The organism is Neptunomonas phycophila, assembly GCF_001922575.1.
Classification (GTDB): Bacteria; Pseudomonadota; Gammaproteobacteria; order Pseudomonadales; family Balneatricaceae; genus Neptunomonas; species Neptunomonas phycophila.
The window spans coordinates 1,268,775-1,384,117 of sequence record NZ_MRCI01000001.1 but is presented as its reverse complement, the minus strand read 5'-3'; the positions used below and the strand labels follow the sequence as shown (position 1 = coordinate 1,384,117).

The 115,343-nt window shown below is 44.9% G+C and carries 111 protein-coding genes and 1 pseudogene (2 of these 112 cut by a window edge); 37 read left to right on the top strand and 75 right to left on the bottom strand.

All coding sequences use genetic code 11. The features are described from left to right. The 3 genes from BS617_RS06300 to BS617_RS06290 form a co-directional block, all read left to right on the top strand. Window positions 1–1,001, top strand: partial view of an alkaline phosphatase gene (locus BS617_RS06300; RefSeq protein WP_075172008.1) — the 3' portion only. It extends 664 nt beyond the left edge of the window; the window shows 1,001 of its 1,665 coding nt (coding positions 665–1,665); its start codon lies beyond the left edge, outside the window; its stop codon occupies window positions 999–1,001. Between the two features lie 53 nt (window positions 1,002–1,054). Continuing rightward, a complete protein-coding gene (locus BS617_RS06295; RefSeq protein ID WP_139303134.1) occupies window positions 1,055–1,825 on the top strand; it encodes a hypothetical protein in 771 nt (256 codons plus the stop codon). Between the two features lie 155 nt (window positions 1,826–1,980). Next, window positions 1,981–2,643: a DUF3047 domain-containing protein gene (locus BS617_RS06290; protein ID WP_075172006.1), complete on the top strand. Its 663-nt coding sequence runs from the start codon at window positions 1,981–1,983 to the stop codon at window positions 2,641–2,643. A gap of 163 nt (window positions 2,644–2,806) precedes the next feature. Here BS617_RS06290 and BS617_RS06285 read toward each other — a convergent pair whose 3' ends face one another. Both BS617_RS06285 and BS617_RS06280 read right to left on the bottom strand, forming a co-directional pair. Beyond that, entirely contained in the window at window positions 2,807–4,105 is a 1,299-nt protein-coding gene (locus tag BS617_RS06285) for a PAS domain-containing methyl-accepting chemotaxis protein (RefSeq protein ID WP_075172005.1), read from the bottom strand. 317 nt (window positions 4,106–4,422) lie between these two features. Next, window positions 4,423–5,316: an AraC family transcriptional regulator gene (locus BS617_RS06280; protein ID WP_075172004.1), complete on the bottom strand. Its 894-nt coding sequence runs from the start codon at window positions 5,314–5,316 to the stop codon at window positions 4,423–4,425. 199 nt (window positions 5,317–5,515) lie between these two features. On the opposite strand from BS617_RS06280, the gene BS617_RS06275 reads away from it, so the two are divergent. Beyond that, the gene (locus BS617_RS06275; protein WP_075172003.1) at window positions 5,516–6,466 is read left to right on the top strand and encodes an SDR family oxidoreductase; all 951 of its coding nucleotides are present in this window, start codon (window positions 5,516–5,518) and stop codon (window positions 6,464–6,466) included. Window positions 6,467–6,540: 74 nt separating this feature from the next. On the opposite strand, the gene BS617_RS06270 is transcribed toward BS617_RS06275, so the two are convergent. Beyond that, on the bottom strand, window positions 6,541–7,734 hold the full coding sequence (locus tag BS617_RS06270) for a multidrug effflux MFS transporter (RefSeq protein WP_075172002.1): 1,194 nt from the start codon (window positions 7,732–7,734) through the stop codon (window positions 6,541–6,543). A gap of 88 nt (window positions 7,735–7,822) precedes the next feature. Here BS617_RS06270 and BS617_RS06265 point away from each other — a divergent pair, with 88 nt between their 5' ends. Both BS617_RS06265 and BS617_RS06260 read left to right on the top strand, forming a co-directional pair. Beyond that, window positions 7,823–8,317: a MarR family winged helix-turn-helix transcriptional regulator gene (locus BS617_RS06265; RefSeq protein WP_075172001.1), complete on the top strand. Its 495-nt coding sequence runs from the start codon at window positions 7,823–7,825 to the stop codon at window positions 8,315–8,317. 79 nt (window positions 8,318–8,396) lie between these two features. Continuing rightward, window positions 8,397–11,090, top strand: coding sequence for a DUF2339 domain-containing protein (locus BS617_RS06260; RefSeq protein WP_075172000.1), 2,694 nt, complete (start codon window positions 8,397–8,399; stop codon window positions 11,088–11,090). A gap of 67 nt (window positions 11,091–11,157) precedes the next feature. Here the strand turns inward: BS617_RS06260 and BS617_RS06255 are convergent, their stop codons facing one another. After that, entirely contained in the window at window positions 11,158–14,112 is a 2,955-nt protein-coding gene (locus BS617_RS06255; RefSeq protein ID WP_075171999.1) for a choice-of-anchor I family protein, read from the bottom strand. Window positions 14,113–14,266: 154 nt separating this feature from the next. Here BS617_RS06255 and BS617_RS06250 point away from each other — a divergent pair, with 154 nt between their 5' ends. Further along, window positions 14,267–14,821, top strand: coding sequence for a retropepsin-like aspartic protease family protein (locus tag BS617_RS06250; RefSeq protein WP_083609950.1), 555 nt, complete (start codon window positions 14,267–14,269; stop codon window positions 14,819–14,821). Between the two features lie 97 nt (window positions 14,822–14,918). Here the strand turns inward: BS617_RS06250 and sucD are convergent, their stop codons facing one another. The 9 genes from sucD to sdhC form a co-directional block, all read right to left on the bottom strand. Continuing rightward, complete coding sequence (gene sucD, locus BS617_RS06245) at window positions 14,919–15,794, bottom strand: succinate--CoA ligase subunit alpha (RefSeq protein WP_075171998.1); 876 nt, start codon at window positions 15,792–15,794, stop codon at window positions 14,919–14,921. A gap of 2 nt (window positions 15,795–15,796) precedes the next feature. After that, entirely contained in the window at window positions 15,797–16,963 is a 1,167-nt protein-coding gene (gene sucC / locus BS617_RS06240; protein ID WP_075171997.1) for an ADP-forming succinate--CoA ligase subunit beta, read from the bottom strand. A gap of 128 nt (window positions 16,964–17,091) precedes the next feature. Next, window positions 17,092–18,531, bottom strand: a complete 1,440-nt coding sequence (gene lpdA / locus BS617_RS06235) for a dihydrolipoyl dehydrogenase (RefSeq protein ID WP_075171996.1) — start codon at window positions 18,529–18,531, stop codon at window positions 17,092–17,094. Window positions 18,532–18,568: 37 nt separating this feature from the next. Next, window positions 18,569–19,789, bottom strand: a complete 1,221-nt coding sequence (gene odhB / locus BS617_RS06230; RefSeq protein WP_075171995.1) for a 2-oxoglutarate dehydrogenase complex dihydrolipoyllysine-residue succinyltransferase — start codon at window positions 19,787–19,789, stop codon at window positions 18,569–18,571. Between the two features lie 52 nt (window positions 19,790–19,841). Beyond that, entirely contained in the window at window positions 19,842–22,673 is a 2,832-nt protein-coding gene (locus BS617_RS06225) for a 2-oxoglutarate dehydrogenase E1 component (protein WP_083609949.1), read from the bottom strand. A gap of 270 nt (window positions 22,674–22,943) precedes the next feature. Next, a complete protein-coding gene (locus BS617_RS06220; protein ID WP_075171994.1) occupies window positions 22,944–23,648 on the bottom strand; it encodes a succinate dehydrogenase iron-sulfur subunit in 705 nt (234 codons plus the stop codon). A 12-nt stretch (window positions 23,649–23,660) separates the two neighbouring features. Continuing rightward, entirely contained in the window at window positions 23,661–25,433 is a 1,773-nt protein-coding gene (sdhA, locus tag BS617_RS06215) for a succinate dehydrogenase flavoprotein subunit (protein ID WP_075171993.1), read from the bottom strand. Between the two features lie 3 nt (window positions 25,434–25,436). Further along, entirely contained in the window at window positions 25,437–25,784 is a 348-nt protein-coding gene (gene sdhD, locus BS617_RS06210; protein ID WP_075171992.1) for a succinate dehydrogenase, hydrophobic membrane anchor protein, read from the bottom strand. After that, window positions 25,778–26,155 (bottom strand): succinate dehydrogenase, cytochrome b556 subunit, encoded by a 378-nt coding sequence (gene sdhC, locus BS617_RS06205; RefSeq protein WP_075171991.1) that lies wholly within the window; start codon window positions 26,153–26,155, stop codon window positions 25,778–25,780. Before sdhC ends, sdhD begins: the two co-directional genes overlap by 7 nt. Window positions 26,156–26,571: 416 nt before the next feature. On the opposite strand from sdhC, the gene gltA reads away from it, so the two are divergent. Then, window positions 26,572–27,849, top strand: a complete 1,278-nt coding sequence (gltA, locus tag BS617_RS06200) for a citrate synthase (protein ID WP_075171990.1) — start codon at window positions 26,572–26,574, stop codon at window positions 27,847–27,849. Between the two features lie 159 nt (window positions 27,850–28,008). Here the strand turns inward: gltA and BS617_RS06195 are convergent, their stop codons facing one another. Beyond that, complete coding sequence (locus BS617_RS06195; protein WP_075171989.1) at window positions 28,009–28,788, bottom strand: hypothetical protein; 780 nt, start codon at window positions 28,786–28,788, stop codon at window positions 28,009–28,011. A gap of 22 nt (window positions 28,789–28,810) precedes the next feature. Beyond that, window positions 28,811–30,931, bottom strand: a complete 2,121-nt coding sequence (gene recQ / locus BS617_RS06190; RefSeq protein WP_075171988.1) for a DNA helicase RecQ — start codon at window positions 30,929–30,931, stop codon at window positions 28,811–28,813. A gap of 107 nt (window positions 30,932–31,038) precedes the next feature. On the opposite strand from recQ, the gene BS617_RS06185 reads away from it, so the two are divergent. From BS617_RS06185 to BS617_RS06165, 5 genes are all read left to right on the top strand, one after another. Next, window positions 31,039–31,620 carry a YecA/YgfB family protein gene (locus BS617_RS06185; RefSeq protein WP_075171987.1) on the top strand — a complete coding sequence of 194 codons (582 nt, stop codon included), beginning with the start codon at window positions 31,039–31,041 and terminating at the stop codon, window positions 31,618–31,620. A gap of 336 nt (window positions 31,621–31,956) precedes the next feature. Then, window positions 31,957–33,264, top strand: a complete 1,308-nt coding sequence (locus BS617_RS06180) for a Na+/H+ antiporter NhaC family protein (protein WP_075171986.1) — start codon at window positions 31,957–31,959, stop codon at window positions 33,262–33,264. Between the two features lie 227 nt (window positions 33,265–33,491). Further along, entirely contained in the window at window positions 33,492–34,487 is a 996-nt protein-coding gene (locus tag BS617_RS06175) for an HlyD family secretion protein (protein ID WP_075171985.1), read from the top strand. A 54-nt stretch (window positions 34,488–34,541) separates the two neighbouring features. Next, window positions 34,542–37,319 (top strand): ribosome-associated ATPase/putative transporter RbbA, encoded by a 2,778-nt coding sequence (gene rbbA / locus BS617_RS06170; protein WP_249263581.1) that lies wholly within the window; start codon window positions 34,542–34,544, stop codon window positions 37,317–37,319. 3 nt (window positions 37,320–37,322) lie between these two features. Next, entirely contained in the window at window positions 37,323–38,447 is a 1,125-nt protein-coding gene (locus BS617_RS06165; RefSeq protein WP_075171984.1) for an ABC transporter permease, read from the top strand. A gap of 35 nt (window positions 38,448–38,482) precedes the next feature. Here BS617_RS06165 and BS617_RS06160 read toward each other — a convergent pair whose 3' ends face one another. The 4 genes from BS617_RS06160 to BS617_RS06145 all read right to left on the bottom strand — a co-directional run bounded on the left by BS617_RS06160 (window position 38,483) and on the right by BS617_RS06145 (window position 41,360). After that, complete coding sequence (locus BS617_RS06160) at window positions 38,483–38,953, bottom strand: YehS family protein (RefSeq protein ID WP_075171983.1); 471 nt, start codon at window positions 38,951–38,953, stop codon at window positions 38,483–38,485. 151 nt (window positions 38,954–39,104) lie between these two features. After that, window positions 39,105–39,743, bottom strand: a complete 639-nt coding sequence (locus BS617_RS06155; protein ID WP_212667410.1) for a methyltransferase family protein — start codon at window positions 39,741–39,743, stop codon at window positions 39,105–39,107. Window positions 39,744–39,879: 136 nt separating this feature from the next. After that, window positions 39,880–40,500, bottom strand: coding sequence for a DsbA family protein (locus BS617_RS06150; RefSeq protein ID WP_075171982.1), 621 nt, complete (start codon window positions 40,498–40,500; stop codon window positions 39,880–39,882). Next, window positions 40,494–41,360: an MBL fold metallo-hydrolase gene (locus tag BS617_RS06145; RefSeq protein WP_075171981.1), complete on the bottom strand. Its 867-nt coding sequence runs from the start codon at window positions 41,358–41,360 to the stop codon at window positions 40,494–40,496. The genes BS617_RS06150 and BS617_RS06145 overlap by 7 nt, the downstream gene beginning before the upstream one ends. 103 nt (window positions 41,361–41,463) lie before the next feature. Between BS617_RS06145 and BS617_RS06140 the strand changes: the two genes are divergently transcribed. Then, entirely contained in the window at window positions 41,464–42,351 is an 888-nt protein-coding gene (locus tag BS617_RS06140) for a LysR family transcriptional regulator (RefSeq protein WP_075173460.1), read from the top strand. 106 nt (window positions 42,352–42,457) lie between these two features. Then, on the top strand, window positions 42,458–43,456 hold the full coding sequence (locus BS617_RS06135; RefSeq protein ID WP_075171980.1) for an NADP-dependent oxidoreductase: 999 nt from the start codon (window positions 42,458–42,460) through the stop codon (window positions 43,454–43,456). Window positions 43,457–43,485: 29 nt separating this feature from the next. Here BS617_RS06135 and BS617_RS06130 read toward each other — a convergent pair whose 3' ends face one another. From BS617_RS06130 to BS617_RS06120, 3 genes are all read right to left on the bottom strand, one after another. Then, window positions 43,486–44,016: a prepilin-type N-terminal cleavage/methylation domain-containing protein gene (locus BS617_RS06130; protein ID WP_075171979.1), complete on the bottom strand. Its 531-nt coding sequence runs from the start codon at window positions 44,014–44,016 to the stop codon at window positions 43,486–43,488. Between the two features lie 188 nt (window positions 44,017–44,204). Beyond that, window positions 44,205–44,585, bottom strand: a complete 381-nt coding sequence (locus BS617_RS06125; RefSeq protein WP_075171978.1) for a VOC family protein — start codon at window positions 44,583–44,585, stop codon at window positions 44,205–44,207. 68 nt (window positions 44,586–44,653) lie between these two features. After that, window positions 44,654–45,394, bottom strand: coding sequence for an AraC family transcriptional regulator (locus BS617_RS06120; protein ID WP_075171977.1), 741 nt, complete (start codon window positions 45,392–45,394; stop codon window positions 44,654–44,656). A gap of 159 nt (window positions 45,395–45,553) precedes the next feature. Here BS617_RS06120 and BS617_RS06115 point away from each other — a divergent pair, with 159 nt between their 5' ends. Next, window positions 45,554–47,212: a GGDEF domain-containing protein gene (locus tag BS617_RS06115; protein WP_075171976.1), complete on the top strand. Its 1,659-nt coding sequence runs from the start codon at window positions 45,554–45,556 to the stop codon at window positions 47,210–47,212. A gap of 73 nt (window positions 47,213–47,285) precedes the next feature. Here BS617_RS06115 and BS617_RS06110 read toward each other — a convergent pair whose 3' ends face one another. The 15 genes from BS617_RS06110 to BS617_RS06040 form a co-directional block, all read right to left on the bottom strand. Next, window positions 47,286–47,738 (bottom strand): DUF302 domain-containing protein, encoded by a 453-nt coding sequence (locus BS617_RS06110; protein WP_075171975.1) that lies wholly within the window; start codon window positions 47,736–47,738, stop codon window positions 47,286–47,288. Window positions 47,739–47,865: 127 nt separating this feature from the next. Continuing rightward, window positions 47,866–48,342 carry a DUF1499 domain-containing protein gene (locus BS617_RS06105; RefSeq protein WP_075171974.1) on the bottom strand — a complete coding sequence of 159 codons (477 nt, stop codon included), beginning with the start codon at window positions 48,340–48,342 and terminating at the stop codon, window positions 47,866–47,868. Between the two features lie 129 nt (window positions 48,343–48,471). Continuing rightward, window positions 48,472–48,852, bottom strand: a complete 381-nt coding sequence (locus tag BS617_RS06100; RefSeq protein ID WP_075171973.1) for a DUF3592 domain-containing protein — start codon at window positions 48,850–48,852, stop codon at window positions 48,472–48,474. A 57-nt stretch (window positions 48,853–48,909) separates the two neighbouring features. Continuing rightward, complete coding sequence (locus tag BS617_RS06095; RefSeq protein WP_075171972.1) at window positions 48,910–49,497, bottom strand: DUF7822 domain-containing protein; 588 nt, start codon at window positions 49,495–49,497, stop codon at window positions 48,910–48,912. Between the two features lie 55 nt (window positions 49,498–49,552). After that, a complete protein-coding gene (map, locus tag BS617_RS06090) occupies window positions 49,553–50,326 on the bottom strand; it encodes a type I methionyl aminopeptidase (RefSeq protein WP_075171971.1) in 774 nt (257 codons plus the stop codon). Continuing rightward, a complete protein-coding gene (locus BS617_RS06085; protein WP_075171970.1) occupies window positions 50,319–50,525 on the bottom strand; it encodes a ParD-like family protein in 207 nt (68 codons plus the stop codon). The genes map and BS617_RS06085 overlap by 8 nt, the downstream gene beginning before the upstream one ends. 170 nt (window positions 50,526–50,695) lie before the next feature. Further along, window positions 50,696–51,052 carry a hypothetical protein gene (locus tag BS617_RS06080; RefSeq protein ID WP_075171969.1) on the bottom strand — a complete coding sequence of 119 codons (357 nt, stop codon included), beginning with the start codon at window positions 51,050–51,052 and terminating at the stop codon, window positions 50,696–50,698. 163 nt (window positions 51,053–51,215) lie between these two features. After that, window positions 51,216–51,683, bottom strand: a complete 468-nt coding sequence (locus tag BS617_RS06075; protein WP_075171968.1) for a hypothetical protein — start codon at window positions 51,681–51,683, stop codon at window positions 51,216–51,218. Window positions 51,684–52,321: 638 nt separating this feature from the next. Further along, entirely contained in the window at window positions 52,322–52,747 is a 426-nt protein-coding gene (locus BS617_RS06070) for a hypothetical protein (RefSeq protein WP_075171967.1), read from the bottom strand. A 120-nt stretch (window positions 52,748–52,867) separates the two neighbouring features. After that, entirely contained in the window at window positions 52,868–53,125 is a 258-nt protein-coding gene (locus tag BS617_RS18560) for a GNAT family N-acetyltransferase (protein ID WP_212667409.1), read from the bottom strand. A gap of 165 nt (window positions 53,126–53,290) precedes the next feature. Beyond that, complete coding sequence (locus BS617_RS06060; RefSeq protein WP_075171965.1) at window positions 53,291–53,872, bottom strand: hypothetical protein; 582 nt, start codon at window positions 53,870–53,872, stop codon at window positions 53,291–53,293. A 129-nt stretch (window positions 53,873–54,001) separates the two neighbouring features. Then, a complete protein-coding gene (locus BS617_RS06055; RefSeq protein WP_075171964.1) occupies window positions 54,002–54,370 on the bottom strand; it encodes a hypothetical protein in 369 nt (122 codons plus the stop codon). Window positions 54,371–54,477: 107 nt separating this feature from the next. Continuing rightward, window positions 54,478–55,065 carry a hypothetical protein gene (locus tag BS617_RS06050; protein WP_075171963.1) on the bottom strand — a complete coding sequence of 196 codons (588 nt, stop codon included), beginning with the start codon at window positions 55,063–55,065 and terminating at the stop codon, window positions 54,478–54,480. Between the two features lie 90 nt (window positions 55,066–55,155). Next, on the bottom strand, window positions 55,156–55,545 hold the full coding sequence (locus BS617_RS06045; protein ID WP_139303187.1) for a DUF2251 domain-containing protein: 390 nt from the start codon (window positions 55,543–55,545) through the stop codon (window positions 55,156–55,158). A 142-nt stretch (window positions 55,546–55,687) separates the two neighbouring features. Further along, a complete protein-coding gene (locus tag BS617_RS06040; RefSeq protein WP_075171962.1) occupies window positions 55,688–56,281 on the bottom strand; it encodes a hypothetical protein in 594 nt (197 codons plus the stop codon). A 349-nt stretch (window positions 56,282–56,630) separates the two neighbouring features. Here BS617_RS06040 and BS617_RS18555 point away from each other — a divergent pair, with 349 nt between their 5' ends. Further along, window positions 56,631–56,882 carry a site-specific integrase gene (locus BS617_RS18555; protein WP_075171961.1) on the top strand — a complete coding sequence of 84 codons (252 nt, stop codon included), beginning with the start codon at window positions 56,631–56,633 and terminating at the stop codon, window positions 56,880–56,882. After that, window positions 56,801–56,974, top strand: a pseudogene (locus BS617_RS18395) (tyrosine-type recombinase/integrase); the annotation flags it as partial. The gene BS617_RS18555 and the pseudogene BS617_RS18395, both read left to right, overlap by 82 nt. A 60-nt stretch (window positions 56,975–57,034) precedes the next feature. Here BS617_RS18395 and aroC read toward each other — a convergent pair. Both aroC and prmB read right to left on the bottom strand, forming a co-directional pair. After that, on the bottom strand, window positions 57,035–58,129 hold the full coding sequence (gene aroC / locus BS617_RS06025) for a chorismate synthase (RefSeq protein ID WP_075171960.1): 1,095 nt from the start codon (window positions 58,127–58,129) through the stop codon (window positions 57,035–57,037). A gap of 59 nt (window positions 58,130–58,188) precedes the next feature. Continuing rightward, complete coding sequence (gene prmB, locus BS617_RS06020) at window positions 58,189–59,163, bottom strand: 50S ribosomal protein L3 N(5)-glutamine methyltransferase (protein ID WP_346424302.1); 975 nt, start codon at window positions 59,161–59,163, stop codon at window positions 58,189–58,191. A gap of 12 nt (window positions 59,164–59,175) precedes the next feature. Here prmB and BS617_RS06015 point away from each other — a divergent pair, with 12 nt between their 5' ends. Together BS617_RS06015 and folE are read left to right on the top strand one after the other, a co-directional pair. Next, window positions 59,176–59,796, top strand: coding sequence for a Smr/MutS family protein (locus tag BS617_RS06015; RefSeq protein ID WP_083609947.1), 621 nt, complete (start codon window positions 59,176–59,178; stop codon window positions 59,794–59,796). 69 nt (window positions 59,797–59,865) lie between these two features. After that, window positions 59,866–60,405 carry a GTP cyclohydrolase I FolE gene (gene folE / locus BS617_RS06010; RefSeq protein WP_075171959.1) on the top strand — a complete coding sequence of 180 codons (540 nt, stop codon included), beginning with the start codon at window positions 59,866–59,868 and terminating at the stop codon, window positions 60,403–60,405. A gap of 49 nt (window positions 60,406–60,454) precedes the next feature. On the opposite strand, the gene BS617_RS06005 is transcribed toward folE, so the two are convergent. From BS617_RS06005 to dinG, 10 genes are all read right to left on the bottom strand, one after another. Further along, on the bottom strand, window positions 60,455–62,347 hold the full coding sequence (locus tag BS617_RS06005) for a sensor histidine kinase (protein WP_075171958.1): 1,893 nt from the start codon (window positions 62,345–62,347) through the stop codon (window positions 60,455–60,457). A gap of 8 nt (window positions 62,348–62,355) precedes the next feature. Continuing rightward, on the bottom strand, window positions 62,356–64,596 hold the full coding sequence (locus BS617_RS06000; protein ID WP_075171957.1) for an EAL domain-containing protein: 2,241 nt from the start codon (window positions 64,594–64,596) through the stop codon (window positions 62,356–62,358). A 209-nt stretch (window positions 64,597–64,805) separates the two neighbouring features. Beyond that, the gene (locus BS617_RS05995; RefSeq protein WP_075171956.1) at window positions 64,806–65,693 is read right to left on the bottom strand and encodes a patatin-like phospholipase family protein; all 888 of its coding nucleotides are present in this window, start codon (window positions 65,691–65,693) and stop codon (window positions 64,806–64,808) included. A 5-nt stretch (window positions 65,694–65,698) separates the two neighbouring features. Continuing rightward, window positions 65,699–66,571 carry a DUF4892 domain-containing protein gene (locus BS617_RS05990; RefSeq protein ID WP_075171955.1) on the bottom strand — a complete coding sequence of 291 codons (873 nt, stop codon included), beginning with the start codon at window positions 66,569–66,571 and terminating at the stop codon, window positions 65,699–65,701. A gap of 37 nt (window positions 66,572–66,608) precedes the next feature. Continuing rightward, complete coding sequence (locus BS617_RS05985) at window positions 66,609–67,448, bottom strand: alpha/beta fold hydrolase (protein ID WP_075171954.1); 840 nt, start codon at window positions 67,446–67,448, stop codon at window positions 66,609–66,611. A gap of 63 nt (window positions 67,449–67,511) precedes the next feature. After that, window positions 67,512–67,994 (bottom strand): SixA phosphatase family protein, encoded by a 483-nt coding sequence (locus BS617_RS05980; RefSeq protein ID WP_075171953.1) that lies wholly within the window; start codon window positions 67,992–67,994, stop codon window positions 67,512–67,514. After that, a complete protein-coding gene (locus BS617_RS05975; protein WP_075171952.1) occupies window positions 67,994–69,025 on the bottom strand; it encodes an NAD(P)H-dependent glycerol-3-phosphate dehydrogenase in 1,032 nt (343 codons plus the stop codon). The genes BS617_RS05980 and BS617_RS05975 overlap by 1 nt, the downstream gene beginning before the upstream one ends. 23 nt (window positions 69,026–69,048) lie before the next feature. Beyond that, a complete protein-coding gene (locus tag BS617_RS05970) occupies window positions 69,049–69,288 on the bottom strand; it encodes a hypothetical protein (protein WP_075171951.1) in 240 nt (79 codons plus the stop codon). Beyond that, window positions 69,272–70,777 carry an ATP-dependent RNA helicase RhlB gene (gene rhlB / locus BS617_RS05965; RefSeq protein ID WP_075171950.1) on the bottom strand — a complete coding sequence of 502 codons (1,506 nt, stop codon included), beginning with the start codon at window positions 70,775–70,777 and terminating at the stop codon, window positions 69,272–69,274. Before rhlB ends, BS617_RS05970 begins: the two co-directional genes overlap by 17 nt. A 13-nt stretch (window positions 70,778–70,790) precedes the next feature. Continuing rightward, the gene (gene dinG, locus BS617_RS05960) at window positions 70,791–72,911 is read right to left on the bottom strand and encodes an ATP-dependent DNA helicase DinG (protein ID WP_075171949.1); all 2,121 of its coding nucleotides are present in this window, start codon (window positions 72,909–72,911) and stop codon (window positions 70,791–70,793) included. Window positions 72,912–73,086: 175 nt separating this feature from the next. On the opposite strand from dinG, the gene lexA reads away from it, so the two are divergent. Together lexA and BS617_RS05950 are read left to right on the top strand one after the other, a co-directional pair. Next, window positions 73,087–73,701 (top strand): transcriptional repressor LexA, encoded by a 615-nt coding sequence (lexA, locus tag BS617_RS05955; protein WP_075173455.1) that lies wholly within the window; start codon window positions 73,087–73,089, stop codon window positions 73,699–73,701. Continuing rightward, complete coding sequence (locus BS617_RS05950) at window positions 73,701–74,177, top strand: cell division inhibitor SulA (RefSeq protein ID WP_246283331.1); 477 nt, start codon at window positions 73,701–73,703, stop codon at window positions 74,175–74,177. The genes lexA and BS617_RS05950 overlap by 1 nt, the downstream gene beginning before the upstream one ends. A gap of 55 nt (window positions 74,178–74,232) precedes the next feature. Here BS617_RS05950 and BS617_RS05945 read toward each other — a convergent pair whose 3' ends face one another. The 3 genes from BS617_RS05945 to topA form a co-directional block, all read right to left on the bottom strand. Further along, window positions 74,233–74,496 (bottom strand): hypothetical protein, encoded by a 264-nt coding sequence (locus tag BS617_RS05945; protein WP_075171948.1) that lies wholly within the window; start codon window positions 74,494–74,496, stop codon window positions 74,233–74,235. 49 nt (window positions 74,497–74,545) lie between these two features. Further along, window positions 74,546–75,091, bottom strand: coding sequence for a DUF6586 family protein (locus tag BS617_RS05940; RefSeq protein ID WP_075171947.1), 546 nt, complete (start codon window positions 75,089–75,091; stop codon window positions 74,546–74,548). Window positions 75,092–75,172: 81 nt separating this feature from the next. Further along, complete coding sequence (topA, locus tag BS617_RS05935; protein WP_075173453.1) at window positions 75,173–77,821, bottom strand: type I DNA topoisomerase; 2,649 nt, start codon at window positions 77,819–77,821, stop codon at window positions 75,173–75,175. A 198-nt stretch (window positions 77,822–78,019) separates the two neighbouring features. Here topA and BS617_RS05930 point away from each other — a divergent pair, with 198 nt between their 5' ends. Continuing rightward, entirely contained in the window at window positions 78,020–78,724 is a 705-nt protein-coding gene (locus tag BS617_RS05930) for a DNA topoisomerase I (protein WP_075171946.1), read from the top strand. A 6-nt stretch (window positions 78,725–78,730) separates the two neighbouring features. Here the strand turns inward: BS617_RS05930 and BS617_RS05925 are convergent, their stop codons facing one another. The 5 genes from BS617_RS05925 to BS617_RS05905 all read right to left on the bottom strand — a co-directional run bounded on the left by BS617_RS05925 (window position 78,731) and on the right by BS617_RS05905 (window position 85,278). Next, window positions 78,731–80,695, bottom strand: coding sequence for a DNA topoisomerase III (locus tag BS617_RS05925; RefSeq protein ID WP_075171945.1), 1,965 nt, complete (start codon window positions 80,693–80,695; stop codon window positions 78,731–78,733). Between the two features lie 15 nt (window positions 80,696–80,710). Further along, entirely contained in the window at window positions 80,711–82,090 is a 1,380-nt protein-coding gene (locus tag BS617_RS05920) for a sensor domain-containing diguanylate cyclase (RefSeq protein ID WP_075171944.1), read from the bottom strand. A gap of 255 nt (window positions 82,091–82,345) precedes the next feature. Beyond that, entirely contained in the window at window positions 82,346–83,428 is a 1,083-nt protein-coding gene (gene alr / locus BS617_RS05915; protein ID WP_075171943.1) for an alanine racemase, read from the bottom strand. Window positions 83,429–83,525: 97 nt separating this feature from the next. Then, the gene (locus BS617_RS05910) at window positions 83,526–83,912 is read right to left on the bottom strand and encodes a RidA family protein (RefSeq protein ID WP_075171942.1); all 387 of its coding nucleotides are present in this window, start codon (window positions 83,910–83,912) and stop codon (window positions 83,526–83,528) included. A gap of 109 nt (window positions 83,913–84,021) precedes the next feature. Further along, window positions 84,022–85,278 (bottom strand): D-amino acid dehydrogenase, encoded by a 1,257-nt coding sequence (locus BS617_RS05905; protein ID WP_075171941.1) that lies wholly within the window; start codon window positions 85,276–85,278, stop codon window positions 84,022–84,024. Window positions 85,279–85,405: 127 nt separating this feature from the next. Here BS617_RS05905 and BS617_RS05900 point away from each other — a divergent pair, with 127 nt between their 5' ends. Genes BS617_RS05900 through BS617_RS05890 form a run of 3 tightly spaced genes read left to right on the top strand, consistent with a single transcriptional unit; the run spans window position 85,406 to window position 87,498 of the window. Beyond that, window positions 85,406–85,876 (top strand): Lrp/AsnC ligand binding domain-containing protein, encoded by a 471-nt coding sequence (locus BS617_RS05900; protein ID WP_075171940.1) that lies wholly within the window; start codon window positions 85,406–85,408, stop codon window positions 85,874–85,876. Between the two features lie 28 nt (window positions 85,877–85,904). After that, window positions 85,905–86,669 (top strand): TlyA family RNA methyltransferase, encoded by a 765-nt coding sequence (locus BS617_RS05895; RefSeq protein ID WP_075171939.1) that lies wholly within the window; start codon window positions 85,905–85,907, stop codon window positions 86,667–86,669. Further along, entirely contained in the window at window positions 86,662–87,498 is an 837-nt protein-coding gene (locus BS617_RS05890; RefSeq protein ID WP_075171938.1) for an RluA family pseudouridine synthase, read from the top strand. The genes BS617_RS05895 and BS617_RS05890 overlap by 8 nt, the downstream gene beginning before the upstream one ends. A 96-nt stretch (window positions 87,499–87,594) precedes the next feature. Here the strand turns inward: BS617_RS05890 and BS617_RS05885 are convergent, their stop codons facing one another. Further along, window positions 87,595–89,574, bottom strand: coding sequence for a methyl-accepting chemotaxis protein (locus BS617_RS05885; RefSeq protein WP_075171937.1), 1,980 nt, complete (start codon window positions 89,572–89,574; stop codon window positions 87,595–87,597). A gap of 231 nt (window positions 89,575–89,805) precedes the next feature. On the opposite strand from BS617_RS05885, the gene BS617_RS05880 reads away from it, so the two are divergent. The 5 genes from BS617_RS05880 to BS617_RS05860 all read left to right on the top strand — a co-directional run bounded on the left by BS617_RS05880 (window position 89,806) and on the right by BS617_RS05860 (window position 93,939). Continuing rightward, window positions 89,806–90,783, top strand: coding sequence for a YbgA family protein (locus BS617_RS05880; protein ID WP_075171936.1), 978 nt, complete (start codon window positions 89,806–89,808; stop codon window positions 90,781–90,783). After that, the gene (locus BS617_RS05875; RefSeq protein ID WP_075171935.1) at window positions 90,780–92,222 is read left to right on the top strand and encodes a cryptochrome/photolyase family protein; all 1,443 of its coding nucleotides are present in this window, start codon (window positions 90,780–90,782) and stop codon (window positions 92,220–92,222) included. The genes BS617_RS05880 and BS617_RS05875 overlap by 4 nt, the downstream gene beginning before the upstream one ends. A 3-nt stretch (window positions 92,223–92,225) precedes the next feature. Further along, complete coding sequence (folX, locus tag BS617_RS05870) at window positions 92,226–92,621, top strand: dihydroneopterin triphosphate 2'-epimerase (protein WP_170870324.1); 396 nt, start codon at window positions 92,226–92,228, stop codon at window positions 92,619–92,621. Then, window positions 92,608–93,333 (top strand): dihydromonapterin reductase, encoded by a 726-nt coding sequence (folM, locus tag BS617_RS05865; RefSeq protein WP_075171934.1) that lies wholly within the window; start codon window positions 92,608–92,610, stop codon window positions 93,331–93,333. Before folX ends, folM begins: the two co-directional genes overlap by 14 nt. A 303-nt stretch (window positions 93,334–93,636) precedes the next feature. Further along, complete coding sequence (locus tag BS617_RS05860) at window positions 93,637–93,939, top strand: SemiSWEET transporter (protein WP_075171933.1); 303 nt, start codon at window positions 93,637–93,639, stop codon at window positions 93,937–93,939. A gap of 75 nt (window positions 93,940–94,014) precedes the next feature. Here BS617_RS05860 and iolB read toward each other — a convergent pair whose 3' ends face one another. The 3 genes from iolB to BS617_RS05845 are packed head-to-tail and all read right to left on the bottom strand — an operon-like array spanning window position 94,015 to window position 96,715. Continuing rightward, complete coding sequence (iolB, locus tag BS617_RS05855) at window positions 94,015–94,839, bottom strand: 5-deoxy-glucuronate isomerase (RefSeq protein WP_075171932.1); 825 nt, start codon at window positions 94,837–94,839, stop codon at window positions 94,015–94,017. Between the two features lie 11 nt (window positions 94,840–94,850). Next, a complete protein-coding gene (gene iolG, locus BS617_RS05850) occupies window positions 94,851–95,837 on the bottom strand; it encodes an inositol 2-dehydrogenase (RefSeq protein WP_075171931.1) in 987 nt (328 codons plus the stop codon). A gap of 38 nt (window positions 95,838–95,875) precedes the next feature. Further along, on the bottom strand, window positions 95,876–96,715 hold the full coding sequence (locus BS617_RS05845; RefSeq protein ID WP_075171930.1) for a MurR/RpiR family transcriptional regulator: 840 nt from the start codon (window positions 96,713–96,715) through the stop codon (window positions 95,876–95,878). Between the two features lie 749 nt (window positions 96,716–97,464). On the opposite strand from BS617_RS05845, the gene BS617_RS05840 reads away from it, so the two are divergent. From BS617_RS05840 to BS617_RS05830, 3 genes are read left to right on the top strand one after another with little or no spacing between them, the layout of a single operon-like run. Beyond that, window positions 97,465–98,397 carry a sugar ABC transporter substrate-binding protein gene (locus tag BS617_RS05840; protein ID WP_075171929.1) on the top strand — a complete coding sequence of 311 codons (933 nt, stop codon included), beginning with the start codon at window positions 97,465–97,467 and terminating at the stop codon, window positions 98,395–98,397. A 58-nt stretch (window positions 98,398–98,455) separates the two neighbouring features. Continuing rightward, a complete protein-coding gene (locus tag BS617_RS05835) occupies window positions 98,456–98,725 on the top strand; it encodes a hypothetical protein (RefSeq protein ID WP_249263579.1) in 270 nt (89 codons plus the stop codon). Between the two features lie 2 nt (window positions 98,726–98,727). Continuing rightward, window positions 98,728–99,759 (top strand): LacI family DNA-binding transcriptional regulator, encoded by a 1,032-nt coding sequence (locus BS617_RS05830; RefSeq protein WP_075171928.1) that lies wholly within the window; start codon window positions 98,728–98,730, stop codon window positions 99,757–99,759. Window positions 99,760–99,799: 40 nt separating this feature from the next. Here BS617_RS05830 and mtgA read toward each other — a convergent pair whose 3' ends face one another. The 6 genes from mtgA to BS617_RS05800 all read right to left on the bottom strand — a co-directional run bounded on the left by mtgA (window position 99,800) and on the right by BS617_RS05800 (window position 105,178). Continuing rightward, the gene (mtgA, locus tag BS617_RS05825) at window positions 99,800–100,525 is read right to left on the bottom strand and encodes a monofunctional biosynthetic peptidoglycan transglycosylase (RefSeq protein ID WP_249263578.1); all 726 of its coding nucleotides are present in this window, start codon (window positions 100,523–100,525) and stop codon (window positions 99,800–99,802) included. 27 nt (window positions 100,526–100,552) lie between these two features. After that, a complete protein-coding gene (locus tag BS617_RS05820; RefSeq protein WP_249263577.1) occupies window positions 100,553–101,215 on the bottom strand; it encodes a trimeric intracellular cation channel family protein in 663 nt (220 codons plus the stop codon). Window positions 101,216–101,281: 66 nt separating this feature from the next. Continuing rightward, a complete protein-coding gene (gene ruvC, locus BS617_RS05815; RefSeq protein WP_075171927.1) occupies window positions 101,282–101,797 on the bottom strand; it encodes a crossover junction endodeoxyribonuclease RuvC in 516 nt (171 codons plus the stop codon). A 126-nt stretch (window positions 101,798–101,923) separates the two neighbouring features. After that, on the bottom strand, window positions 101,924–102,670 hold the full coding sequence (locus BS617_RS05810) for a YebC/PmpR family DNA-binding transcriptional regulator (RefSeq protein WP_075171926.1): 747 nt from the start codon (window positions 102,668–102,670) through the stop codon (window positions 101,924–101,926). Window positions 102,671–102,806: 136 nt separating this feature from the next. Further along, entirely contained in the window at window positions 102,807–104,576 is a 1,770-nt protein-coding gene (gene aspS, locus BS617_RS05805; protein ID WP_075171925.1) for an aspartate--tRNA ligase, read from the bottom strand. Between the two features lie 158 nt (window positions 104,577–104,734). Beyond that, window positions 104,735–105,178, bottom strand: coding sequence for an HIT domain-containing protein (locus BS617_RS05800; protein ID WP_075171924.1), 444 nt, complete (start codon window positions 105,176–105,178; stop codon window positions 104,735–104,737). A gap of 186 nt (window positions 105,179–105,364) precedes the next feature. Between BS617_RS05800 and BS617_RS05795 the strand changes: the two genes are divergently transcribed. Continuing rightward, window positions 105,365–106,522 (top strand): GNAT family N-acetyltransferase, encoded by a 1,158-nt coding sequence (locus BS617_RS05795; RefSeq protein ID WP_075171923.1) that lies wholly within the window; start codon window positions 105,365–105,367, stop codon window positions 106,520–106,522. 26 nt (window positions 106,523–106,548) lie between these two features. On the opposite strand, the gene BS617_RS05790 is transcribed toward BS617_RS05795, so the two are convergent. Further along, window positions 106,549–107,163 carry a flavin reductase family protein gene (locus BS617_RS05790; RefSeq protein ID WP_075171922.1) on the bottom strand — a complete coding sequence of 205 codons (615 nt, stop codon included), beginning with the start codon at window positions 107,161–107,163 and terminating at the stop codon, window positions 106,549–106,551. A gap of 153 nt (window positions 107,164–107,316) precedes the next feature. On the opposite strand from BS617_RS05790, the gene BS617_RS05785 reads away from it, so the two are divergent. Together BS617_RS05785 and BS617_RS05780 are read left to right on the top strand one after the other, a co-directional pair. Further along, window positions 107,317–107,622: an MGMT family protein gene (locus BS617_RS05785; RefSeq protein WP_170870323.1), complete on the top strand. Its 306-nt coding sequence runs from the start codon at window positions 107,317–107,319 to the stop codon at window positions 107,620–107,622. Window positions 107,623–107,779: 157 nt separating this feature from the next. Next, a complete protein-coding gene (locus BS617_RS05780; RefSeq protein ID WP_075171920.1) occupies window positions 107,780–108,931 on the top strand; it encodes a GGDEF domain-containing protein in 1,152 nt (383 codons plus the stop codon). Between the two features lie 11 nt (window positions 108,932–108,942). On the opposite strand, the gene BS617_RS05775 is transcribed toward BS617_RS05780, so the two are convergent. From BS617_RS05775 to BS617_RS05745, 7 genes are all read right to left on the bottom strand, one after another. Further along, window positions 108,943–109,554: an HAD family hydrolase gene (locus BS617_RS05775; protein WP_212667408.1), complete on the bottom strand. Its 612-nt coding sequence runs from the start codon at window positions 109,552–109,554 to the stop codon at window positions 108,943–108,945. Then, window positions 109,547–110,371 (bottom strand): AlbA family DNA-binding domain-containing protein, encoded by an 825-nt coding sequence (locus BS617_RS05770; RefSeq protein ID WP_075171919.1) that lies wholly within the window; start codon window positions 110,369–110,371, stop codon window positions 109,547–109,549. The genes BS617_RS05775 and BS617_RS05770 overlap by 8 nt, the downstream gene beginning before the upstream one ends. A gap of 35 nt (window positions 110,372–110,406) precedes the next feature. Continuing rightward, window positions 110,407–110,793, bottom strand: coding sequence for a hypothetical protein (locus BS617_RS05765; protein ID WP_075171918.1), 387 nt, complete (start codon window positions 110,791–110,793; stop codon window positions 110,407–110,409). Between the two features lie 62 nt (window positions 110,794–110,855). Then, window positions 110,856–113,486: an aminopeptidase N gene (pepN, locus tag BS617_RS05760; RefSeq protein ID WP_075171917.1), complete on the bottom strand. Its 2,631-nt coding sequence runs from the start codon at window positions 113,484–113,486 to the stop codon at window positions 110,856–110,858. 12 nt (window positions 113,487–113,498) lie between these two features. Continuing rightward, entirely contained in the window at window positions 113,499–114,329 is an 831-nt protein-coding gene (locus BS617_RS05755) for a DUF2797 domain-containing protein (protein WP_075171916.1), read from the bottom strand. Window positions 114,330–114,339: 10 nt separating this feature from the next. After that, on the bottom strand, window positions 114,340–114,603 hold the full coding sequence (locus BS617_RS05750) for a YeaC family protein (RefSeq protein ID WP_075171915.1): 264 nt from the start codon (window positions 114,601–114,603) through the stop codon (window positions 114,340–114,342). A 100-nt stretch (window positions 114,604–114,703) separates the two neighbouring features. After that, window positions 114,704–115,343, bottom strand: the 3' portion of a protein-coding gene (locus BS617_RS05745) for a rhomboid family intramembrane serine protease (RefSeq protein WP_075171914.1). The gene runs 203 nt beyond the window's last position; 640 of the gene's 843 nt are visible here — the last part of the coding sequence; the start codon falls outside the window, past its right edge — the gene reads right to left on this strand; the stop codon is at window positions 114,704–114,706.

The window sequence follows — 115,343 nt, the reverse complement described above, 5'->3', positions numbered from 1 at the left end:
ACCAACTTATCCAATTTGAAGATTTGCTGGAAGCACGCGTAAATGGTGGTGCCGACAGTACATACATCGATGGTATCGACGTTGTGATGGGAGGGGGTCGTCGTAGCTTCTTACCTAACGATGCTTCGGCTAACTCATTAGATGCTGTCAGCACTATTGAAGGCGACCGCACGGATGGCCGCAACCTAATCACCGAATGGCAGACCAAATACCCTACCGGCTCCTATATTATGGATCAAGCGGGTTTCGACACTATTGATCCAACCGCTACCACTAAAGTTCTTGGCTTATTTAACGAATCGCATATGCATTACGAAGCAGACCGCGCTAACGATGGCCAAGGAGAACCGTCACTCTCTGAGATGACTAGCAAAGCAATTGACGTACTCGACAATAACGAAAATGGCTTCTTCCTGATGGTTGAGTCAGGACGTATTGACCATGGCCATCACGCAGGCAGCGCTTACAACGCCCTAACTGATACTGTTGAGTTCGCCAACGCCGTTAAGGCCGCCGTTGAAGGCACTGATCCCGAAGATACTTTGATTATCGTAACCGCCGACCATAGCCACGTATTCACAATTGCTGGCTACCCTACGCGCGGCAATCCGATTCTCGGTAAAGTCGTGACCAATGACAGCAATGGTGAGCCTCTTTCTGAACCAGCCCTAGCCGCAGATGATATGCCATACACGACGTTGGCATATACAAACGGCATGGGGTTCCATGACTTAGGCAACGAGACAGATGCTGATGCTGTTTACAGTGAGGTGATTGTTTCTGGGCGTGCTGATATTTCAGCCGTTAACACAGAATCAACTGGCTTCCACCAAGAAGCATTGGTACCTATGTCATCAGAAACACACGCCGGTGAGGACGTAGGGATCTACGCTGTAGGCCCTGGAGCACAGTTAATTACTGGAACGAACGAACAAAATATTATTTTCCATGTAATGAATCATGCAGGCAATTTATTAGAACAAGCTGAAAACAGATTATAAATGCCCACAAAGAATAGGCAGCTCCGGCTGCCTTTTTGTATTTTCGGATTAAGATGATGAAACTAATCTACGCGACTATTTCGACGGCACTTTTTACTACTGTAACATTCACCAGTGCTGCTTATGCAGACGAAAGCTGCTCAGCAAGCGCTAACAGTTTGCATGCAAGCTATCAAGCAACCCAAACACTCAACACAGAAAACACGACTCGCAACATACAAGTAGATCTTTGGAGGCAAGGCAATGTCGTTATGCACAGCTATCCAAATGGAACCGGCGATATCTGGCATAAGCTCCCCAAAAACCAAATGCGCATGGATAAATATTTTGACCAAGCTAAACGACTCATTGAGTACGAAGCGGCCGACTTAACAACGCTTGGCAAGTCGAAAACATGGGATTCAGTCAATTACCTGATTAATAAAAACTTTTTAACTCAACTTACTAAAGAAAGCGAAACAGGTTCTGGTTGCCAGATAACCACAAAATACTCCGGTGAAGTCAATGGAACCACCTACCATATAGAGTGGAATCCATCACTTGATCTGCTCGTTTCCATGAAAGCCAGTAATAAGCGGCTTATTGAAAGTTGGAATCTAGCTCAACTAGACACCCAAAAAAGCGAAGTTGAAGCCGCTATAAATCAACGCTTCAAATACATGACAACCGATTTTGCCGATATTGGTGACAATGAAGCTGACCCATTCCTAATTAAAATGATCAACCTGGGTTATATCGATCATGCACCTCAAGCGGTGTATGACGCTAATGGGAATAACATTGCCCAACCAGCTCACAGCCACGAGCACGGCCATTCGCATTAACCCCTTCTTGCATGGCTCATTGTGAGTTAGCCCCGCCATCCTATGTCGGGGCTTTTTTATGCCAAGCACTACCTAACTGTTCACTTATCGAGTGGAACCCAACTCGCCATTAATACTCTTACGCTTAATAGCCATCAGTTTTTACTGGAATACCCATGCAACGAATAGCGTTTATTATCTGTGGCAGTCTGCTCCTCTCCAACTCAGCATTTGGGGAAGAAAACCTAACCCGCTTCGCACACGCCTCCTCAAGCGACTGGCAAACCAAAGCATTTGTCGGCGAAACGCTCTACAACATAGTAGATAAAGATAACCAAACTGTTTTAAAAGCCACAAGCCACAGCTCCGCCTCTGGGCTGATATATGAGCAGAAAATAGACCTTCAAAAAACCCCCTACCTAAACTGGCAATGGCTAATCGAAAACCGTCTAGGCCCTATAGACGAACGCAGTAAATCAGGTGATGACTATGTAGCCCGTGTTTACGTGGTAATCGATGGAGGCCTAGCGCTATGGAAAACAAAAGCTTTAACCTATGTGTGGTCGAGTAATCAGTCTAAGGGGCAAGTGTGGGATAACGCTTTTGCTGGTGATGCAGTTAAGATGATCGCCGTTCGCGGGAAAGACGCCCAAACAAACACTTGGTACACAGAAAAGCGAAATGTATACCGCGACTTGATTGCACAATTCGGTGATCAAGGAAGTGAAGAAGCTAACCTTAAAAAGTATCGTTATATAGACGCAACCGTCATTATGACCGATACGGATAACGCAGGAGGCTCCGCAACCGCGTACTACAGCGATATGATATTTAATTGATCAATTTATGGTTTTCCCTTTAATCCCCTTAGGCTTTAAAGGGAAAACCGTTAGCTTAAACCGCCTAAATTACTTATCGCGGTAATAGATTATGTAGAGCCTAGGTAGAATAAGCACGATTACTGCGCTATCAATAGTTTAGGCTAAGTGGTGAAACTTCTTATTACAGATTAGTTCTAAAATTACCCACTGCTTTTACTACTTCTTTAGCCCCTAATTGAATATCGTTAATCACTGACCCAGATTTATTGGATAGCTCAAGCGCTTCTTTGGCTTCACTCAAGCTACCATCTATTTGCGACACCGCTTTTTGCGTAAGCACTTTATTCTCGCTTACCACATTTATTATCTGCTCTGTCGCGGAGCTAGTTCTTGAGGCAAGCTGTCGGACTTCATCGGCTACCACCGAAAAGCCTCTGCCTTGCTCACCTGCTCTAGCGGCCTCAATAGCCGCATTTAAAGCAAGTAAGTTAGTTTGATCTGCTATGCCTTTAATACTTTCAACTAACTCAGATATTTTAGCCGATTGCACATCAAGGTTATAAATCCCTTTACTAACGTCCTCTAATTTAGCGGACAAATTATTCATTGTGTCGATGGTACTTCGGACCACAGCCAAACCATTTTCAGCATCGGCGTCAGTTTTTTGGGAGATTTCGAAGGCAATCTGTGCAGTCTCTGACATGGCTAACTCACGATTCATTTGATCGGTAATTAACGTTGCAAACTTGACTACTTTGTACAGTTCTCCATCGCTATTATGGATTGGATTATATGAAGCCTCTAACCAAATAACATCACCATTTTTATTGAAACGCTTGAAACGATCTGTTTTATAAACGCCTTTTTTCAACTGAGCCCAAAACGTCTTGTATGCGGGGGCTTCAACCTCTTCGGGATCACAAAAAATACTGTGGTGTTTCCCTAAAATTTCGTTTTTCGAATAGCCAGTTGCATTCAGGAAGTTATCGTTCGCGTCTTGAATAATACCTTCAAGGTTAAATTCTATAACTGCAGAAGAACGGCTGATAGCTAAAAGCATATCTTCTTTTTCTTGGGACTGAGAGATAGTACGGGTCAGCTCTGTAGAATAGACTGCCAATTGTCCATTAATAGGCTGAACAATACTCCTCAACCATGTTTCTGCACCGTTTTTAGCTCTAAACTGAATAGCACCATGCCAGTGATTCTTTTTATTAATGGCTTGCAACATGTTCTGAATATGCTGTTTGTTCATCGACTTTTCTGACAAAAAGTCTTTAATTTTCTTACCAACAATGTAACTAGTATCATAACCAATCACACCGCTAAAGGCTTCATTGACCTCTGTAATAGTTCCGTTTTCATCCACTAAAAAGTAAAGCATTTCCTCTTTTAATTCTTTTTCAATTGCGTCATACGCGGTAGCTTTAACTTGCAGACGGGAAATTTCATTTAATAATTTTTTCTTAGAAAACCACATTAAATATGTCTTCCCTATAATTAGTGGATTTTTAATAATCTAATATTTTCGCACACATAACGTTAGTTACATGACAACCTATAACTATAAGATTTATGTATCATATTGAACCTTGCCTGCACTAAATCAATGCACAGAACCAACTGTAACATCTTATTTTTGTTGGAAATTACAACAAAAAAAGATGTCTCAATAGCAATAAAAACCTTATATTTACTGATCATAGACCATAAACTGCAGAAATCAATTTTACTAAAAATTTAGTTACTTTTGTGACTGCAGATGTGATTTTAGTCATATTGAGAAACGCGGTCACACTACATCAACCCTGTGCCTGATTGCTCAAAGCGCCCCCATTGCTTAGGTGGCAAACCGTAAAGGCGCCTAAACTCCCTACTAAATTGAGTAGAGCTTACATACCCGACCTCCATGGCCGCTTGGTTCACAGTCATACCTGCGGCTATTTTGATAGCCGCACTATTAAGACGCATGCATTTTACAAACTGCACTGGCGACATCGTGGTCGCTTGTTTAAATTTTCGATGGAAAACCGCTCGACTCATTCCCACTTGAGAGGCCACCTCTTCGATAGATACTTTTTGATCCAGCCGAGAAGACAAATAAGCAATAGAGCGCGCTATTTCATTACCGACGCCAAAAGCACGGCTTACCGACTCACCAGAGGCTCCTTTTAAAACAGTATAATACAACTCCCTAAGCCGCCCATCACCTAGAAGGGCCGCTTCAGAAGGGCTATTTGAAATTTGAATTAGGCGTAACAGAGCCTCATTGAATGGGGCATCCCAGTCAGCCAAAGTAACCCCTTGCGGGATACGTCCACCTTTCGGTTTACGAATATCTAATCCCGAACTTTCAATTTCAATCACTAATTCCGTCATCACCCGGGTATCAAGAGCGATATATACACCCAACAAGGGATTATCCAGTGACGCTGCGGGGGACCCCGCTTCTACAGGCATCGATATAGCACAACACATATATTGACTGCTGTCATAAACATGCTGTTTGCCATCTAATATGGCTTCTTTCGCGCCACTTACGATAGCCACAATCGAAGGCTCATAGACCGCAGGGGCACAACGTATAGGCTCCGTAACTCTGAAGAGCTTCACCCCTTTTATACCAGTTTCGACAATGCCATCTTCGCTAATATTTTGTTGAATGAGTTGTTTAATTAACCTTTTATCCATTTTCACAAAATATCACCACACATTGCTTTACTCAACATAGCGATACAATTAGGCATAAAATAGCGACAATATCGCCTATTTTAGGTTTTCACTGATAGCTATAGTTAATTTTCATTTCGTAATTTAATAACACGACAAAGTACTAGGCTATACCACTTAACCAACTGTCAATGTAGCCTGCTATTGAGGATTTTAAGCAATGAAAAGCACGCAACAATGTGGTGAAGCAGGCTGGACACCAGACTCTCTTGGCTCACTCTCAGGAAAAACCTATGTCATCACCGGAGCCACCGCCGGAACAGGTTATGAGGCTGCACGCATACTCCTTTCAAAAGGAGCAAAAGTAGTCATGTTAAACAGGAATGTTGATAAATCAGAGGCGACAGTAAAGGCATTAAAACAGGCGATTAGCAACGAAATAGACGTTAGCTTCGTACAAATGGACCTAGCGGTAATGAGTTCCGTTCGCAAGGCTGCAGCAAAAATCATTAAAGAAGTCCCTCGTATCGATGCGCTTATCTGTAATGCAGCCATCGCTCAAGTGGCAAAACAAGAGATCACCTTTGATGGCTTTGAAAGCCAACTAGGTATTAATCACTACGGACATTTCTTGCTATGCGGTTTACTTTTCGAACAAATAGAATCATCTCAAGGGCGTATAGTGGTGGTTACAAGCGAAGGTTACAAAATGGGTTTAAAAACTATTCAGTTTGATGACATGAACTGGGATAAAAATTATCACCCCAACCATACTTACTGCCACAGCAAGTTAGCACAGATGATGTTTGCTTATGAATTACAAAACCGAATAAGACAGGCTGAAAAAAAAGTCAAAGTTTATGTGTGCCACCCTGGTGCATCTAAGACTTCGCTCATCAACCAAAAAGCTAATTTAATCTCTAGGCTCACTTGGTCTTTAATGTCTTCGACGCCCTTAGTACAGTCAGCGAGAAAAGGAGCCTACCCAGAGGTCATGTGCGCTACAGAAGACGACCTGAAACAACAGGCCTATTACGGCCCAACGGGGATCATGAATTTCGGCGGCCCTGTTGGCGAATGTAAACTTGAACCTTTCGTTTTAAATAGCGAGGTTATCACGCGTCTATGGAATATTTCTGAGAAGGAAACGTCTTTAACATGGCCTTTGTAATGATCTGCACAGGTAAATAACAGTATGAGCTAATACGCCACCAGCACCCATCCACGGATGGGTGCTGGTATGTATCATGATAATTGAGTTTCACTACTCACTTCGGTCTGCGCGTCTGAGTAAAATAAAACGCCTAACAGTGCAACTAATGTCGAGATCATCATTATGATGATAATTGGCCACAGAGAGTCATGACTCAGCAAGGCCGCAATAGCACTTATTGCAGCTGCTACAATATATTGCGTGGCTCCTAATACTGCCGCAGCAATCCCTGCATTTTTACCAAAGTACTGCATAAAACATGCACTTGAGTTAGGTACAACCCCGCCCATAGATGCCGTTGTGATAACAAAGCCAAACACCGCCAGCCAAAGGTTATTTGGAAAAAGACTGGTAGCCCCAATTAAAGTAGCAACCCCTATCAACTGTATATAAAGAAACACTTTTAATAGTTGTGCCGGCTCAGACTTGTGCAACAAATAACTATTAACCCTGTTGGTAACAGCAACACCACCAACATTTAATATAAGCAATGCTGAGAAGAAAGTTTCGCTAACATGAAAGTGCTCGATATAGGCAAAAGGCGCATTGGTTAAAAACGTCATCAAAACAGAAAAACCAAACCCTTGCGCTAATAAATAACCCAATGCTCGACGCTCTCGAAACACACTCATATAACCGCCACTGACTTCCGGCTGGGCTGTTTTAGTTTCTTTAGGCATAACCCATAAAGCGCAAATGGTAACAATGACTCCAACCACGCCTAGCGACGAAAAAATCCACCCCCAGTCTAAAGCTTTTAAAATTATTGTCCCAACCGATGGGGCTATTGATGGTGCCAACATACTTATCAACATGATCAATGAAAACAACCGGGCGGAATCCTTGCCTTGCGTATTATCACGAATGATTGCTGGGACACCGACAACAGATATCCCTCCGCCAATCGCCTGGAGCATTCGTAAGCTCCACAACATGACCAAAGAATCTGAATAAGGGATTAAGAAACTGCCTGCACTAAATACAATTAACCCAAGAACAATAATCGATTTACGGCCAAACTTATCAGATAAAGGACCACCAATCAGTTGCCCAATGGCTAAACCAAAAATATACAGACTGACTGTTACTGCAACCATCGAAATATCGGTACTCAAATCTGATGCCATCACTGGAATTGCAGATAAGTATCCGTCAGTTGCGAAAGGCGTTAGTGCCGAAATCCCAGCTAACAGAAATAAAATTGGAGCGGATATAAATTGATTCATAAGACCTCACTTTGCTTTCTAGAAAGATAGTATATGGATTTTACCTTTCTAGCAAGCTATATTGCTTATATAGCTCAGGAGTAGATTTATGATTAAGCAGACACCTGTAACTCAGGTATTACATAAAACCGAAAAAAACTGGCCCGAATCGCACCAAGAAATCTCACCCGAGATTCTGCGCATCTATCGAATTAATGATTACTTGCGTCAAAACGTTCAGATTGTTTTGGATAATTTTGGACTTCAAGCTGCTGATTTTGCAGTCTTAGAAACACTAAGAAAAGAGCCGGCCCCACACTGTTTGACGCCCACTGAATTATCAACAGCCATGCTTTTTAGCTCGGGCGGATTAACCAAAGTGTTACATCGCATGACAAATGCTGGATACATCACTCGAATCCACAACCCTCACGACAAGCGCGGAAAATTAGTTCAGCTAACAGAAAGCGGAGGGACATTAATCAATGAAGTGATTGTGAAGCTGCATTCACAAGAACAGAGCATAATGACTGCCCTTTCAACCCATGAGAAAACAGCTTTAAACCAGTTATTAGAAAAGCTTCTAAACGTCTGGGAGGAGTAAAGTTTAAATAATGTCTAACTAAAGGCTGTATGTGATTATAATACAAGAATAAATTCAGCTTTCGAAAGGATACACGCCCATGGATGAACTGGTAACCTTGTTTTTACTCGTCGTTTTCTTAGTTTTTCTGGGCGTCATCGGTGGTTGGGTTGCTTTCTTTCGAACTAAAGACCTACGCCAACGTGTTAGCTACCTGGAAGCTGAACTGCAAAAACTGACTCAAATAACAAAGCAGCCAGTCATCAAGCCCGCCCAACAAAGGCCTTTGCTTGATACGGCTCAAAATACTGACCAAACCTTAGCCAACAAGGAGGTTGAACCCGCCTCCGATGATGCTCCTCGCGAGGATACGCGCCCCGCTTATGATCACTGGCAACCCTCGTCACCACAACAGGCCAAAGGTTCAACCAATACTGGCGCAGCTAGCGACCGCGCACAACACATTACCTCCCAACAAGCATCAGCTTTTTTTAAGCATTTAAAACAAAACTGGCTAACCTGGGTCGGCGGTTTGTGTGTAGGTTTGTCTGGGATTTTCTTAGTTAAATACTCAATCGATCAAGGCTTACTGGGGCCTGAGGCTCGAATTGCGCTAGCTATTTTCATGGGACTTAGCTTCCACGGGGTAGCTTTTTGGCTCAAAGGCCGGCTTAACTTTAATAGCGACGCGGTTGCGGCATTAGCGGGCGGCGCAAGTATTACGTTATATGCGGCATTGTTGGCTGCACTGCACCTTTACAACCTTTTCTCTCCGACTCTCGTGTTTATTCTTCTCGCCTGTATTTCAATAGGCACTATGCTACTCGCCTTAGTTTATGGACCGGTGCTTGCGGCAATTGGTATTTTAGGCGCTTATATCGTTCCTATCCTCGTTAATACCGGCAGCAATAATGTGGCAGGAGCGCTCATCTACAGTGCCATTATTACGCTGTCTGCCTTCGCCCTCTTTCGCTATGTTTTTCGTCGGTGGTTATGGGTTGGCGTTATCCTAGCATCTACCGCTTGGTGGCTCATTGCTTACAATGAATCAGTTTCGCTCTCTATATTGCTGAGTTATTTAATAGTCATGGGTTATTCAGTACTGGCTATACGTACCGGCGATTGGGCGCTGAACCAACACGATACTCTACCTAACAGTCGCACGATTTGGCACGCACTGTATCGACAATATAAACGCCTTGCGCCCGATGAAATTTATACGAATGGAGTGCTTGCCCTACTCACGTTGGCTTGGCTGACCGTCGGTATGCAGCACACACTTAGTACGCCCGACAAAATTATTGCGATGGCCTTTTTTGGACTCCTTTTCTTCATCTGCAAACAACGCCCTAGCGTGGCATTTTTACCGCTATTGGCCATTACTGGATTTACGATAGTAGCCGCTTTAGGCTATTGGTCTCCTGACTATGTTCGACTTTTACCGCAAGCGACTATTGCTCAATTGTTAATTGGCATAAGTATCATTTCAGCCTTAGGCGCTTACTGGAATTTAATTCAAACTCGTTTCCAAGGCTATTGGAGCGCCCTAGCGACATTGACTCCAGTAGTTATGATGAGCTTGGCTTACCTACGCTTAGAAGGCTTTGCGAATGATTGGCAATGGGCTACTGCGGCGTTGATATTAGCGCTTTTTTACTCCGCGCTAGCCAAACAATTGGTCAAGGTACGCTGGTCAGATTTAATGGTCGTCTCTGTCTTGTTGGCCGCCCACTTCGCATATTCGTTAGCCGCTGTTATTCTGTTATCCGATGCGCACTTAACGCTCGCACTGTCAATCCAGCTTATTAGCCTATGCTATTTAAATAACCGTTATCCTATTCCTGTGCTTGTCCCTTGCGTCAAGCTTCTCGTCATCGGCATCGTCTTACGACTCACGCTCAATCCATACTTACCCAATTATGCATTAACGCCGCATTGGCCAATTTGGGTGTTTGGTGGGCCCTTTATTTGCAGCGTTCTGGCTTGGCGGCTTCTGCCGAGCTCTAGCCAATTACAAGGTTGGCTGCAAGGCGCCTCGCTTCACCTTTTAGCGTTAACCGTCATCGCTGAAACTCGCTATATGATTTATGGCGGTGATGTCTTCCATCTTGATTTTACCCAACGCGAAGCGGCTATAAACACATTGATATGGGGATCACTGGGTTTAGTTTATTGGTATCGCAGCACGCTGTCCGGCTCCTTAATTCGTCTTTACCAGATAGCCGCCAGTGCATTGCTAATAGGAGCACTAGCCAATTACTTATTTGGCTCGGTATTAGCGTTTAACCCACTATTCCACAAAAGCACATGGTTAACTGACACCCCTATTTTTAATACGTTACTACTCATGTATTTGTTACCAACTATCTTACTGGTACTTGCTTACTTCACGTTACCAAAACGGCTTTCAAAAGTTTTATTAGGATTAGTAGCCGCTAGTAGTTTCCTGTTAATCAACTTAGAAATACGGCACCTTTGGCACGGCGCAGCGATGCTAATCAGTGATGGCACAGAGCAAGGTGAGCTCTATACTTACTCCATGGTGTGGTTAGGTATTAGCATTGCCATTCTAGCCCTAGCGATACAGGTTAAATCCGCGCTTATTTACCGTGCAGGTATGCTAGTACTCATGTGTGTAGTGGCTAAGATTTTCCTTATTGACATGTCAGGTCTCAGTGGCCTGTTACGGGTCACGTCCTTCCTTGGTCTAGGTTTATGCTTATTAGGAATAGCCTTACTGCATCAAAAAATAGGCTTTGGATCAAATACAGCACAGCCGAGGGAAGCAGAATAAAGGATGCCGACAATAAAAAGGCGCTCACTTAAGGCGCCTTTTTATTATGTGGGAATAAAACCGCTAATTATTGCAACGTTAACTGATATATCGTTGTACTACCGGATACTTCGTTAGCAACAACCAATAATGGGTTACCATTCGGACTTTCTTCTGCACTAATAAACCGCATGCCTTCTGGCGCTACATCACCCTGTACTTCTTCATCGAGGCTACGGTCGATATTCTCAACGTAATCGACAAACTGAACACCGTACGGATTAGTAACGTCATAAACCATAATACCGCTTGTACGCTCTAACCCTACAAAAGCATACGTACGTTCACCAATGGTTCCTAAGGTCATTGCTTCTGGCTCAGCGCCCTTATCATCACTGCGCTTATCTTCGCCATTAAATAGCACCCCTAAGCGGCCCGCTGTAATTTTCCCAATGTCTGAATGACTGTCAAACACTTGCATTCCATCAGCCCAAATTGAGAACGAACGCGCTCCGTAATTGTGGATCACATCAATATCACCATCACCATCGGTATCGCCCGTTGCAGTAGTGACTTTCAGACGCCCCAACTGTTCCTCATCTTGCGCCGCCGCATATGAGGCATTATCAGCATCTAGCAGGTTACCATCAATGAGGTCTTCTGCTCTCTCTTCTTCCGAGTAAGCATCGTAATCGCGTGAATCACCTTCGTTCGCCGTAAACACGAGATCCATACCCATGTAAGACATCGTTGCAATCGTATCAGGCTGATACATACCAACCACGCCCTCATGCAATGCGAAGTTGATAGCATCATCTTTATCACTTGCATCTATCTCATTACCTGCCTCTGAGAAGTCTTTTGTACCGAGCGCATAAATGGCAGTGATAGATAGCGTTTCTAAATCAAGTTCAGCTATTGCATTTGCCTCTTGCAGAGCAACAAATGCTTTACTGCTATCAGAGTTAATAGCGATATATTCAGGTTCTAAATCTTGAGCAACAGTCGCACCGGGGCCAAATATGCGAACTTCGTTAGACAGTTCATCATGACGACTGCCGCCCACGTTAAACGCCGTAAAATCTAATGTAGTAGCAGTCGTTGCCGGAACGCCATTAGTCACAGAGATAACAGAAACTGACCCTTCTGGATCCACTGTATAATCAATGTTTGGCTCGCCTTCATTGGCTACCAATACCTTAGTCCCGTCGGGTGTGAACTTAACCATATCGGGCAAAGCTCCCACTGTTACAAAACTAATAAAGCTTGGCGTTGCACCACTAACATCGTAAAAAGCAATGATGCCGTTAGCTTGTTTGTCGTCGTTTTCAACCGCTACAGCCAGTAAGTTATCATGAACCGACACACTATTTGCGGCCCCTAATTCAACACTGGTCACATCCGCTTGAACGTCCAATGTACCAACCAAAGCAAGGTTGTTTAAAGCAACAGCGTTATCAACAGAAGTATTAGTCAAAGATGACAAGTCTAAGATATCGACTTTTTTGTTATTAGCATTAACAACAAACACTCGTTCAGAAGCCGCATGATAGTCAACAATTTCTGCGGTACTTTCATCAAAAACACCTGACTCATAGCGGCCAACAACCGACATTGATAAACGTTGAGGAGCTGCCGTGGCTTTCATTGCCGCAGGAGTAGGTAAAATAGTAATGATGGATTCTTCGCCAGCAATACCAAAATCGTTGTCATTGATGAGCAGCAGATGATCCGCATCAAGTAACGCGATACCTTCTACTTTAGCTGGCAAGCTAGAATCAGACGGCATGTCGGTCAAGGAATTAAATACAAGCTCTTTGGTAACGGGTACAGCATCCAATGCTGATGGATCAAATACTTGTTCTAACGTTTTTGATTCATCACTTTCGGGAGCCATAACCGTAGCGTCACTAATGTCCGTAGACATAATGTTGTCACCAGTGGCCAACGAAATACGATAGAGCTTTGTCGTATTAGTGATACGCTCTAAAATTACTAAATCGTCATCCCCGACCGCAAGCATCTCTGACACTTTGACATTATTTTGCTTAGTAGAAACATCGCCATTACCCTCAGTATCAGCAAAACTTTGTGGGTAATCTAACTCGTAAACATACTCACCATCTTGAGCACCTAAGGAGCCATCAGCATTTAGAGCATACTTAAAAACACGCAAGTGACGTGAGCTTTTATAGGCATCAGCATCTGGGTTGGCTAACGGGCTTTGCATGGCAAAATATAAAGCATCTTCATCTGGAGACAGTGCGATAGACTCAATGCCACGGTTTAATTTGCGCTTTTTTAATACATCCGGCAGCGCACCACTGACGGGGTAACCCGCATCTGATAAATCCGCTGCTACTGACGCAGGTACTACGCGCTCGATGATTTCACCCGTTGCACTAACATGCACAATGGACGGCCCATACTCTTCAGAAATCCAAAAAGTACCATCACTTAACTTAACCAGCGCTTCCGGATCTAATCCATTATTATCAAAATCTAAAGAAGCCCCAGTTAAATCAAACGCACCTTCAGTGTCCGTTGAAACTAAGTCATTCGTCAAACCACTGACCACTGTACCGTCTGTTTTTTTCAGAGTAATGGTCTCAATAGCCTCAGCCGAGTAATTCCCCGGCGTTCCAGATAGCTTCCACTTTACAATCATCGGGGCAAAATCAGCGACTGGGAAAATTTTACCGTCTTCATTGCCCGCGCCACATAACTCATCCACACCCAATATATTCGCAGAATCACCACACGCTATATTAGGGCCTCGATCCGTGATGGTATAAAACTCTGATGCGCTGTCAGCCGACGCGTGGTATGCACCGCTGCCATAGCCTATGGTTAACGGCAAGCTCGCCTCAACCCCATCTTTCTCATAGGTGACGACTTGCAAATCAGCATCTACATTAAGAGAAGCGACAGAGCCTTGAGCCACATCTAACGAAAAAGAGGACGAATCATCATCTGATGAATTACAACCAACCAATAATGCCGACGTAATAGCTGTTGCTAAAACCGTGTGCTGAAAGCGCATATCTACTCCAAGGATGCTTAGTAAAAAAGATCGAGTTTAATCAGAGCAGATGTCTAAAAGGATACAGAAATATGACGGTTAGATGACGCAACAAAACGATTAAATTTAATCGATAAATGAACTTTAAAATCCGAGAATCTTCTAAACATTATAAATGCTTAAAAAAGGGAGAGCGGTTATTTCTACCATCGATAAAATGTCATCTATCATGCGCTACTTAACATGGATTATTGCATTAATAATGCTCACCATGTTTTTTAGCACCTGGTTGGAAAAACAAAGAAATCCAAACCAGTACTTAATGACATCTCATACCAATGCCGAACCTGTCATTTTGAATAGAAATCGACAAGGACATTACGTTGCAACTGGCATGATCAATCAGCAACCTGTTGTCTTTTTATTAGACACTGGCGCTACCGTGTTAAGCATCCCAGAAAATATCGCCAACAAATTAAAGTTAGAAGCCGGCGCAAGCACACGTGTGTCGACTGCAAACGGAAGTATTTCCGTACACCGCACGAACCTTGAACAAGTGCAATTAGGAAACATTGTGCTAAAAAATGTTGAGGCTCACATCAACCCTTATATGGATGGCGATACTGTATTACTGGGTATGAGCTTTCTCAAATATCTTGAATTAAGGCAGCTAGGAAACACATTAACATTAAGTGTTCCAACACAGACCCATATCGACACGCAGCTGTAATTATTGCCGCTAGGAAAAAGAAACCCAAACCACAGCAAAAAATAGATACAAAAAAGGCAGCCTAAGCTGCCTTTTTTAACGAACCAAACTCACTGAATTATTTCCAGCCAGTAATCTCGCCTAATGCAACACCGATATCTGCCAAAGAGCGAACCGTTTTAACACCAGCATCTTCAAGTGCAGCAAACTTCTCATCTGCTGTACCTTTACCGCCAGAGATGATCGCACCAGCATGTCCCATACGCTTACCAGCAGGTGCAGTTACACCAGCGATGTAAGATACTACAGGCTTAGTTACGTTAGCTTTGATATAAGCAGCCGCTTCTTCTTCAGCACTACCACCGATTTCACCGATCATAACGATCGCTTCAGTCTTAGGATCTTTTTCGAACATTTCTAGAATATCGATAAAGTTAGAGCCTGGGATTGGGTCGCCACCAATACCAACACAAGTAGATTGGCCGAAACCAGCATCAGTTGTTTGCTTAACAGCTTCGTAAGTTAGTGTACCTGAACGAGATACGATACCTACTTTACCTGGCAAGTGAATGTGGCCAGGCATGATACCAATTTTACATTCGCCCGGAGTGATAACACCTGGGCAGTTAGGGCCGATTAAACGCACACCTAGCTCGTCGCACTTCACTTTACATTGCAACATATCCATTACAGGAATGTGCTCAGTGATACATACGATCAGCTTGATACCCGCATTAGCTGCTTCAAGGATAGAATCCTTACAAAACGGAGCAGGTACGTAAATCACAGATGCATCAGCACCCGTAGCTTCTACAGCTTCAGCAACCGTATTGAATACAGGCAAACCAAGATGCTCAGTACCGCCTTTACCTGGTGTAACACCACCAACCATTTGCGTACCGTAAGCAATAGCTTGCTCAGAGTGGAAAGTACCCTGACCACCAGTAAAACCCTGACAGATAACTTTAGTATCTTTGTTAATCAGAATGGCCATTATTATTTACCCTCCGCTGCTTTAACTGCTTGTTGAGCAGCATCAGTCAAACTTGTTGCAGCGATGATAGCCAAACCAGATTCTGCTAGACGCTGCGCACCCAATTCTGCGTTGTTACCTTCTAGACGTACAACGACAGGAATAGTTACACCTACTTCCTGAACTGCACCAATGATACCGTCTGCAATCAAGTCACAACGAACGATACCACCAAAGATGTTAACCAGAACGGCTTTAACTTTTGTGTCTTCCAGAATGATTTTAAACGCTTCAGTAACACGTTCTTTAGTTGCACCGCCACCAACGTCTAGGAAGTTAGCAGGGAAACCACCGTGTAAAGAAACGATGTCCATTGTGCCCATTGCAAGGCCAGCACCGTTTACCATGCAACCGATGTTACCGGTTAGCGCAACGTAGTTAAGATCCCATTCTGCAGCGCGAGCTTCACGCTCATCATCCTGTGAAGGATCGTGCATTTCTTGAAGATCTTTGTGACGGTAAATAGCGTTACCATCGATAACGATTTTAGCGTCTAGGCAATGAAGGTTGCCAGCTTCAGTAATAACCAATGGGTTAATTTCTAAAAGAGCCAAATCTTTTTCTTCAAACATTTTCGCAAGACCTAGGAAGATCTTAGTGAATTGTTTGATTTGATCGCCAACTAGACCAAGCTTAAACGCTAAGTCACGCGCTTGATAAGGCTGAGCGCCTGTTAGCGGATCGATAGACGCTTTAAGGATTTTCTCTGGAGTTTCTTCAGCAACCTTCTCGATTTCAACACCACCTTCAGTAGATGCCATGAAAACGATGCTACGAGTAGAACGATCCACAACCGCACCCAAGTACAATTCTTGAGCGATGTCTGTGCATGTTTCAACTAAAATTTTAGAAACTGGCTGACCGTTTTCGTCAGTTTGGTAAGTTACTAAGTTCTTACCTAACCAGTTAGCAGCAAATTCTTTTGCCGCTTCAGGTGTTTCAACCAGCTTTACGCCGCCCGCTTTACCGCGGCCGCCTGCGTGAACCTGAGCTTTAACAACCCATTTATCACCACCGATTTTTTGAGCAGCTTCTGCAGCTGCCTCTGGAGTGTCTACCGCGTAACCTTTAGATACTGGCAGACCATATTGAGCAAACAGTTGTTTGCCTTGGTACTCGTGAAGATTCATGCTCTAGTCCGTTGTGTTGTCACTGATAAATCCGAAGGGTTTGCCCTCCGGGGCCACAAGGCTTATGACAAGCTCTCGCAATATCGGCCGAACTTGTGGTTCGGCCGAAACTATGAATATGTACTAATTTAACGCTTTTTACGATTAGCCATATGGATAGCGTGATTATCCACAGCTAATGCAGCTTCGTGTATTGCTTCACTGACTGTAGGGTGAGCAAAAACAGTCATCTGTAGGTCTTCTGCACTTGAACAGAATTCCATAGCGATAGCCGCTTGGCCAATCAACTCGGAAGCAATAGCGCTTACGATATGAACACCCAATACACGATCAGTTTCTTCGTCGGCAATCATTTTTACAAAGCCATCTGTAGCGTTAGACGCCATAGCACGGCCATTTGCTGCAAATGGGAATTTACCGACTTTAATTTTTACACCTTCCGCTTTCAGTTCTTGCTCAGTCTTACCAACCCAAGCCAACTCAGGGTACGTGTAAATGATGTTAGGAATAACATCATAGTTAAGAGCGGCTTTATGACCTGCAATGATATCTGCAACCATAATGCCTTCTTCAGATGCTTTATGAGCCAACATAGGTCCACGAACGCTATCACCGATTGCGTAAACACCTGGAACCTCTGTACGGCAGTTTTCATCAACAAAGATAAAACCACGCTCATCAAGCTTAACGCCAGAATCACCAGCCAACAAACCGTTTGTTTGTGGACGACGGCCAACAGCAACGATGAGCTTATCTACGATGATTTCTTTATCGCCTTCAGCATCAGTGAATTTAACCTTCACTTCTTTGCCGTCAATGATTTCTGTGCCTGTGCAACGTGCACCTAACTTGATGTCTAGATTTTGCTTTTTGAGCAGCTTAGCCGCTTCTTTAGCTACATCTTGATCCGCTAGTGCTAAGAAAGAATCCATTGCTTCCAGTACAGTTACTTCTGTACCCAAACGAGCCCATACTGAACCCATCTCTAGACCGATTACACCGGCACCAATAACGCCCAAACGCTTTGGTGTTTCAGAGATATCAAGTGCACCTGCGTTATCAAGAATTAAACCTTCTGTTAACGGAGCTGGTGGAATCTCAACAGGTACAGAGCCAGAAGCCAAAATAACGTTATCAGCGTCGTATACGGTCGCCGTACCATCAGCTGCAGTCACTTCAACTTGCTTACCAGCTAACAACTTACCCATACCTTGCAGGGTAGTTACACCGTTCGCTTTGAACAACCCAGTAATACCACCGGTTAAGTTTTTAACGATCTTATCTTTGCGAGCGACCATCTGTTTAACGTCCATTTGGACGTCACCAGCATTAATACCGTGAACAGAGAAATCATGAGCCGCTTCATGGAACTTGTGAGTTGATTCCAGTAACGCTTTAGAAGGAATACAACCAACGTTTAAACAAGTACCACCTAAAACAGCAGCACCTTTTTCATCAACCCATTTTTCAACACATGCTGTTTTCAAACCTAATTGTGCAGCGCGAATTGCAGCAACATAACCACCAGGGCCTGCACCAATAACGATAACATCAAATTTCTGTGACATTGATCTACCTATTAATTTCGTTGATTACGGGTGTACATTAAACGTCAAGAAGCATACGTGCTGGATCTTCCAGCAAGTCCTTGATTGTCACCAAGAATTGTACCGCTTCTTTACCGTCAATCATACGATGGTCGTAAGACAGTGCCAGATACATCATTGGCAAAATTTCAACCTGACCGTTTACAGCCATTGGGCGGTCTTGGATTTTGTGCATACCCAAGATAGCCGTTTGTGGCGGATTCAAGATTGGAGTAGACATTAACGAGCCGAATACACCACCGTTCGTGATAGTAAACGTACCGCCTTGCATATCATTTAGACCCAGCTTACCGTCACGACCGCGAAGACCAAAGTCGCGTATCGTTGATTCAACATCAGCCAAGCTCATGCTATCAGTGTCGCGCAATACCGGAACCATCAAACCACGATCTGTAGATACGGCAACACCGATATCTTGATAGCCATGGTAAACCATGTCATTACCATCGATAGATGCGTTTACAGCAGGGAAACGTTTTAGTGCCTCAGTTGCCGCTTTAACAAAGAATGACATGAAACCTAAACGTGTACCGTTATGCGTTTTCTCAAACAAATCTTTGTACTGCTTACGCAATTCCATAATCGGCTTCATATTAACTTCGTTATACGTTGTTAACATGGCTGCATTTTGCTGCGCATCAACTAGACGCTTAGCAATAGTTGCACGTAAGCGAGTCATAGGAACACGTTTTTCAACACGCTCACCGGCTGCAACATTAACGCTAACCGCAGGTGCTGCAGGAGCCGGTGCAGCTGCCGCTGCCGGAGCTGCTGCCGCTGGTTGTGCACCAGAATTCATGAAATTCTGCACGTCTTCTTTAGTAATGCCGCCATTCTTTCCTGTACCAGGAATTTTAGACGCATCAAGGCCGTGCTCATCAATTAACTTACGAGCCGCTGGACCTACTTTATCAGCGTCACCTGCTGGAGCAGAGTCAGCTGCTGGTGAAGCATCAGCCGCTGGAGCAGCAGAGCCTGCAGCGCCGGCTTCAAATACAGCAATTACTTCATCACTAAGAACGGTATCGCCTTCGCCCTTGAGGATTTCTTTGATTACACCGTCTTCTGGCGCAACCACTTCTAATACAACTTTATCTGTTTCAATATCAACAATCAGTTCATCTGCTGAACATGCTTCGCCTGGCTGCTTGTGCCATGTAGCGACGGTGCCATCCGCAACCGATTCAGGGAAAGTAGGAGCTTTAATTTCGATGGACATGTGCATTCCTTAACTATACTCAGAAAGCCGCCCCCGAGGGGCAGCTTGATCATTAACCGTTAATGGCGTCGTTAACCAATTTTTCTTGCTGCTCAACGTGAACAGAGATGTAACCAACCGCTGGAGCCGCTGCGGCAGGACGGCCCACGCCTTCCAATTGCAACGCAGGATTGTGCATCTTCAATGAAGCGCGCATATGATGCTGAGTGCAGTACCATGCACCCTGGTTCATAGGCTCTTCTTGACACCACACAACTGATTCGAGGTTAGTGTAATCTTTGATTGTCTCAGCAAGAATATCTTCTGGGAACGGGTATAGCTGCTCGATACGAACGATAGCAACATCATCCTTTTCGAGTTCAGCACGACGATTATAAAGATCGTAATATACCTTACCGCCACATAGGACGACACGTTTTACTTTCTTAGGATCGAGGTTATCCGTTTCAGGAATGACAGGCTGGAAGCTACCTTCAGCCAAGTCTTCCAAAGTAGATACTGCTTGCTTATGACGCAACAAGCTCTTAGGAGACATTACAATTAACGGCTTACGCAGCGGACGAATGATCTGACGACGTAATAAATGATAAATTTGTGCAGGTGTAGTTGGCGTACACACTTGAATATTATGTTCTGCACTCATTTGTAAGAAGCGCTCAAGACGTGCAGATGAATGCTCCGGCCCCTGACCTTCAAAACCATGAGGCAATAGCATAGTTAAACCACACAAGCGTTGCCATTTATGCTCGCCACTTGTAATGAACTGATCAATTACAACCTGAGCGCCGTTAGCGAAATCACCAAACTGCGCTTCCCAAATAACCATTGAGTTAGGCATAGTTGTGGCATAGCCGTATTCAAATCCCAGCACAGCTTCTTCTGATAATAACGAGTCATACAGGGTTAAACGCGGCTGCCCTTCAGATAAATTAGCCAAAGGCACATACGTTTCTGCTGTTTTTTGGTCATGAAGAACAGCATGACGATGCGAGAACGTTCCGCGACCTACGTCTTGACCGGTTAAACGAACAGGATGCCCTTGCGCTAACATCGTGGCATAAGCTAATGATTCAGCCATACCCCAGTTAAGCTCCATCGCACCTGCTGCCATTTTCAAACGATCATCAATGATCTTCTGAACTTGGCGCTGAACTGTAAAGCCTTGAGGAGTTTGGCAAATCTTGTTACCTAATTCTTGCAGCAGTTTGATATCAACGGTTGTATCGCAATCAAACGACCAGCTATGGCCTAGGTAAGGCTTCCAATCGACAAACAGCTCTGTGTTAGGCTCTTTGACGAGTGATAACGCAACGTGCTCACCATTCTCTAATGATTGACGGTAGTTACGCTCAAGCTCTTTGCTCTCTTCAGCAGTAACAACACCCTGAGCAATCATGGCATCGGAATATAGCTCACGAACTGATTTATGCTTTTTAATTTCAGCATACATCAACGGCTGTGTACCAGACGGCTCATCCGCTTCGTTATGTCCACGACGACGATAACAAACTAAGTCGATAACAACGTCTTTGTGGAACTCGTTACGATAATCAACAGCAACCTGAGTCACAAAACGAACAGCTTCAGGGTCGTCACCATTGACGTGGAAAATGGGTGCTTGAACAATCTTAGCGACATCTGTGCAGTATTCTGTCGAGCGTGCATCTTCACGCTTGCTTGTTGTAAAACCGACCTGGTTGTTAACAACAATATGAATAGTACCGCCTGTTTTGTAAGCTCGCGTTTGAGACATTTGGAACGTCTCCATCACGACACCTTGACCGGCGAATGCTGCATCACCGTGGATGCTAACAGGCACTACAGATGTACCAACAGTGTCATCACGACGGTCTTGACGCGCTCGAACAGAGCCCTCAACAACCGGCGCTACGATTTCCAAATGCGATGGGTTAAACGCCATAGCAATATGGACTTCGCCGCCTTCAGTCATAACGTTTGAAGAGAAACCTTGGTGGTATTTAACGTCACCAGATGTATCAAGGGTTTTCTTGCCTTCAAACTCACTGAACAATTCAGCGGGGTTTTTACCAAAGATGTTAACCAATGTATTCAGGCGGCCACGGTGAGCCATACCAATTACAATCTCTTTAGCACCCTGCTTACCTGCACGCTGTATTAAGGTATTCAAAGAAACGATGAGAGACTCACCACCTTCTAAACCAAAACGCTTCGCACCGGCGTAACGAGAACCTAGGTATTTTTCTAAGCCTTCTGCAGCAGTTAAACGCTCCAGAATCATCTTTTTCTTTTCGACTTCTACTTCAGGGTGCGCTCTAACTGGCTCAATACGAGATTGCAACCAACGCTTTTCCTGAGTATCAACAATGTGCATATATTCTGCACCAACTGTTGAACAGTAAGTCTTTTTCAGATCTTCAACGATCGACTTCAGTGGAGCTTCTTCTGTACCAAAAAACAACGATCCAAGCTGGAAAGTAGTATCGTAGTCTGATTCTGAAAGCTCATGAAAACGCAGTGCTAAATCAGGAACATCTTCACGCTGTAATTGATGCAAAGGATCAATTTCAGCCATTTGATGACCGCGCACACGGTAAGCGTTGATCATTCGTAAAACACGAACCTGCTTTTTCTCATGATCAGAAGATACACTAGCAACTTCGACCGGATGAGAACGGCTCTGGTTTTTAGAAAGATAGAGGAAGTGCTCTCGCACAGGAGAGTGAGGGACATCCTGAGAAATTGATTCGCCGGTTTTTGGCAGCTTATCAAATTCATCACGCCATTCTTGCGAAACGGCATTAGGATCCATCAGATATGTTTCGTATAGCTGCTCCACATAGGAAAGATTACCACCATAGAGGTGGGCATTTTTCCAAAGCAACTCCATTACGCCTTCTTGCATTAGTTGATCACCCTGGCTCGAGGGACTTTTCTTACGCAGCCGGGATTGCACCATACCCGACAGGAAATATGCGCAGACGCCCCTTCTTTTGTTTCCGTTGTTACCACTCAACATTACCACGTGCATGCATGGAAATGCGGGGACATTGTACGACTTTTCAAACCGCCTTTATATATCTATTAGTCGTGTATTCTAAATAAAATAGCGGTTTTGAAGCATAAGCGGCTTTATTAACCAAAAAAAACGGCACCCTGAGGTGCCGTTAGATTCTTAAGTCGCCTGATTAATCAGCATGTTTCTAATTTTGCCGATTGCCTTGGTCGGGTTAAGACCTTTAGGACAAACATTCACACAGTTCATGATGCCATGGCAGCGGAACACCGAGAATGGATCGTCCAGCTCAGCCAAACGCTCACGAGTAGCCGTGTCACGCGTATCAGCCAAGAAGCGATAAGCTTGCAACAAACCTGATGGCCCGATGAACTTATCAGGGTTCCACCAGAACGATGGGCACGCTGTAGAACAACAAGCACACAAAATACACTCGTATAAGCCATCTAGTTCAGCACGTTCTTCAGGAGACTGAAGACGTTCAATAGCTGGCGCCGGTGTATCATTGATTAAGAACGGTTTGATTTTCTCATACTGCTTATAGAACTGAGACATATCGATAACCAAGTCGCGAATTACTGGCAAGCCAGGCAAAGGACGAAGTACCAATTTGTCATTAGTAACAACAGCCGACAAAGGCGTGATACATGCCAAACCGTTTTTACCGTTCATATTCATACCGTCTGAACCACATACACCTTCACGGCATGAACGACGGTAGCCCAAACTTGGATCTTTCTCTTTAAGCAAGTTAAGCAAATCCAAGACCATGATGTCTTTACCACCAGGGATATCAATGTGGATATCCTGCATGTACGGAGCATCATCGGTCTCAGGGTTGTAACGATATACGCTAACTAACATAGCAACCTCCGCTTAGTATGTACGAACTTTTGGTGGGAAAGCAGGAACAGTCTTAGGCGCGAAGTTTACAGCGCGCTTGCCAACTGTTTTATCAATCGGGAAGTAAACCGAATGACATAACCAGTTCTCATCATCACGTTCAGTAAAGTCGTTGCGCGCATGCGCACCACGAGACTCTTTGCGAACTTCAGCAGCAACAGCCGTTGCTTCTGCAACTTCCATCAAGTTTTCAAGTTCCAATGCTTCAATACGAGCGGTATTGAAAGACTGGCTCTTATCTTCAAGATGCAGGTTGTTAATTTTTTCGCGAATACCTTTAAGCAACTCCAAACCTTTCTGCATGCTTTCACCATCGCGGAATACGCCAAAGTAAAGTTGCATAGTAGCTTGTAGCTCTTTACGAACATCAGCAACACGCTCACCACCAGTGGACGAATTAAGACGATTTAGACGCGCCATTGCACGCTCAATATCCGCCTCAGTTGCGTCTTTCACTTGGTAACCTTCACGCATTTGCTTCTCGATTTGGATACCGGCTGCACGACCAAATACAACTAAGTCAAGCAACGAGTTACCACCTAAGCGGTTAGCACCGTGAACAGAAACACACGCCACCTCACCACACGCAAATAAACCTTCAACAATGGTATCGTTACCATCTTTATCCGGTGCGATTGCTTGGCCGCCAACGTTAGTAGCCACACCACCCATCATGTAATGACAAGTCGGCACAACAGGAACAGGTTCTTTTACTGGATCTGCATGTGCGAAGGTTTTAGACAACTCACAAATACCTGGCAGACGAGAATGCAGAACTTCTTCACCCAAGTGATCCAATTTTAAGTACACATGGTCACCGTCTGGGCCACAACCACGACCTTCAAGGATCTCAAGGATCATAGAACGAGCAACAACGTCACGTCCTGCAAGGTCTTTCGCGTTTGGAGCATAACGCTCCATGAAACGCTCGCCGTCTTTATTGATGAGGTAACCACCTTCACCACGACAACCTTCTGTTACCAACGTACCAGCTCCGTATATACCCGTTGGGTGGAACTGCCACATTTCCATATCTTGCGCAGGAATGCCTGCACGCATAGCCATACCCATACCGTCACCGGTATTGATCAATGCGTTGGTTGTAGAAGAATAAATACGACCAGCACCACCGGTAGCCAAAACGGTTGCTTTAGCCTTGATGTAAACCGTCTCACCTGTCTCAATGCAAATTGCAACACAGCCAACGATCGCGCCGTCTTCATTCTTAACTAAATCGACCGCATACCATTCATTTAAGAAAGTGGTACCGGCTTTCATGTTTGCTTGATACAAAGTGTGTAATAACGCGTGACCTGTTCGGTCAGCAGCGGCACACGTACGTGCAGCCTGAGTTGGGTTATCAGGACCTTTAGATTGACCACCAAATGGACGCTGGTAAATACGGCCGATTTCTGTACGTGAAAAAGGCATACCCATATGGTCTAACTCAAATACAGCCTGAGGACCTACAGAACACATATACTCGATAGCGTCTTGGTCACCGATGTAATCAGAACCTTTAACAGTATCGTACATGTGCCAACGCCAATCATCATTTGGATCAGCACTAGCGATTGCACAAGTAATACCACCTTGTGCAGAAACCGTATGAGAACGGGTTGGAAATACTTTTGTTACACAAGCAGTTTTTAAGCCTGATTGCGCCAGTTGCAAAGCAGCACGCATACCTGCGCCGCCCCCACCAACAACAATTGCGTCAAAAGTTAGTGTGCGAAGACTACTCATCTTTTATACACCCCACAGAATCTGAATACCCCAAACGACGTAAATAAACGCCAACAAACCACAAACAGACTGAACAACGAAGCGTAGGCCAGTAGGTTTAATATAGTCAGTTGTAACTGACCACAAACCAATCCAAGCATGAGCTACCATTGATAACATCGCTAGCAGGGTAAAGATACGCATTGAAGTACAATCGAATAGTGCCTTCCACTGTGCATAATCCATATCAGAATTAAACAGCAGATATCCAATCATAAAGACGGTATAAGCCAATAACACTACGGCCGTTACACGCTGGACCATCCAGTCGTATAAACCGCTACGGCCAAAGCTTGTAATACTAGTTACCATACCCAAACCCCCGCAAGTAATACGCCTGCTACGCCTAACGCCAGCGTAACTTTTGCTGCCATAGCACCACTTTCTATTTCCTCTAAATGTCCCGCATCCATAATAAGATGCTTAACACCAGCAAACATGTGGTATAGCAATGCAGAGATGAGTCCCCATGTGATTAGTTTCGCAAAGAAACTTTCTTCGAACATGGTAGTAGCTTCATTAAAGCCAGCTTCAGATTCGAGTGACAGCCCTAATGCGTAGATCATAAATATTGCGCCAAAGAAAAGGACAATACCTGTGATACGGTGCAAAATGGATGTAATCGCTGGAAGCGGCTGCTTGATTGTACGCAGATCTAAATTTACAGGTCTTTTTTTGTTCACGGCTCTAGTTCACACTTTTGCTGCCCATTTTGGACAAGGTTGCTCGGAAGTGTTCAGAGTTGTTTCTCAGAAGAAAACATGCGCATAACTCTTCAAACGCATATTCGGGTCGAAAGTATAGACAGTTCATATTGAGAATACAACGCACTGCAACGTACTCTCATGCTAATGTCTACTGCACTAACATTCTATGAAAACACCCGATATACAACTAATAGCCTATACAACACTTGACCTTTTATGCGTAAAAATCACTAATCCTTTGCTGCAATGCAGAAAAAGTGCATTGTGTCCAGATTGACAATTTTCGTTCAATCTCTATATTGGGCGAATCCCTCTTGGATCAAGACTCACTTAATGACCTATTAAAAAGTAGAGTCAGAAAAATACAAACATAATGATAGGAGCCTCTCCTGATGGCTGATAAGAAAGCGCGTTTAACCGTCGACGGTCTTGAAGAAGTTATTGAATTACCCGTGTATTCCGGTACTGAAGGACCCGATGTTATAGACGTTCGCCCACTCACAAGCAGTGGTTTATTTACTTATGACCCGGGGTTCGTTTCCACAGCGGCATGTGAATCAAAAATCACCTATATCGACGGTGCTAACGGTATTCTTTTGCATGGCGGTTACCCTATTGAGCAGCTTGCTGAGCATTCTGATTACTTAGAAGTATGCTACCTGTTACTCAATGGTGAGTTACCTACGCCTGAGCAAAAAGAAACGTTCATCAGTACCATTAAGAACCACACAATGGTTCATGAGCAGATGCGTAACTTCTTTAACGGTTTCCGTCGTGATGCTCACCCGATGGCAATCATGGTTGGTGTAGTAGGAGCATTGTCAGCCTTCTATCACGACTCTTTGGACATCAACGATGCCCACCATCGCGAAGTATGCGCGTACCGCTTAATCGCAAAAATGCCGACCATTGCTGCAATGTGTTATAAATACAGCATTGGCCAGCCGTTCATGTACCCTAAAAATGGTCTGGACTACGCTGAAAACTTCTTGCAAATGATGTTTGGTAACCCTTGTGAAGAGTATGTAGCTAACCCGACTATCGCAAAAGCGATGGACCGTATCTTCTTGTTGCATGCTGACCACGAACAGAACGCATCAACATCAACAGTGCGTCTTGCAGGCTCATCTGGCGCTAACCCATTCGCATGTATCTCATCTGGTATCGCTGCATTATGGGGACCTGCCCACGGTGGAGCAAACGAAGCCGTATTGACTATGCTGGAAGAAATAGGCGACGAGTCGAATATCGATGAATTTATCTTACGTGCGAAAGATCCAGATGATAACTTCCGTCTGATGGGCTTTGGTCACCGCGTCTACCGCAACTTTGACCCACGCGCTAAGGTAATGAAACAGACATGTGATGAGGTTTTAGCTGAGCTCAACATTAGCGATCCTCTGCTGAAAATTGCTAAGCGCCTAGAACAAATTGCTCTAGAAGATGAGTACTTTGTTAAGCGTAAGCTGTACCCGAATGTCGACTTCTATTCAGGTATCATCCTAAAAGCGATTGGCATCCCAACTAACATGTTCACGGTGATTTTCGCTCTGTCTCGTACTATCGGCTGGATCTCCCATTGGAGCGAGTTCCACAGCAGCCCGAACAAAATTGGCCGTCCTCGCCAACTGTATACTGGCTCTAAAAAACGTGACTACCCAGCTAAATAATTAATTTAGCCTGCAAAAAGAAAAAACCCGCCTTGAGTGCGGGTTTTTTATATACTTTTTCTTATATTAAAAACGTAAAGTTTCATCTAAAAAGATCAAAAAAATAATCATAGGATGGCTTTATGCCCAATTCGGCTGCCATTTCCCCTTCCATCCAACCTAATTTTGCCCTTCAGGCGAGAGCCAATTAATCTCTATAGCGGTAGCAGAGCCTATTACAGCATGCGATAACGATGGAGGTATTAACGCAATAGAGGGCGATACTTGAACCCTACCGCCCATAATTTCTGCTTCGGATTGTGGAAAAAGCGGCTCTTTTGTTGGTTCAGCGTAACCGTCCGGCCATATGGGCCAGTTAGTTTTAGGGTCATATTTATCAGAAGCCCCCACGGTATGGAGTAACTCGTGTGCAGCAATTAAGTTGTTTTGCCCTTGTTGTTCGGAATCTGCAAACGCGTTAACCAAACCAATAAGCCCTTTTTGTAACCCTAATGAGTGACGTAATACAGGTTGATTATCCGGTGAAAAAAACCGCATATAAATCCGCACATCAGGGGCTGGCCCATGCCAGTTGTCTTTGCTCCACGACCAAAAACGCATCTGCAAACTCCATAAAATATTATCCAGTATGCTTGGTTTTATAGGAGGTTCAGGCGGCTGTGCGTGCAGCTCATCAGATAGAAAAACGCGAACAGGCTTATCAAGCCCAAGGCGATAACGCTTAGCTTCGCGATCAAAGAAAGCTTCAATATCATTAAACGTATCTTGGTTTAAGCTGGCAATATACTGATCCGTTAACGAAGTGCCATCGGCATTAATGGGGTAAACAACCACCCAAAGCGATTCCTGCCAATCGGTGGTACGTATTTTAGATAAATACGCATTCAAGCCCACGAACACTAACACCGTTAATAAAACAACTAGCCGTAGCGCCTTCACAACAAATTACTCACCTCTTGTGCTATCGTTTTAAGCCTTGCCTTATGCACATCAACACACCCAACTCATACGCACCTTCTAAAGCTTCATACACGGGTTGCAACGCACGGCCAAACTGCTCTTGGCAGTCTTGAATCACTTGTTCAATCGATATAATTTGTGCTGAAGGTAGGTCTACCACTTCTTCCACCGACAACTCGCCGCGGCCGATACCCATGGCTAAATGGTTATAAATTACTTTGGTCGATAGCTTTTGCATGCGTGCGACTTGATCTATTGTCATGCCACTTTTAAACAAAACCACAGACTCTTGCGCTTGCTCATCGGCCGATGGTTTATCTTTAGCTTGGTCTGCGATAGCCTCCAGAAACGCATCGCCATAAAGAGATAACTTACGCTCGCCGACACCGCTGATACGCTGCAACTGCTGATGAGTGGACGGGCGATTCATCACCATCTCCATCAAAGTAGCATCATGAAAAATCACATAAGGCGGCACGTCTTGATTATCGGCTAATTGCTTGCGTAAACGCTTAAGCGCTTCCCATAACTGGTAATCATCTGAGCTAAGTTGGCTTTGAGGCACACGGCTTTTACTTTGCCCTGTTTTGGCTGGCTTAATATCTTCACGTAGCATCAGAGAGGCTTCGCCTTTAAGGATAGGCCGACACATATCCGCTAAATGCAATACACCGTACCCATCGGGATCAACTCGCAGCAATCCCCTGCCCACCAGCTGCCGAAAAACTGAGCGCCATTGAGCCTTATTCAAGGATTTACCAATCCCCCAAGTGGATACTTTGTCATGACCTTCAGACACAACCTTATCTGTACGCTTTCCCATGAGCACATCGACTACATGATTAACACCAAAGCGCTGACCCGTTCGATAAACGGCCGATAACGCTTGGCGCGCCGCTTCCGTACCATCCCACTGCGCCACAGGCTCCAAACATGTATCACAATTGCCACAAGGCTCGTGATCATCTTCACCAAAGTAACTTAATAACACCTGCCGTCGGCACGTTGTGATTTCACAAAACCCTAACATGGCTTCTAACTTTTGCCGCTCGACTTGCTTAAATTGCTCAGGCGCTTGCGAGCCTTCTAACATTTGCCGCAAAAAAATCACGTCTTGAAGGCCATAGACCATCCAAGCGTTTGCTGGCAAACCATCACGGCCTGCACGCCCCGTTTCTTGATAATACGCTTCAATGCTTCGAGGAAGGTCCAAGTGCGCAACAAAACGCACATTAGGTTTATCAATCCCCATACCAAACGCTACCGTGGCCACCATAATCACCGACTCTTCCGTTAAAAAGCGGTGCTGATTATGTTGGCGCAGCTCATTACTGAGCCCTGCATGATAAGGCAATGCATTAAAGCCCTGATCCGCCAACCAAGCCGATGTTTCTTCTACACGCTTACGTGACAAACAATACACAACACCCGCATCACGAGGGTGCTCAGTCTTAATAAACTGCAGCAATTGTTCACGAGCACGATTTTTCTGAGCGATACGATAGCGAATATTAGGACGGTCAAAGCCCTGCACATAAATATGCGCATCTACCAACCCAAGACGTGATACGATCTCTTGCTGCGTACGAGGATCAGCGGTAGCCGTAAGGGCAATGCGCGGCACACCAGGGAAAGAAGCCCCCAACGCTGCTAACTTTAAGTACTCTGGCCTAAAATCATGACCCCATTGCGATACGCAGTGCGCTTCGTCAATGGCAAATAATGAAATCTCAGCCTGCTGTAACAATGCAAGGGTACGTGGCTGCATTAAACGCTCAGGAGCGATGTAAAGCACGTCTAACTGGCCATTAATTAGCGCCTGTTCAACTTCCGTTTGGATAACTGAGTCTAAAGAGGAATTAAGGCAAGCCGAACGAATCCCAAGCTGAGATAAGGCGGCCACCTGATCTTGCATCAAGGCAATCAAAGGCGAGACAACAATGCCAGTGCCTGAGCGTAGTAAAGACGGCAACTGATAACAGAGGGATTTCCCGCCACCCGTCGGCATGATTACCAACACATCTTGCCCACCCAAAACAGAATGAATAACATCGCCTTGGGGTGCACGAAACTGATCGTATCCGAATACTTCTTTTAAAACATGGAGCGCTTGATTAGTCATGCGCAAATTATCCGCAAAGCAGACGGCACTGTCATCTCAAATTAACACTGACGTTGATTAAATCTCAGAGTAGAATAGCCAGCACTCACCGATCATAGGAACAAAACATGTTTAATGCGAATAACAATCCACTGACAGATGATGAACTCGACCTTTTAGAAACTTTCATTTTCTCGGAGTCAGTATCAGAAGACTCGCTAGACCTGATCGGCATTCATGGATTTCTCAGTGCAATTAGCATCTGTCCTGAGCCGGTCCCAACCGAAGAATGGCAAGAGGCTATTTTCGACGGCGAACCTAACTGGTCCGAGCCGGGCCAAAAAGACGCTATTAGTGCGTTATTGGTTCGCTGGAAAAACGAAATACACAATAGCCTTTACAGCGATACCGAACTTGAAATGCCTTGCGACCTCACGTTAGAAAGCGATGGCGACGAAGAGGCTGAACTCGAAATTTGGGCACAAGCCTTTATGGAGGGTGTTTTCCTTAGAGAAGACGCTTGGTTCAACGAAGACAAAGAGGAAGTCACTGCAGAACTTATGCTTCCAATTATGGTGGCTTCTAACCTGTTTGATGAGCCTGAGTTTACCGAAATCCGTAATAACAAACGCCTAGCGAATCAAATGGCTAACGAAATCCCTGACATATTGGTAGACCTATACTTAGCCTTCCACGCGCCAGAGAAGTAACCTTTTCGGGTGACGATGCAGCACTAACGGATAGCCGTCTCACTGGCGGCTATTTATTCACCTCTATGCGTTCTATCACACAACGCCAAATCGCAGAAAAGCATATAAAACCCCTTATTTATAACCTTTAGTATAATACTCAGATCTAATCGATATTAGCCCTGCTAGTGTTAACCCGTATAATGCCGCCACTTAATTCGTAGATCCGCTATGCGCCACGACTCCTATCGAGTGTAACCGTATAACGATATCTAGCTTTCTTACTTATGCGCTTAGACTCCAAAAGAGCAAAGCCTTAAATCCATAGACTCTGTTTCTGCAATCCAGGAGCCCGACATGAGAGCCAACCCGCTCGCATTACTACCCTTATTACTGTTTTTAGCTCTGTTCATCGGTAGTGGTGTCTACTATCAAGCCGCAAACGTCGATTTCGCGTTTTACCAAATATCAGCGCCCGTCGCCATCTTGCCTGCTATTGTTCTTGCTCTAGCCTTAGGGTCAGGTGCACTGAATAAGCGCCTAGAGACTTTTATTAATGGGGTTGGCGACAACACAATTATTACAATGTGCTTAATTTATTTACTCGCTGGGGCATTTGCGAGCGTCGCAAAAGCAGCTGGCGGTGTAGACGCCACGGTAAACTTTGGCCTAAGCATCATCCCATCTCAGTTTGTTCTACCGGGTTTATTTATCATAACCGCCTTTGTAGCAACAGCCATGGGAACGTCAATGGGAACAATTGGAGCGATTGCTCCTATTGCTTTAGGCCTTAGCGAAGCAAGTGACCTGTCACTGCCTCTATGCATAGGTGCTGTGGTAGGTGGCGCTATGTTTGGCGACAACCTGTCCATCATTTCTGATACAACCATTGCGGCAACCCGCTCCCAAGGTTGTGCTATGCGCGATAAGTTCCGTATGAACTTCTTGATCGCCCTACCTGCGGCCATCCTCACATTGCTTTGGCTATATATTCAAGGCGCTGATGCGACCATCACACAAGCGACTGACTATGAATTTATGAAAGTCATCCCTTATATTGCAGTCCTTGTATTAGCGATATCAGGGTTGAATGTCCTGTTAGTCCTCTTTACGGGGATCATCTTAGCCGGCGCTGTCGCTTTGCTGAGCGTGGCAGATTATTCAATTGCCCAGTATTCTAAAGATATCTATGCTGGGTATACCGGAATGCAAGAGATCTTAATCTTGTCTTTATTGATCGGTGGTCTAGGTGCCCTGATGAAAGCGCAAGGTGGACTTGAATTTTTAGCTCAACAAATCCAACGCTTTACTAACAAGCGAGGTGATGAACCTCATACGCGTGCCGGTGAAGCGGCAATTAGTGTCGCCGTGGCACTAACAAATGTGTGCACAGCAAACAACACCGTTGCCATCATTATTTCGGGAGGGCTTGCTAAAGACATCGCAGACAGGCAGCACGTTGACCCCCGCCGCAGCGCCTGCTTATTAGATATATTCTCGTGTGTTGTGCAAGGCTTGCTACCCTACGGTGCGCAAGTATTACTGGCGGGTTCAATTGCTGGCTTATCACCCTTACTGATTATCGGTAATATCCATTACAGCTGGCTGCTTGGTTTAGTCGCTATTGGGACTATTATTTTCAGAAAGCACCCTCACGCGCAATAAGTACTGGGGCTTCCAAGTGAGCTTAGTCGGTGTACTAAGCTCACAACATCCCACTCTCATCTCACACCCGCTCCCTACCTATAACAACCTCCTTCGTTTAATTCTTAATCTCATTAAGCTTGTTTACATGATCAATATCATGTTGGCTCAATGCGCTTCGCGGTATTCTTAACTAAGCAGCACACCTACACGTTCTGATTCTTTTTTCTTTTAGGGAAAGGTAAGACATGAGCACCAGCCTCAAAAAAGCACTCATTCTTTTACTCTTCGCACTAGCCGTCATCGGTGGTGTATTAATATGGAACAACATCAACCAACCCGAGCTACCATCAGGGTATGCTTCCGGTAACGGCAGAATTGAGGCGGTACAAGTGGATGTATCGAGTAAAATTGCCGGCCGCGTTGAGCATGTCATCGCCCAAGAAGGTGAACTAGTCCAACAAGGCGATACACTTGCAACAATAGATACGGCACAGCTAAAAGCTCAACTTTTACGTGCTAAAGCAGAAGTCGCTAGTGCTGAAAGCCAAGTTGCTTCAGCGCAAGCCTCCATTGCGCAAGCAAAAGCAAAACTCACGCTCGCGCAGCAAGAGTTATCCCGCTCACGAGAGCTGACTAAAAAAGGGTTTGCTAGCAAAGAATCAAATGACACTCTTATTAGCCAAGTGGCCGTCGCTAATGCCGACGTTAAAGCGGCTCAAGCCGCTCTTGTTTCTAGGGAACGCAACGTCGATGCCGCACTCGCTAGCCAAGCTGAAATCCAAACTCAGATCGATGATGCCGTTCTAAGTGCTCCCAGTATTGGCCGTGTTCTTTACCGGTTAGCGGAACCTGGAGAAGTCATAGGTAGCGGTGGAAAGGTGATGACGTTAGTTAATTTATCTGATGTGTACATGGAGCTCTACTTGCCTTCATCACAAGTCAATCGCGTTGCCATTGGAGCACAAGCCAGAATAAAGCTGGATATTTTAGAGGCAGCTATACCTGCCACAGTCAGTTTTGTTTCCCCCGAATCACAGTTCACCCCCAAAGAAGTGGAAACCGCTAGTGAGCGCGATAAGTTGATGTTTCGTGTCAAGGTTCGTGTCCCTCAAACACTCGTCTTAAAGCATATAAACCAAGTGAAGACAGGTATTCGCGGTGTTGCCTACATTCAGTTAACGCCACTACCCGGCGAGGAAATCGGCCCATGGCCAGAGTTCCTCCAAACACTGGCTCAATAGCGCCGAGCCAAAAAGTAACTCACTAAAACACATACTCCTACGGGTATTTACACTATGCACAAAATGACAACGACAGCCACCTTACCGCCTCCCGTTGTTCGCATGCAAAACGTGACTCATCAATACCAGCAGAGTAAAGCCATCGATCAAATCTCTTTAGATATTCCATCAGGTTTAATGATCGGTTTATTGGGCCCTGACGGTGTTGGCAAGTCGACTTTAATGGGTCTTATTGCTGGCGCTCGTAAACTGCAACAAGGATCGCTAAACGTTTTAGAAGGCGACATGTCTTCGGCTATACATCGTCAATCAATAGGGCCACGTATCGCCTACATGCCACAAGGCTTAGGCAAGAACCTATATGCAGAGCTCAGCGTAGAGGAAAACCTAGACTTTTTTGGGAAGCTATTCGGCTTAGCGGCCTCAGAACGTAAAACCCGTATTCATCGGTTAACACAGGCGACCAGCTTATCGCCCTTTTTATCCAGACCCGCCGGCAAGTTATCTGGCGGCATGAAACAAAAACTAGGTCTATGCTGCTCGCTCATACATGACCCAGATCTACTGATTCTTGACGAGCCAACAACAGGCGTAGACCCGCTATCAAGGCGACAGTTTTGGGAGCTGATCACCTCCATTAGAAATGAACGTCCCACCATGAGTGTACTCGTATCCACTGCCTATATGGATGAGGCCGAAGGTTTCGACTGGCTGGTTGCCATGAATAATGGACGCGTTCTAGCCACAGGCTCCGCACAGGCTCTAAAAGAAAAAACCAATACTCAAGACCTTGAGTCAGCCTTTATAAAGCTGCTACCACACAACCAGTCAGGAGAAGCCACAAAATTATCGATTCCAGCACTCCAAAAAACTGATGATACCCCAGCCATTGTGGCAAAAGGGCTAACCCGCACCTTTGGCGATTTCACTGCCGTCGATAATGTCAGCTTTGATATACAAGCGGGGGAAATTTTTGGTTTTTTAGGTTCAAATGGTTGCGGCAAAACCACCACCATGAAAATGCTAACAGGCCTTTTACCTGCATCGAAAGGCGAAGCGTATTTGTTTGGAAAGCCACTAGACGCCAATGACCTAGAAACTCGCAACCGTGTTGGTTTTATGACACAGGCTTTTTCTTTATACGGTGAACTCACTACAGCACAAAACTTAACCTTACACGCTCGCTTGTTTCATCTATCAACGGAAAAATCAAAACAGCGCATATCTCTGTTAGTTGAACGCTTTGGCTTAACTGAACACATGCATGCGTTAGCCTCATCCCTGCCTTTGGGCATACGGCAGCGTTTATCGTTAGCCGTGGCCGTCCTTCATGAACCTGAAATTCTCATCCTAGACGAGCCTACGTCAGGAGTAGACCCGGTTGCCCGAGACGAATTTTGGAGCCTTCTAATAGAGCTTTCAAGAAAGGACAAAGTCACCATTTTCATCTCAACACACTTTATGAACGAGGCCTTGCGATGTGATCGCATATCATTGATGCACGCTGGCCAAGTATTGGCATGTGATAGCCCTCAAGCATTAACACATGCAAAGCAAGCGAAAACTTTAGAGCAGGCCTTTATTGCGTATTTAGAAGAAGCCATAGAGTCTACACATAATAAAGAACACACAAAGACCACACTTCCTTCAGAGCCTATCCAAACAGCTCCACCCACAGCTGAAAAGCACCGGCATCACCCCCTGAACTTTAGCTTTAGCAGGCTAATCGCTTTTAGTTATCGTGAATCGGTAGAAGTCATTCGAGACCCCATACGCTTAGTGTTTGCTTTTATTGGCAGTGCCTTTCTCCTCATTGTGGTTGCTTACGGCGTATCACTTGATGTGGAAGACCTAGCCTATGCGGCTTATGACCAAGATCAAACCCCTGAAAGCCGCCGCTATCTCAGCAACTTTAGTGGTTCTCGATATTTTGTTGAAAAAGCGCCACTGCAAAGCGTAGATGCCATGGAGCGGCAACTACAATCAAATGAAATTACATTAGCGATCGAGATCCCCTCTGGTTTTGGGCGAGACTTAAAAAAAGGAGAAACACCCAGCGTATCAGCTTGGATAGATGGAGCCAATACGACGCGAGCGGGCACCATAGCGGGTTACGTTTCAGGCGGACACACACACTACCTTTACGAGCTTGCAACTGACGCTGGCATCGATGCCTCAGCTAACGCAAGCGTTACTATCGAATCGAGGTATCGCTACAACCCCTCATTTGAAACGATTTATTCGATAGGCCCTAAAACGCCCGCACTTTTATTACTATTGTTCCCCGCAATTTTAATGGCTGTGAGTATGGCTCGCGAAAAAGAGATTGGCACTATCACTAACTTCTACGTGACGCCTACCCGTCGTTTAGAGTTTTTGATCGGTAAACAACTACCCTATATAGCCATTGGCATGATCAACTTTGCGATTTTAACGGTATTGGTTATTTTCTTACTGGGTGTCCCTCTCAAGGGCAGCCTGCTAGGGTTATCGTTGGGGGCGTTTTTCTACGCCTTTACTGCCACCGGTTTTGGGCTACTTATTTCTTCACTCACAGCTTCGCAAGTTGCCGCCGTATTTGCTACAGCCATTTTAACCATGATGCCAACCATTAACTTTTCAGGTTTGATACAACCAACATCCACCATGGAAGGCGCAGGTAAAATAGTGGGGGCGCTCTGGCCAGCTACCTATTACATGCACCTTAGCGTAGCGGCTTTTACAAAAGGCTTAAGCCTGAGCTCCCTACTGCCCGACATCATTAAGCTCGCCTTATTTGGGCCTATATTCATTGCGATAGCAGCCACTTTTTTAAAGAAGCAAGAGGCGTAAATAATGAAGGGATGGCTCAATATATTCTGGCTAGGTATTAAAGAATTGCGTAGCGTTTTTAGTGATGCAGTCATGGTGTTACTGATCATCTATTCATTTAGTTTGGCGATTTACGCGCAAGCCGTGTCCATTAGTGAATCAGTTAATAACGCCTCTATTGCCATCATCGATGAGGACCAGTCCACTCTCTCCCGTGCGATTGCTAACGCCCTTTACCCTCCGTATTTTAAACAGCCCGTGTTGATTACACCGGCCGAAGTAGACGATGCAATGGACCAAGACAAATACATGTTTGTTGTCTCGATACCACCACAATTTGAAAAAGATATACGTCAACACCGACAACCCGCTATACAAATTGATATTGACGCCACCGCTGTAACCCAAGCCAGTTTAGGTAACAGCTACATTCAAAACATCATTAATACCGAAATAAATTACTTCATAAACCGTTCCGACACGACCCCGACATCCGCCGTTAATTTGGTACAACGTAGAGCTTTTAATCCCAATGGCGTGGGGATGTGGTTTGGGGCTATTAACGCACTCATCAACCAAATATCCATGATCACTATTATCTTAACAGGCGCCGCACTACTGCGAGAAAGAGAGCATGGCACCATCGAACATTTACTGGTAATGCCGATTAATGCTTTCCAAATCGTCATCGCCAAGGTGTGGGCAAATGGGCTGATTATTCTTATCGCGTTTTCACTTTGCATGCTATTAATTGTAGAAAACTATCTTGACGTACCCATTGCGGGATCGCGTCTTCTATTGGTTGCCGGCACCAGCATTTACCTTTTTGCTGCTGCCGCTATTGGAATATTTTTAGCGACAATTGCCCGAACCATGTCGCAATTCGCGTTACTGTTAATGATGGTTATTATACCAATAATGATGCTGTCAGGTGGGATGTCTCCGATAGAAAGCCAACCTCAGATTATCCAACCTGCCACTTGGTTTTTGCCGTCACGTCATTACATGGCGTTCTCTCAGGCGGTCGTTTTCCGGGGCGCGGGGCTGTCTATAATCTGGCCACAGCTTTTAATCATGACAGGATTAGGCTCGACATTTTTTATCGCCAGCCTAGCGCTATTTCGACGCTCAATCTCAGCTAATCAATAACGATTAAGACGACTAAGCGTTACTGAAAAAACTCATTAGCTGCTTTGTTTACTGCGATATTTTTCCTGTATGCCTGACAAAAAGTTACGTAGTACTTGGTCCTGACATTCGCGGTAGTTTTGATGATCTGGGCGGCGGAAAAAAGCGCTCAACTCATGTTTGCTCAATTGATTATTGGCTTTATGCATAACATCCAAAATATCTTCAGCGGTCATATTGAGTGCAATTTTTAGCTTACGGAAAATAATATTATTATTTAAGCGATGCTCCGGCTCTGGTGCAGCGCCTTCTTTTTTACCGCGTTTCAGATTGATCAAACCATTTAAAAAGATAGCGAACTCTTTATCACTGCAACGCACGTACTTCTCATCATCTTCTTGTTTTAACCAATCAGAAACCTGAGCCCGAGTCACTTGGTGATCAGCCAAGCGAAAAACCTCAATCATTTTGGAATCATTAAAATCAAAGGTGTAGCGAAGACGGCGTAAGATATCGTTATTGGTCACAAGCAAGCTCTATAAATAAGAAGTGAGCGAAATAAAATCGCATTTAGAGGTGCACAATACCAGATAACACAACTAACCTTGTAATCAAATCACCTAAGCACGCATAAATGCTCAACTTTCCCACAGGTTTATAGAATGTTTAACAAAAAAACTAAAGCCACCGACCCGTTTTGAGCGTGTAGTTAACATAGTCTTGCTGGAACATCCGTAACAAATGCGACTCTTCACACAGCACTTGTCGGTGCAAAATATACAAGCCCACCAGTAAGCAAATTAAGGTAAAGACCGAAGGCAAAGCTAAGAAAAAGCCAACCTGCGCACACGCAACGGCTAGAAAAATAGGATTACGTGAATAACGAAAAAAGCCATGAGTGATGAGCTTTTTAGGCCCTGTATTATCAATACCAGAGCGCCAATGGTTCCCCATAGTGGTATGAATCACAATGACAGTAGAAAAACCAAGCGCCAGGAGAAGATCACCCGAAAGGATAATTTCTGGGTGATTTAAGAGGGTAAAACGGCCTAACACAGAATCCGTGGCAGGAAAAAAGTAGCGACACACGCAAACCAACCAGATAACCACCCGAAACACCCGAAAAGTCATATGGTTCCACCAAGACGTACAATACCGCTCGCCTGGGTGTACCAATTCTGCGTGAGCGCTTCGCTTACCTACGATGATTCTTATCGTATAAAATGCGGCTACAAGCGTATAAAAAAGCGCTAAATAGCCGCGTGTAAACGTCATCACTGCCGACGTATTTTCGGTAACTCCAATTGATTCAATCACTGTACTTTGTAGGCCTTTTCATGCAGCTTTTTATTTTGTTAGCTCAATTATACCTTTGTACAACAAAACACCGCTCATAAAAAAGCCACGTAGAAGCTACGTCATGTATCAACCGGCTACCTGAACCATTAACAAACTAACTTAATGTGCTCAAATACGTGCTCCATCCCGAGGCGTTATCATAATAGGCACTGAGAGGTAGACGTGTTAATCCCGAGTCAAGTTCAGCAATAATAGAAGGAAAGCCTGACACCTCAAGCTCTTTCATCAGTGTTTGACTTGCTTCCAACTCACTATACAAATTCGATTCGGATAACTCCATCCGGTCATCCCACTCATTGCCATCAAGGCCAAGGGATAAAGCGATATTCTTCAACGACTCCTTCTCATCCAGTTTGGCCCCATGGACATAATGGGCCTCCTGAATGGATTTGAGCATTTGATACGCATTAACCCCCATCTCAATACCCACTAAAAAGGCGCGGGTTGTTAAGTAAGAGTCGAGTATTAGCTCTTCTTTACTCAATACTCTATCTTTGTAAGCCTGACCAAATTGTACTTTGGTTTGCTCAGCGATGCGCTCATCAGCCTGAAGAATATGTTGCCTAAAAGCAGGCTCAATAGGTAATCGCGGAATCATACCACCAGGATGGTAAACCACTTCAAACCCAGCGGTATTGACTAGCACTTTAATTAACGGCGAGGCTCCGTAGCACCATCCACACAATGGATCAAAAAAGTAATGCACCTTTACCATTGCATCTCACCTTTGTGCACTTTTGCTGCAATGTTCAAGTTAAGGAGGCCCGCTGCGTTTGGATATTTAGTGGTCATGATCTCTATCATTTCAGCGCTATTCTGGCTGGCCGCTTTAGCCTCTTGGAAATCATTTATATAGTTCAGTGTAAACTTGAAAGCTTCGCTCGTTAACTTCGTCTCCGGAGTCATGTGACCTGGGATAACAACGCTCGGGCTTAACGCTAGCATTTCGTTGAGTTGGTCTTTCCAAGCGTCCTGCATCTCTACGGACTGAGCATCGGCCATCCAAGGATGGATATTACCGAACACCGCTACATTACCTAGCACCGCTTTATTCTCAGGAATCCATAAATACGGACGATGTGCTAACACACCTTCAGTTTTGATGATCTCGACAATATGACCATCAACCAATAAAGATGAATCGTCGTAAACAGCCGGAATAATCGGTTTTACCGGTGCATTAGCGCCCATTTTAGGCCCCCAGAATGCGAGCTTACCTTCCAGCTTTTTCTCGATGGCTTCTTTCACAGCTGCCGTCGTAATGATCTCTGCATCAGGAAAAATCCCATGCAGCACTTCTGCACCAAAGTAATAGTCGGGATCAGCCTGACTAATAAAAATGGTTTTTAATGTTTTCTTAGAATCAAGTACCTTTGCTGCAATTCTCAATGCGTCCGCTTTGGTAAAGCCTGTATCAACTAATAATGCTTCTTTTTCCCCGTATACCAGAGTGGCATTGACACCAAAACTTCCACTGTCAGCCGTGTAAACATCCAAAGTTAATCCATTCTTTTGATCCGCAATGGCAAACTGAGCAATAAACACACTTATCAAGACGACTAAAATTCTTTTCATAAAGTTCTCCACATGTAAAAGGTTTAACACATGATAAAGAGTTGAGATGCTCAGAAAAATACAAGAGAATGAACATTATTATTTCATAAATCGAGCAAATAAGATGGACAGAGTAACCGCCGCCAGAGTTTTTGTTGATGTAGCCTACTCGCTTAGCTTTACCGCTACCGCAAGCCGACTCGACATGTCGCGTGCTATGGTCACCCGGTATATTGAAGCGATGGAGGATTGGTTACAGATACGTTTATTTAATAGGACCACACGAAAAGTTTCTTTAAGCACGGCAGGACAAGCATGCTTGAAAGAAGTTGAAGCCTGGTTACAACAAGCAGAAAAAATAGCCTTACAAGCAACCGACAACGATGAGCTTGCGGGTACGATTCGGATTGCCACCAGCATGTCTTTTGGATTCTCACAATTAATGAAACCAATAGCCGCATTCATGTCACTACACCCCAAAGTGCAAATCGATATTGACCTGAATGACGGCGTGACCGGGTTGACGGAACAGAGCATTGATCTGGCTATACGCTTAGCTTCTAAGCCTGACCCTTCTCTTATTGGAAAGCCAATCAGCGTATGCGAGTCCGTTATTGTCGCTTCGCCTAGCTACATTAGCCAAAATGCAGCTATAAACCACCCAAGTGATTTAGCTCTCCATGCTTGTCTAGGATATAAAAACTTTGAACGGCATATCTGGCATTTATCGCAAAACGACCTGTTTGAATCAGTTCCTATTAAATGCCGACTGACCGCTAACGAAGCAACCACCCTGCTACATGCCGCACTAAACGGCACTGGAATATCATTACAGCCTACCTATTTAGCTAACGCTTACATCAATAGTGGGCAGTTAGTCCATATTTTACCCGAGTGGAAGCCAAACGATTTACAGGTCTACGTACTTTACTCTTCCAGAAAGCACCTCTCCCCCACAGTCAGAAGCTTAATTGATTATTTAGACACCTATTTTCAGCTACCCCAGTGGTGAAGGAGGTTAAATCTAGCAACAAAGTGTCGCACTTTATCTGGTTTATCGCATCCAACACATCAGTAATATGCATACGCATAAACCAAAACGGCAAAAGGCTTTACACATGGAAACCAACCAAACGATTCGATTAATCGCTCGCCCATCAGGCGGCCCTATTACCGAAGATCTATTTCAAATTGAAGAACAACCCCGCCCAGTTATTGAAGACGGTCAGTTTCTGGTACGCCAAACCAGCCTTTCACTCGACCCCGCTATGTTTGGATGGATGTCGTCCGATACCGATAGCTACATACCGCCCGTTCAGCTTGGCGATATTATGCGCAGCAATGGTGTCGGTGAGGTAATTGAGTCTCGCCATCCCGACTTTTCTGTAGGTGACAAAGTTCAGGGGATGTTCGGATGGCAAACACTCATCGCGACTGACGGTAAAGGCATTACCAAACTCGACCCGTCACTGTCCGATGAAATGGCGCTATCAGTCTTCTCATTGCCAGGCCTAACCGCTACCCAAGGTTTTTATCATGTATTAAAGCCAGAAACAGGCCAAACTCTTGTAGTCTCAGGGGCAGCTGGGTCTGTTGGTTCTATTGTTGGCCAACTCGGTAAAGCGGAAGGTCTACACGTTATTGGTGTAGCCGGCAGTGATGAAAAATGCGATTGGTTAGTCAACGAACTCGGCTTTGATGGCGCTATAAACTACAAAAAAGAACAGCTCGAAGAAAATTTGGCAGCGCTTACACCCAATGGAATCGACCTATACTTCGAAAACACCGGAGGCGCTATCCAAACACCGGTTTTCAACCGAATGAATGCTCACGGGCGTATCGCAGTATGCGGCTTAATCGCAGACTACAGTCTTGAGACGCCGAGACCCGGCCCGAGTTGGTTAAACGTTATTAAAAAGCGCTTAACCATCCAAGGGTTCACCATGCCTGACCATTTACACAACGCACCGGCATTATTGGCTCAGCTGGCCCCTCATGTTAAAGCAGGTAAAATACAATACCGCGCTCACGTGCTCGAAGGCTTACCCTCTGCTATTTCTGGGCTCAACTTATTCATGACGGGTAGCAACAAAGGAAAGCTAATGGTGCGCCTTTAATACTACCCCCCTTAGTACATACTCTTGGCTTAGCAGTTAGTCGTTACATAGCTAACAGCAGGTGATCCCCCTTGAGTTGTCGCGGGGTCATACAAAATATAACAGCCGCTGTTTAACACAGCGGTTTGGTTCACATACACACCAGAACGGCCACCGAGTTTTGCGGTGGTCAACCAAAAGCGCGTATCACCATAGGTTGTAGACCAAGTCCAACCGGTAGAAAAGTCACCACCCATTATTTTGGAAAGACCATTGTTTCGACTGGCACTTGGGTAACCGTATCTAATCTCAACATCATCGACGCCATCACCATCTAGATCAATTGTCGTTAAAGGCTCATTGCTAACGCCTTGAATGACGGCCTTAGCATGCACTAAATTGGCAGCTGATAGAATGGATCCTCCCATCGATTGTAAGACCGCTTTTTGAGCGTCTGTGCTAATATCAATAAAACGCGGTAGTGCAGTAGCCGCAAGCACCCCCAGCAAAACGATAACAACAACAAGCTCGATGATTGTAAAACCCGATTGCGGTTTTCTTAACAATGCATGTTGGACCATTTACGCTCGACACCTCTTCTAAATAACGTTTGATTCAAACGTTTACTTGATCTCACAACCACCTAAAATTACTGGAATAATCTTAGTTCAAGAATACGAAAAGTGTATAAAAATCAGAAAGATGTTGCGTAAAAAATACATAAAAAATTGGTTGGCCGCCAATTCACGGCCAACAATTAGGTAGATCGTTATTGCATTGAGCTAAGGCCAAACAAGTTACCTTCGGTATCCATACAAATACTCACAAAACCAAACTCACCGATGGACGTTTTCGGCTGGACAACTTTGCCGCCTGCCTCGCTGACCTTTGCCTGCTCAGACAAACAATCTTCGACACCAAAATATACAATCGTTCCGCCAGTTACGGGCCCAGCCCCTTCTCTTTTAACAAGCGCCCCGCCTGCTCCGTATGATTCCATGTCGGTAGGGAACGCCTTCATAAGCACTCGGCTATCCGTTGGGTCGGTTAAGTCTTCCAGCTCCTTGTCAAATACCGCTTCGTAAAAAGCCGCTGCTCTTTCCATATCGTTTACGTAAATATCAAACCATCCAATTGCGTTATGCTTCATGATCATTTCCTGTCTCTAGTGAAAGTAAGATCATGCTAATGGGCAGCGGTTTTTAGGTATTGTATAAATCAGACAACATATTTTCGGTAATATTCGGCAGGCGTATATCCGGTAATGTTACGAAATGAATGTATAAAATGGGATTGATCCGTATACGCTTCGAGGTAATGCTGTTTAAATGATTGTTGTAACCTGATCACCTTAAGAAAATCATGCGGGGCAAAGCCTGTAGCCTTCTTAAGACTGCGTTGTAATTGACGAGTCGACATATGAGTTACAGCAGCCATATCTGCCACCGTTTTAATGTCTGCTAAATTCGATAAAATCGCCTGGGTCACGGTATTAACGGCTACCAGCTTTCGCTCCATTAGCGTCAGCACTAAGTCAGATAATATAGACTGCTTACACTCAAAGCCCACTTTAGCGAGCGCTTCACTAGCGGCGACTAATGGCAAGCTTCCCTGATACGGCGTCCCAACAAAGCTATCTGAAGTCTCTTTTAAATCACCTTGCCAAGCTCCCGGAAAAAACTGAATACCTGCATAATGAAAATCCTTACCCAAATTTAGCACTTCATAAGTCGTACGTAAGGCTGTAACTCCAGCAATTTCTGTATCTTTTTGATTAAAAAGGATGTTAACGCACGCATCCGGTATTGCATGTAACAGAAAATCATCCGCTAACGGCACCTCTGTTTTAAGTTCCCAATAGCTATGCACAACTTCAGCAAGCTCGCTTGGGGGCTCTTCCTGTCTATAGGACAACGAGCGAGCCTCTTTTTCGATACCATCTTGAATAGGATCGTACATACTACTCTTCCTTGAATTTTGTTCATTTTCAGACCGTCGCTGTTGAAGTAACTTAATCGCTTAAGCCGTGTGAATGTTAATTTTTAGTCTACAATTAACAACAAAATTAACATTTTTTTATTCTTTACCGTCGCTACACCGTTTTTGAGTTACTTAATAATGTTTAAACTAGCGAAATCTTTTCTGTACATGACCGTGTGCCTTCTCTGCTTTGTAGCCACTGCATCGCAAGCCAGAGAAGCCATTAGTATTACAGATACCACCATCGTGATAAAAGACAACGGAATATGGCATAGGGTAAACAATCCCCCCGCCCGTTACGATAACTGGACTCCTAGCTTGGTTAATACCGCGCAAGAAAAAGGCGCCATCATTGATAAATCCGGAACCTACATAACAAAGATATCGTTAAGATCATCCCAAAAGCAGAATAAATTTGTTGTGCTTAACTCTAACTATGTTGACCAGGGTTTTGCTTATTGGGAGCCTGTTGGCGGCTCACCTCAACTCATAGCCGAGTTTTCACAAACAAACGACAAAGACATGCCGCACTTAATGCACGCTCAATCCTTTCCTCTTGTACTCAAAGATCAAGAAGAAGGAAGCCTGTGGGTGCTTATTAGCGCGAGAAAATTCGCCACGCCTGTCAATCTAACGTTTTTCTCTCAACCGGCGTTTTACCAGTATCTGTTTGCGATTAACAGTATCACCCTGTCATGCATTGCCATTATGTTCACGCTAGCCTTCATCGCGCTTCTAATAGCAGTAAAAACGAAACAGGTCCTATCGTTTTGGTGTGCTGGATACCTTGGGTCCCATGCTCTTAGCTGGGTATTTACCTCTGGGTTGGCTAACGATTTATTTAGCTATGCCAGCGTTAACATGACTTATGGCGCACTATATATCTTCCCGATCATCAATGCGTTTGCGGCTTTCTTTACCACACGGCTTTTTGAATGCAAGATTCAAAACCCACGCTTACATCGCTTACTCATATTCATGGCCCTAGTTCTGGCAGTCGCCACCCTTATGCTGCCCTTTGTTCCGTTTGATATCGCCTACCAATTTGCTCATATTCTCGCGGCTATATGGTCCCCATTGAGCATTTATATAGGCATCATCATGTGGTCTAAAAAGGACTTTAGAGCCAAATACTATTTAACCGGCAATGTCGTTTATGGGCTCGCGGTAATCTATATTTTGGCGGCTCATACAGGTCATTTCGATGGTTTGTTGTATCCCGAAATGGTTGTTTTAGTCGCTATCGTAATAGATTGTTTGTGCATTTTATTGTCTTTAGCTGAATGGCTTTTAATAAGGCAAAACACGTACAAAAAAGTGCTCTATGAAGCCCGTGTAGATGCATTAACAAAAGTCGGCAACCGTTTTGCATTAAGCGAAAAGCTCAACCTTTTAGGCAAGGACTACCTTGTTGTTTATATTGATTTAGACGGTATTAAATCCATTAACGACAACATGGGGCACGCTTCAGGTGACCAATTATTAAAAGAGGTTTCTTTATTAATGAAGCAACGCATTCGCCATTTAGGGGAAGTATTTAGGCATGGCGGCGATGAATTTGTCTGGGTCATTAACAAAACAAGTAGCTCAAACACCAACCTAAACACTGAACTAACAACCATTATTGGAGAGATTGAAAACTCAATTCAAGAGAGCTGGCCAACCGTTGGTATTAGTTACGGAATTGTCAACGGACAAGAGGGGCAAAACCACAACAGCGTTTTAGAGAAGGCTGACCGGCTTATGTACGAACATAAAGTTGCCAAAAAATCGCCTATACAAACCCCGCGGGCATGAAAGGAACCGGCCTAAAGGATCTAATAAACACCGTATAGCCGCTTACTAGATCCTAAAGAGCCATACAAATACGCTATTGCGCCACTGCAGCCGTAGAGAGTGCGCCTAATACACCCGATACTTTCTTAATCACTTCATCGCATCCTTCAATACTGTGACGCTGTACAAGGTAATTAGGATTGTTATAAGACAACCAAACCTTATTATTTGAGTCCTCAGTAATCATCACTTTTTGCGGCAAATCGATCGCTACATCTTGTGAGCATTGCATGAGTGGAGTACCCACTTTGGGGTTACCAAAGATAATCACTTCGGTTGGACGCAACTCCAAACCCACATTAGCAGCATTTTGCTGGTGGTTAATTCGAGTAAATACAGTTAACCCCTTGCTTTTAGCTATGTTTTCGAAACGATCGGCCGTTTCTTTTACTGAGTAAATGCTTTCATACTTCACCAAGCTGTCCTCAGCACTGGCCGATAATGAAAACACAGCTAAAGCAACACCCAACAATAATGACTTAACCATGAGACACCTCTTTTAGTTATAAATTGATGCACCGCCACACCACACACATATAGAAATGGCATGTTGATCTACTTAGAACTAATACACATCCTTGTAGACAGGCATATACACCCTCATTGAGAGTGCATTATTGATCAAAAGTTTCTATGAACTCTCTAATACGTGCTGCATTCGCGCCTCTATCGCTGCGGCCAATACGCGAAACACTGCGGATATCAACACGGCTTGCACTACCTTCAGTTGTCACAGTCACGACGACATCATCAACAAACTGAAAAACAGGGGTACGAGCTGACGCCTCAAAGCGTAAAGCATTTTCATCTTGAGCGACTATCTCCCACCCCATTTCATTTGCAACACGTAAAGACTCGCTAAAGGCTTGTTGGGCTGTCTTGCTCGTCTGAATAGGTGCAATATCGGCATAAGCTTTTTTCTGCATCTCAGCTACTTCGGCTCCACCATACACAAGGGAATTTTTAGCCCCCTTGCGGCTCTCGTCCAACACCAAAAACGCAGGCGGGTTGTTCGTGTTTGTTGTTATATCGTGTATGAGCGGGAACGACTGAGCCGGTTTAACAGAGCTAATGATAACTGGAGCCAACAAAGCTAACCCTACTAGGCCTGCTAACGCGGCTTTGATCGCTCCACAACGGTTGCTGACTACCAGCTGATAACGCCCTTTTCAACCGCATGTTATTTTTCTAACTACCTAAAGGACACCAGCTACCCACTGTTAAAACACACCCAAATAAATGGCCGGTATAGCAAGGCCTATAAACAGAATACCTAGTCCATAACCATTTCCTTTAGCTAAACGGGCGTTACCTTCATCCCCTTTTTTATACAAAACATCTGTATATCGGCCTACTGGGACTATGTGTGAGCTAAAAGATGTTTTTGATTCAACTTCGTAAGTAGTGCCATTTAATGAAAACTCAAAAATAGGCCTAAACATTGTTTGTTTTCGGTTATCACTTTTCGTTTGGTACTCATCATAGCGTAATATTTTTCCCTGAGTTTTTAGTACTGCCCGATTAAAACGATAGTAATCAAATATGATATAGCTCCCAATACCTCCGAAAACCACACCCGCTATTAAAGGAACAACATTCATACATAGCCCTATAAAAATATGGAAAATCGGCCTATCAACATACGTTTGTTAGACCAATTAATCGCCAAACTGAAAATACAATATATTTGACCAATTACCTAAACCAAGACCATAAAAAGGTTCTAATGGGTCATATTGTGGTGGCTCTTGCTTGCGGCCCAACAGTTTATCTAAGAAGCCTCTATGTGGCTCATCAGGAATAATAGCCTTAGGTACAGCTAGTGCGCGTACATCCTGATTAATAGAGTTTATTTCTTCTATCAGTGCCCGATTTTTTGCTTCTAGAGGGCCTTCCTCCATATCAAATATTTCACCGCATTCAAGGATAAAATATTGTCTTTCATTTGAAGCGTTAGATAAAAAAGCTTTTGTCTCAGTTACAAGCGCTTCAGCCTGAGGAGGTAACCTGTCGAGATATTCATTTAAGGTAGCCAAACCCGTTTGAAAATCACCGGCTATTGCAATTTTTTCGGGAGTTTCCCAAATGGATGACTTAACCGCTCTAGGGTTGCCCGCGAGTAACAGCTTAAAAGCTAAGGGGATATCGTAATTCCATTCCGAAATGCTATGCAAATCCTTTACTTCTTGCCACTCTGGTGACTCAGGAAGATGATTTGTTGTATATAAATAACTTCTATTTGCCATGTCCTCTCCTTGGATGCACGCCGCAATTATTTAGATGCTGCCGTGCCTGCGGTTGTTAAATTCGCTCTTCAGCTCTGAGCGTCAGAACCTCGTAACCATCGGAGGTAACGGCGACCGTATGCTCCCACTGAGCAGATAATTTTTTATCGCTAGTGACGACGGTCCACCCATCTTTTTTCAACTTAACCTTGGCCTTGCCCTGATTAATCATGGGTTCTATTGTAAACACCATCCCTTCCTGCAGAACCAAACCCTTGCCGAGCTGGCCATAATGCAGAACCTGTGGCTCTTCATGCATTTCTCGCCCAATTCCGTGCCCACAATACTCGCGAACAACAGAATAGCCATGTTTCTGGGCGTGACTCTGAATGGCATAACCAATATCACCAAGGGTCGCTCCAGGCTTTACAACTCGGATCCCTTCCCACATGGCCTCATAGGTTTTATCAACCAAACGCTTAGCGACCGGAGTCACGTCACCGATCATGTACATTTTGCTCGAGTCAGCGATAAATCCGCCCTGCTCCAACGTTATATCAACATTGATAATATCACCGGATTTCAGCTTTTGATTGGTTGAAGGAACGCCATGGCACACAACGTAGTTTACAGAACTATTCAAAACATACTGATACCCATACTGACCTTTACTCGCTGGTCGAGCATGTAGCTGATCGATAATGAACCTCTCCGCCACATCATTGATATCCATCGTTGATACACCAATGTCGATACGGCCATCAAGGTAATCAAAAACCCTTGCAAGAAGCCGACCGGACTCCCGCATTAAATTCAATTCTTCAGCACTTTTCAGTTTTACGCTAGCCACCGACAACCTTCCTTAGGTCTACGTTGGCCAGCTTCATTTGGTCACGCATGATCTCAGAAAAAGACATGCTGGGATTCGCCTCGGCGAGCATGCCAATCTTTATCCAATACTCAGCCTGAGCATTGATAGAGCGAACCATAAGTGAACTCGCCTTACGAACCTCCTCATGTAGTTCGTCGTCAATCTTTACAATTCCCATAGCAACTCCTAGATATACGGTATGTATACGTTATATATACGGATCATATATCGCTGATGCTCGGCTGGCAATGGTCAGTCAGCAATGTAACGCCGCACTAAAGAACTAAAATAACGTAACTATTGAGGTTTCATGGTGCGCAGCGCCCGATGTTAAGTGCATTGCTAGCTTTATGCGTGGTATGCACAACCTTCAATAAGAACCTGCCCCTCCCGCTCTCTAAAACCATAGATCAGAAGGCCCGGCTCTTTTCTTTTTTCTAATTCTACTTTCCACAACACAATCACATGATCAGGATTTCTATGTATGGCGACTAAATCAGATATTTTATGTGTTCCATACAAGTCAAAGTTTTCTTCAATCTGCCTGTTGAATTCACCTTCTGGAAAGTCTTCAGAGGGATTCTCATCGAAGAAATAACGAATGAATTCATTGTAATTTTTTTCATTCCATGCGTTCTCGGTATACTCAGCTAACGGCATTACAATATCGAGTATCTCCTTGTCACTAAGATCCTTGGCTTCCATCCTATCCTCCATAATCGTTTACGCTGCGATAAGTAGTAAGCAAAGCTACCACTGAACAAAATCATACCGCCGTAAAAACGAAACCCAACGATGGAATGAAAAATACCATACGTTGGGAATCTGTCTTATTAAACGCCTTGTTAAGCACTACGCGCTGACTTGATTATTTGAGACCAACTTCGTGCAGGCATCTCGTGTAAAAATTGCGTCTAAAATTGGGTGCCTTGCGATTAAAATGAGTCGTATCTTCACTAAATTTTGTCATGAGCTTATCCGTAACACACTGACATACGTTGTCTTTTTGCTCAAAAGAATAGCGCATCAGACCTTTTCTGTTGAGACATTGCTGGTATTCCCACTCTTCCATGCCATTAACATCAAAACATGCGTCTAAGGCATTCTTTGATGCTTCCTGTATGTGTGCTTTTGGGTTTTCTACCAGATAATCAGCTGCTTTTGTTGCATAGCATGTGCAATCATGAAGCGCCTTAATATCATCACGTGTATCACAATATATGAACTGATATTCATATGAACGCGGATCGCTTGCGTCCTCAGCATAAGTTGTCACGGGGCATGTGAAAACAACAATAGCGAGTATCGTTAGGGATATTAGTTTGGATAAAATCATTCTTATCTCCTTATTTTATACTAAGCGGCAATGTTCTTATGCCCGCCGGCTCAGCACGTAAAATGCCAGTTCTTTCAACACCTCAGATTCCTGCATTCTTTCTCGACCGCATAACCCCCGCACAGGGGCAGACAAATAAGCGCTGCGTTTTGGCTGTCCCAGCGACCAAAGGGAACGATTATTGAGGCTTGTTTTTGAGTTTTATTATGCACTCTTAGTTTTAACCACACTTTTATACAAGACCAATAAAACAAGCAACACTAGAAACCAAGCTAAGGTAAGCACTATGGCAACAAAAAGCACTGAAAGCATGCCGCCTTCTAGCTCCATGTTTAGAAGATAGGCACTTAAAGAGATAAAAGAACAGAAATAGAAGTTAGGATTTTTGGCTTAACGCTAAATCGGGAAGGGAGCAGTTTTGCAGCAACAAGACAAACAAGCAGACACGGTAACGATGCAATAGAAATTAAGATTACGTATATTGAAATGATTAATATTACATCCATGTCTGCGGGACTTTTTTAATGCATAACGCCCAGCTATGGCGTCGGAGTGCAGTTAGAATTTTTTGTGGTAGCTGCCACAAAAAAAGCCGACGCAACGGAGGTCGCTCATGAGCTATTTGTTAGGCCCCGCTTCTACTTCCAGCAGGAATATTCAAATATGTCATCCTCCGTATGCACTGATATATAACAGTTTATACCTCCAAACCTCCATGAAAAATCCGTTTGCCCGAACTCTTCCTCCAACGTTAAAGAAGGGAAGCTACCTATAACTCTTTTAAGTTTCTCCTGGTTGATTCCAGTTCCCAATTTGGAGAATTGGAGCGTTACTTGTGAAGAACCTCCAGTGTATGATGTTTTAGAGTCAAAGTGCTGGACTGTTACGCCTAGAACTTGTTTCGGAATCGAGGCTTCATTCGACAAGAGATTAACTACCTTATACCCACCAATCGAATCGTACTTCAAGGTGTCTATTATTTCATCGAAAGTAGCAGCCATTGCTTCTCCCCACAATATTTGGCTTAGTAACAGAACCACAAACATTTTTTTATTTCGTTTCATGCGTTGAAACCTTTTTGGGCCTAACGGCCTGCTTAGGGGCGGAAATACCTAGGCTAAAATTTAGCAGCGAAGCGACGCAGCCCATGTGTTTGCGTCCCCACGAGCGGCTATAGTAGATTGTTAGATGCCTAAGTCCAAATAGTACCTGAACGATGATTTGATAAAACCACTGCGCTCGTAATATGCCTGAGTTGCTTCGCGAGTCAAAGATGTAGTTACTTCCAACTGCGCGCAAGAAAGACTTTTAGCTTTTTCTAGTGCATGGTCGATTAGCCTTTTTCCGACTCCATTGCCTCTAGCGTATTCATCTACAACGAGCGAAGTTATACGACAATTCTGCTTTTGAAGAGGGAAATAGAAAAAGTAAATAAGTGACATAAAGCCAATTAGCATTGAGAAGAAGACAAATGGTTTTTGCAGGTTCTTAAACTACAATCCTAATACAATAGCTTCGATTAATCCCACACCGCGTCCCTAGGTATATAACGCTCGCGCAATAGGCGCGAGCTTGCGAGCGTCCTGATTGACGCGTTTGATAAAGACTTACTTCGCAGCACTACTTAACACCCAGAAACCAATTGGCCATGCGGCCAACAAAGAGTAAGTAATTAGGTTTGCGTTGCGTACCTTACCCCTGATGCTTAGCGATGGTAGTGTTTTATTGAGTTTTTTTGAAACAAAAAACTCCGACCACCATGACGCGAAGAAGAACGGGATCAACAACACTAACCCTGCAATAGGGATCATCCAATTCAGATCTTCTTCATATGGTATCAACCATGGAGCCTGCCAAGTAACCGCTAACACTTTACCCATGACAGAATTAATTCCGTAAGCACTACCACCTCCAGTAACCATTTGAACCAACATAAGTAGAAACCATGTAAGAGGAATACCTATAATGGTTGAGGCCACATTAGAAATGCTTACCGTTTTCAAAGATTGACCAAGAGATAGTTCCAAACCCTTTGATATGTAGAGTGTTTCTATAGCTATGATCGGCACTAGCGACATTAAAAATGCTGGCATTGCCAAAAATAGCATTGGTACACCTGCGTTGGCATAGGCAACACCCGGAACTACAAACGCAAGAATAGTTAATATGAGTTTTTTGGATTTATGCACGATTCCCTCTTGGGCATTTAACGCTGAGCTAACCGGCAGCTTTGGAGAAGCGAAGCGCCGGAAAAGCTGTCCAGTGGAAGCCGCGTGTTATTGCAGCTGTAACGGTGGTTGAGCTTTTTGTTATATTTTTTAGCACCCATCGGGGCGCCCCTCTACTTTTACCATTTTATAATTACCCGTGTCATGCAACGAAATTATAGCGTTTTCAATGAAACAGAAAGTTCCAACAACTGGCAACCTGCAACCTTTCTCTGTACAAGTACCGCCATAATTAGTAACAAACTCGACAATACCTTTAAAACCGACACCTGACATGTATTTTTCATTGAGTAAGTTTTCTAGATATTTATAGTTGAGGCTCCCATCAGGGTTACTTATAAGATCTATTGCCATTTTTTTTCGATGATCAATTTTTACCGAAAAATTTAGAGCAGCTATCAAGCTTATTATTAAAGCTATTCCGATAGTACTTAGTATGACTATGTTTCTCCTTTGCATGCTACCTCCGTAAAATATAACACCTTGCTAAGGGGCAACCGAAACGCAGTGTAGGCTGTCCCGCGGAGGCCGCCTCTTTTGCGGACGGAGTGTACTTGAGCAACTTGTTAGGCGCATACCACTTTACGCCTGTAACTGACTATAAAAAGCAAAAACAAACAAGCACTACTAACTGATAAAGGAAATAAAGCCGTTGCTACAGAATAATGCTCTAGTGCCAATAACGCGAAAGTATTTCTTGCCGTAAACAGCAGAAAAAAAGGAATGTTTTCCTCGTGGGGAAAATCATAAGCTTTCCGGATAGTGGGGCCAAAACCAAGCAGGTCAACGGCAGTAAGAACCACTACCGCCCATAATGGATCAGAGGTGAAATACCAAAACGGCAATGACGCAAGCGCCGATAAGAAAAATAGCCAATCAGTTTTAGTTATGGAATTATCTGAACGTTTAATAAATGCCAATGCAGCAATGAATACTGTGATAGCACCGGACACTCCGATAGGCCATGCACCTATGCCACCTTTGGCTTCAAGTTGTGCAAAAAAGACAATAACAGTTGTGGTACCCCAAATCACCCAGGAAAATACATGAGGCTTTGTAACACCTGCCAATATTGAACGGATATAAGGCACGAAAGCGACAAACGTAATAACTATTGCCACTCCGCTGAAAAATAGTTTCAAACTCGAATCCATGATTAGCGCCTAACGCCGCCAGCAGGGGCCGAAAAACCAGAGCGAAGCGGCGTTTTTTGGTCCCTCTGGCTGGCCTTGTTAAACGCGGACTCAGAACAATGCAAGAACATCATCGCTCCACTCATGACTGTACTTTGTCCATTTTTTGTCTGGAGGTGGAAAGTTGGTTCGACAATAGCCTCTTTTAGCAACAAAGTCGAAGGCCGCATGAGGGTAGCCGTTTATTAGTAATAGAGCCTTGTTCCCGTCTCCTGACCACACTATTTGTGCTTCCGAGGGAAGATGTTTGTCAGTGACATTGACGACATTATAAATATGGAGGGCATCGAGAATGGGGTTACCATCTCGGCCTCTATCTAATCCGTATAAATATCCAGTATCTCCGTCATCCTCGAACACTACCATGTATCTATTCTTAGGTGACCCACTTTCAAGAGTAGTATTTACTCCAACAGTGAACTCTGTTTCGGCATAAATCATTGCCTCATCGGCCATACTTATAAGGCTCCAGGTAATCGTTATTGTTAGTAGTAAATGCTTGATGCTCATTTTCGTTTAACGCCTCAATAACCGGCGCAGCTTTGCTGCGTCCGGCGCCGAAGGCGCGAAGTTGATTGATTTGTTAGAGCTTTTCCAGCTCTTTCATTAACCGCTTTTCTTTTGCCTCTTTAGATTCAAAGAACTCTTGATAAATGCCAGCAAAAATTGATAGTAAAAACAAAAGAATGAATCCCCAAAAGCCTGCCATATAAAAGAATTCCATCATTTCATTTGGCTCATCTAGTTTTGCTAATTGATCTTTAGACCGCACTTTCATTTTTTCCAAAGAGTATAAATGTAAAAAATAGGTCGAATCATCAACTAATATAGAAACTTGAAATTCTTCTTCTGGCCTCAAGTCCCCCAATTTTAGAACACTAAAATCTTTAGCTTGTTCGAGTTCATAAGGGGAGGTTGTACTAATTTTATAATTCTCTTCAAGCTTGTCTGGAAGTTGAATCTCAATACTTTCTTCCAGTTTTTTGCCTTCATTTCTTACAGAAATAGAAAACGCTTTAGTATTTTCCACCTCAATAGGGCCTTCAAACCTGAAGATTAGCTCCTCAGATTCTTGTCTAAGGTCAATCAAATAAGGTATTGCAACTGCCACTAATGGAATAAGTATGCCGCTTGCAAATGCAAACAACATACTTCTATTTGTTTTTGTATCCGCCATTTAGATTCCTTATATTTGAGCTCTAACAGTTTTATTCATGCGCATGCGCGCTTACAACCCTGACTGTAAAGTCAGAAATGATATCTAATATATTGTTAAATAATAATTTAATTGGATTTTTCAAAAGACACAGCTCCCTGTAAACGCGCATGCGCATTATCATTCTTGACCTTGCGCGTTATCATCCTTGTGGATAAACGTATCTAACTGATTATGTAAGCTTTTTCACTTTTGTCCAATATCAATTTGAGCAAGGCTAAGCAGATAAACACGCACATTTTTTGACACAATAAAAATATACTGTATAAATAAACAGCTTTATTAATTTTTTATCCACAAGGAGAGCCGGATGAAAACAAGCCCTTTTCTTAACACTATTCGTCAATCCATGCGTGCGCGTGGTTACAGTTTACGCACTGAAAAAACGTATATTTACTGGATTAAACAGTACATTGTATTCCACAAACTTAAACATCCTTCTTCAATGGCTGCTCAAGAAGTGACGGCATTTTTAAGTCATCTTGCCATACGTTTAGGCACTCCTTTGCCACTCACCTACTGCAATCTGGCCGGGACATTAGAACGGTACAAGAGCTATTAGGGCATAGCGACGTAAAGACGACTCAAATTTATACTCATGTTTTAGGTCAGCATTTTGCAGGTACGGCTAGCCCTCTAGATGCATTATTTTAGCCACAAAAAAGGGAGCTAATCAGCTCCCTCTCAATTCATCTTTATTACCTTACAAGTAACCTACCCTTTCAACACTGGCGTGTCACACGCCACATCGGCATTTTGTGCACGGTGGCGTAGGTAATGATCCATTAGCACGATGGCCATCATGGCTTCGGCGATAGGTGTGGCGCGAATACCAACGCATGGGTCGTGGCGGCCTTTGGTGATGACTTCGATTTGCTCACCCTTGGTGTTAATACTACGGCCGGGGATGCGCAGGCTAGAGGTTGGCTTAAGTGCGATACTGGCGGTGATGGCTTGGCCAGTAGAGATGCCACCTAAGATGCCGCCTGCGTGGTTTGAGCAAAAACCTTCTGGGGTCATTTCATCACGGTGCTCGGTGCCTTTTTGCTCTACTACGGCAAAGCCGTCGCCTATTTCTACGCCTTTTACGGCGTTAATGCTCATAAGGGCGTGAGCGAGTTCGGCATCTAAGCGGTCGAAAATCGGTTCGCCTAAGCCCACGGGTACGCCTTCGGCACAGACGGAGATTTTAGCGCCTATGGAGTCGCCTTCTTTGCGTAGCGCGTCCATGTAGGTTTCCATCTCGGCAACGATATCGGCGTCAGGCGAGAAGAACGGGTTTTCGTTAACGTGTGCCCAGTCAAATTTGTTCATATCGACTTTAAGCGGGCCAAGTTGTGATAAATACCCACGGATAGTGACGCCTTTGCTGGCTAAATATTTTTTAGCAATGCCTCCTGCGGCTACACGCATGGCTGTTTCGCGTGCGGAGGAGCGGCCACCCCCTCGATAGTCACGGAAGCCGTATTTGTGTGTGTAGACATAATCGGCATGCGCAGGGCGGAAAGTTTCGGCGATATTGGTGTAATCTTTTGAGCGTTGGTCGGTGTTTTCTATCAATAAACCAATCGATGTACCGGTGGTTTTACCTTCGAAGACGCCAGATAAAATTTTGACGACGTCGGCTTCACGGCGTTGTGTTGTATGGCGTGAGGTGCCGGGTTTGCGTCGATCAAGATCGCGCTGTAGATCGGCTTCGCTGATTTCGATACCCGGAGGGCATCCATCTATGATGCAGCCTAAAGCGGGGCCATGGCTTTCGCCAAAGGTGGTGATGGTGAAAAGCTTACCGTAACTGTTACCCGACATCGTTTACCTTCTCTTTCGTTATTCGCGTGCTATACCGGTGCGTGATTATACTGTGATTGTCAGAATTCGTCGCGATATTGCGCTAATTCTTCTTTTGTAATGACAAATACGCCATTACCACCCATAGGTAATTCAACCCAAGTGAGAGGCACGTGGGGGAACTGCTCCATTAAATGGACTTCGCTGTTGCCCACTTCTACCACCAGCAAACCTCCGTCATGTAAATAATCGCAGGCTTCGCGAAGAATCTGGCGGGTTATATCCAAGCCATCATTACCCGATGTGAGCGCTAGTTCTGGCTCGTGCTGGTACTCTTTAGGCATGCTGGTAAAGTCAGCATGATCAACATAAGGTGGGTTAGAGACGATTAAATCGTACTGCTGGCCTTTTACACTGGTAAATAAATCACTTTCGATGGCTTGAACACGCTCTTCTAGCTCATGATCAGCAATGTTAAGGCGAGCAACCTCCAAGGCATCTGAGGATATCTCGACCAAGTCCACTTCTGCATCTTCAAACGCGTAAGCGCAGGCAATACCAATACAACCGCTGCCTGTGCACAAATCCATTATGCGCTCGACGGGGCCAGGGCGCAGAAAAGGAGAAAACTCGGTTTCGATGAGCTGTGCAATGGGCGAACGTGGTATTAACACCCGCTCATCTACACGAAACGGCATTTGCATAAACCACGCTTCACCTGTGATGTAAGGCAAAGGGCGACGTTCTTCTACGCGCTGGCGCACGTAATCAATGATGGTTGTTTTTTCGGTATCAAGCACACGCGAGTCCATGACGGCTGGATCGGCATTCCAAGGTAAATGAACTGCCGCCAGCACTAGCTGCACGGACTCATCCCACGTGGATACATGGCCATGACCTAAAAAGACCTTGTGTTGATTCATTAAACTGCAAGTCCAACGAACGTAATCGCGCAAGGTGTGTAATTGGGATGCAATGTTTGCTTGATCTATCATCATGAGAATCGGGATAATACCCAGCCGGCTATAAAAGGCCTGACAGTTTAATGAATTCATACAATTGGCGCTATGTCTGACGATCAAAACTCATCTAATAAGCGGTTTTCGCCCGCAAACTCGCCCGTAGGCTCGCCAGACGCGTCTACCAACACCGATAGTGGTCCTAGTTTTTTGGATCTTATGAGTGATGTTACGCCCATTAAGCATGACAAAGTCGCCAAGGCGAACACTAAACGGTTACGTAAACGCACGGATCTAGCATATTTGCGTGCGCAAGCGGTTCAAGAACAAGACAAAGTCATTGATGGCTTATCCAGCGAGGTCGTCGAGATTGTTGAATCTGACGAAGAGTTGATCTTTGCTACCTCCGGCATCCAAATTGCTAAGCTCAAACGTCTCCGTAAGGGCCATATCCCCTGGGAGGCGGGTATAGATCTACACGGAATGACTGTCGACGAAGCGCGAGACGAGTTGAGCAAGTTTATTCGCGATTCTACTTTTGAAGGCTTACGCTGTGTGATTGTGGTTCATGGTAAGGCATACAGCCAAGCGGGTAAGCAGCCCGTGCTTAAATCGTATGTTAATGATTGGCTTAGACAGCTCCCGCAGGTGTTGGCTTTTGCATCCGCACAAGCGCGAGACGGCGGCACGGGTGCTTTGTATGTGCTTCTGCGTCAAAGCAAGTCATAATGCACTTTACGAACGCGTAACGTTAACGTAACGTAGCGCCCTTTTTTACCAACTGGGGATACACTCGTGATGGAAAAAGCATACGCCACCATTATTGAGCAAGTCGGCGAGGATCTTAACCGCGATGGTTTGTTAGATACGCCTGCCCGCGCGGCAAAAGCGATGGCTTATTTAACAAAAGGCTATAAACAAAACCTTGATGAAGTCGTAAACAACGCCCTTTTTGAGTCTGACAACAGTGAGATGGTATTGGTAAAAGATATCGAGCTGTACTCTTTGTGCGAACACCATATGCTACCTTTTATTGGTAAAGCACATGTCGCTTACATCCCCGATGGTAAAGTGCTTGGCTTGTCTAAAATTGCGCGCATTGTTGATATGTATGCTCGCCGTTTACAGATCCAAGAGAACATGACCCAACAAATCGCCGAGGCTATTATGTCGGTCACAGGAGCCAAAGGTGTAGGCGTTGTTATCGAAGCAAAGCATATGTGTATGATGATGCGTGGTGTAGAGAAGCAAAACGGCTCGATGAAAACCTCCATGATGCTTGGTACATTCCGCAGCAAACCAGAAACCCGTGCTGAGTTTCTATCATTACTTAATTAGCGATATTTAAGGCTCGTAATGTCAGCAACTGTATTAGATACACCTGACATTACGACGCAACCGCTCCCCCCTCGTTATTCAACGGAAGATGCAGCACTAGCCGAGTTCCAACACCATTCACGCCCTTTTCTACGCGTATTGTGCCACCTAGCACTCCATGAACAATATTGTGCACTATGTGCAACCCTAACCCTGTACCACCTTGGTTACGCTTTGTGGTAAAGAAGGGATCAAATATCGTTTTAAGGTGCTCTGTCGGTATCCCTCCTCCGTTATCGGTCACGAGGAGGTCGACAAACCCGTTCACAGGAGGCGTAGCGGTGACTTCAATAACACCGCTCATGCCGTCATCAAATGCATGTACTAGCGAGTTTTGAATCAGATTTTGTATCACCTGCCCAAGCGGACCTGGGTAGCTCACCATTTTAATATTGGGTGGAATATTGAGTATGAGCTGATGCGGTGAATGATGAATTTGATTTTTCATGAGGGCACTGATTTTTTCGACTTCCTCAGCCAAATCAAAACGATGACAGGTCGCATTAGCACGGTCGGAGGCTACTTGTTTAAATTGCTGAATCAGCAGACCTGCTCGGTTTAACCCTTCGTTGGCTAGGTCTAACCCTTCGTTTTGTTGATGCAAAAAGCGATCTAGATCAGAGCGCTTCATGGCTCCGCTGTTAAATAAGTGCAACATCTCCGCCAGCCGCTCTCGCATTGATCTAAATGTCAGCATAGCCGAGCCAATGGGCGTATTAAGCTCATGAGCAATTCCCGCCACCAATAAGCCTAACGATGACAGCTTTTCCGTTCTAATCAGCTCTTCTTTTGATAACTGTAACTGCTCAATAACACGCTCAAGCTCTTTATTGCTGGCGTTTAGCTCTTTCGATTTTTTATCCAAGGCAGTGGTGGCTTTTGCAAGCGCAAAGGCCAAAAACGTGACGGCAATTAATATGACTAACGCTATCAGGCTATAACGCCATATCAACTCTTTGCGCAACTCAGCTAAGTGCGTAACCACCGATACGGTATAGATAACGGTCGATTCTTTAACAAGCTCATCTAGCTTGCCCACCACCAGACGCTTATAGGTCCACAAGCCCTGATCATTTAAAATTTGCCCCGTGCTTGAATGCGATTGCCTCATTTGTTCCCACACATCTGGGTACGCAAGCGAGAAGCGGTCATTTAAACGGTTAAACATAAAGCCCCAATCTTGCTCTATGTCTGATGAAAGCAGCCAGTAGCCATCCGAATTAATCACCATGGAATTTTCAGAACGCTGATCGCGGTTAAATAAATAACTGCCATCAAGGTTTAAAACAAACAGGCCTATCACTTCGCCACTAACATCGCGCACTTGTGTTACCGAGCGCAAAGTGGGTCTGTAAGGTATTTCGATCTGATTATTTTCCATGTTGAGATCAAAGGGGGTTATAAAAACTTCGTCTTTGCCCAACGCCATGCCCTTCATAACGTAATAACGCTTAGCTTTATTTTGCATTTCGTGGTTGTGGCGGATAATTCCAGCATTATTGGCTCGTGCATTATTATCAACGCGTACCCATTCATTTCCATCCGGTAGAATAATGCGGATTTGCATATACTGAGGGTACGCCGAACTCACCGAAAAGAAGTTCTGGCTTAACAGTTTTTGCTGCTCCTCTGGGGCCAGATTGTTATTCGTCATGATAGATTGCGCATTATTGCGAATAATAAGCGTACTACGAATAACCTGATTGCTTGCCACTTCCAATAAGCTGTTCTCTTGATCCACTACTTCATCTTGCAAGCGTTTGGTATCACTAATTTCACGCGAATAATGGGCATCAAATAATAAAAACGCCCCTAGGGGAATAAGAGCCCACCACGGAAACGCATAAAGAAACCATGCTTTTATAGGGCTTTTAAGCAAGCGGCCTAGTGTTTCAGAAAACATGTTGGTGCCTACCGCTGAGCCAGCCAATCAATAAGTGCCTCAGGCGGTAATGCCTTGCTATACAACCAGCCTTGGCCTAATTCACAACCATGTTTTACGAGCCAATCAGCCTGCTCTTTAGTTTCTACGCCCTCAGCGATAACAGAAATGCCTAAACGTTTGCTTAGCTCTATGATCATGTTTGATAGAGCCACGCTTTTATCATCAGCGGTGAGTTTAGTGACAAAGACCTGGTCTATTTTTAATTGATCAACCGGTAACTCAAATAAATATTCAAGTGACGACATGCCTGTTCCAAAATCATCAATAGATACACTACCCCCTGCTTTTCGGTGCTGCTCTAACAGGGTTGATACTCTATTGTGCGATGTCATGATTGCTGTTTCGGTCACCTCAACACATATCCGGCTTGGACTGATACCCGCCAATGCACACTGCTCGTGAAGTGCGCTAATCACATTTGAGTGCTCAAACTGTCGTACCGAGTAATTAATGCTCACCGTGATATCGGTGTAACCTTTCGCATCTAACTGCTGAATAAACTCACATGTTTTACACGCCACAAACCGACCTAACTCATGGATATAAACCGACTGTTCTGCAATGGGAATAAAGTAGTCCGGCGATACTGAACCATTGAGGTTGTTCCAGCGAATGAGCGCTTCAACGCCCATTAGCGCTCCCGTTGTCATATTTAGTTGTGGCTGAAAGTGCAGTTCAAACTCGTTTTGACTAAAAGCGTCCGAAAAGTCCTGCATTATGCGGAAACGATTAACCGCTTCTTGGTCCAGTTTAGAGTCATGAAAACTACAACTCCCTGGCCCATGCAATTTTGCCCTTCTTAAAGCAGACTCTGCCGCTCTCAAGAGGTCTGCCGCATCACGGGATTTATTATCCAAAGACACTTCGGTAAAGCACGCCGATAAGTTATGGGAGGTTTGCTCAATAATAAACTTTTCATTAAACGCGTCTTTGGCCGCCGCTAGATTAACGATCTCTTTAAAGCCTACCACAGCAAACAAATCTGACTGTATGCGAGCCACAACCGCTGGCCGCTGAAACACTTTATGTAAGCGATCCGATACCGCTTGGAGTACAAAATTACCAAACGTAGAGCCAAATAAATTATTGAGTACAGAAAAGCCATCAATATCAATCATGACCAGATTGAAGAAGTCCGCTTTTGAGCATGTCCTAATACGAAACATCTCTCGTAACAACGCACTGCGGTTAGAAATACCCAACAAATCGTCTTCATAAGCGACTCTATCGAGCTTGCTCACAAGGGCTACGTTACCAAATCCTTTTGAAGCATTGGCAGCAAAAACATGTAATAGCTCTTTTTCTGTATCCTCTAAATGGCGGCCTGTTGCGACATAGACGGCAAACTCAGCCTGTGAGGTAGACTGCGCAAAAAACAGCACCTGCGAATTTTCGGTTTCAACGCTGTGCTTCTCACGCAAGGATTTTTCGATTAACGATTGGATGTATCCATCAGGTAACTCGCTCAACCCTTTATTGACATATGATTTGTATTTACCACTGGCACCAATGGTAATGGGTTCAAACACACTGCCGTTTGTTAAGCCTATGTCGGTTGTTTTGCTCGCACAGACTAAACCTTCACATGGCACATTAATTAATTTTGCCAACTCATCTAACGTAGCGCTTGCAAGATCGGGAAGCGTTTTCATCGCTTGCAAACGGTTGCTGGATTCAATAATTAAATGCAAGCCGCGGTGTGCTGCACTAATCGTTTTTAACTGGTGATAATTCCGTATTGCGCCTGTCAAAATATTCACAATACCGCGTGAGGCCAAATCGGATTTAAGGCAATAATCGGTTAAATCAAAGTCCTGCATAACAAACTTTGCTGGGGCAATTCCAGGCTGGCCTGTCAGCAAAATAAAACGGGTTTCCGATAGGCCCAAAATATCACGGACAGCGTTCATTAAACGCAAGCCAGCATCTTCGGTTTCCATCATGACATCGATAAATGCGACAGCAAAATCATGATCAACCGATAAGACCTTGCTAGCTTCGGCCATGCTATAAACATTAACAACTTCTATAGGTTTATCGAGGATAACCGCATCGCGCAGTGCAAAATTGAGAGAGTTTTGAAAATCTTTGTCGTCATCAACCGCTAGAACACGCCATACATCCCTTCGGCCTTGGTTACCCTCTTGGGTTTCTGGCGAGAACAGCATTTCATCATCAATTCCATGGTAATTTTCCGCACGATCCATTGAGGGTCCCCTGTGCAAGTAATGTTCGGTAAAACGCTTAAAACTGGCAATCAGCAATTGCCAAAAAAATCTTATTATTCAGCTTTTGTACATAGTAGTTAACACAGTTATTTTAATCCACTTTATCGGATAAAAACTGACATAATCGCTCATGAATTAGTACAAGATAAAAGAACACAACTACGGCAGCCATAGATAGCGAGAGAACATTAACGACTAAGCGATTGATTTTCCAACTCAACTAGCGCTGCTTCCGCCACTTGTCGCCCCACAGCGATCACTTCCGTTGCCATATGGAAGTCATGAAATCGGCATGTATCAGTAGGAACAGAAATGAGCAAATCAGGAGGATAACCCGCCACTTTGTATTGGCTCAACGCTCCCTGCATCACTTCAATAGCCCCCATGAGAATATCAATGTTACCATCGAGCTTTGATTTTCTAAGCGCTTCTTTATCAGCTTCTAACTCGCGCAAAACTTGTGCATCGTAATGAGGGCCGTCTGTCGCCAAAATAGGGCAACTAGGCTGAGGGACTTCAAAATCAGGTAGATCTCCCTGCCCATTTAAATCGACGGCGATAATCAAATCGGAATGAGCCGCGACAGTCGCGACAATAGGCAGCGGGTTAAGAATACCGCCATCAACTAATACTCGACGGTTTTCTTCTACCGGTGTAAACACACCGGGTACAGCGATAGAAGCACGGATAGCATCTTGCAGCGATCCACGTTGAAACCATATTTCTTTATGATGCACCAAATCCGTAGCGACAGCGGTAAAAGGAATAGGCAACGATTCAATGTCGGGGTCACCCGCTATTTCACGCAGTTTACTAAACAGCTTATCACCACGAATCGCGCCCATTTTGAACGTGATATCTAACATGGCAAGCACGTTAAAACGGTTCAACGTTTTAACCCAATCTGCATAATCCTCCAAAGCGCCGGCAGCATATAAACCACCTACTAACGCTCCCATGGAGCTGCCCGCTACACAATTGATGGTGTATCCATGTTCTTCAAGGACTTCTATCACACCAATATGTGCATAGCCTCGTGCACCACCGCTGCCTAGGACTAATGAGACCGTTGCCATGAATGCTACCCCTCAATAACTAACACCACTACCGATGTAAACTCTTGCAAAACTGAAGGCACCCACGCTCCGACAGAGGTGACAGAAATATCCACATTACGCGCGAGTAACGACGCGCTAAGTTGCTCTGCCAAACGCTGGCTTTTCTCAAGCGCATCTTCAAAGCCGTTACCCTTGTGATGTACAACCAATGTAGCTTGGCGCCCTTCCTGTACTATTTGCTGATTAATTTGTGTTATCACATCAATATCAGATTGCTGATCAACCGCTAAAATGGCGAAGCCTTGATCCAGAGCGTCAGCCCCAATTCTCGCGGCAGCGTCTGTCTCGATTAGGTCAAGATGCGCGTAAACTTTACGGTTGCCTCTCTCTACAATGTAGACCACTGCATACTGACCAGGCAATTTAGCCGTGATAACGAATTGAGAATCCACCAAACCTAACAAGGTAGACTCATTAAACACCTGATTAGCCCAGACAGTGCTACTGCCACACGCTCGTCCATTACATGTAAACAGTAATTCAGCATCGCTTTCTTTTAGCTGGTCAGTAAAGAAACGATTAAGCTCGCGCGTTCGAGTACCTTGCGGAATTTGATAAGTAATACGCGTTAGTTGCCCAGATAATCGCTGAGACGATTCAGGCCTTTCCACGCCATTAACGGTTTCTATACCCCCTAGCACGAGGCGATAATCAGCATCGGGGGTGAGACGATAATTAACAATCCAAGAACCGCGATAGCGCTCAATACTTGTATCATCTGATGAGCCTCGCACATCAGAGGCAGCTAAGGCGTGGGGCATTACACCCAGCGACAATCCAAACAGCCCTACCAACAAAGCTTTTTCGATAAACGATTTAACAGTGTTTATTATCATGTAGCGTCCTTTTTTAACTGCAGTGTAGCAAAAAGGATCAGACTAGCGTGTTATTGATATCAGTGGCTATCCTTAATGCAGGTTCGGCATCCATATGTAAATGATGATTACCGGGCAAACGTATAACATCGAGCTTGTCTAATTGATCCATACGAGCTTGCGCATCCGACATATCAATACCATCCAAGCCTAGGTACAAGCGCACCGGTGCTTTAACAGCGTTGAGGCAGGACATGACTTGTTTTTCAGTCATGCGATTGATGGACGGCAACATAAGACGGTGGTCGCTACACCAAGAATACCCTGTTTCATCATGCTTTACCCCACGTTCGACAAGCCATTCCGCCGATTGGCGTGAAACGGGCCACCGGCTTGTCATGCGCACTTTGATGGCTGATTCAAGATCAGGATAAGGGCGCAATGTCCGTCGTTTTAAGCGCTTTTGCTTAAGAATAGCTTCGGCCATGAGCTGAGGTAACTTCTTTTCGTCATAGACTGGCGGCCCCATACCTTCAATCATGTAGAGGCGATTGACCCGTTCAGGGAATAACGCAGCAAACAGTACAGCGACCGAAGCCCCCATCGAATGCCCTAACAGAGTAACTTTGTTATAGCCATGCAGATCCATTAACGACAACAAATCACTCACATTTTCCCAAATATAATACGTATCGCCAGGCGGGCGATGATCAGAATGACCATGACCGGCTAAATCCAGAGCCACAAAGTGGAAATTGGTTAGATGCTTACGTAACTCGTTAAATGAACTCGCATTATCTAACCAGCCATGCAGGGCTATAATTGTCTCTGGTTGCCCTTGGCCTGACTCAATGGCACGCAAAGTCAGGTGATCGAGGGCGTATGTTACTTCATGCATAGCAATACCTATTGAATAGCTCACCTGCTGTACTGATGAGCGAACAAAACTATCCTAATGTGATTAGTGAGGAATGCGAATCCCTTGCGCTGCTCCAGGCCACTCCATATCCATTGAAATTAACTGCCCAGGCAGAAAAGGTTCAGGATACAAAATGGAGCCCTGTAAAAGATAACTGGTCAGTAAACCAATTAAAGGCTGATGTGTAACGACTAAAAGTTCAGGCTTCCAGTATTGCTCTAACGCCGCTACGGCATCAGGAATGGGAGTATCAGGCGTTAGGCGATCATCTAAAATAATTTCGATCGCCCCTTCAGCCTTAGCGCCGCTATTAGCGTGCAACGTGCTCATGTGGGCAGCTACCAAATCAGCGGTTTGCCGCGTGCGATAAAACGGGCTGGCAATAATGCGAGTGACGGGAGCCAAACGGTTCGCGTACTGCTTAGCTTGCTCATTAACAAACGCAATACCTTGCTCTGTTAGCTCCCGTTGCTCATCGGTGGCGCTTGCCCAACTGGCCTCGCCGTGTCGCATTAATGTCAGCATTAAACTGTTGTCCTTGGTAGCACGAACTCAACATCTGTACTTTGCTCACTGGTCATTAGCGCTTTTGCAACTTCTTTAACGTGAGCACCGTTAAATACTATCTCGTATAAACCGGCTACTAGTGGCATGTAGATATCCATTTCATCGGCTTTTTCTTTGATGATACGGATGGTATTCACACCTTCTGCCACTTCCCCTAACGACTTAACGGCTTCATCTAGCGAAATACCACTTCCTAGAGCAAACCCAACGCGGTAATTTCGGCTCAAGGGAGACATGCAGGTTACGATTAAATCACCGACTCCGGCTAAGCCTAAAAAGGTCATGGGGTTAGCCCCCATACTCACAGCGAAACGGCTCATTTCTGCCAAGCTGCGCGTTAACAACATACTTTTCGTATTTTCTCCCATGCCTAAGGCCGCACTCAGACCTGCGGCTATGGCATAGATATTTTTTAGTGTGCCGCCAAGTTCAACACCATAGGTGTCCGAACTTGCGTAGACGCGAAAGTAGCTCTGTTGTAGAGCATCTTGCACAGCTGCACGCAGAGGCTCATGGTTACTAGCAATCACCGTTGCTGTTAATTGATGTTGAGCGACTTCTTTAGCAAGGTTAGGACCGCTTAAGACGCCTACGTTAGCTTGCGGTAGTTCATCTTTTAAAATCTGACTCATCAGACTAAAAGTTTCGCCTTCAATACCTTTAGTGGTACTGATCACACACTGCTGCTCAGTCACAATGTGTTTAATCTGATGCACAACACTGCGAAAGCTTTGGCTGGGAATAGCCACAAAAACAAGCTCAGCACCGACAACCGCCGACTCTATATCAGTAGTAGCCGTTAACGCCGGCGATAACGGGTAATCAGGTAAATAACGGCTGTTCGTGTGTTGCTGGTTAATCTCATCAGCTCGGTCTTTATTTCGCATCCATTGCGCAACTTGAATCCCTTTTTCGGCCATGATGTTGGCAATAACTGTACCAAAGCTACCACCACCCAACACAGCAACTTTTCGCTGCTCTGCGCTCATGTTAGATCCTTAGCTTATTCAACTCAGTGCTCACGGTCGTCTACACTATCCAGTAAACGATCAACACCCTTGAAAATAAAAACAATCACAAAATAGGCAACTATCGACACAACTAGAAACACGCCAAGCTGCAGGTAATCACCCGTTCTGTTAAACCCTGCAATCGCCACTGCTGCAAATAACGCACTCACAACAATGGCTAAAATACGTGCGAGCTTCTGAGTTTTATGTCGATCCTGAGAGTGACTAGGCTTCTTTTCCATGCGTAGTTTGCTCATCAACTTTAGTTACCACAGGCTCCTCTTCTGAGACGGCAGTCTCACTCGTCGGTTCAACCTCGGCAGTCACGTTGTCTTCATCGGATCCAGTCGTATCAGCCGCAGGTGCTTCGGCTGGCTCTTTTATTGGATCAAACTCAACTAGTAACGCCTCATCTGGGTGGATACACTCCAGCTTAACGCCTGTCTCTTGTTCGATTTCTGGGATCATGAACGAGTCATTTTCGCATGCAAAACAAATTGACGTGCCGACTGCTCCTGCTCGACCCGTACGCCCAATACGGTGTACGTAATCATCGGCATCTTCCGGCAGTTGGTAGTTCACCACATGTGTTACGCCATCAATATGAATCCCACGGCCTGCAACATCTGTTGCTACCAGCACGGTGATTTTACCGCTTCGGAAATCTTCTAATGTTTTAACTCGCTTGTGCTGCGGGATTTCTCCTGACATCAACGCGGCTTTCACACCATCACGGCGTAATTTTTCGGCCAACGAGCGCGTTTCACCCCGACGGTTACAAAACACGATGACGCGTTCAATATTATTGATACGAATGTAATTACGAAGCAGCTTGTACTTTTCTTTACTGGAGACCAAAAACACTTTTTGGCTAATGTTGTCGGTTGTTTGTCGCTCAGCTTCGATTTCAATTTGAACAGGATCAACGGTCCACTGACGCGCCAAATTCATAATGTCATCAGTAAATGTTGCACTGTATAACAACGTTTGACGTTCTGAGCCTTTACGCGGTGTATTTCGAATAATGGTGCGCACATCTGGAATAAAACCCATGCTCAACATGCGATCGGCTTCATCAAGCACCAGCACTTCTACGTTGTATAAATCAACATCTTTAGAACGTACAAAATCAATTAAACGGCCGGGTGTGGCTACTAATATATCGGTGTTACCACCTTTAATTTGTTTACGTTGTTTATCGTAGTCCATCCCTCCCACTAAAGAGATAACACGTAGATCCGTGTATTTCGTTAGCAGTTCGGCGTCGTCTGCAATTTGCAGCGCGAGTTCACGTGTTGGAGCGATAATTAACGCGCGAGGTTCACCTTGGCGCTGCGGCTCGGTTAATGGGTAGTCGATTAAATCGGTAATTATACCCACTAGAAAGGCAGCCGTTTTACCCGTACCTGTTTGCGCTTTGCCAATAATATCTTTACCGGCCAACGCCGGTTTAATGGTCTCAGCCTGTATGGGTGTGCAGTACTCAAACCCAATGTCTTGAATGGCATGCAATAATTGATCAGGCAGATCAAAATCTAAAAAGCGCTTTTTACCCTCTTCCTGAGCAACGATAAATTCTGCCGGTGACCAGCTGGATTCTTTTTTAGATTTTCGAGCACGCGACGGTGCTTTGCGCTTATCATTTTTACGCGACTTGCCCTTTTCAGCGGTTTTAGCGGATGGGTTTGCATCATTCGGCGTAGATTCGTTAGCTGTTGTTGTAGCGTCCAATATTATACTCACTTTATTCGATTTCTCGGCGGAATGGTGGTAATGCATCCAACAGTTGTCGTCCGTACCGGCGAGTCACAACTCGTCGATCCAGCAGAATTATGTGGCCACTGTCTTGCTCTGTACGCAACAGGCGACCAGCGGCTTGTGTGAGGCGTATTGAGGCCTCCGGGACGGTCCATTCCATAAATGCATTACCGCCTCGCTGTTCTATCCATTCTGCCATGGTCGCATCAACCGGATCATCCGGCACCCCAAATGGCAGCTTTGTAATAATCACCTCGGTTAGATAGTCCCCAGGTAAATCCACCCCTTCAGCAAAGGAAGCTAATCCAAAGATAATGCTTGGTTTGCCTTCATCAATCACTGACTTATGGGTTTTGATAATCTCGTTCTTGGTCAAGTCGCCTTGAATCAACACATGATCACGGATTTTATCATCCAATTGATCTCGAATCGTTAGCATTTGTCGCCAAGAACTGAATAATACCAGTGTTGCAGTAGCTTTTTGCAGACAATCGTTCAAAAAAGCACTGACTTCTTGCGTATGATCTTCTGGTTTCCCAGGATCAGCTAACATTTTAGGTACTTTTAAGCAGGCAGCCTGCGCATAATTAAATGGACTAGGCAGTTGTTCGCATGCCACCGTTGGCGGCAACCCTAAGTCATCTATTAATCGCGTAAACTGTCCAAGAGCAGTTAATGTTGCGGATGTTAACACCGCACCGTACGCGGGCTTCCACAGGTGCTCTTCTAAGGTATCGGCCGCTGTTACTGGACTACTACGGCACTCAAAATCAATCCCGTCAGTGGACTCAACCAAGTTAATCCAGCGTGCTGTTGGCGCAATACCTTCTACATCAGCTACCGCATAGCTACGTGCTAACCAAAAAATAGATTGAGATCGCGCCCACATTTGACCCATGCGTGGATACCAGCGCTCAGCGACCCCTTTATCAATTTCGGGAATACCGCCATCTAACGCCTCTTTTAACAGATCAACTATTTGCTCTGCTTTTAACATCCACTTTTCAGCCGCTGCAGCAATGCCAGCAGCTGGTACAGTCAAGGATTCTGGCAACACTCCTTTGGGGAAACGAAAGCGATCTTTTGGTCGTTCATCACCTTCTAGCAACATCAAGCGTAAGCTCATTTGGAGCTGGTCTAACGAGCTAATCATTTCTGCTTTAGCCGGCTCCATTCGTTCTATGTATTGCTGTAAAACAGGCTGACTATCGCACTCATCAATCATATGTTCTAACTGCCGCGACATGGTTTTTAACCAACGCTCAGTGCTGCGAACCCGCAAACTATAAGCAAAATGCCCGGTTGTTTTAGCAGAAAGATGGTGTGCCTCATCAAACACATAAATGGTTTGCGCCGGATCGGGAAGGATAGCGCCGCCCCCGAGAGACAAATCGGCCAGTACCAGATCGTGATTGGCAACGACTACATCCGCTTTATCTAACGAATCTCTGGATTTAAAAAATGGGCATACTGAAAAGTTGCTACAACGACGGTTGGTACAGCGGGTATGATCACTCGTGAGTGGCTGCCACACCTCTTCTTCTAGTTCGACAGCAAGACTATCGCGGTCACCATCCCAGCTACCGGAGGCAAAGCGATCCATTAACTCACTGTAGTAAGCAACGGCATCGGGTTCCATTCGCTGTGCAATTTCATCTTCATAAAGTGCCATTTGGCCTAACTCGCCTTGGCCTTCTAGCAACTTTTCAGCCTGGGATACACAAAAGTATCGCCCGCGACCTTTCGCCAAGATGTAACGCACAGGTTCTGCCATTAAACGCGAAGCTTCAGGTAAATCTTTATGAAGTAGCTGCTCTTGTAAAGCGACCGTTGCTGTAGATATAACCAAGGACTTGCCTTGCGCTTTAGCAATGGGAATAGCGCTAATCAAGTAAGCCATTGTCTTACCCGTGCCGGTTCCCGCCTCGATCAAACAAATATGGTTATCGCTACTTCTTTCACCTTTTTCGTTACTTTCGATATTCCCTAAGGTGCGCGCAATTTGCGCAATCATCATTTTTTGCCCATAACGAGGCTTAAGGTCATGCAACCCGAGGAACTGGCGATATGCCTCTTGTATAGACTTTTTTAGAGCGTCGCTGAGCAAAACTTAAATCCTGATTTCAATGTCGCGGGGATAATATCAAGATACTGGATATATAAACAGAAAATCTCTTTACAACCGACCTTGCCTGTATATAATCACATGCACTGTATAAAAAAACAGTCATCTATTTGCGGGCTATCTTACCTATCGGCACTTAATTATGACGGGCACAAATATGAAACTCACAAAGCGTCAATCAGAAGTACTCGACTGCATTCGCGATCATATCGATGCAACCGGTTATCCGCCTACACGTGCCGATATAGCACGCTCACTAGGTTTTAAATCAGCCAATGCGGCTGAGGAACACTTAAAAGCGTTAGCCCGTAAGGGTGCTATAGAAATGATCCCTGGCACCTCTCGCGGTATTCGTCTTCCAGAGCTTGAGCAACCAGAGCCTGAAGGTCTTCCCTTGATCGGCCGCGTAGCCGCGGGCAGCCCTATTTTAGCCCAGGAGCACATCGAAGAGCACTGCACAATTTCAGCTGACTTTTTCCACCCACCGGCTAATTACTTACTGCGGGTACACGGCACGAGTATGAAAAACATCGGCATCATGGATGGCGATTTACTGGCAGTTCACCAATGTACAGAAGCACGTAACGGCCAAATTGTAGTAGCGCGTATTGGTGACGAAGTAACCGTTAAGCGATTCCAACGCACTGGACACATTGTAGAACTGATAGCTGAAAACGAAGAGTTTGACCCTATCGTGGTCGACTTACGCGAGAGCGAGCTTTCCATCGAAGGGTTAGGCGTTGGCGTCATACGACAAGGGAGTGAGCCATAATGCACATGTTAATTCCTGATAACAAAGCTGTTACCGGCATTATCAGCACCCAAAAAGAGTTAGGTAGCATTCGCACCAAGCTTAAACCCCGAGCTCAACAGCCCAGTGATTTCGGGAAAATTACTGAAATCGTAACACAAAGCGGTGATCTAGCAGATATGCCAATGCTAATGCCGTTATTGGCGCAGCTAAGCCATGAAGACCGCTGGTTTGCTTGGATTGCTCCACCTATAAACTTGCCAAAATCGTTGCTACAAGATGCTGGAATTGATCTTAAAAAGGTAATTCTACTTTACCCTGACGAGAACCATAGCGTTCAGCAATTGGCTGAAAAAGCCCTCAGCACTGGCACATGCCATGCTGTTATTAGCTGGGCCGGAGATATTTCTGACGATGCCTTTCAGCGCCTAGAAAAAAGCGCCAGACAAGGGGCAAGTAATGGAATTTTGATTCGCCGCCGCCATGCTATTAATTGAGGGATGCACTAATAGCATAGGCACGGCATACCCCATAAGAAACGGCAAATACGCTTTAGTGAATCGTTGAAGGGCGGATCATGTCATCCGGTGATACGTCATCAGTATCGATACCTGGCTCTTCATCATTCACCAAGTCGGACATCATATGAGCACCGGCAACCAACATTCTTCTTGCAAGTTCTTCTGTGTTTTCTAACAGATTATCTTGTACAACTTGTGATAAGTTTAGCGTCATTAACGCCTCTTCTTCACCCGAGCGACGAATAACAAACTCACCCGACGCTAAACGCACAATTTCTAGCACCATCTCATCCATCAAACTACCTAACACCCCTTACTTTTTCCAATGTTGTCAATTTAAGCGCTTACCATTCTTGCATACCGCTTCGCAGCCGCTCCAGTAAAGCCCTAAACTCAGATAACCAAGAGCGATACTCTGTCAGAATATCTGCGTCTTCTGCATGATCCGGATTAATCTGAACAATATGAATTTCCGATAAGCTAGGTGATAAATCGGCACCCGCTTTTGCTTTGGCCGACGGGCCCGTTTTATCTGCCGCCTTCCAACAGCCTCGATAGGCAGATAACATTAAGGCAAGCCAGCTGTGTTTATTGGATTCTAACACAGATAGCTCTGTCACCTCAGGAGACTCCTGAACTGATGCATCCAGCAACCCTTGCAAATCGCTGAGCGCTTCAATCGCATCTGGATTAAAGCGATACTTTTCTGCAATTTCTCGTAAAAAAGCCTGATAAGCAGAAGCCATCAGAAACAGGACGGACTCATGATAAGACTCAATCATCGCATGCTGATCCCAACTATTCGATGACTGGGCTGCTTGCAACGCGTCAATATGAATACGAGCAAAGTTGAGCTTTTGGTTAGTTCTAACCAGATACACCTGACTCATCGCGACCTCAAATGTCCTCTTTGCGTGCAAAGGCTCATGCACAACAAAGAGGCTCTCCTGATAACTGTTATTAACCGGCTTTTATTTGCTGGCTTTTTTAGCTTTGGGTTCAACTACAACCCATTTATCACCTTCATAAAACGCCTTCCAGCCCGTAGCTTTGCCATTCACTTCGGTCATGACGTACTGCTCTTTGGTTTTGCGGCTGTAACGAACGATCGTTTCATTACCGTCCATATCTTTAGTCGGCGCGCTGAACAAGAAATCATACTTTGGATCGATTTCTTTTTTATGCGGCAACAGCTCACTCACTTTAGGCGCACGTGTTTCACGGTTACGCGGGAACTGACTAGCGGCTAAGAATAAGCCACTAGCTCCGTCACGCAAGATATAAGTATCTTCAACCTTTTCACATGCTAGCTCCGGCATTGGCACAGGGTCCATTTTTGGCGGTGCAGCTTCTCCGTTTTTCAGGAGTTTGCGAGTATTCTTACACTCATCATTTGTACAACCAAAATACTTACCAAAACGCCCATTTTTTAGCTGCATTTCAGAGCCGCATTTATCGCATTCTAGTGTCGGGCCATCATACCCTTTGATACGATAATTACCCTCTTCGACCTCATAGCCGGGACAGTCCGGGTTGTTACCACATACATGTAATTTACGTGTTTGGTCGACTAAATAACTATCCATGGCGCTGTCACAGATACTGCAACGACGCTTATTGCGAAGGATACGTGACTCTTCCTCTTCGTCACCATCTGCGCTGACAACTTCATCGCCAGGGATTAAGTTAATTGTTGCTTTACAGCGCTCTTTAGGTGGCAAATTGTAGCCCGAGCACCCTAAGAACACACCGGTGCTTCCTGTACGAATCACCATGTGTCGGTCACATTCTGGACAGGGAATATTCGTATCAGTCGGGGTATTAGGCCGCATGCCGTGTTCTGGATCTTTTGCCTCATCCAGCCGACGTACTAAACCTTGATAGAAACGATCAAGCAAGGCTTTCCAATCAGCTTCGCCGTGCGCAATGTCATCCAGCGCATCTTCCATTCGAGCAGTAAAGCTGTAGTCCATTAAATCAGTGAAGTTTTCGGTCAAACGCTCAGTAACAATATCGCCCATTTTGCAGGCATAGAAGCGTCGATTTTGGACTTCCACATAACCACGGTCTTGGATCGTCGAGATGATTGACGCATAGGTAGATGGTCGACCAATACCTTGCTTTTCTAGCTCTTTAACCAAACTTGCTTCTGTGTAACGGGCTGTTGGCTTGGTAAAATGCTGTTTTGGCTCTAACGACTCTAACGCCAACTCCTCACCCGACTTAACGTCAGGCAAGATCACATCTTCATCGCCTTTGCCTTTTGCTTGCATAACGCGGGTATAACCATCAAAGCGTAAAATACGCCCTTTTGTGGTCAACTCGTAATCATCACCCGCTTTCACCGTAATACGTGAGCTAGTGTAAAGCGCAGGAGTCATTTGACACGCTAGGAATTGACGGCGAATAAGGTCATATAACCGTTCTGCATCCCGCTCCATTCCAGATAAGTCAGATGCCTCACGGGTTACATCAGAAGGCCGAATCGCCTCATGTGCCTCTTGAGCTCCCTCTTTACTGGAATACCTAATCGGCTCTTCAGGAAGATACTTACTTCCGTAATGATCACCGATATAAGTGCGACAACTTTCAACGGCCTCTTGGCTCAAGTTAGTTGAGTCAGTACGCATATAAGTGATGTAACCAGCCTCGTACAAGCGCTGCGCCATCATCATGGTTTTTTTAACGCCAAAGCCCAAACGCGTGCTCGCGGCTTGCTGCAATGTCGAGGTGATAAAAGGCGCTGAAGGCTTACTACTGGTCGGCCTGTCGTCACGGTTTACCACAGTAAAGCGTGACGCTTTAAGCGCTGCTACGTGTTGGTTTGTATCCTGCTCTGAATCAGGACGAAACGCTTTGCCCGCAAACTTAGCCACTTGCAAACGAATCGCTTCTTTGCCTTGAGTTTGCGCGCCGGCATGCACTTCCCAAAACTCTTCAGGGATAAAAGCACGAATCTCTTTTTCACGATCTACAACCAGTTTAACGGCTACTGATTGCACACGCCCTGCCGACAAACCACGAGCGACCTTTTCCCATAACAATGGGGAAAGCATATAGCCCACGACACGGTCAAGGAAACGGCGCGCTTGCTGTGCGTATACGTGATTCATATCCAGCGTGCCCGGATCATCAAAAGCCGCTGAAATGGCTTTTTTAGTGATCTCGTTAAACACGACTCGACGGTATTTTTGATCATCGCCACCAATGGATTCGCGCAGGTGCCAAGCAATGGCTTCCCCTTCGCGGTCCAAATCCGTTGCGAGATAGATGGTGTCAGCATTTTTAGCGAGCTTTTTCAGCTCATCGACAACTTTTTCTTTGCCTGGGAGAATTTCGTAATGCGCGTCCCAATTGTTCTCTGGATCAACGCCCATACGATTGATTAGCTGCTCTTTCGCTTTTTTCTCTTTATGGATAGCTTTGTCCTCAGGGGACATTTTTCGCGTAAGAGCCGCCTGCTTAGCGCGTGCCTTAGGGTCACTTTTTGGCGCGTTGCCACTGGTTGGCAAGTCACGGATATGACCGACACTCGATTTAACGACGAAGTCATTTCCAAGATACTTATTAATAGTCTTGGCTTTAGCGGGGGACTCTACTATTACGAGCGATTTTCCCATCAGATTACTATCCCTCAGGTCAGAAGCGGCAAAAACAGCGTGCATATATAAGTGCTTAGAGTATCGGGGTCAAGCAACGCTACCAAAAAAATCAATTCCCTCTATAATCACTACTGTGTTTTTGATCAAGTTTTTTGGTCGTTTTCCCGATGGCGAAGCTCTATAAAAATACCGCCAATTACGAGGTTATTTTTTTCAATGCAGCAAGAAAGCGTACTTTATCTAATCATAATAGCGGCAATCGGTCTGGCTGCATTAGGGCTTAACCATTTTATATCAAGACGTGAACATGCAGCCGAAGTCAAGCAAGAGCGCTTAAAAGATTTACGCACTCAGACATTTCATATTCTAGATACGATCACGGCATTAAAAGCCGCTGGCTGTAAAAATGACATTCTAGATCGCTTAAACCAGCACGCGATGGTTCTTATCGAAGAAGTCAGCATGCTAGCTCCCGATTCCGACTTAATGACACAAGTGAACAACCAAAAAGAAACGGCTGATAGAACCATGCCTAGTCACACGCAGTTTACGAGTGACAAAGAGCTCAAAAAGTTTCAAATTTACGTAAACTACACCGAAAAACTACTAAAAAAGATGCTCGCGAAGGGAAAAATATCTCCCATTCAAGCACGAAATTACGGCCAAGAACTGTACTGGCTCAACATTTCAGTTGTAGCCGATGCGCATATCATGCAAGCCAAAATGCTACTTGAATCCGGGGATAAACTGATAGCGTTATCTCACCTCAAGCACGCCAAAGCGGTTGTTGTCCGCGCGATGGTTGCTCAGCATCTTAAACAGCCTAAACTCAATGAAATACAGCCTTTAATTAAAGAGCTAGAACCTAAACGCAGCAGCTATGGCGGCACGTTAGAGGACTCAATTTCAGACATCAATTAAGCCAGATCAAGCTTTAGACGCTGGCTTTTTCACGCGCGACTTACGCCTCGCTTTTGCTTTATACGGTGCTTTTCCTTTACCCGCCAAGCCGTGAAATGTCACCCCTTTAACTTGTGCTAATAGATTTTCTAAGCCATTAGTCATAGGCTCTAAAAAACCGGCATAATTGAGCTCGCGCTGGCTAATAGCCGTTAACTGCGATTCCCAATGCGCGGTCATATCAGGATAGCTAACAGCGTCCGGCAAGCTAATTATCAGCTGCCGACCCACCTCTGTCGCGCGTATGTCTTTGGAAACTCGCGTTAAAAAGCCGCGCTTAAATAGCAACTCAATAATCCCGGCTCGTGTCGCTTCTGTGCCTAATCCGTCAGTCTCACGGAGTACTTTACGTATGGCTGTATCACTCACGTATCGAGCAATCCCCGTCATGGCGGACAGTAATGTTGCATCTGTAAAATATTTAGGTGGGCTGGTTTGCTTTTCGTGAACGTCTGCTTGCTGACAATGTACGGCATCACCTTTTAGCACTGCAGGTAAACGTCCCAATGAGGGCTCACCATCAACAGTATCTACGCCCTGCCCTGTAGGCGACGACTCTGCACGGGTGCGCTTGGGCAACAGTATTTTCCAGCCTTCAGCCAGCGTATCCTTTTGTTTCGCAATAAACAGCCCACCCATAACTTCGGTATCAATTTGCTTCTCGGCGTACTCAAATGGCGGATAAAATTGCATTAGATACTGGCGAGCAATCAACTCATAAACTTGGGCTTCACTCTTTGAAAGCTTAGAGACATCCTGCACTTTAGCCGTGGGGATAATGGCATGATGGGCGCTCACCTTCGAGTCATTCCATGCCTTACTTTTTATAGAGGTATCGGCTCCACTGACCGCTTGCGCCAACGAATCACATGACCGATTAATGGCTGAGACCACTTGAGTAGCATTTTTCCAATGCTCAAGGGGCAAATATCGACAATCCGACCGAGGATAGGTAATTAATTTATGACGCTCGTATAGTTGCTGGCAAGCATCAAGCACCTGTTTAGCGCTCATACCAAAACGCTTAGCCGCATCTATCTGCAAAGATGATAAATTATAAGGTAAAGGTGCGGGTTGCTTTTTCTTTGCATTTTTAACCTCAACAACAATACCTGGCTTATGCTTAACCCGAGCCACTACGTTTTCGGCTAGTTTTTTAGACAAAACACGCCCTTCATCATCCATGTAGTCAGCACAAGCTTCACTAGGTTTCCATTTGGCTCTGCATAGCTCACCCTTACCTGTTTCTAAGGTAATATAAACCTCATAGAACGGCTTAGAGACAAAGTTCTCTATCTCAAGATCACGATGAACAACTAAGCCTAATAACGGGGTTTGCACGCGCCCTACCGACAACACACCCTGATAGCCTGATTGCTGCCCTCGCAAGGTACATAAGCGCGTCATGTTCATCCCATACAACCAATCGGCACGCGAGCGTGCTAACGCCGACGTAGATAACGGTATAAAATCTCGATTAGAGCGAAGCTTAGCCAGTGCTGACTTTACGGCCTGCGGGTTTAAATCACTAATTAAACAGCGCAGCATTGCATTACGTTTTTGCGCAGGCACCTTGAGATAACTAATAACCTCATCCACCAGCAATTGCCCTTCGCGGTCTGGGTCCCCCGCATGGACTAATTGATCGGCTTCTTTTATTAGCTTTCTCAATACAGTCAGCTGTTTTCGCGTCTCTCTTTTGGGTGTCAATTGCCACTGATCAGGAACGATGGGTAGGTCTTCTTCACGCCATTTTTTATAACGCTCATCATAGGCATCAGGGTCGCACTGCTCTAATAGGTGACCTATGCACCAACTAACCACATCACCGTTGGCGGCGATCACGCAGCCTTCGGCTTTTTTATGCGGTTTTGGCAGCACGTCCGCAATTGCTCGTCCAAGACTCGGTTTTTCTGCGATGTATAAAATCATGTGATGATAGATTTTCTAAGCTTGGGTTGTAGCAATACGATTATTCGCATGAGGAGAAATATAGGGGATAACACAGTTACGGCCACGCTTTTTAGCAGCATATAAAGCCGTATCTGCCAGTTTAACGAGCCGTTCTTCATCGGTCTGATCATCCGGGCTGGTGGCAATACCAATAGACAGCGTGATTGGCTTACAGCATTCACTGCTGCTGACAGAGGCCTTGTTAATAGATACCAACATAGCTTTGAGCTTCTTGTAAGCCTCCGCTTTGGTCGTGTTGGGCAGCACCAAGATAAATTCTTCCCCTCCATAACGCGCTACCACATCCCTAGCACGCAGATTTGAAGCTAGCTGCTCTGCAATAAACTTGAGGGCCTTATCCCCTTCTGGGTGGCCATAGGTGTCGTTATAAGCTTTAAAATGATCAATATCGATCATCGCCACGGTTACTTTATACCCTTGCTGGCCAGCCGCCGTAATTTCACGCTTTAGCGTATTACCAAGCCCGCGGCGGTTTAATAATCCGGTTAGCTCATCTCGGTTAGACGCCATACTTAATTCGGCACGTAATTGAGCATTATAAAAATGTAAGCCGATGGTGTTACATACACCGACGATCATTTTTTCCTCTTCGGCACTTAAAATATGCTCCTGCCACTCGGCAGAACGTATGTGCAGAACACCAAACTGCATTTCTCGACAGAAAATAGGATAACAGGCAACGGTTTTTAACTCAGTTACGTTAGCCTCGTTACAGAGCATTGTTTGCGTATTAGATTGGTCGGCATATTGCTGCCCTCGACGCAAAACCCAACACTGCTCAGCATCTACATGCGGGTGTATACGCTCATGGTGCTCGCCCCAAGCAGAATGCAATTGCCAGCGCGAGAAGCTTTTATCAGCAAACATGACTCCCACTGTTAAGTGCGGCAGCAAGTTGCGTAAACATTTAGCGGAGATTTCTTTAAGCTCTTCAGGCGACGAAGCCGCCGCGAGAAAATCACCCATCTTGCTCACTTGGGCTAGTTGCTCTGAGCGCTGATACTCGTTATCGAGTACTTCGTTTTTGGTTTCGGATAATACTTGAGCGATTTCTTGTGCGTGCTTACGCTCTTCTACCTCCACTTGGAGACGCTCAACCGTCTCGGATAAAGCTAATCGGCTTTCTTCACCTTCTTGCCAACGCCTCCACGCAAACCACACTACGATACCTACCGTAATAGCCAACGCCATAGGAAGCGCATCTAACCCGATCATGCGAAATGGCTGTGTCCACAGACGCCAGCTATCATTCAAATCAAGTAAGGCTGCCGCGATATAGGCTACAAGAAAGAACCCACAAGCGATCCATACATCTAGCGTACTTCTACGCTCTGGTTTTCGAAACCTAAACATTACCCACCTTACAGCAACCCAACAAACAACATACAAACGTTATTGAAGTATATAAGAAACCATAAAAAAAACCGCACGTTGGCGGTCTTTTTATATCATTAGGGCGCTTAACAATATCTTTATTAAACGCGCCAATCTGAATGAGTGCTTTTTTAGTATCGTTTTTATCAGAAGATAAACGAGGCGCCTTAGTGAGTTAGCAACACCAACAACGCAGCAAGCTAAATTAGCTACTGCCTTTAATCAAGTAAGTCATTAAGATTCAATATAAATGCGTGGCACACGTTTGGTTACACCGGTGAACAAAGTATAAGGGATTGTCCCTGAGTGCTCTGCCACCTCGTTAACGCTTAACTCACTACCCCATAACTCAACACGGCTGCCCACGGAGACATCTTGCAAATCAGTCAAGTCGACTGTGCACATATCCATCGAAACACGTCCTATGATATGAGTACGCTGACCATTAACGAAAACCGGTGTGCCGCTACCTGCATGGCGTGAGTAACCATCACCGTAACCAATCGCCACCGTGCCTACTTTAGTGGTTCGCTCGCAAGTAAAGGTTGCTCCATAACCGACGGACTCACCCGGCTGAATCGTGTGAATAGCAATCACTTCTGTTTCTAGGGTCATAGCGCACTGCAACTGAGAGGCGGCTTCAACTGATTCAGAAAAAGGAGAAGCCCCATACATCATCAGACCAGGACGAATCCAGTCACGGTGCAGCTCTGGCCAAGCCAAGGTGGCGGGCGAGTTAGCGATACTGTGAGGAGCATCAATACCAATAACAGCCGAGTTAAAAGTATCAATTTGATGACGCGTATGGGAAGAATTTAGTTCATCTGCACACGCCAAATGGCTCATTAAGACCACTTCGTTAACCTGAGATAAGCTCGAAAGCTGCTGATAGGTATCGGCAAAATGCTCGGGCTCAATACCTAAGCGGTGCATACCCGAATCCATTTTCAACCATACATTAATCGGTGTCGACAAATCCGTGTTGCGAATCATCTCTACCTGCTCGGCACGATGCAATGAAGTCCAGAAGTTCTGTTCTGCGATGACAGGCAGCTCATCCGCTGTAAAAAAACCTTCCAGCAAAAGGATAGGTTTCTTGATACCGGCTGCACGCAGCTCCATTGCTTCTTCGATGCACGCCACACCAAACGCATCAGCGTCCGCCTCTAAAAAACGGGCCACGCGTGTAGCACCATGACCATAGGCATCAGCTTTAACGACGGCCACAGCTTTGGCCCCCGCGGCTAAAGACTTAGCCAAACGGTAATTGTTTAAAATAGCAGGCAGGTTAATAACAGCACGTGCAGCGCGACCCATGATGACTCCAACTCAGCGTAGTAGTTTAACGAGGAAAATATAGTGACAAGAATAAACAAAGGTGGTGTTTAACCACCTTTGTGACACTAAGCGTTGCTTAGTTAGCTGTAACCATAACGGCTTCAATTTCGATGTCTGCGTCTTTAGGCAGTGCTTTAACTGCATAAGCGGCGCGAGCAGGATAAGGCTCAGAGAAGTAACGCGCCATGATTTCGTTCACTTGACCGAAGTATTTAAGGTCAGATAACAAAATAGTAATTTTCACAAAATCAGCCAAAGAACCGTCTGCCGCTTCTGCTACAGCTTTTAAGTTTTCAAAGACCTGAACAGCTTGCGCTTCAAACGACTCAGTAACCATTTCCATGGTTTCCGGCACTAAAGGAATTTGCCCCGAAAAATAAACCGTGTTACCGGCTTTAACCGCTTGTGAGTATGTACCAATTGCTGCTGGCGCTTTGTCTGTAGAGATAGTGCTACGGTTCATAAAAACTCCCCTTTTAAAATATCTAAACTAATTTAAAAAATACATTACGTAGAATAATCACTGGAGACACACGCTAAGATCTTTCGTAGCAGTGCGCTCCAGTGGTTTGTTAATTATACCTTTCTACACCTAATCCCGCAGGATCAATATCCGGTGTACGGCCTGTCATTACATCGCAGACATAACGTGCAGATCCGGCCGCCATCGTCCATCCCAATGTACCATGACCGGTGTTCAAGAACAGGTTGCCATATTGAGTAGCACCCAGCATTGGCGTGCCGTCAGGAGTCATTGGGCGCAAGCCTGTCCAAAACTCTGCTTTTTCTAGATCGCCACCACCGTTAAACAAATCCGTTACCACGAAATCTGCATTTTTACGACGATCAGGCTTCAGGCTCAAATCGTAACCAGTCAGCTCGGCAGTACCTCCTACACGAATACGATCATCAAAGCGGGTGACCGCCACTTTGTAAGTTTCATCCATGACAGTGGAAACCGGCGCGCGCGATTCATCAATGATCGGCAAGGTCAATGAGTAGCCTTTAACAGGGTAAATAGGCGATTTAATACCGAGTGGATTAAGTAGCATAGGGCTGTAACTCCCTAATGCCACCACATAACGATCAGCTGTCATTAGCTCGCCGTTATTCAGCTTCACACCTGTGATATTGCCTGCTGTGTGCTGTAAAGATTCGATCTCTGTATTGTATTTAAAAACCACACCCAATGATTCACAAACCGCTGCGAGGCCTTGAGTAAACTTAAAACAATCGCCAGTAGCATCACCCGGCAAACGTAAGCCGCCGACTATTTTTTCTTTGACATGGGCCAATGCAGGTTCTGCAGTGACACATTCAGCCTGACTCAATGACTCATAGCGCACACCGCACTCTTCCAGAATAGCGATGTCAGCTTGTGCTGCTTCGACCTGTTTATCCGACCTAAATACTTGCAAGGTACCGCCAGAGCGGCGATCATAATCAATAGCGTTATCAGCGGTGATCTCATTTAAGCAATCACGGCTGTATTCAGCTACTCTTAACATGCGAGACTTGTTAATACGATACGCATCTTGTGAACAATTGCGGAGCATCTGAAACATCCATTTTAGAAAAACGGGGTCCAGAGAAGGTTTGACGCGAAGCGGCGCTAAGTCCTGCATCATCCATTTAATAGCTTTTAATGGTACGCCAGGTGCAGCCCAAGGCGATGAATAGCCCGGTGATATTTGGCCGGCATTACCGTAACTGGTTTCCAATGCCGCTGCTGGCTGACGATCAACCACGGTAACTGCATGACCTTCTTTTGCTAAATAATAGGCTGTAGTTACACCTACAACGCCGCTTCCCAGTACGATTATGTTCATTTTTAAGCCCCAGAACCTAAACAAGATATAATGCTAGAATAAACCCAATTCTCAAAAAATAAATATCGTATTTAATGTATAATTCAGCTCATTCAACTAAAAAACAAAGCCATAACAGAAAAATAACATGAGAAAAATAGATCGAATTGATCGGAATATCTTAACTACACTTCAAAAGGAAGGTCGTATCTCATATACCGATCTTGCGGACAAAGTCGGCTTATCGACAACACCCTGTATTGAGCGCGTTAAACGCCTTGAAAAAGACGGCTTCATTGAAGGCTATTTCGCACGCCTCAACCCCGAAGCAATGGGATACACCATGCTGGTATTTGTTGAAATATCCTTATCCTACCAATCCCCAGATGCATTCGAAAAATTTAATCGCGCAGTTAACCTACTACCCTACATTATGGAATGCCATCTTGTATCGGGTGATTCTGACTACTTGCTTAAGGCACGCATCAAAGACATGTCGGAATACCGAGCCTTGCTGGGCGATATGCTATTGACCCTACCCGGCGTTAAGAATTCAAAAAGTTATATTGTGATGGAAGAAGTCAAAGAATCCTTTAACATCCCAGTCCCTACACCTTAACTTATTTACTGAGCGGTATCTTAGTCTAATGCAACGAGCCGATGTTCTCTTAGTAGAACGCCAACAAGCCAAAACGCGCACCCACGCCCAACGCTTAATCAAACAAGGCCATGTCCTCCTAAAAACAGGGACAACCACACAGCCACTTACCAAAGTGGGCCTTAAAGTGTCTCCTGATTGTGAACTTATCGTAACGGCTCAACCGGATAAATACGTCTCGCGCGGCGCTATCAAATTGGAGGGTGCACTCGCGGATTTTGGAATTGAGGTAACAGGCAAAGTCGCAATTGACGTAGGCCAGTCTACTGGCGGTTTTACCGACTGTTTACTGCAGCACGGCGCAAAAGCTGTTGTGGGTATCGAAGTAGGACACGACCAATTGGATGTGAGCTTGCGCAATGACCCGCGTGTTACGTGTTACGAAGGGATGAACGCCCGATCCCTTCCTGCAGACTTACTAGAGCATACTCTACCTCGTGGCAAAGGGTTTGATATTGCAGTGATGGACGTGTCCTTTATTTCGCAAACTAAAATTCTCCCCTCGCTTACGCCCTTACTAAAAAGCAACGGTCATTTAATATCGTTAGTTAAACCACAGTTTGAAGTAGGCAAAGCCGGGATAGGTAAAGGCGGAATAGTTAAAGACGCGAGCCTCTTCTTGCAAGTCGAGCACGTTATCCGCACAACCTGCCAAGAGCTCAACCTCAAGGTGCTTGGTTATATGGAAAGCCCTATTACCGGCGGTGATGGGAATCGAGAATTTCTTTTGTGGGCGCAAAAAAATAATGACTAATTTACAGAAGCTAACGCTTAACCACACCGTAACAGAAGCCTCACCTAGCGCCTGCAAACTACTAGCAACTATTTCAGGTTTACCTAAAGGCCGCATTAAAGATGCAATGAATAAAGGGGCTGTGACAATCAAACGTGGAAAAAAAACGCTGAGATTGCGCAGAGCCGAAACAGCGGTCAAACCCGGCGAAGTATTAGGGTTACACTATGATGCGGCGCTGCTTAGCTTGAAAGCCCCTCAAGTATCATGTCTTGAAGACCGTATGGGCTATTCGGTCTGGTTTAAACCTGCAGGAGTCATGTCGCAAGGCAACCAGTTTGGCGATCATATGTCCATCTTACGTATTGCAGAAATTCAATTGGGTATGAAGCGCGAGGTCTTTTTAGTTCATCGGCTAGATCGTGAAACGCGTGGCCTAATGATAATTGCCCACAACAAGAAAATGGCAGCTGTACTATCCAACATGTTTCAAGAGCACAAGATCACTAAACGCTACCGAGCCATCGTCAAAGGAAAAGCACCCGAGAAGATAACGATCGACACTCCATTAGATGGTAAGCCCTCTATTACGCATGTCACGCGCATCGCGTACGAGGAAACGTTAGATACAAGCGAACTAGATATCACACTCGAAACCGGTCGAACCCATCAAATACGCCGTCATTTAGCTTCAATTGATCATCCAATTATGGGTGATCCTAAATACGGTAAAGACAATAAAAACAGGCAGGGATTACAACTGGTTGCTTATGCTCTTGAATTTATTTGCCCGATCAAACGGCAACAAGCGATATTCGCATTACCAGAACCTTTCCCACGCAAACCTTAGGCTAATGAACATTAACGATGAAGCAGCTAAGCTCATCGTTAATGTTACCGCTATTTCTCCTAATCTATTTAAAGCACACGGCTTCGCAAAAACTGCTTATACTCGATACGCTTTCACCATGTTTTCTAATTGATTTGCCATCGCCAACAAATTATCAGCGGCAGAACCAATCTCACTTGCAGCCGAGGAAATTTCAGTTGAGTTACTGTCTATATCAGTAATGCTTGACGACACATCTTTGAGAACGTGGGATTGTTCATCTGAAGCACTGGCTATTTGGTTCGCCACATTCGTGATCTCATTAACTGATAACACAATTTGCTCTAATGAGTGTTCGACGTTATTGGTCCGCTCAACGGTATGCGTCATTTTCTCATGGTTAGCTTCTACCAGAGTAAAAGCAGCCTCGACTTCACTTTGCAAGTCTTGAATAATAGTGGCGATCTCGGTAGTGGATGTCTGTGTACGCTGCGCTAGCGTTCGAACTTCATCCGCCACAACGGCAAAACCACGGCCTTGCTCCCCTGCTCTCGCAGCCTCGATGGCCGCATTAAGAGCAAGTAGCCCCGTCTGATCTGATACATTATTGATTACCTCGACCACATTAGAGATATTAATACTGCTGGCATGCAATTTACTGATAAGGTCACTCAGTTGTTGAACATCTCCTGCTAACTGGTTTACCGACTCGACTGACGCTCTCACAACATCATGCCCTTCGTGTGCAATGGCACTGGCCTGATTTGCCTGTTCCGCCGAATGCTGCGTATTCCCAGCCACTTGTTGAACGGCCGATGTTAACTCTTCAACAGCAGCGGCAACTTGCGTTGTTTTTTGTTGCTGAGCAACAAGCTTAACAATACTGCGGTTTGCCACGTCACTTGTCTCTTTAGCAATCCCAACCAAGGTGTTGCAACTTTGCCCTAAACGCGACATTGAATCGGAAAAATTAGAAAGCGTTTTATTCAATCCTATCGCTACTTGCCCTAACTCGTCTTCACTGTAAACGGTTACACGTTTAGTGAGATCATTCTCATCAATTACAGCCTTCATTACCTCGACTAACGAACGGACTTGTCGGTTAAGCTGCTTCATTATTTTGGTGGTTAGGATAAGCGAGCTAGCAAGAATTAAAACTAACAATCCAATCAAAATAACCAGCTTGATAAAAGCCGTTTGTTCATGTGATTTAGCTATATTTATTAGGTCGGTAGCAATGGCGTCTTCCATTACTTTAAGTTGGTTTATACGGTCGGTGGCTTGAGAAAACCAATACTTTGCATCCACAGCAAACCCGCCATCAGCCTCCTTCTCTTTAGCCAATGCGCGTAAACGCATAACTTCTTTCACAGAGGAGCTTGATGCCATTGCTGACAAATCTTTTATCATCGACGGTTTAGCAAGCCCACTGAAGGTTCGCATGTAAGTGTCCTGCTCCGTCACTAATGTGATAAAACGAGAATACAAACCAGGTGCAAATTTATCCGCCCCGAATACGTTACTTAATACCGCACGTTCAATTCCTGCGCGCTCTTTACTTTGAAGGTAGCTTGAATAAGCAATGGAGTAGCGTGTTAGTTCAACATCCTTACTCTCACGAGCGGTAATTTCAGCTGACGTCAAAAGCGATTTATTGATCCCTGTATAATACGCTAATGCGTCTTTAAGAGAGACATTCAAACTATCAACGCTGTTACGCACACTCGCTAGCGTTTTTAGCTCGGACTGTACATAGTGAGCCAACTCTTTTTGCTCTGCATCATCAATCGGGTTTTCAATAATAAAAGCTTCCCACTGGCTTTTGGCGATATCCGTTTGTGCCCTTTGTTCAGATAAAGCAGCGGCAAAGACTTGGCCTTTAGAACCGATAAACCCGGCCGTTGCCCCTCGCTCTTTTTGTAGCTCATGGACCAGCTCACTGTTCATGCGGGTTAAGCTCATATTTGCGACTAGGTTTTCACTATCCACGGCGTTAACCCACGCCTGAGATAGCTCATCAGCAATCAGTAGCGCGCTAACAATGAGCGGAATTGATATCAACAAAACCAGTTTATTTTTGAATTGTAAGTTTTTCATATCAGCCCATCCATGAACGTTTTTGGCATTAAGGGAGGCCTCAACGTCAAATTAACACGCCATGTCTTCCAAAGTTTTATGAATGAAACATTAACGACCAGCCACTAAAAATCTTTAGCTATTCTAAAATAAGCGTAGAAGAGGTATTCCAATACATCAAAAAAGTAGCTGCTATGATCTATACAGAGTAATGGAACGTACATTTCGATAATGTGATTTAAGGACAACAACATGCCACACAGAAACACGCAACCCGTACCTTCTTATAAAATCCCTGTGGGTATCAGCGCCTGTCTATTGGGTGATAACGTCCGTTTTAACGGTGGGCATAGTCAATCTCAACTCTGCATGAAAACGTTTGCGAACTATTTTGATTACGTTAAATTTTGTCCAGAGGTAGCCGCGGGCTTCCCTACACCCAGGCCTAGCATGCGGCTAACAGGTAATCCGGACGACCCTGTCTTACGTTTTACTAATGACCCTACTAGTGAACTGACCGAGCAGTTTATTCAGGGATATCAAAACAAAGTTGAAAATTGCGGCGAGTTAGATGGATATATATTAATGAAAAACTCGCCCAGCTGCGGACTAGAACGGATTAAAATTTACCAAGAAAATGGCCATCCACATCAAACGCGTGGACGCGGTTTATTTACCAAGGCGTTAATGGAAAAATACCCGTTACTACCGGTTGAAGAAGAAGGCCGTCTGAATGACGTGCACCTGTGCGAGAACTTTATTATGAGGGTTTTTGCGCATTATCATTTTCGTAATGAAGTGCTCGCCCAACCAACGTACGCAAACTTGCTTAAATATCACAGCAGCTACAAATACCTATTAATGGCTCATAGCCAACAGGCCTACAAATCACTTGGAAAACGCTTAGCAACAGCTGCCAATGAACCTCTTGATGAGTTGCTAGTGGAATATCAAACCACGTTTATGAAAGCAATCGAGCACCCGGCTAAACGCGGATCGCATTGCAATGTGTTACTTCATATTTTGGGTTACCTCAAAAAGACGGTTCCCGGCGAAGAGCGACAAGATATTGCTGATGTGATCGAACAATATCAACGCGGCGAAGTTAACCTAACAACACCTGTCACTCTATTGCACCATTATATAAAACGCGACGGAAGTGATTATATCCGCGCGCAGCGATACCTGGAGCCCTACCCTGCAGCGCTAGGGTTAAGGAACCATGTATGAGCCAAGCGCCTGTAATTTTTTGGTTTAGGCAAGACCTCCGCTTAGCTGACAACCCTGGCTTGTGTGCAGCAATTGATGCTGGGCAAGTTATTCCTGTCTATATTCTGGATGATGTAAACTCAAAGCCTGCCATGGGTAGCGCAAGCCGCTGGTGGCTGCACCATTCTCTTTCTTCATTAAATGCCTCATTGGGTAATAAGCTCAATTTTTATAAAGGTGACGCGCACCACATTTTGCTCAAGTTAGTCCAGCACAATAACGTCAAAGGCGTTTATTGGAATCGCTGTTACGAACCTTGGCGTATGCAGCGTGACACACAGATCAAACAGGCTTTAAAAAAAGAACTATCAGTTGAAGCACACAGCTTTAACGGCTCGCTTTTGTGGGAACCTTGGCAAATAGCCAAAAAAGATGAAACCCCTTACAAAGTATTTACGCCTTACTATCGTAAAGGGTGTTTAAACGCGGTCCCTCCACGTGAGCCGCTGGCTAAACCACCGCTTGATGAAGCCTCGCTGCATTGCTTACTCTCAAGTAGCGAAACACTCAATAGTCTAGCGCTTGAGCCTAAAATTAAGTGGGACGACATGCTTGCACCGCACTGGGAAATTGGCGAAACAGGTGCAAATAATCGACTACATGCTTTTTTAAATCAGTCTTTACAACAGTATAAAAGTGGACGGGACCAGCCCGCTCTACTGGACACTTCTCGCCTATCTGCACCGCTACACTTTGGTGAAGTATCACCCAATACTGTTTGGTACTCAGCGCTGCAAACGGGTGCCGCTATTGGTGATGAGAAAAATCTAGATACGTTCTTAAGCGAAATAGGTTGGCGGGAATTCTCTTATTATTTGCTGTACCACAACCCTGAGATTACTTGGAAAAATCTACAGTCAAAGTTTGACGCCTTCCCTTGGAAAAAAGAGTCCACCAGCCCTGAACTAAAGGCGTGGCAACAAGGCCGAACAGGCTACCCTATTGTGGATGCCGGTATGCGCGAGCTATGGCAAACCGGCTATATGCACAACCGAGTTCGTATGATTGTGGGATCGTTTCTCGTTAAGAACTTGCTCCATCATTGGCACTTGGGTGAAGCGTGGTTTTGGGATACGCTTGTAGATGCTGACTTAGCCAGTAACAGTGCCAGTTGGCAATGGATAGCAGGATGCGGTGCTGATGCCGCGCCCTACTTTAGAATTTTTAATCCTGTACTCCAAGGTGAAAAGTTTGATGCTCAAGGCGAATACATACGCACGTATATCCCTGAGCTAAGCGCATTACCGAATAAATACATACATAAGCCTTGGGAAGCCCCAGTTGAGGTGCTTAACAGCGCTAATATCGAGCTTGGACAACACTACCCTGAGCCTATTGTAGAATTGAAAGCATCCCGTCAAAGAGCACTGGATGCACTAGCGTCAACCAAAGAGCCATAAAAAATGCCACACGCTTCCAACACAACACCATCAATTAGTAATGCCATTATTCGCATTACTAACCTACGCTTACGTACTTATATTGGCTTTAACCCCGAAGAGCGCGAAAAACAGCAGGATGTCATTATTAACATTGTTATTCATTATCCTGCCGAAAATGCTTATGAAACCGACAACGTACAAGACGCTCTTAACTACAAAACCGTCACAAAAAAAATTATTAAGCATGTCGAAGACGGACGATTCTTATTGCTCGAAAAACTCGTAGCTGATGTGTTAGAGATTTGCACAGAACACCACTGGGTCAAATTTGCTGCCGTAACGATCGACAAGCCCCATGCTTTGCGGTTTGCAGATTCTGTATCCCTCACCTTGGAGAAACATTGTGACTCAATCTAATCCGCAAGCTCCCATTCTTATTACGGGTGTAGGTAAACGTATCGGCTTAGCTATTGCCAAACATTTATTAGCTCAAGGCCAGCCCATCATTGGCACTTACCGTACACATTATGAATCAATAGACGAGTTAAAGGCCCAAGGCGCAGAACTCTATTGCTGCGACTTATATGATCAAGCCGCCGTACTGAATCTAATCAACACATTAGACGAGCAGCACCCATCACTCAGAGGCATTATCCATAACGCCTCTGATTGGATCCCTGAAAGCAGCAACTTGCCGCCTGAAGTTGTTTTTCAGAAAATGATGCAAGTACACGCGGGGGCTCCTTATGAGATCAACCGTTTGCTATCAGATAAGTTGCTCGCCTATAGTGGTGAACACGCCGACATTATTCATATGACTGATTATGTAGCCAGCAAAGGCAGCAAAAAGCACATCGCCTATGCGGCAAGTAAGGCGGCTCTCGATAATATGACATTATCATTTTCTGCCCAGCTCGCTCCTCGTGTTAAAGTGAATGCCATCGCCCCTGCGATGATTATGTTTAATGATGACGATGATGATGCATATCGCGCCAAAACACTTAAGAAATCACTCATGGAAATAGCACCCGGTACAGATGAGATTCTTGAGGCTGTCGATTACCTTTTAAAAAGCCGCTATGTCACAGGAAGAACACTCCATGTTGATGGAGGCCGTCATCTTAAGTAGTAACCAACACCATTTTTGATGCCTTAACCCTCTGTAATTACTGGATTAAGGCGTTAACTATCTATTCTTTACCGACTGTTTAGATTTACTCATCTATACCCTCTGACTCTTCAAAATAAATCGTGCATTATTTATACAATGTATATTGCGCCCCTACTAAAGCGACACTACAATTCGCTTTAATAATTAACGACCTCACAGCACCTTATCCTAGGTGTCTGACCCTGAAGTTTTTAGACAATTAACGTACGATCCGACTGAAGCTCGGGGAGTCTGTTGTGCCACGCACAAAGAGGTATTCTCATGGAACAAACAACACTGATCGGCCTGATTGCAGCTTTCTGCACAACCGCAGCATTTATCCCTCAAGTGATTCAAATCATTCGTACGGGTAATGTCGATGGTATTTCTTTACACATGTATTCAATCTTTACTTTTGGTGTATCAATGTGGCTGGTCTATGGCTTGATTGTTCAGGATCTTCCAATGATCCTAGCTAACTTGATTACGTTAATACTCGCGGCATCCGTTTTAGGCCTAACCATTTACAAGCGCCTGAAAAAGCCAACTCAGGTCACCACAATGGATCTTGCACCTAACGCTTAATTCATGTGCACTGCTCCCAACGCTCATAAAAAAAGCCCTGATATCAGGGCTTTTTTGTAGCTAGTATTCCAGCGCTCAACTAGCTGCTTTTTCTTTGTCCGCTTCAATAATCCATTCGTGATCAGGGTCGTTATGAAAGATCCAATTACGAGAGGGTCCTGCCATGACATTTAAGTAATAAGAGTCATAACCATGTGGTGCACCAACAGGATGGTAACCTCTAGGCACCATAACAACGCCATGATTTTCCACACTCATTGTTTCATCAATGCTGCGATCATCGGTATACACACGCTGAAAAACAAAACCACTTTCAGGGTTTATGCGGTGATAATAGGTTTCCTCTAGATGCGTTTCATGCGGCGCATTATCGGTATCATGCTTATGTGGCGGGTAACTCGACCAATTGCCATCCGGCGTAATGACCTCACATACAAGCAAACTATCCGCTGGCAGATTACCAAACAGAATATTGCAGACATGCCGCTGATTTGTACCGATACCACGTGTTTCATAGCTACACATATCAGGCGTAATCAGACGCGTTGGATAATTACCAAAACCCGGAGCCTTGCAGACGGCCAACTCTAGGTCAGTTGTAGCCGTTACACTGAGCTGATCGTCGTTAGGCACATAAACGGCGTAAGGCGCTTGTTGCTGAAAGACACTCATACGTTCGCCGATATCTAAAAACTCATCAGTTTTTGTTTTTACGTTCGCCTTTCCTGTTACCAACACTAGACACACTTCTTTATCTAGCGTGGGTAAACTTAGCGTCTCGCCTTTAGATAATTGGTACGCTTCAAAGGTAACATACTGCCATCCAGCTTTTTCCGGTGTAACACGCTGGATACAACCATCGGCATCAGGCTGGATGGCTTTTGAAAGAAGTCGTGACATAAATACCTCACTTATAAGATAACCGCTTTGCCGGTTTCTAATGACGCCAGCGCCGCATCCGCAAGCACGATAGATTGAACACCATCATGTGTATTCGCCACTGGTTGAGCCTTGCCGTTAATGCAGTCCACAAAATTATTAAGCTCGATACGATAAGCCGCTTCGTAGCGCTCTAAAAAGAAATGTTGTGGTTTTTGAGCAACCACACCGTTATCCCCTGACAAAACCAAATTTGACTCAAGCTGGTTAGTGATCTGCGCCATACCTTTAGAACCATGCGCCTCGACTCGCTGATCGTATCCATAAGCAGCGCGACGGCTACAACTAATTTGGCACAACTTACCGCTGGCGGTTTTTAAAGTAACCAGCGCACTATCTACATCACCTGCTTTCCCAATTTCGGGATCGACTAAACAACTGGCGGTTGCAAATACTTCTACGGGTTCTTCATCAAGCAACCAACGTGCGACATCCAAATCATGGATCATCATGTCACGGAATAAACCACCCGAAACTTTTATATACTCTACCGGTGGCGGTGATGGATCGCGGCTCGTTAGTGAAAGCATTTCGAGCTCACCAATACTGCCATTCTTGATAGCCTCTTTAATGGCTGCAAACTGCGGATCACTGCGGCGATTAAAACCAATACAACAAATTACACCGGCTTGCTCCACGATTTCGAGACACTCACGAACACGCTTAATGTCCAAATCAATGGGCTTTTCACAAAAAATAGCTTTGCCCGCACGCGCTGACGCTTCGATTAAATCGGCATGGGTATTAGTAGAGCTGGCAATGATCACACCGTGCAGCTCAGGGTCAGCTAGCGCCTCTTCTGTACTAACAACCTTAGCACCGTATTTATCCGCTAACTTTTTAGCCGTTTCAGGAAAAGCATCCACAACATAACGAATACTTACATCAGGATTTAATGCCACATTATCGGTATGAATAGATCCAATTCGGCCAGCACCAAATACACAAAGGTTTATCATTTTTTTATTCTCCTTTACGCAGGCGCTTGGAAAAACCGTTACGCCTGCTGCTTATCAAGCTTATATGCCAACCCTATTGATAAGGTTTGCGCTAAACATAAAGATGACGATAGCGAACGGAATGAATGCACATTGGCTTCTTTCACGACAAAACACACCGACGCCTCTGAGGCTAACGGGCTGATTTCACTATCGGTAATTACAATTAAGGGAACACCTTTCTCGACAGCTGCTTTTGCTACATCCTGAGTTTCAGCCGCATAGGGGTGAAAACTAATAGCGATCAAAGCATCTTCGTGCGACAGCGTTCCTGCTTGTTCCCGGTACATGCCACCTACGCCATCGATCAAGTAGGCTTTACGATCAATATGACGTAATGCATACGAGATATAACTAGCCACAACAAAAGCGCGCCTCACACCAACGATATGCGTTGATTGAGCATTGGCTAATATATCAATGGCGCGATCAAGGTCTTCTGAAGGTGTGATATCCGCTAAATGTTGTAATGCACGTGCATTGGCATCAACAAAATGCCCCAACAATTGAACCGGAGTATCATCTCCCTCGTCCCCCAGCTCCTCACGAGCAATTCTTACCCGCTCTTGATAGCTCGGAGCCTCTTCTATTAATTGCTGCTGAAACAAGCGTTGCATCTCGCTAAAGCCGCTGTAACCAAAGGCATTAGCAAAGCGCACTAATGTTGATGGATGAACACCTGCATTCTTTGAAATAACCGCTACGGTTCCAAATGCAATTTCATTCGGGTGTTCCAGCAAGTACTCTGCAACTTGACGTAAACGCTTGCTCAGTTTCGGATGCTGTTCAGTGATCGCTGTTTTAAGATCAGACAACGATCCTGGGGCCTTATCTAGCATAGTTCGCTCGCTTTTCTACTAATTTTATTTATTACTTATAGTAGACATATCATACTCTAATAGAACAAATTTTCTAAAAATAAGAGCAACAACTGTATAAGCTTATGGGGTAAACAGCCTTGAAGCTCTCTTCCCGACGCTTCACTTATGCCCGAGCAATCTAACTAACGTAGCCACAACAGCAACACTTACCTGTTATTTTTTAAACCTAGTCATCACATAAAAAATAAATTCTATTTTTAATTTTTTGGAATATTTTTTCCAGAATCTTATTTTTAAAACCTAATGTCAAGATTAATTTAATCCATAAAAACTAAGCTAATCGTAAGCGATGCCCATGCAGGCTTACCTAACCTATCTACTAGCCCCCAACAAACAAGAGAGAAGACTCTCCAATTAATAAAATTTATTTTCCAAAGATTGCAAACAAAGAATAAAAATTCTAAATTAGACTGGCTTGCCTTCGAGAGCAGCCCAAAAAAATAACAACAAGCACAATCGGATTTGCTCCATGACTCTCATTAAAAAACTCAATATAGGTTTCCTTAACTCTAGTTACAGAGCAAAAGCGACGCGGGAACAGCTCATGTTAAAGCCTGTAAAAATGCATCTACTGCTTTTCCGCTTGGTACGGAAGGCCCAATGAGCACACTACAACCTTTACATATTGTATGAGACCGTAAAAAACGGAGCCGGGGAACTTTCCGCTGAGGAGAACCCGCGCCGTTATTAATACCAAGGAGAAGAATATGAATAACTGGTTTAAAAAAGGACTCGCTGTAACAGCAATCAGCTTATCCTGCAGCACGATGGCTGACACCCAAATCGGCATTACCATGACATCGTTCGACAATCCGTTTCTTACCATTTTGCTTAATGGGATGAAGAGCAAGGCAGCGCAATTACCTGACATCGATTTGCAAATTGAAGATGCGAATTTAGATATCGGCCGACAGCTGAATCAAGTTCAAAGTTTTATAGCCAGCGGTGTCGATGTCATTATAGTAAATGCCGTCGATGGAGATTCCACCAGCGCGATTACCAATATGGCTGCTGAGTCTAATGTTCCACTGATATACATTAACCACCCACCGGCAGACCTTAACAGCCTCCCAGATGGGATGACATTTGTAGGCTCTAATGAACTGGACTCAGGCACTATGCAAACCGAGGAAGTCTGCCGCTTACTCAACGGCAAAGGCCAAGCAGTTGTCATGATGGGGCCATTGTCCAACCATGCGGCTCACACTCGAACTGAAGATATCATGCAAGTACTTCAAAGACCTGAGTGCAATGACATCACGATTACCGAAAAACAGGTAGCCAACTGGTCGCGTACTGATGCACACGATTTAATGACTAACTGGCTAACAGCGGGTATCGAATTTGATGCGGTCATTTCCAACAATGATGAAATGGCTATTGGTGCTATACAAGCTTTAAAAGCAAGCGGCCGTGACATGGATGATATTGTTATTGCCGGTATAGATGCCACGCCGGATGGCCTAGCTGCAATGAAAGCCGGTGTCCTAGACATAACCGTGTTTCAGAATGCAACTCGACAAGGTGAAGTCGCTATCGAAAAAGCGGTTAATTTAGCAGCGAGTGAGCCTGTTGAAAAACAAATTTGGATCCCTTTTGAGCTGGTCGTACCCAGCAACCTGGCAAACTATCAACCATAGTTCAACCATAGCTCAATCGCAGCCTACGGTGCGATCATGCACCTAGGCTGTTACACTTATGGTGGCTACCCAAGCTTATGTGCGTACGAGCTTTCAATATGTTCCGATCAAACCGAGAGGCAATATGCGAGATAACGATCTAATTTTTTTTCGGCCTATGTGGCGTCGTGTTGCAGTTACTCTCTTCTGTGTTGCATGGGCGGCGGTCGAGTGGTTAACAGGGCAACCTTTTTGGGGAATTATAGCCTCAGGAGTCACAGCCTACTGTGTGTGGGTACTTTTCTATAATTACAAAGACCCAGAAGCTGAAAACACTTCTGATTCATAAATATGTCCAAACGCCCAACCATTCATGATTTAGCAAAAGCAGCAGGCGTTAGCGCTGCCACTGTAGACCGCGTACTCAACAGCCGTTCGCGCGTAAGAGAAGCGACCGCGCAACGCGTGTTAATGGCAGCAGAAGACATTGGCTACCACGCCGCCGGTTTGCTAAAACAACGATATCAGGCTACCCGCCCTCATAAACGGATAGCTATTTTATTGCAGCGAAGCAATGATTTCTTTTATCAAGCGTTCGGACAAGCTTTCGAGCAAGCGATCAGCGAAGAACGACTTTTTCACTGGGAAGCTGACATAATCTTTATGGATGAAGTTAGCCCTTCATTTATCAATGAACAGCTCTCATTGGCCAATCAAACCGCTGATGCAATTGCCATTGTCACCATAGACCACTCGATTATTAATCAGAAAATTGATGAGATCAGAGCCTCAGGCAAACCCGTCATTACACTTTTATCTGAATTATCTAACCACAACTGCACAAGCCACATTGGATTAGATAACCGTAAAGCTGGTCGCAGTGCAGCCTGGGCCTTATCGCGGCTAACCAAGCAGCCGGGCGAAATTGGCATATTATTGGGCACTCATCGTTACCATAATCAGGAAATCGCAGAAATTAGCTTTATTAGCTATTTTAGAGAAATAAACCAAGGCTTTACTCTTTTACCCTCTATTATCAATCTAGATGATGAGCGCTTAGCCGCAGAAGCCACGGCTCAATTGCTGGCCGATCATCCAAATTTAGTGGGCATATATAGTGCTGGCGGTGGTGTTAAGGGGATGCTGCGAAGCTTGCGCGCGGAGCCTCGCGGAAAAGGCTTAGTGGTGGTCTGTAACGAGCTCATGCCTGAAACACGCCAAGCCCTCACCGATGGCTATGTCGACCTTGTGCTTTCGACGCCAATCGACAAATTAGCACACCAAACAATCCAGATGTTTAGTAAAGCACTGAGCAATCGATCTGAGCCTAGATTTGCACCGGTGCTAGTGCCCGCTGAAATCTACATGCAAGAAAATATCTAGCGCCGAGCACAGCCGTATTTAAAATACATTGTTCTGGTAATTATTGCTTTTGCTCCATAATGGGTGCGACATAAGCGACGCCTCCTAGCTGGCGCATTTGACGCTCGATCCAGCGCACACGCTGCAAAACATAACTGGAAGGGTTGCTTACGCTATAACGCTTAGGGCTAGGCAGAACGGCTGCTAATCGCGCAGCCTGAGCTTGGTTAAGTCGTTTAGCTGGTATTCCAAAATAGTGCTGGCTAGCAGCCTCTACACCATAAATGCCTTTCCCAAACTCAGCTATGTTTAAATACACTTCCATAATCCGCCATTTAGGCCAAACCGCCTCAAGCCCTAAGGTCAGACCTGCCTCAAATACCTTTCTGATGAGCTGGCGTCCATTCCATAAAAACAGGTTTTTAGCCGTTTGCTGCGATATCGTGCTCGCACCGCGTAAGCCATCGCCTTGGCGGTAATCACTAATCGCTTCTGCTATGGCATGTGTATCTAAGCCCCAGTGTTGTAGAAACTTCTGATCTTCGCTAGCGATAACAGCTAAAGGCATCCAAGAAGACATGTCATCCAGATCAACCCACGTCTGCTGAGTGTTAACCCCTTCCAGTGTCACTTTTTCACTGAGTATAAATGCACTGGTAGGCGGATCTAGGTAACGAAATAAGCCGATCATTAAGGCAAAAAAAAGTAAAACCGCCGCAACAGTGAAGCACATGTAACGAACTAATTTACGTATTATGCGGCCTAAAATCCGTTTAATTCCCTTCACTCATATCACCTGTGTGAAATACTGGCATTAGCGTATTGAATGATCACGCGCCTCTTCCGGTGTTTCTAACTTATGCCCAGCCATCACAAATTTTGGCAAACTCAGATCACCAAAGATTGCCGCTAAACGTAACACAAAGATAATCAACATAGCACTCAAGGCTAATAAGTTATGCTCAAGGTGATCAGCTAGTAACACATAATAACTTGCACCAATAATGGCGCATGTCGCATAAAGCTCTGCATGTAATATGAGTGGAATTTCGCGCGTTAAAATATCGCGAATCAGGCCTCCAGCACAGCCGGTAATACAACCCATCACAACGATAATCAATGGAGACATACCAAGAGAATGCGCTTTCTCGGCTCCAAGCACGACAAACAAGGCCAAGCCAGCGGCATCTAAAATCAGCATTAGACGTCGTGGATAACTCAAATAGCGGCAAGCGATAAAGGCTACGATTGCCGAAACTATCGCGACATATAAAGAGGTATTATTGGCTACCCAGAATACGGGAGAAGCATCCAAAATGACATCCCGCACTGTCCCACCTCCTACAGCGGCCACAATAGCTAAGACAACCACACCAAAAATATCTAAACGTTTACCCTGTGCGGCAATAGCGCCGGTAATGGCAAACACAGCCGTTCCCACTATTTCTGCAATGCCTATCAGTAAATTGTAATCCACAGTATTTATCATAATCATATATTCATATTTAAGCAGGTTGCTTTAGGGGGAAGCTGATAGCAGACGTTAGCGGTAACGCCCTTGGCGGTGACCTTTGGCCCCTGCCATTTTAACAAGGCCCACACGCGTATGGGCATGACATAAAGCGATTGCCAAACCATCGGCCGCGTCGGCTTGCGGTAAACCTGGAAGTTTTAAAATTTGCATGACCATGTGCTGGACTTGAGCTTTATCAGCTGAGCCCTTCCCTACCACCGCTTGCTTTACTAACCGAGCCGCGTATTCATAAACGGGAAGTTGATTTTGTGTTCCAGCAACAATGGCTACGCCGCGAGCCTGACCAAGCTTTAACGCCGAATCAGCATTCTTTGCCATGAAAACTTGCTCAATTGCCATTTCTTGAGGGCAATACGTTCGTATAATTTCATTTACGCCATCAAACACTTGATTCAACCTATCTGGTAGCTCGTCACCCGAAATTTTTATACAGCCACTGGCAACATATTCATTACGCGAACCAACAGAGTTAATCACACCAAAGCCTGTTATGCGGGAGCCAGGATCGATACCTAAAATGATCATACAATAGCCTTGATGATAAACCGTGTTATGAGTGCCGTTAACAAAAAAAGCCGAGAACTACTCGGCTTAAACTATCAGGAAGGAAAAAAAGCACTATCAACCTATCCCGTGATGAGTAAAGGCTGCTTAGGCCTCATCTTCCATAGAGGCTTCGGGAATCGATGCATTATGATAAACATTTTGCACGTCATCTAAATCTTCGAGCACATCCAGTAAGCGCAAAATCTTACGGCCACCTTCCACATCAAGATCAGCTGTTGTCGATGGGATCATCGCTATTTCTGCATGCACTGGTTCTAAGCCCGCTTTACTTAACCCTTCTTTTACATCCATAAAGTCGGCTGTAGACGTAAACACATCAATACTAGTGTCCTCGTTAGTCACAACATCATCTGCACCTAACTCTAAAGCCGCCTCCATGATAGCGTCTTCATCGGCGCCTTCATCAAAACTAATCTGCCCTTTTTTCTCGAAAAGATACGAAACAGATCCGTTCGTCCCCAAGTTACCACCATGCTTGGAAAACGCAGCTCTAACCTGTGAAACTGTGCGATTCACATTATCGGTCATGGTTTCAACTAGAATAGCGACACCGCCAGAACCATAACCTTCATAGGTCAACTCATCGTAATTTTCACCTTCCGCACCACCAGCACCACGAAGGATAGCTTTATCAATAGTGTCGCGCTTCATGTTAGCGCCGAGAGATTTGTCGATAGCAGCCCGCAAACGAGGATTATCAGCAGGATTACCGCCGCCCTCTTTAGCTGCAACAACAAGTTCACGGATGAGTTTGGTAAAAATTTTGCCTCGCTTAGCGTCTTGACCAGCTTTGCGATGCTTGATGTTTGCCCACTTAGAATGGCCTGCCATAGGATGACCTCTAACTTAGTTTTATCGAGTAACTGTACGTTTACAATAGATAGTACATAAAGGGAAAGGAACCCACTTCACAGGTTATGCTGCGCACAAGCTATAAAGCGGGTTTAGTCTAAAGCTTAAGGGAAATTTAAACTTCGTCTTTTTTACGTAACTTGATATTCAACTCACGCAACTGAGTATTGCCTACTACTCCTGGAGCATCAGTCAACAAACAAGCCGCTGATTGCGTTTTAGGGAACGCAATTACTTCGCGGATTGATTCAGTGCCTGTCATCAACATAATCAAACGGTCTAAACCAAATGCTAAACCACCATGTGGAGGCGCACCGTATTTAAGAGCGTTGAGTAAGAAGCCAAACTTCTCTTCCGCTTCTTCGTCAGTAATGCCCAATACACGGAAAACGGTCTTCTGCATCTCTTGATCATGGATACGCACAGAACCACCCCCTAACTCAGTACCGTTGAGCACCATGTCGTATGCTCGTGATAATGCAGTTAACGGATTAGCTTCTAGCTCTTCTGGTGAACAGCTTGGTGCAGTAAATGGGTGGTGTAATGCTGAAACGGAACCATCTTTGTTAGTTTCAAACATTGGGAAATCAACAACCCACAATGGAGCCCACTCTTTTTCAAGCAAGTTCATGTCGATGCCCACTTTGATACGTAGCGCACCTAATGCTTCGCTGACGATCTTCGCAGAATCGGCACCAAAGAAAATGATATCACCATTTTGGGCACCAACGCGCTCAACAACTTGCATTGCAATGTCATCACCTAAGAACTTAACGATAGGTGATTGCAGGCCATTCGCGCCGTTTTCAAGCTCGTTAACTTTAATCCACGCCAAGCCTTTCGCTCCGTAGATACTCACGTATTTAGTGTATTCATCGATGATTTTACGCGTGAGGGAAGCACCACCGGGTACTTTTAGCGCCGTCACTCGACCGTTTGGATCTTTAGCCGGTCCAGCAAACACTTTAAATTCTATATTCTGTAGCAAGTCTGCTACATCAACTAATTCAAGCGGGATACGCAAATCTGGCTTATCAGAACCGAAGCGGCGCATTGCCTCTTCATAGCTCATCCGTGGAAACTCACCTAGATCGACGCCTTTAAGCTCACTGAACAGTTTACGAATCATTGATTCGGTCATGCCCATGATCTGCTCTTCATCCATGAAGGATGTTTCAATATCGATCTGAGTAAATTCTGGCTGACGGTCAGCACGCAGATCTTCATCACGGAAGCATTTAGCCACTTGATAGTAGCGATCAAACCCTGACACCATCAGCAATTGCTTAAACAATTGAGGCGACTGAGGCAAAGCAAAGAAATGCCCTTCATGCGTACGGCTAGGTACTAAGTAATCGCGAGCACCCTCTGGAGTAGCGCGGGTCAGGATAGGTGTTTCGATATCTAGGAAACCATTATCGTCCAAAAAGCGACGTATTTCAGACGTAACTTTTGAGCGGAAACGCAGTTTGTTTTGCATATCCGGGCGACGCAAATCGATAAAGCGGTTACGCAAGCGAACATCTTCACTGACATTCTGGTGGTCATCCAGTTGGAAAGGCGGAGTTTCTGCTTTATTCAGGATCACTAATTCTTTGCCCAGCACTTCGATCTCGCCTGTTGGCATATCCGAATTAGTTGTACCTTCTGGGCGATTACGCACCAAACCTTTAATTTCGATAACATATTCATTACGAACACTATCAGCCAGAGCAAAGCTTTCTTCACGATCGGGATCAAATACCACCTGAGCAATCCCCTGACGATCGCGTACGTCTAGGAAGATAACTCCACCGTGGTCTCGACGACGGTGAACCCACCCAGATAGGGTAATTTCTTCACCAATGTGTTCTTTTCTCAGGTCGCCGCAATAATGGCTGCGCATAATCAATGGTTCCTATTCTTCTGTACCGGATACTCTGCTAACGACACCAAAAACATGCAATTGCGGTAATAAGCAGAGCATCTATGAAATCGAGGCTCAATAAAGCCGCGAATTATACCTGAATTACACTAACGATACAGCGGCTGCACAACCTAATTTTACGGGGTTGTGAAAGCAACTTCCCCGCTTAGCATAGACTTAACTTTCTCGCCTACCTCTTCTAGCTGCTCCGCTGTATAAGGAATAGCAGGCACCTTGCCCCATACAGGTCCCGGCCAAGCCGGATCAGACTCTTGGCGTACAATATGATGAACGTGCAATTGCGATACAATGTTGCCCAACATACCCATATTAATTTTTCGTGCACCGAAAGCGTCCGCCAGTGTTTCCGACACCTCAGAAGATTCAATCATCAGTTGCTGCTGATCTTCTTTTGACAGATGATAGATCTCAGTTGCTCCGGCACGACGTGGCACTAAAATTAACCATGGATACTGGCTATCGTTCATCAGCAATAGACGACATAAAGGGAAATCACCCAACGTAATACAATCATTGTCTAGACGAGCATCGAGCGAAAAATCAAGTTCAAGGGAATCCATTTTAGATCTCCATCAGTATATTACTGAGACACAATACTTAGATATACCGTACGGGCGAGCAAACTAAGTAGGCTAAAGAACATATTACATCAGTCACTAATCGTTTATTAGATGCGTTAACTCTCATCAACTTACACGACTAACTATCTGTATTAATTATATTTTACGAGATTATACCACCAAGCCATGAGTTACCGAGTTGAATTATCGCACAACATAGCATCAATCGGAGAGGCACAATGGGATGCGCTTGCCGGTGATGATCACCCGTTTACCCGTTATGCTTTTTTAGCCGCTCTTGAGAGTAGCGGCGTGGTATCAGCCAAAACCGGCTGGCTTCCTATGCATTTAAGCATCTTTGATGGTGATCAACGTATCGCGGTGATGCCCATGTACCAGAAAAGCCACTCTTACGGAGAGTATGTTTTTGACTGGGGCTGGGCTGATGCCTATCATCAAAACGGAATCGATTATTATCCAAAGCTATTAACAGCCATCCCATTTTCACCGGTAACAGGCCCTCGCATACTAAGCCAACTTGCTACCGAGACACTCATGGGGCTGGCGGGGCCTCTGCTTAGCGAGATTATTCCTCACATTTGTAACGAGCAGGGTTTATCGTCGTGGCATGGACTTTTCTTTACGCAAGCAAGCCACACAGCACTGCCCACCGATACTTTTATTAGTCGTTTAGGCACTCAGTATCATTGGTTTAATCGTGATTTTAAGACGTTTGATGACTTTTTAGCGACATTTAGCTCTCGCAAACGAAAAAACGTTAAGCGCGAGCGCCGCAAAGTAACCGAACAAGGGATCCGCCTAAGTACATACGAAGGCGAAGCAATTACCCCTGAGCTTTTACGCACCTTCTTCCACTGCTACCAACTCACTTACCTTAAGCGCGGGCAACAAGGTTATCTCAACCTTGAGTTCTTTGAAAAAATCATCAACTCCATGCCCGAGAGCCTCGTATTGTTTATCGCGTCGCTTGATCAACAACACGTGGCGTGCGCCCTGTGTTTTAAAGACAGCCATACGCTGTATGGGCGCTACTGGGGTAGTTTGGACAACTTTGACAGCTTACATTTTGAAACCTGCTATTACACGGGTATCGACTATTGTATTGAACATGGCTTGCAGCGGTTTGACCCGGGCGCCCAAGGAGAACATAAAATACAGCGAGGTTTTGAGCCTATCAAAACATGGTCTGCTCATTACATTGCTCACCCAGGCTTTAAGGAAGCAGTACACAGATTTACAATGGAGGAAGCTGAACTCATGGAGGAACGAATGTCTGACTTAGCAACCCTACTTCCTTTTAAAGCCGATGAGCAGCCCGGGTAAAGCTGCTCAGAAGAGCAAAGGACTTATTACTTAGGACGAGGAATATCGATAACCTCCCCCAGAGTACTGTACTCTCCTCCTCCCATGCGGCCCAGCGGGTCAATAGCTTTTGCGCCAATATTGATGCGCCCTGAATCGCTGACTTCAACAACCTGATCATCAACCCAAACACGCTCTACTTGTCCAAAAATCAAATTCTGATTACCGGGCCCAATTGTGTCGATCTTATAACACGTGCAAGCCATAGCGACGCTAGGACCAAGCACTCGTGGCAAACTAAAGCCTTCAAAGTCAGTGGTTTCAAGGCCACTTTTTGATACTTCCGACTCACCCGCCGGCAAAACAGCCGATGTTTGCGTCATCACACCAGCTAGGTCTGAACTCGCAATATGAACGACAAAATGTCCGCGCTCTTGGATGTTGACACATGTATCCTTCGGTGTACCGTCAGGTTTATACCCTACAGAGATCATAATTAACGGTGGCTCACTGCACACAGGCGCGAAATAAGAAAACGGGGCTAAATTTAATTCTCCATTTTCATGCTCAGACAACACCCAAGCCACAGGCCGAGGAATGACGACCTGTGTTAATGTGTGGTAGACCGCACTTTTACTCAGCGTCGAAAAATCTAATAACATGCACCATTCCCCTATACTTAATCATAAACGTTGTAGTGAAACCGAATAATACCGATAAAAATACACCAACCACACCGCGCAATAGTCATTTTCAATAAAGATGCTTTACCATGGGTTTATAAAATACGTGAGTATCAGCAGGATGCATCAGTGATGATTGATTTTGACACAGCGGTTTGGACAGCAGTTGGTAGTATTCCTCCCGGAAAAGTTGCGACTTACGGCAGTATTGCAAAACTAGCGGGGCACCCCAAACGAGCCCGCGCGGTCGGGCGTATACTATCTAAACTCCCCGAAGACTCCACACTTCCATGGCATCGGGTTATTAATGCACAAGGAAAGTTATCATTTGAGGTAGCTTCCCCTCGCTACCTAACGCAAAAAGCTCGACTACAAGAAGAAGGTGTATACTTTACTGGCACACGCATCAACCTAACGACCTATTTAATTGAAACCTAGCCTTGATAAGATACTGTTCAACGTTTTAGGGAGCCAGGGTGAAACACACTTAAAAATTAAGTCTACATAAAGAGACAGCTTAGCCATATAGCACTTAAGCTATTTATGCGTGAGCCGATAATAAAGTCATCCACATGACCGTAAACGAACGAGTGTAATGGAAAGAAAGACGCTTCAGAAACAAAACGAAGAGCTGCAGCGAACTATTCGCATGACAGTCCGTCGTATCGAGCATAATGAGACTATTCTCAAGCGCTTCTTTGATGTTGAGCTCAAGTTACTTGCTTGCAATAAGTTATCAGACCTCATTGCACTACTACTGACCGATTTTAAACACACTTTTAAACTATCCGCTGTCACACTCTATCTTTTTGATCCCGACGAACTAGCCAAAGATTTACTAATCGGTATTCCCGCCGCTCATTCCAAAGCACTGACTTTATTTAAGCGCCCAGACGAACTTAACGAGCTTTACCCCAATAGTGAACTACAAGCTGGCGAATTAAGTACGGGGTTGAGGAAGCTACTCTTCCCTGACAATCCGTTTGTTCTTAGTGCCGCCATGTTACCTTTGATTCGTCAGGATTGTTTAATAGGCAGTTTACATTTAGGCGCACAAGATTCTGACCGCTACAGTATTGACTATCGGTATGACTACTTATCGCACCTGTGCTCGGTTATTTCGGTTTGTATAGAGAACTGCATTAACCAAGAAAGCCTACAGCGCCTGAGCACTATTGATCCTTTGACCGGTGTCCACAACCGCCGCGCTTTTAGTCATGACATAGCACGTGAAATCAATCGTGCGCATCGCACACAAGAACAACTAAGCTGCCTATTCGTCGATATAGATCATTTTAAAACCATCAATGACAACTATGGGCATCAAACAGGTGACAGAGCCTTGCGTACGTTAGGAAACTTGCTGAAAGAGCAATTCCGCAAAACCGACCTAATCTCTCGCTATGGTGGAGAGGAGTTTGCCGTACTCCTGCCATCATGTTCTGAAAAAGAAGCAGTCTGCGTTGCCGAAAACCTAAGACAAGCCGTTGAAGCTCTTATTATAAGAGATATAGAAGGCTCTCCCTTCCGTCTCACGGCGTCAATTGGCACATCCACCTTTGCTCCGGCGCTGGTCATTGAGAAGCGTGATGATAAAGCGCTGCGGTACCAATCTGAGTTATTACTTAAACAAGCAGACTTCGCATTATATGAAGCGAAAAGAAGCGGTCGCAACAGAGTCTATAGCCACGCGTTGAAGGCAGTGCGGCGCGAAAACGAATCAATCGATCAATCAGTGAACGGTTAGCAACTCACTATTCACTGGCGTAAATAGTCATGTATATCAACCAACGTTTTAGCCCGATAATCTGTCAAGTCAGGCCACTGTAGCTGATCATCCTCATGTACATGTATCGTTAGACATTGCGCACTTTTACCCGCCGCTAAATCAAAGCGATAGTCTCCCACCATTACAACCGGCGTATGAGAGTCAGCGTTAACTCCCCAGTGCTCTTTAATACAATGAATACCTGCTGGGTCTGGTTTTGGAGGAGCTTCATCACGACCTAAAACACACGCCTCATCAAAAAAAGATAGCAGCCCGATTGATTCTAAAGACATCAATGCAAAAGGCCGAGTATTGCGCGTTAAAATAGCCAGGTGACACGATCGTTTGTGCAAATGTCGAATCAGCAATTCAACACCTTCTGCAGGCTGTGCTTGTTGAGCATAGAAGTGCTCTAACTCATTCAAACGTTCTGTTTTTTGATGTTTTTCATCGGCTGTTAATCGATGAATATGCGTTAAAATATCTTCTGCTGGCGGGATATCAAGCTCTCGCCTAATATGGTCGAAATCGTGAACCGCTTTAGTGAGCGTGCCATCTAAATCAAATACCCAGTGACGACTAGCCTTAAACAACTCAATCACGCAACGGTACCTCTAATCGATCCAACAAGACATCTAGCTTACTTTCTAGGCTCGCCAAACGCTTCTGTTGGTCTCTTTGGTAATTGTCGGCCACTAAATGACGTTCCGCTAATAGATGCTGCTCCAGCTTTTCTATTGAATCGTGACTATCTTTAAGCGTCTGCAATAAATTGCGCGAGCGTTTTTTGGAGCTGTCAGTCAGCCGTCCAACATGACCTAACGTCTTTTGTAGCTGGCTATCAAGGTCGTGTATATGCTGAGCAACGGTACCCATATCGTGACTTAACGATTGGTTGATATGGCCGACCTTATCCTCTAATTGAGACACCGCGGTTTTAAAGCGTGTCAAAAATTTATCGCCTTCTCTATCCATAAAGATAAGCAATAACTCTTCTGGATAGAGTGCACGATTGCGCCCCTCGGTTCGCACGGTGTACTCGCCACGAGATGAACAATAAGGCCGCATATGACCACTAGGCACCTCGACACGCATAAGCGGAGGGCCATTTAAGTTTTCAATAAATATTTGAATCTCAACATTTGGGTAACAATCAGTTGCCTTGTTGATCATCATTAACCTGGCATTATCATCTACGTCACAACCAACGATTTTGCCACGTTGCAATCCATCTTCTGATGTATATTCGTCGACCCCAATTAGCAAAGTCCCACCTGTAGGGGAATTTGCAAAGGCCACCAGATCACTACTTTTAATACCGGTAGCTTCACGTTTGAAATCTACATTGGTATTTTCGGGAGCGTCCAGCATCATACGTGTCCGCTTTGTCAGCGTTTGATACTCTCGCTTAACGGGCATGATTTAGTTACCCACATACATCAGAAGAGATCGGCTTATTGATATAATGCGTCATCAAATGGATCTAACGGTGTATCTAACATTTGGTCATCGCGAAAGTACAATACACGACCTTCAAAACGTAGACCTTTAGAAGCAAACCAACGCTCGGTGTCTTCACGCCCTTCTTGTGCACTACCAACTTTCATGGATGCACTCATCACACGATAAAAGTAAAGACCAAACAATGCGGCCGAGGCACCCATGAAAAAATCTGACGCCAATGCAAATAGCAGAGCTATGAGAGCCGCGATCCAAACACGGCTGGCACGCGCGGTTTTTGCCGCCTCGTTTGCTTCCTCGTATTGATCTTGAAATTTCAAATAACGACGAAAGTTTTGCTGTAGGTTAAATTTATCGTTAGACGATAATTTGCGATCCATTACTACACCTTTAGTATTTAACGATTAATCCCAAGTATGAGAGTAGCACAAGCTAGCGCTCATCAAACCAAACTTTTACTAACAACTTCATAGACATCAGTCGACAAGCTACCGCTGTCCATGATGCGTTGCAACTCATTCTTCATTAGCGCCTGACGCTGCTCACTGTATCGCTTCCAGCGTGTTAACGGTGTTACAAGCCGCGAAGCTATTTGCGGGTTAAGTGCATTAAGCTCAATAATACGGTCAGCCAAGAAAGCATACCCCGATCCATCCAGCTGGTGGAAGTTAACTGGGTTTTGCATAGCGAAAGCCGAAATAAGCGCCCTAACTTTATTAGGGTTGCGCATCGTAAATGCTGGGTGATCCATTAGCGCAAGCACTTTATTGAGCGTCCCCAATTTTGGGTCACTCGCTTGCACAGACAACCACTGATTAACAACTAACGACTCTTCTGACCAGCGTTCATAAAATATCGCAAGCACCTCGCTAGCGGCCATTTCATCATTTGAATGCACTAACAAGCCTAGAGCTGCCTGGCTGTCAGTCATGTTATCGGCATTATCAAACTGCGTACGCGCTAACGATAAGTGCTGCGGCTTCTCAGTTTCTACCAAGTAAGCAAGGCTCAAATTACGCAACGCTCGCTTTGCAATGCTATCAGCGTCTGGTGAATAGGGCTCGCTGGAGCTGCAACGCTCGTAAGCAGCGATGAACTCAGCTTCAAGCGCATTGGCAATATGTTGGCGCGCGAAAGTTCTTGCGGCATGAATCGCATCGACATCAATTTCATCCACTAATTCGGACAAATATGCTTCGCTAGGCAACGTCAAAATTTTAGCCACCATAGCAGGGTCAAGCGTTTCATCCAGCAGCACGCTTCTGTAGGCCTCGCTCAATCGTGCATCAAATGCCAGTGGCTCGCCCTGTTGATAAGCCGCGGTAAGCGACTGCAGCACATCAACACCCAGCTTTTGAGATGCTTCCCAGCGGTTGAAGCCATCACTATCGTGCTGCATTAAGAAAACTAGTTCATCCCTAGAATAAGGGTAACGCAGCTTCACCGGCGCCGAAAAACCGCGCAACAAGGAAGGCACCGGCTTATCGCCATGAATACCTGTAAACTCAAAAAGCTGCTCTGCTTCTGTTAACTCTAAAACCTGAGTTGTCTGACCATTCGTTAAGGGCAGATCTGCACCTTGATCATCAATCAGGCCGACAGCAACCGGTAAGTGGAAGGGTAGCTTTTCATTCTGCCCCGGTGTAGCCGGACATGATTGCTGGATGATCAGCGTATAAACACCAGCGGCGGGATCGTACTCATCACTAACGGTTAGCTCTGGTGTCCCTGCCTGCTCATACCAGCGTTTGAACTGTGTAAAGTCACGACCTGATGCATCAGACATGGCGGCAACAAAATCATCGGTTGTTACGGCTTGTCCATCATGACGATCAAAATACAGATCACTCCCCTTGCGGAATAAATCCGGCCCGAGCAATGTATGGATCATACGCACAACTTCGGCGCCTTTCTCATAGATCGTCATCGTGTAGAAGTTTGATATTTCAATAAAGGAGGATGGGCGAATAGGATGCGCCATCGGGCCAGCATCTTCTGCAAACTGGGCCGTTCTTAATACAGAAACGTCTTCGATACGCTTTACGGTGCGGGAGTTAAAGTCGGCACTAAACTCAGAGTCACGAAAGACGGTAAAGCCTTCCTTCAGACTCAGTTGGAACCAGTCTCGGCATGTTACTCGATTACCCGACCAGTTATGAAAATACTCATGCGCTACAACCCCTTCAACTCGCTGAAAGCCAAGATCTGTAGTCGTCTGCGGGCTGGCTAATACACAGGAGGTGTTAAAGATGTTTAACCCTTTATTCTCCATAGCCCCCATATTGAAGAAGTCGACAGCCACGATCATAAAAATATCAAGATCATATTCCCGACCATAGACCTCTTCATCCCAACGCATCGAATTTTTCAACGATGTCATGGCATGATCGAGCTTATTTAAATCTTTTTTATCCGCAAAAATCTGTAAAGCTACTTTACGGCCACTCATGGTCGTATAGCTATCTTCAACATGCGATAAATCTCCAGCCACCAGCGCAAATAAATAGGCAGGCTTACGGAATGGATCTTCCCACGTCACCCAGTGACGACCACCCTCAGAGTCCCCGCTATCGATAGCGTTACCATTCGAAAGCAAGACTGGGCACGTTGTTTTATCTGCTTCAATGGTGGTGGTGAATACCGACATAACATCAGGGCGATCAAGGTAGAAGGTAATGCGGCGAAAGCCTTCAGCCTCACATTGAGTGCAATAGAAACCATCCGAACGATACAAGCCTTCTAACGCCGTATTTTCCTGCGGATTAATTTCTGTAACTGTTTCTAAAACAAAACTGTCGGGGACATCATGTATGGTTAAACCATCATCAGTGCGGCTGTAATCTTTATCACTCAACACCTGGTCATTAATTGCAACTCGATGCAAAACCAATGATTTATCGCCATCCAAAAACAACGCACGCTGTTGTGAGTGGCTCTCGGGGTTTTTTCTCATGGTCAAGCGAGCTTTAACTAATGTTTTAGTTGCTTCAAGCTCAAATCGTAAATCAGTTTGGTCAATTAAAAACGCTGGTACCTGATAATCCTTTAAATAGATGACTTGCGGTTGAGACATTGACTTTAACCCCTACTCTGAACTCAGCTCAATTTGATAAGCCGTGTATTTACGCATATTAATAACACCGGTATCTAAAATGAGATACTGCCCTTTGATGCCTAGCAGCACCCCTTCAACTTCCGGTGTTTTATCTAAATTATGTGTGACTACCTTAGTCGGATATTCAATAACGGGATAGTTAATATTAATCGCCTCACCGTTATCGATGGCTTGTAACGCCTGAACGCCATGTTGCTCAAGCAAACCTTCAATACCTTGAGCACATTTCGCCATTAGCTCGTCCCGTACCACCGCTAGATCAAGCTCATCTACTTGCCCTTTAAGCATTGCACGCCAATTGGTTTTATCTGCTACGTACTCACCTAACAAGCGTTCGATTAAACCAGATTGTAAGCGAGTTTGTACCCGAAAAATCGGCAAAGCCTGTACGGCTCCTTGGTCAATCCAGCGGGTAGGTACTTGAGTACCACGCGTTATACCAACTTTCGCTCCTGAAGAGTTTGCTAAATAAACAATGTGGGGTGTAAAGCAGTTCGCCTCACCCCATGCAGCATCACGACATGTGCCTTCCTGAAAGTGGCACTTTTCAGGACTCATAATACAGGTGTCGCATTGCGGTAACTTTTTAAAACAAGGGTAACAGTACCCCTGACTAAAGCTTTTATTAGTTTTTCGACCGCAATGCGTGCAATTGATGGCACCCAAATAGCGGATATGAATTTTTTTAGACAGCAACGGGTTCATTGCAACTTCGCTATCACCCAGGGGCAAACGGTATTCGACCGGCTCCGCTAGGGTTGTTTTCATTTTACTAACAGAACCTGAACCTAATAACTGCATTAAAACTCGCTTAGTGGGTAAGAATTTTTAAAATTTCAGGCTCGAGCGGATCCGAACCGTGTTGTTTTCCGTCTTGTCGTGTACGGTCGATAAAGCCAATATGCTCTTCTTTTGGCAAATTTGTCTGGTCATATGCGATAACCGCACGCATACAAATAGCTTGCTGCTCATCTGTTAAACGCTGACCATTTGGCCATTTACCCAGCTCAATTGCTTGCTTTAAAGACGCATGCATCTGAGGCGTCATTTTTGAAATCAGCTCTTCGTAAGTCATTTTATACTCCTCAACATACGCCTATCTTAACAGATAATAAGCGAGGTTCTGCTTTCGAAATACGGACTATTATTCCTTAAAGCCCCGCCTGTGAACGAGTTTACTTGGCAACACGAAACAATGCTTTAACCAAAGGAACAGCAAGCAGACCTGCTACAAGTCCTGCCAAATGCGCTGTATTAGCAATAGACCCGAATCCAAGCGACTCTAAAAGTCCGGTATAACCTAGCGCCAACCATACCACCATAAAAACCATCAATGCAGGTGGAAAACCAAACAGCGGGCGATCAGACATCTTATCCCAGAACCATGTATAAGCAAGAACCGCATATACAACCCCTGACAGCCCCCCAAACATAGGCCCTGAAATTAAAAATTGACCTATGTTAGATGTAATCGCAGCCCAAACGACAACCCACAGATAAACCTTTGCACCTTGAATTTGCTCTATTTTTCGACCTACAACCCAAATCCAAAGCGAGTTAAAAACAATATGCTGTAAACTAAAATGCATAAAAATAGGAGTAATAAAACGCCACCATTCAAAGGATGTAACCGTCTCAAGCAAATGCGTGTAAATTAAACTACGACCTGTGAGCTGAAAATCAGTGATTGTCAGCCAATGCATTACCGAATAGTTTTCACCAAAACCAAACAAAAAGGTGACAATCCCACTCATTATCAACAAAACAAATGTCATTGGAGACTGTGATGGACTCAACCTTTTATGAACAGGCTTC

What these genes read in the sequence shown, in the direction of transcription:
- BS617_RS06295 (WP_139303134.1), top strand. Translation starts at nt 1,055, where the DNA reads ATGATGAAACTAATCTACGCGACTATTTCGACGGCACTTTTTACTACT.
- BS617_RS06290 (WP_075172006.1), top strand. Translation starts at nt 1,981, where the DNA reads ATGCAACGAATAGCGTTTATTATCTGTGGCAGTCTGCTCCTCTCCAAC.
- BS617_RS06285 (WP_075172005.1), bottom strand. Translation starts at nt 4,105, where the DNA reads ATGTGGTTTTCTAAGAAAAAATTATTAAATGAAATTTCCCGTCTGCAA.
- BS617_RS06280 (WP_075172004.1), bottom strand. Translation starts at nt 5,316, where the DNA reads ATGGATAAAAGGTTAATTAAACAACTCATTCAACAAAATATTAGCGAA.
- BS617_RS06275 (WP_075172003.1), top strand. Translation starts at nt 5,516, where the DNA reads ATGAAAAGCACGCAACAATGTGGTGAAGCAGGCTGGACACCAGACTCT.
- BS617_RS06270 (WP_075172002.1), bottom strand. Translation starts at nt 7,734, where the DNA reads ATGAATCAATTTATATCCGCTCCAATTTTATTTCTGTTAGCTGGGATT.
- BS617_RS06265 (WP_075172001.1), top strand. Translation starts at nt 7,823, where the DNA reads ATGATTAAGCAGACACCTGTAACTCAGGTATTACATAAAACCGAAAAA.
- BS617_RS06260 (WP_075172000.1), top strand. Translation starts at nt 8,397, where the DNA reads ATGGATGAACTGGTAACCTTGTTTTTACTCGTCGTTTTCTTAGTTTTT.
- BS617_RS06255 (WP_075171999.1), bottom strand. Translation starts at nt 14,112, where the DNA reads ATGCGCTTTCAGCACACGGTTTTAGCAACAGCTATTACGTCGGCATTA.
- BS617_RS06250 (WP_083609950.1), top strand. Translation starts at nt 14,267, where the DNA reads ATGCTTAAAAAAGGGAGAGCGGTTATTTCTACCATCGATAAAATGTCA.
- sucD (WP_075171998.1), bottom strand. Translation starts at nt 15,794, where the DNA reads ATGGCCATTCTGATTAACAAAGATACTAAAGTTATCTGTCAGGGTTTT.
- sucC (WP_075171997.1), bottom strand. Translation starts at nt 16,963, where the DNA reads ATGAATCTTCACGAGTACCAAGGCAAACAACTGTTTGCTCAATATGGT.
- lpdA (WP_075171996.1), bottom strand. Translation starts at nt 18,531, where the DNA reads ATGTCACAGAAATTTGATGTTATCGTTATTGGTGCAGGCCCTGGTGGT.
- odhB (WP_075171995.1), bottom strand. Translation starts at nt 19,789, where the DNA reads ATGTCCATCGAAATTAAAGCTCCTACTTTCCCTGAATCGGTTGCGGAT.
- BS617_RS06225 (WP_083609949.1), bottom strand. Translation starts at nt 22,673, where the DNA reads ATGCAAGAAGGCGTAATGGAGTTGCTTTGGAAAAATGCCCACCTCTAT.
- BS617_RS06220 (WP_075171994.1), bottom strand. Translation starts at nt 23,648, where the DNA reads ATGTTAGTTAGCGTATATCGTTACAACCCTGAGACCGATGATGCTCCG.
- sdhA (WP_075171993.1), bottom strand. Translation starts at nt 25,433, where the DNA reads ATGAGTAGTCTTCGCACACTAACTTTTGACGCAATTGTTGTTGGTGGG.
- sdhD (WP_075171992.1), bottom strand. Translation starts at nt 25,784, where the DNA reads ATGGTAACTAGTATTACAAGCTTTGGCCGTAGCGGTTTATACGACTGG.
- gltA (WP_075171990.1), top strand. Translation starts at nt 26,572, where the DNA reads ATGGCTGATAAGAAAGCGCGTTTAACCGTCGACGGTCTTGAAGAAGTT.
- recQ (WP_075171988.1), bottom strand. Translation starts at nt 30,931, where the DNA reads ATGACTAATCAAGCGCTCCATGTTTTAAAAGAAGTATTCGGATACGAT.
- BS617_RS06185 (WP_075171987.1), top strand. Translation starts at nt 31,039, where the DNA reads ATGTTTAATGCGAATAACAATCCACTGACAGATGATGAACTCGACCTT.
- BS617_RS06180 (WP_075171986.1), top strand. Translation starts at nt 31,957, where the DNA reads ATGAGAGCCAACCCGCTCGCATTACTACCCTTATTACTGTTTTTAGCT.
- BS617_RS06175 (WP_075171985.1), top strand. Translation starts at nt 33,492, where the DNA reads ATGAGCACCAGCCTCAAAAAAGCACTCATTCTTTTACTCTTCGCACTA.
- rbbA (WP_249263581.1), top strand. Translation starts at nt 34,542, where the DNA reads ATGCACAAAATGACAACGACAGCCACCTTACCGCCTCCCGTTGTTCGC.
- BS617_RS06165 (WP_075171984.1), top strand. Translation starts at nt 37,323, where the DNA reads ATGAAGGGATGGCTCAATATATTCTGGCTAGGTATTAAAGAATTGCGT.
- BS617_RS06150 (WP_075171982.1), bottom strand. Translation starts at nt 40,500, where the DNA reads ATGGTAAAGGTGCATTACTTTTTTGATCCATTGTGTGGATGGTGCTAC.
- BS617_RS06145 (WP_075171981.1), bottom strand. Translation starts at nt 41,360, where the DNA reads ATGAAAAGAATTTTAGTCGTCTTGATAAGTGTGTTTATTGCTCAGTTT.
- BS617_RS06140 (WP_075173460.1), top strand. Translation starts at nt 41,464, where the DNA reads ATGGACAGAGTAACCGCCGCCAGAGTTTTTGTTGATGTAGCCTACTCG.
- BS617_RS06135 (WP_075171980.1), top strand. Translation starts at nt 42,458, where the DNA reads ATGGAAACCAACCAAACGATTCGATTAATCGCTCGCCCATCAGGCGGC.
- BS617_RS06130 (WP_075171979.1), bottom strand. Translation starts at nt 44,016, where the DNA reads ATGGTCCAACATGCATTGTTAAGAAAACCGCAATCGGGTTTTACAATC.
- BS617_RS06125 (WP_075171978.1), bottom strand. Translation starts at nt 44,585, where the DNA reads ATGAAGCATAACGCAATTGGATGGTTTGATATTTACGTAAACGATATG.
- BS617_RS06120 (WP_075171977.1), bottom strand. Translation starts at nt 45,394, where the DNA reads ATGTACGATCCTATTCAAGATGGTATCGAAAAAGAGGCTCGCTCGTTG.
- BS617_RS06115 (WP_075171976.1), top strand. Translation starts at nt 45,554, where the DNA reads ATGTTTAAACTAGCGAAATCTTTTCTGTACATGACCGTGTGCCTTCTC.
- BS617_RS06110 (WP_075171975.1), bottom strand. Translation starts at nt 47,738, where the DNA reads ATGGTTAAGTCATTATTGTTGGGTGTTGCTTTAGCTGTGTTTTCATTA.
- BS617_RS06100 (WP_075171973.1), bottom strand. Translation starts at nt 48,852, where the DNA reads ATGAATGTTGTTCCTTTAATAGCGGGTGTGGTTTTCGGAGGTATTGGG.
- BS617_RS06095 (WP_075171972.1), bottom strand. Translation starts at nt 49,497, where the DNA reads ATGGCAAATAGAAGTTATTTATATACAACAAATCATCTTCCTGAGTCA.
- BS617_RS06085 (WP_075171970.1), bottom strand. Translation starts at nt 50,525, where the DNA reads ATGGGAATTGTAAAGATTGACGACGAACTACATGAGGAGGTTCGTAAG.
- BS617_RS06080 (WP_075171969.1), bottom strand. Translation starts at nt 51,052, where the DNA reads ATGGAAGCCAAGGATCTTAGTGACAAGGAGATACTCGATATTGTAATG.
- BS617_RS06075 (WP_075171968.1), bottom strand. Translation starts at nt 51,683, where the DNA reads ATGATTTTATCCAAACTAATATCCCTAACGATACTCGCTATTGTTGTT.
- BS617_RS06070 (WP_075171967.1), bottom strand. Translation starts at nt 52,747, where the DNA reads ATGAAACGAAATAAAAAAATGTTTGTGGTTCTGTTACTAAGCCAAATA.
- BS617_RS18560 (WP_212667409.1), bottom strand. Translation starts at nt 53,125, where the DNA reads ATGTCACTTATTTACTTTTTCTATTTCCCTCTTCAAAAGCAGAATTGT.
- BS617_RS06055 (WP_075171964.1), bottom strand. Translation starts at nt 54,370, where the DNA reads ATGCAAAGGAGAAACATAGTCATACTAAGTACTATCGGAATAGCTTTA.
- BS617_RS06050 (WP_075171963.1), bottom strand. Translation starts at nt 55,065, where the DNA reads ATGGATTCGAGTTTGAAACTATTTTTCAGCGGAGTGGCAATAGTTATT.
- BS617_RS06045 (WP_139303187.1), bottom strand. Translation starts at nt 55,545, where the DNA reads ATGATTTATGCCGAAACAGAGTTCACTGTTGGAGTAAATACTACTCTT.
- BS617_RS06040 (WP_075171962.1), bottom strand. Translation starts at nt 56,281, where the DNA reads ATGGCGGATACAAAAACAAATAGAAGTATGTTGTTTGCATTTGCAAGC.
- BS617_RS18555 (WP_075171961.1), top strand. Translation starts at nt 56,631, where the DNA reads ATGAAAACAAGCCCTTTTCTTAACACTATTCGTCAATCCATGCGTGCG.
- aroC (WP_075171960.1), bottom strand. Translation starts at nt 58,129, where the DNA reads ATGTCGGGTAACAGTTACGGTAAGCTTTTCACCATCACCACCTTTGGC.
- prmB (WP_346424302.1), bottom strand. Translation starts at nt 59,163, where the DNA reads ATGAATTCATTAAACTGTCAGGCCTTTTATAGCCGGCTGGGTATTATC.
- BS617_RS06015 (WP_083609947.1), top strand. Translation starts at nt 59,176, where the DNA reads ATGTCTGACGATCAAAACTCATCTAATAAGCGGTTTTCGCCCGCAAAC.
- folE (WP_075171959.1), top strand. Translation starts at nt 59,866, where the DNA reads ATGGAAAAAGCATACGCCACCATTATTGAGCAAGTCGGCGAGGATCTT.
- BS617_RS06005 (WP_075171958.1), bottom strand. Translation starts at nt 62,347, where the DNA reads ATGTTTTCTGAAACACTAGGCCGCTTGCTTAAAAGCCCTATAAAAGCA.
- BS617_RS06000 (WP_075171957.1), bottom strand. Translation starts at nt 64,596, where the DNA reads ATGGATCGTGCGGAAAATTACCATGGAATTGATGATGAAATGCTGTTC.
- BS617_RS05995 (WP_075171956.1), bottom strand. Translation starts at nt 65,693, where the DNA reads ATGGCAACGGTCTCATTAGTCCTAGGCAGCGGTGGTGCACGAGGCTAT.
- BS617_RS05990 (WP_075171955.1), bottom strand. Translation starts at nt 66,571, where the DNA reads ATGATAATAAACACTGTTAAATCGTTTATCGAAAAAGCTTTGTTGGTA.
- BS617_RS05985 (WP_075171954.1), bottom strand. Translation starts at nt 67,448, where the DNA reads ATGCATGAAGTAACATACGCCCTCGATCACCTGACTTTGCGTGCCATT.
- BS617_RS05980 (WP_075171953.1), bottom strand. Translation starts at nt 67,994, where the DNA reads ATGCTGACATTAATGCGACACGGCGAGGCCAGTTGGGCAAGCGCCACC.
- BS617_RS05975 (WP_075171952.1), bottom strand. Translation starts at nt 69,025, where the DNA reads ATGAGCGCAGAGCAGCGAAAAGTTGCTGTGTTGGGTGGTGGTAGCTTT.
- BS617_RS05970 (WP_075171951.1), bottom strand. Translation starts at nt 69,288, where the DNA reads ATGGAAAAGAAGCCTAGTCACTCTCAGGATCGACATAAAACTCAGAAG.
- lexA (WP_075173455.1), top strand. Translation starts at nt 73,087, where the DNA reads ATGAAACTCACAAAGCGTCAATCAGAAGTACTCGACTGCATTCGCGAT.
- BS617_RS05950 (WP_246283331.1), top strand. Translation starts at nt 73,701, where the DNA reads ATGCACATGTTAATTCCTGATAACAAAGCTGTTACCGGCATTATCAGC.
- BS617_RS05945 (WP_075171948.1), bottom strand. Translation starts at nt 74,496, where the DNA reads ATGGATGAGATGGTGCTAGAAATTGTGCGTTTAGCGTCGGGTGAGTTT.
- BS617_RS05940 (WP_075171947.1), bottom strand. Translation starts at nt 75,091, where the DNA reads ATGAGTCAGGTGTATCTGGTTAGAACTAACCAAAAGCTCAACTTTGCT.
- topA (WP_075173453.1), bottom strand. Translation starts at nt 77,821, where the DNA reads ATGGGAAAATCGCTCGTAATAGTAGAGTCCCCCGCTAAAGCCAAGACT.
- BS617_RS05930 (WP_075171946.1), top strand. Translation starts at nt 78,020, where the DNA reads ATGCAGCAAGAAAGCGTACTTTATCTAATCATAATAGCGGCAATCGGT.
- BS617_RS05925 (WP_075171945.1), bottom strand. Translation starts at nt 80,695, where the DNA reads ATGATTTTATACATCGCAGAAAAACCGAGTCTTGGACGAGCAATTGCG.
- BS617_RS05920 (WP_075171944.1), bottom strand. Translation starts at nt 82,090, where the DNA reads ATGTTTAGGTTTCGAAAACCAGAGCGTAGAAGTACGCTAGATGTATGG.
- alr (WP_075171943.1), bottom strand. Translation starts at nt 83,428, where the DNA reads ATGGGTCGCGCTGCACGTGCTGTTATTAACCTGCCTGCTATTTTAAAC.
- BS617_RS05910 (WP_075171942.1), bottom strand. Translation starts at nt 83,912, where the DNA reads ATGAACCGTAGCACTATCTCTACAGACAAAGCGCCAGCAGCAATTGGT.
- BS617_RS05905 (WP_075171941.1), bottom strand. Translation starts at nt 85,278, where the DNA reads ATGAACATAATCGTACTGGGAAGCGGCGTTGTAGGTGTAACTACAGCC.
- BS617_RS05900 (WP_075171940.1), top strand. Translation starts at nt 85,406, where the DNA reads ATGAGAAAAATAGATCGAATTGATCGGAATATCTTAACTACACTTCAA.
- BS617_RS05895 (WP_075171939.1), top strand. Translation starts at nt 85,905, where the DNA reads ATGCAACGAGCCGATGTTCTCTTAGTAGAACGCCAACAAGCCAAAACG.
- BS617_RS05890 (WP_075171938.1), top strand. Translation starts at nt 86,662, where the DNA reads ATGACTAATTTACAGAAGCTAACGCTTAACCACACCGTAACAGAAGCC.
- BS617_RS05885 (WP_075171937.1), bottom strand. Translation starts at nt 89,574, where the DNA reads ATGAAAAACTTACAATTCAAAAATAAACTGGTTTTGTTGATATCAATT.
- BS617_RS05880 (WP_075171936.1), top strand. Translation starts at nt 89,806, where the DNA reads ATGCCACACAGAAACACGCAACCCGTACCTTCTTATAAAATCCCTGTG.
- BS617_RS05875 (WP_075171935.1), top strand. Translation starts at nt 90,780, where the DNA reads ATGAGCCAAGCGCCTGTAATTTTTTGGTTTAGGCAAGACCTCCGCTTA.
- folX (WP_170870324.1), top strand. Translation starts at nt 92,226, where the DNA reads ATGCCACACGCTTCCAACACAACACCATCAATTAGTAATGCCATTATT.
- BS617_RS05860 (WP_075171933.1), top strand. Translation starts at nt 93,637, where the DNA reads ATGGAACAAACAACACTGATCGGCCTGATTGCAGCTTTCTGCACAACC.
- iolB (WP_075171932.1), bottom strand. Translation starts at nt 94,839, where the DNA reads ATGTCACGACTTCTTTCAAAAGCCATCCAGCCTGATGCCGATGGTTGT.
- iolG (WP_075171931.1), bottom strand. Translation starts at nt 95,837, where the DNA reads ATGATAAACCTTTGTGTATTTGGTGCTGGCCGAATTGGATCTATTCAT.
- BS617_RS05845 (WP_075171930.1), bottom strand. Translation starts at nt 96,715, where the DNA reads ATGCTAGATAAGGCCCCAGGATCGTTGTCTGATCTTAAAACAGCGATC.
- BS617_RS05840 (WP_075171929.1), top strand. Translation starts at nt 97,465, where the DNA reads ATGAATAACTGGTTTAAAAAAGGACTCGCTGTAACAGCAATCAGCTTA.
- BS617_RS05835 (WP_249263579.1), top strand. Translation starts at nt 98,456, where the DNA reads ATGGTGGCTACCCAAGCTTATGTGCGTACGAGCTTTCAATATGTTCCG.
- BS617_RS05830 (WP_075171928.1), top strand. Translation starts at nt 98,728, where the DNA reads ATGTCCAAACGCCCAACCATTCATGATTTAGCAAAAGCAGCAGGCGTT.
- ruvC (WP_075171927.1), bottom strand. Translation starts at nt 101,797, where the DNA reads ATGATCATTTTAGGTATCGATCCTGGCTCCCGCATAACAGGCTTTGGT.
- BS617_RS05810 (WP_075171926.1), bottom strand. Translation starts at nt 102,670, where the DNA reads ATGGCAGGCCATTCTAAGTGGGCAAACATCAAGCATCGCAAAGCTGGT.
- aspS (WP_075171925.1), bottom strand. Translation starts at nt 104,576, where the DNA reads ATGCGCAGCCATTATTGCGGCGACCTGAGAAAAGAACACATTGGTGAA.
- BS617_RS05800 (WP_075171924.1), bottom strand. Translation starts at nt 105,178, where the DNA reads ATGGATTCCCTTGAACTTGATTTTTCGCTCGATGCTCGTCTAGACAAT.
- BS617_RS05795 (WP_075171923.1), top strand. Translation starts at nt 105,365, where the DNA reads ATGAGTTACCGAGTTGAATTATCGCACAACATAGCATCAATCGGAGAG.
- BS617_RS05790 (WP_075171922.1), bottom strand. Translation starts at nt 107,163, where the DNA reads ATGTTATTAGATTTTTCGACGCTGAGTAAAAGTGCGGTCTACCACACA.
- BS617_RS05785 (WP_170870323.1), top strand. Translation starts at nt 107,317, where the DNA reads ATGATTGATTTTGACACAGCGGTTTGGACAGCAGTTGGTAGTATTCCT.
- BS617_RS05780 (WP_075171920.1), top strand. Translation starts at nt 107,780, where the DNA reads ATGGAAAGAAAGACGCTTCAGAAACAAAACGAAGAGCTGCAGCGAACT.
- BS617_RS05770 (WP_075171919.1), bottom strand. Translation starts at nt 110,371, where the DNA reads ATGCCCGTTAAGCGAGAGTATCAAACGCTGACAAAGCGGACACGTATG.
- BS617_RS05765 (WP_075171918.1), bottom strand. Translation starts at nt 110,793, where the DNA reads ATGGATCGCAAATTATCGTCTAACGATAAATTTAACCTACAGCAAAAC.
- pepN (WP_075171917.1), bottom strand. Translation starts at nt 113,486, where the DNA reads ATGTCTCAACCGCAAGTCATCTATTTAAAGGATTATCAGGTACCAGCG.
- BS617_RS05755 (WP_075171916.1), bottom strand. Translation starts at nt 114,329, where the DNA reads ATGCAGTTATTAGGTTCAGGTTCTGTTAGTAAAATGAAAACAACCCTA.
- BS617_RS05750 (WP_075171915.1), bottom strand. Translation starts at nt 114,603, where the DNA reads ATGACTTACGAAGAGCTGATTTCAAAAATGACGCCTCAGATGCATGCG.